The 114593-nt window shown below is 70.3% G+C and carries 98 protein-coding genes and 3 pseudogenes (1 of these 101 running past the window's edge); 51 read left to right on the forward strand and 50 right to left on the reverse strand.

Annotation, left to right across the window (positions count from 1 at the left end; genetic code table 11):
- Positions 1 to 73: 73 nt before the first annotated feature.
- Positions 74 to 952 carry a methyltransferase domain-containing protein gene (locus tag ACFIF2_RS25580; protein WP_395575580.1) on the reverse strand — a complete coding sequence of 293 codons (879 nt, stop codon included), beginning with the start codon at positions 950 to 952 and terminating at the stop codon, positions 74 to 76.
- 28 nt (positions 953 to 980) lie between these two features.
- Here ACFIF2_RS25580 and ACFIF2_RS25585 point away from each other — a divergent pair, with 28 nt between their 5' ends.
- Positions 981 to 2486: a PLP-dependent aminotransferase family protein gene (locus ACFIF2_RS25585; RefSeq protein WP_395575581.1), complete on the forward strand. Its 1506-nt coding sequence runs from the start codon at positions 981 to 983 to the stop codon at positions 2484 to 2486.
- A gap of 21 nt (positions 2487 to 2507) precedes the next feature.
- On the opposite strand, the gene ACFIF2_RS25590 is transcribed toward ACFIF2_RS25585, so the two are convergent.
- The 3 genes from ACFIF2_RS25590 to ACFIF2_RS25600 all read right to left on the reverse strand — a co-directional run bounded on the left by ACFIF2_RS25590 (position 2508) and on the right by ACFIF2_RS25600 (position 5014).
- Complete coding sequence (locus ACFIF2_RS25590) at positions 2508 to 3065, reverse strand: TetR/AcrR family transcriptional regulator (RefSeq protein WP_395575582.1); 558 nt, start codon at positions 3063 to 3065, stop codon at positions 2508 to 2510.
- 334 nt (positions 3066 to 3399) lie between these two features.
- Complete coding sequence (locus ACFIF2_RS25595; RefSeq protein ID WP_395575721.1) at positions 3400 to 4137, reverse strand: dienelactone hydrolase family protein; 738 nt, start codon at positions 4135 to 4137, stop codon at positions 3400 to 3402.
- Positions 4138 to 4255: 118 nt separating this feature from the next.
- Positions 4256 to 5014, reverse strand: coding sequence for a DeoR/GlpR family DNA-binding transcription regulator (locus ACFIF2_RS25600; protein WP_395575583.1), 759 nt, complete (start codon positions 5012 to 5014; stop codon positions 4256 to 4258).
- 48 nt (positions 5015 to 5062) lie between these two features.
- On the opposite strand from ACFIF2_RS25600, the gene ACFIF2_RS25605 reads away from it, so the two are divergent.
- The 5 genes from ACFIF2_RS25605 (at position 5063) to ACFIF2_RS25625 (ending at position 7964) form a co-directional block, all read left to right on the forward strand.
- A complete protein-coding gene (locus tag ACFIF2_RS25605; protein ID WP_395575584.1) occupies positions 5063 to 5446 on the forward strand; it encodes a DUF4406 domain-containing protein in 384 nt (127 codons plus the stop codon).
- Positions 5443 to 6144: an NUDIX domain-containing protein gene (locus ACFIF2_RS25610; protein ID WP_395575585.1), complete on the forward strand. Its 702-nt coding sequence runs from the start codon at positions 5443 to 5445 to the stop codon at positions 6142 to 6144. The genes ACFIF2_RS25605 and ACFIF2_RS25610 overlap by 4 nt, the downstream gene beginning before the upstream one ends.
- 260 nt (positions 6145 to 6404) lie before the next feature.
- Entirely contained in the window at positions 6405 to 6614 is a 210-nt protein-coding gene (locus ACFIF2_RS25615) for a hypothetical protein (protein ID WP_395575586.1), read from the forward strand.
- 406 nt (positions 6615 to 7020) lie between these two features.
- Entirely contained in the window at positions 7021 to 7470 is a 450-nt protein-coding gene (locus ACFIF2_RS25620; RefSeq protein WP_395575587.1) for a nuclear transport factor 2 family protein, read from the forward strand.
- 131 nt (positions 7471 to 7601) lie between these two features.
- The gene (locus ACFIF2_RS25625; RefSeq protein ID WP_395575588.1) at positions 7602 to 7964 is read left to right on the forward strand and encodes an ArsR/SmtB family transcription factor; all 363 of its coding nucleotides are present in this window, start codon (positions 7602 to 7604) and stop codon (positions 7962 to 7964) included.
- Between the two features lie 129 nt (positions 7965 to 8093).
- Here ACFIF2_RS25625 and ACFIF2_RS25630 read toward each other — a convergent pair whose 3' ends face one another.
- Entirely contained in the window at positions 8094 to 8516 is a 423-nt protein-coding gene (locus ACFIF2_RS25630; RefSeq protein ID WP_395575589.1) for an arsenate reductase ArsC, read from the reverse strand.
- A gap of 95 nt (positions 8517 to 8611) precedes the next feature.
- On the opposite strand from ACFIF2_RS25630, the gene ACFIF2_RS25635 reads away from it, so the two are divergent.
- The 6 genes from ACFIF2_RS25635 (at position 8612) to ACFIF2_RS25660 (ending at position 14591) form a co-directional block, all read left to right on the forward strand.
- Positions 8612 to 8920 (forward strand): ArsR/SmtB family transcription factor, encoded by a 309-nt coding sequence (locus tag ACFIF2_RS25635; protein ID WP_395575590.1) that lies wholly within the window; start codon positions 8612 to 8614, stop codon positions 8918 to 8920.
- Positions 8917 to 10035: an ACR3 family arsenite efflux transporter gene (arsB, locus tag ACFIF2_RS25640; protein WP_395575591.1), complete on the forward strand. Its 1119-nt coding sequence runs from the start codon at positions 8917 to 8919 to the stop codon at positions 10033 to 10035. Before ACFIF2_RS25635 ends, arsB begins: the two co-directional genes overlap by 4 nt.
- Positions 10032 to 11096 (forward strand): ArsO family NAD(P)H-dependent flavin-containing monooxygenase, encoded by a 1065-nt coding sequence (locus tag ACFIF2_RS25645; RefSeq protein ID WP_395575592.1) that lies wholly within the window; start codon positions 10032 to 10034, stop codon positions 11094 to 11096. The genes arsB and ACFIF2_RS25645 overlap by 4 nt, the downstream gene beginning before the upstream one ends.
- Before the next feature lie 279 nt (positions 11097 to 11375).
- Positions 11376 to 12779 carry an NAD(P)-binding domain-containing protein gene (locus ACFIF2_RS25650; protein WP_395575593.1) on the forward strand — a complete coding sequence of 468 codons (1404 nt, stop codon included), beginning with the start codon at positions 11376 to 11378 and terminating at the stop codon, positions 12777 to 12779.
- Between the two features lie 391 nt (positions 12780 to 13170).
- Positions 13171 to 13953 (forward strand): sulfite exporter TauE/SafE family protein, encoded by a 783-nt coding sequence (locus ACFIF2_RS25655; RefSeq protein WP_395575594.1) that lies wholly within the window; start codon positions 13171 to 13173, stop codon positions 13951 to 13953.
- A 128-nt stretch (positions 13954 to 14081) separates the two neighbouring features.
- Positions 14082 to 14591 (forward strand): hypothetical protein, encoded by a 510-nt coding sequence (locus ACFIF2_RS25660; RefSeq protein WP_395575595.1) that lies wholly within the window; start codon positions 14082 to 14084, stop codon positions 14589 to 14591.
- A gap of 120 nt (positions 14592 to 14711) precedes the next feature.
- Here ACFIF2_RS25660 and ACFIF2_RS25665 read toward each other — a convergent pair whose 3' ends face one another.
- Positions 14712 to 17045: a ricin-type beta-trefoil lectin domain protein gene (locus ACFIF2_RS25665; protein ID WP_395575722.1), complete on the reverse strand. Its 2334-nt coding sequence runs from the start codon at positions 17043 to 17045 to the stop codon at positions 14712 to 14714.
- 493 nt (positions 17046 to 17538) lie between these two features.
- Here ACFIF2_RS25665 and ACFIF2_RS25670 point away from each other — a divergent pair, with 493 nt between their 5' ends.
- A complete protein-coding gene (locus tag ACFIF2_RS25670; RefSeq protein WP_395575596.1) occupies positions 17539 to 19884 on the forward strand; it encodes an AbfB domain-containing protein in 2346 nt (781 codons plus the stop codon).
- A 99-nt stretch (positions 19885 to 19983) separates the two neighbouring features.
- Here the strand turns inward: ACFIF2_RS25670 and ACFIF2_RS25675 are convergent, their stop codons facing one another.
- The 3 genes from ACFIF2_RS25675 to ACFIF2_RS25685 all read right to left on the reverse strand — a co-directional run bounded on the left by ACFIF2_RS25675 (position 19984) and on the right by ACFIF2_RS25685 (position 24305).
- Complete coding sequence (locus ACFIF2_RS25675; RefSeq protein ID WP_395575723.1) at positions 19984 to 21852, reverse strand: LamG-like jellyroll fold domain-containing protein; 1869 nt, start codon at positions 21850 to 21852, stop codon at positions 19984 to 19986.
- A gap of 901 nt (positions 21853 to 22753) precedes the next feature.
- Positions 22754 to 23590, reverse strand: coding sequence for a DUF4397 domain-containing protein (locus ACFIF2_RS25680; RefSeq protein ID WP_395575597.1), 837 nt, complete (start codon positions 23588 to 23590; stop codon positions 22754 to 22756).
- A gap of 106 nt (positions 23591 to 23696) precedes the next feature.
- Positions 23697 to 24305, reverse strand: coding sequence for a sigma-70 family RNA polymerase sigma factor (locus ACFIF2_RS25685; protein WP_395575598.1), 609 nt, complete (start codon positions 24303 to 24305; stop codon positions 23697 to 23699).
- 161 nt (positions 24306 to 24466) lie between these two features.
- Here ACFIF2_RS25685 and ACFIF2_RS25690 point away from each other — a divergent pair, with 161 nt between their 5' ends.
- Entirely contained in the window at positions 24467 to 25480 is a 1014-nt protein-coding gene (locus ACFIF2_RS25690) for a MerR family transcriptional regulator (RefSeq protein ID WP_395575599.1), read from the forward strand.
- Between the two features lie 225 nt (positions 25481 to 25705).
- Positions 25706 to 26956 (forward strand): NAD(P)/FAD-dependent oxidoreductase, encoded by a 1251-nt coding sequence (locus ACFIF2_RS25695; RefSeq protein ID WP_395575600.1) that lies wholly within the window; start codon positions 25706 to 25708, stop codon positions 26954 to 26956.
- A gap of 97 nt (positions 26957 to 27053) precedes the next feature.
- On the opposite strand, the gene ACFIF2_RS25700 is transcribed toward ACFIF2_RS25695, so the two are convergent.
- Entirely contained in the window at positions 27054 to 28262 is a 1209-nt protein-coding gene (locus ACFIF2_RS25700; protein WP_395575601.1) for a DUF4241 domain-containing protein, read from the reverse strand.
- Between the two features lie 412 nt (positions 28263 to 28674).
- Between ACFIF2_RS25700 and ACFIF2_RS25705 the strand changes: the two genes are divergently transcribed.
- The gene (locus ACFIF2_RS25705; protein WP_395575602.1) at positions 28675 to 29331 is read left to right on the forward strand and encodes a hypothetical protein; all 657 of its coding nucleotides are present in this window, start codon (positions 28675 to 28677) and stop codon (positions 29329 to 29331) included.
- Positions 29332 to 29550: 219 nt separating this feature from the next.
- Complete coding sequence (locus ACFIF2_RS25710; RefSeq protein ID WP_358587022.1) at positions 29551 to 29706, forward strand: hypothetical protein; 156 nt, start codon at positions 29551 to 29553, stop codon at positions 29704 to 29706.
- A gap of 175 nt (positions 29707 to 29881) precedes the next feature.
- On the opposite strand, the gene ACFIF2_RS25715 is transcribed toward ACFIF2_RS25710, so the two are convergent.
- Positions 29882 to 30781, reverse strand: a complete 900-nt coding sequence (locus ACFIF2_RS25715) for an aminoglycoside phosphotransferase family protein (protein ID WP_395575603.1) — start codon at positions 30779 to 30781, stop codon at positions 29882 to 29884.
- A 165-nt stretch (positions 30782 to 30946) separates the two neighbouring features.
- On the opposite strand from ACFIF2_RS25715, the gene ACFIF2_RS25720 reads away from it, so the two are divergent.
- The gene (locus tag ACFIF2_RS25720) at positions 30947 to 31264 is read left to right on the forward strand and encodes a hypothetical protein (protein WP_395575604.1); all 318 of its coding nucleotides are present in this window, start codon (positions 30947 to 30949) and stop codon (positions 31262 to 31264) included.
- Between the two features lie 62 nt (positions 31265 to 31326).
- Here the strand turns inward: ACFIF2_RS25720 and ACFIF2_RS25725 are convergent, their stop codons facing one another.
- Positions 31327 to 32070 carry an AraC family transcriptional regulator gene (locus ACFIF2_RS25725; RefSeq protein ID WP_395575605.1) on the reverse strand — a complete coding sequence of 248 codons (744 nt, stop codon included), beginning with the start codon at positions 32068 to 32070 and terminating at the stop codon, positions 31327 to 31329.
- A gap of 54 nt (positions 32071 to 32124) precedes the next feature.
- Here ACFIF2_RS25725 and ACFIF2_RS25730 point away from each other — a divergent pair, with 54 nt between their 5' ends.
- A complete protein-coding gene (locus tag ACFIF2_RS25730) occupies positions 32125 to 33333 on the forward strand; it encodes an MFS transporter (RefSeq protein ID WP_395575724.1) in 1209 nt (402 codons plus the stop codon).
- A 103-nt stretch (positions 33334 to 33436) separates the two neighbouring features.
- On the opposite strand, the gene ACFIF2_RS25735 is transcribed toward ACFIF2_RS25730, so the two are convergent.
- The 5 genes from ACFIF2_RS25735 to ACFIF2_RS25755 all read right to left on the reverse strand — a co-directional run bounded on the left by ACFIF2_RS25735 (position 33437) and on the right by ACFIF2_RS25755 (position 37288).
- Positions 33437 to 33685, reverse strand: a complete 249-nt coding sequence (locus ACFIF2_RS25735; protein WP_395575606.1) for a hypothetical protein — start codon at positions 33683 to 33685, stop codon at positions 33437 to 33439.
- 82 nt (positions 33686 to 33767) lie between these two features.
- Entirely contained in the window at positions 33768 to 34088 is a 321-nt protein-coding gene (locus tag ACFIF2_RS25740; protein WP_395575607.1) for a hypothetical protein, read from the reverse strand.
- A 7-nt stretch (positions 34089 to 34095) separates the two neighbouring features.
- Positions 34096 to 34950 (reverse strand): hypothetical protein, encoded by an 855-nt coding sequence (locus ACFIF2_RS25745; protein WP_395575608.1) that lies wholly within the window; start codon positions 34948 to 34950, stop codon positions 34096 to 34098.
- Positions 34877 to 35641, reverse strand: a complete 765-nt coding sequence (locus ACFIF2_RS25750; RefSeq protein ID WP_395575609.1) for a hypothetical protein — start codon at positions 35639 to 35641, stop codon at positions 34877 to 34879. The genes ACFIF2_RS25745 and ACFIF2_RS25750 overlap by 74 nt, the downstream gene beginning before the upstream one ends.
- 213 nt (positions 35642 to 35854) lie before the next feature.
- Positions 35855 to 37288 (reverse strand): endo-1,4-beta-xylanase, encoded by a 1434-nt coding sequence (locus tag ACFIF2_RS25755; protein WP_395575610.1) that lies wholly within the window; start codon positions 37286 to 37288, stop codon positions 35855 to 35857.
- Between the two features lie 611 nt (positions 37289 to 37899).
- On the opposite strand from ACFIF2_RS25755, the gene ACFIF2_RS25760 reads away from it, so the two are divergent.
- Positions 37900 to 39327 carry a non-reducing end alpha-L-arabinofuranosidase family hydrolase gene (locus ACFIF2_RS25760; protein ID WP_395575611.1) on the forward strand — a complete coding sequence of 476 codons (1428 nt, stop codon included), beginning with the start codon at positions 37900 to 37902 and terminating at the stop codon, positions 39325 to 39327.
- Between the two features lie 397 nt (positions 39328 to 39724).
- Here ACFIF2_RS25760 and ACFIF2_RS25765 read toward each other — a convergent pair whose 3' ends face one another.
- Positions 39725 to 40198, reverse strand: a complete 474-nt coding sequence (locus ACFIF2_RS25765) for a DIP1984 family protein (RefSeq protein WP_395575612.1) — start codon at positions 40196 to 40198, stop codon at positions 39725 to 39727.
- A gap of 388 nt (positions 40199 to 40586) precedes the next feature.
- On the opposite strand from ACFIF2_RS25765, the gene ACFIF2_RS25770 reads away from it, so the two are divergent.
- The 7 genes from ACFIF2_RS25770 to ACFIF2_RS25800 all read left to right on the forward strand — a co-directional run bounded on the left by ACFIF2_RS25770 (position 40587) and on the right by ACFIF2_RS25800 (position 50338).
- Positions 40587 to 41948 carry an ABC transporter substrate-binding protein gene (locus ACFIF2_RS25770; RefSeq protein WP_395575613.1) on the forward strand — a complete coding sequence of 454 codons (1362 nt, stop codon included), beginning with the start codon at positions 40587 to 40589 and terminating at the stop codon, positions 41946 to 41948.
- 3 nt (positions 41949 to 41951) lie between these two features.
- Positions 41952 to 42848, forward strand: coding sequence for a carbohydrate ABC transporter permease (locus ACFIF2_RS25775; RefSeq protein WP_395575614.1), 897 nt, complete (start codon positions 41952 to 41954; stop codon positions 42846 to 42848).
- Positions 42845 to 43747: a carbohydrate ABC transporter permease gene (locus tag ACFIF2_RS25780; protein WP_395575615.1), complete on the forward strand. Its 903-nt coding sequence runs from the start codon at positions 42845 to 42847 to the stop codon at positions 43745 to 43747. Before ACFIF2_RS25775 ends, ACFIF2_RS25780 begins: the two co-directional genes overlap by 4 nt.
- On the forward strand, positions 43744 to 45777 hold the full coding sequence (locus tag ACFIF2_RS25785; RefSeq protein ID WP_395575616.1) for a beta-galactosidase: 2034 nt from the start codon (positions 43744 to 43746) through the stop codon (positions 45775 to 45777). Before ACFIF2_RS25780 ends, ACFIF2_RS25785 begins: the two co-directional genes overlap by 4 nt.
- A gap of 41 nt (positions 45778 to 45818) precedes the next feature.
- Positions 45819 to 48011, forward strand: coding sequence for an alpha-galactosidase (locus tag ACFIF2_RS25790; RefSeq protein ID WP_395575617.1), 2193 nt, complete (start codon positions 45819 to 45821; stop codon positions 48009 to 48011).
- Between the two features lie 79 nt (positions 48012 to 48090).
- The gene (locus ACFIF2_RS25795) at positions 48091 to 49083 is read left to right on the forward strand and encodes a LacI family DNA-binding transcriptional regulator (protein WP_395575618.1); all 993 of its coding nucleotides are present in this window, start codon (positions 48091 to 48093) and stop codon (positions 49081 to 49083) included.
- 736 nt (positions 49084 to 49819) lie between these two features.
- Positions 49820 to 50338: a 3-oxoacyl-[acyl-carrier-protein] synthase III C-terminal domain-containing protein gene (locus tag ACFIF2_RS25800; protein WP_395575619.1), complete on the forward strand. Its 519-nt coding sequence runs from the start codon at positions 49820 to 49822 to the stop codon at positions 50336 to 50338.
- Positions 50339 to 50439: 101 nt separating this feature from the next.
- On the opposite strand, the gene ACFIF2_RS25805 is transcribed toward ACFIF2_RS25800, so the two are convergent.
- Positions 50440 to 53199, reverse strand: a complete 2760-nt coding sequence (locus ACFIF2_RS25805; protein WP_395575620.1) for a hypothetical protein — start codon at positions 53197 to 53199, stop codon at positions 50440 to 50442.
- 171 nt (positions 53200 to 53370) lie between these two features.
- Between ACFIF2_RS25805 and ACFIF2_RS25810 the strand changes: the two genes are divergently transcribed.
- A complete protein-coding gene (locus tag ACFIF2_RS25810) occupies positions 53371 to 54279 on the forward strand; it encodes a GDP-mannose 4,6-dehydratase (protein ID WP_395575621.1) in 909 nt (302 codons plus the stop codon).
- A gap of 71 nt (positions 54280 to 54350) precedes the next feature.
- A complete protein-coding gene (locus ACFIF2_RS25815; protein ID WP_395575622.1) occupies positions 54351 to 54626 on the forward strand; it encodes a hypothetical protein in 276 nt (91 codons plus the stop codon).
- Between the two features lie 53 nt (positions 54627 to 54679).
- Here ACFIF2_RS25815 and ACFIF2_RS25820 read toward each other — a convergent pair whose 3' ends face one another.
- Complete coding sequence (locus ACFIF2_RS25820) at positions 54680 to 55570, reverse strand: MurR/RpiR family transcriptional regulator (protein WP_395575623.1); 891 nt, start codon at positions 55568 to 55570, stop codon at positions 54680 to 54682.
- Positions 55571 to 55682: 112 nt separating this feature from the next.
- Here ACFIF2_RS25820 and ACFIF2_RS25825 point away from each other — a divergent pair, with 112 nt between their 5' ends.
- From ACFIF2_RS25825 to ACFIF2_RS25845, 5 genes are all read left to right on the forward strand, one after another.
- Entirely contained in the window at positions 55683 to 56675 is a 993-nt protein-coding gene (locus ACFIF2_RS25825) for an N-acetylglucosamine kinase (protein ID WP_395575624.1), read from the forward strand.
- Positions 56676 to 56740: 65 nt separating this feature from the next.
- Positions 56741 to 57505 (forward strand): sugar isomerase domain-containing protein, encoded by a 765-nt coding sequence (locus tag ACFIF2_RS25830; RefSeq protein ID WP_395575625.1) that lies wholly within the window; start codon positions 56741 to 56743, stop codon positions 57503 to 57505.
- 434 nt (positions 57506 to 57939) lie between these two features.
- The gene (aspT, locus tag ACFIF2_RS25835) at positions 57940 to 59622 is read left to right on the forward strand and encodes an aspartate-alanine antiporter (RefSeq protein ID WP_395575626.1); all 1683 of its coding nucleotides are present in this window, start codon (positions 57940 to 57942) and stop codon (positions 59620 to 59622) included.
- A gap of 145 nt (positions 59623 to 59767) precedes the next feature.
- Positions 59768 to 61417 (forward strand): bifunctional aspartate transaminase/aspartate 4-decarboxylase, encoded by a 1650-nt coding sequence (locus ACFIF2_RS25840; RefSeq protein ID WP_395575627.1) that lies wholly within the window; start codon positions 59768 to 59770, stop codon positions 61415 to 61417.
- A 188-nt stretch (positions 61418 to 61605) separates the two neighbouring features.
- The gene (locus ACFIF2_RS25845; RefSeq protein ID WP_395575628.1) at positions 61606 to 61785 is read left to right on the forward strand and encodes a hypothetical protein; all 180 of its coding nucleotides are present in this window, start codon (positions 61606 to 61608) and stop codon (positions 61783 to 61785) included.
- A gap of 1 nt (position 61786) precedes the next feature.
- On the opposite strand, the gene ACFIF2_RS25850 is transcribed toward ACFIF2_RS25845, so the two are convergent.
- The gene (locus ACFIF2_RS25850) at positions 61787 to 62224 is read right to left on the reverse strand and encodes a glutaredoxin domain-containing protein (protein WP_395575629.1); all 438 of its coding nucleotides are present in this window, start codon (positions 62222 to 62224) and stop codon (positions 61787 to 61789) included.
- 293 nt (positions 62225 to 62517) lie between these two features.
- Here ACFIF2_RS25850 and ACFIF2_RS25855 point away from each other — a divergent pair, with 293 nt between their 5' ends.
- Entirely contained in the window at positions 62518 to 62739 is a 222-nt protein-coding gene (locus ACFIF2_RS25855) for a hypothetical protein (protein WP_395575630.1), read from the forward strand.
- A gap of 68 nt (positions 62740 to 62807) precedes the next feature.
- Here ACFIF2_RS25855 and ACFIF2_RS25860 read toward each other — a convergent pair whose 3' ends face one another.
- The 4 genes and pseudogenes from ACFIF2_RS25860 to ACFIF2_RS25875 form a co-directional block, all read right to left on the reverse strand.
- Entirely contained in the window at positions 62808 to 63494 is a 687-nt protein-coding gene (locus tag ACFIF2_RS25860) for a hypothetical protein (RefSeq protein WP_395575631.1), read from the reverse strand.
- Between the two features lie 72 nt (positions 63495 to 63566).
- Positions 63567 to 66836, reverse strand: coding sequence for a family 78 glycoside hydrolase catalytic domain (locus tag ACFIF2_RS25865; protein ID WP_395575632.1), 3270 nt, complete (start codon positions 66834 to 66836; stop codon positions 63567 to 63569).
- 151 nt (positions 66837 to 66987) lie between these two features.
- Positions 66988 to 67140: pseudogene (locus ACFIF2_RS25870) on the reverse strand (SAM-dependent methyltransferase); the annotation flags it as partial.
- Positions 67141 to 67173: 33 nt separating this feature from the next.
- Complete coding sequence (locus ACFIF2_RS25875; protein WP_395575633.1) at positions 67174 to 67455, reverse strand: metal-sensitive transcriptional regulator; 282 nt, start codon at positions 67453 to 67455, stop codon at positions 67174 to 67176.
- Positions 67456 to 67532: 77 nt separating this feature from the next.
- Between ACFIF2_RS25875 and ACFIF2_RS25880 the strand changes: the two genes are divergently transcribed.
- From ACFIF2_RS25880 to ACFIF2_RS25890, 3 genes are all read left to right on the forward strand, one after another.
- The gene (locus ACFIF2_RS25880; RefSeq protein ID WP_395575634.1) at positions 67533 to 68099 is read left to right on the forward strand and encodes a rhodanese-like domain-containing protein; all 567 of its coding nucleotides are present in this window, start codon (positions 67533 to 67535) and stop codon (positions 68097 to 68099) included.
- Positions 68100 to 68275: 176 nt separating this feature from the next.
- Entirely contained in the window at positions 68276 to 69109 is an 834-nt protein-coding gene (locus ACFIF2_RS25885; protein WP_395575635.1) for a class I SAM-dependent methyltransferase, read from the forward strand.
- A gap of 180 nt (positions 69110 to 69289) precedes the next feature.
- Positions 69290 to 70003, forward strand: coding sequence for a S1 family peptidase (locus ACFIF2_RS25890; protein WP_395575636.1), 714 nt, complete (start codon positions 69290 to 69292; stop codon positions 70001 to 70003).
- Between the two features lie 64 nt (positions 70004 to 70067).
- On the opposite strand, the gene ACFIF2_RS25895 is transcribed toward ACFIF2_RS25890, so the two are convergent.
- On the reverse strand, positions 70068 to 71213 hold the full coding sequence (locus tag ACFIF2_RS25895) for an aminotransferase class V-fold PLP-dependent enzyme (RefSeq protein WP_395575637.1): 1146 nt from the start codon (positions 71211 to 71213) through the stop codon (positions 70068 to 70070).
- A gap of 225 nt (positions 71214 to 71438) precedes the next feature.
- Here ACFIF2_RS25895 and ACFIF2_RS25900 point away from each other — a divergent pair, with 225 nt between their 5' ends.
- From ACFIF2_RS25900 to ACFIF2_RS25910, 3 genes and pseudogenes are all read left to right on the forward strand, one after another.
- Positions 71439 to 72050, forward strand: a complete 612-nt coding sequence (locus ACFIF2_RS25900; protein ID WP_395575638.1) for a TetR/AcrR family transcriptional regulator — start codon at positions 71439 to 71441, stop codon at positions 72048 to 72050.
- A 47-nt stretch (positions 72051 to 72097) separates the two neighbouring features.
- Positions 72098 to 72769 (forward strand): enoyl-CoA hydratase-related protein, encoded by a 672-nt coding sequence (locus ACFIF2_RS25905; RefSeq protein WP_395575639.1) that lies wholly within the window; start codon positions 72098 to 72100, stop codon positions 72767 to 72769.
- A 114-nt stretch (positions 72770 to 72883) separates the two neighbouring features.
- Positions 72884 to 73201: pseudogene (locus ACFIF2_RS25910) on the forward strand (transposase); the annotation flags it as partial.
- A 30-nt stretch (positions 73202 to 73231) separates the two neighbouring features.
- Here the strand turns inward: ACFIF2_RS25910 and ACFIF2_RS25915 are convergent.
- Positions 73232 to 74104: an aldo/keto reductase family oxidoreductase gene (locus ACFIF2_RS25915; RefSeq protein WP_395575640.1), complete on the reverse strand. Its 873-nt coding sequence runs from the start codon at positions 74102 to 74104 to the stop codon at positions 73232 to 73234.
- Positions 74105 to 74233: 129 nt separating this feature from the next.
- Here ACFIF2_RS25915 and ACFIF2_RS25920 point away from each other — a divergent pair, with 129 nt between their 5' ends.
- Entirely contained in the window at positions 74234 to 74665 is a 432-nt protein-coding gene (locus ACFIF2_RS25920; RefSeq protein WP_395575641.1) for a winged helix-turn-helix transcriptional regulator, read from the forward strand.
- Between the two features lie 267 nt (positions 74666 to 74932).
- Here the strand turns inward: ACFIF2_RS25920 and ACFIF2_RS25925 are convergent, their stop codons facing one another.
- Positions 74933 to 75319 (reverse strand): MmcQ/YjbR family DNA-binding protein, encoded by a 387-nt coding sequence (locus ACFIF2_RS25925; RefSeq protein ID WP_395575642.1) that lies wholly within the window; start codon positions 75317 to 75319, stop codon positions 74933 to 74935.
- 130 nt (positions 75320 to 75449) lie between these two features.
- On the opposite strand from ACFIF2_RS25925, the gene ACFIF2_RS25930 reads away from it, so the two are divergent.
- The 3 genes from ACFIF2_RS25930 to ACFIF2_RS25940 all read left to right on the forward strand — a co-directional run bounded on the left by ACFIF2_RS25930 (position 75450) and on the right by ACFIF2_RS25940 (position 78796).
- Positions 75450 to 76385: a helix-turn-helix domain-containing protein gene (locus ACFIF2_RS25930; RefSeq protein WP_395575643.1), complete on the forward strand. Its 936-nt coding sequence runs from the start codon at positions 75450 to 75452 to the stop codon at positions 76383 to 76385.
- Between the two features lie 320 nt (positions 76386 to 76705).
- Positions 76706 to 77710, forward strand: a complete 1005-nt coding sequence (locus ACFIF2_RS25935; RefSeq protein WP_395575644.1) for a helix-turn-helix domain-containing protein — start codon at positions 76706 to 76708, stop codon at positions 77708 to 77710.
- 117 nt (positions 77711 to 77827) lie between these two features.
- Positions 77828 to 78796: a helix-turn-helix domain-containing protein gene (locus tag ACFIF2_RS25940; protein WP_395575645.1), complete on the forward strand. Its 969-nt coding sequence runs from the start codon at positions 77828 to 77830 to the stop codon at positions 78794 to 78796.
- A 37-nt stretch (positions 78797 to 78833) separates the two neighbouring features.
- Here ACFIF2_RS25940 and ACFIF2_RS25945 read toward each other — a convergent pair whose 3' ends face one another.
- The 9 genes from ACFIF2_RS25945 to ACFIF2_RS25985 all read right to left on the reverse strand — a co-directional run bounded on the left by ACFIF2_RS25945 (position 78834) and on the right by ACFIF2_RS25985 (position 90624).
- The gene (locus tag ACFIF2_RS25945) at positions 78834 to 81635 is read right to left on the reverse strand and encodes an AAA family ATPase (RefSeq protein WP_395575646.1); all 2802 of its coding nucleotides are present in this window, start codon (positions 81633 to 81635) and stop codon (positions 78834 to 78836) included.
- Positions 81636 to 81939: 304 nt separating this feature from the next.
- Entirely contained in the window at positions 81940 to 82812 is an 873-nt protein-coding gene (locus ACFIF2_RS25950; RefSeq protein ID WP_395575647.1) for an alpha/beta hydrolase, read from the reverse strand.
- Positions 82813 to 82859: 47 nt separating this feature from the next.
- The gene (locus tag ACFIF2_RS25955) at positions 82860 to 83738 is read right to left on the reverse strand and encodes an alpha/beta fold hydrolase (RefSeq protein WP_395575648.1); all 879 of its coding nucleotides are present in this window, start codon (positions 83736 to 83738) and stop codon (positions 82860 to 82862) included.
- 189 nt (positions 83739 to 83927) lie between these two features.
- Positions 83928 to 84455 (reverse strand): DoxX family protein, encoded by a 528-nt coding sequence (locus ACFIF2_RS25960; RefSeq protein ID WP_395575725.1) that lies wholly within the window; start codon positions 84453 to 84455, stop codon positions 83928 to 83930.
- A 43-nt stretch (positions 84456 to 84498) separates the two neighbouring features.
- Complete coding sequence (locus ACFIF2_RS25965) at positions 84499 to 85161, reverse strand: hydrolase (RefSeq protein ID WP_395575649.1); 663 nt, start codon at positions 85159 to 85161, stop codon at positions 84499 to 84501.
- 327 nt (positions 85162 to 85488) lie between these two features.
- A complete protein-coding gene (locus tag ACFIF2_RS25970; protein ID WP_395575650.1) occupies positions 85489 to 87393 on the reverse strand; it encodes an amidohydrolase in 1905 nt (634 codons plus the stop codon).
- A 247-nt stretch (positions 87394 to 87640) separates the two neighbouring features.
- On the reverse strand, positions 87641 to 88387 hold the full coding sequence (locus tag ACFIF2_RS25975; protein WP_395575651.1) for an acetate uptake transporter family protein: 747 nt from the start codon (positions 88385 to 88387) through the stop codon (positions 87641 to 87643).
- Positions 88388 to 88510: 123 nt separating this feature from the next.
- Positions 88511 to 89479: an alpha/beta hydrolase gene (locus ACFIF2_RS25980; RefSeq protein ID WP_395575652.1), complete on the reverse strand. Its 969-nt coding sequence runs from the start codon at positions 89477 to 89479 to the stop codon at positions 88511 to 88513.
- 173 nt (positions 89480 to 89652) lie between these two features.
- Positions 89653 to 90624 carry an alpha/beta hydrolase gene (locus tag ACFIF2_RS25985; RefSeq protein WP_395575653.1) on the reverse strand — a complete coding sequence of 324 codons (972 nt, stop codon included), beginning with the start codon at positions 90622 to 90624 and terminating at the stop codon, positions 89653 to 89655.
- A 675-nt stretch (positions 90625 to 91299) separates the two neighbouring features.
- On the opposite strand from ACFIF2_RS25985, the gene ACFIF2_RS25990 reads away from it, so the two are divergent.
- Positions 91300 to 91794, forward strand: coding sequence for a helix-turn-helix domain-containing protein (locus tag ACFIF2_RS25990; protein WP_395575654.1), 495 nt, complete (start codon positions 91300 to 91302; stop codon positions 91792 to 91794).
- A 3-nt stretch (positions 91795 to 91797) separates the two neighbouring features.
- Here the strand turns inward: ACFIF2_RS25990 and ACFIF2_RS25995 are convergent, their stop codons facing one another.
- Positions 91798 to 94515, reverse strand: a complete 2718-nt coding sequence (locus ACFIF2_RS25995) for a BREX system ATP-binding domain-containing protein (RefSeq protein WP_395575655.1) — start codon at positions 94513 to 94515, stop codon at positions 91798 to 91800.
- 402 nt (positions 94516 to 94917) lie between these two features.
- Here ACFIF2_RS25995 and ACFIF2_RS26000 point away from each other — a divergent pair, with 402 nt between their 5' ends.
- From ACFIF2_RS26000 to ACFIF2_RS26010, 3 genes are all read left to right on the forward strand, one after another.
- On the forward strand, positions 94918 to 95961 hold the full coding sequence (locus ACFIF2_RS26000; RefSeq protein ID WP_395575656.1) for a helix-turn-helix domain-containing protein: 1044 nt from the start codon (positions 94918 to 94920) through the stop codon (positions 95959 to 95961).
- Between the two features lie 252 nt (positions 95962 to 96213).
- Positions 96214 to 96783, forward strand: a complete 570-nt coding sequence (locus ACFIF2_RS26005; RefSeq protein ID WP_395575657.1) for a hypothetical protein — start codon at positions 96214 to 96216, stop codon at positions 96781 to 96783.
- A 356-nt stretch (positions 96784 to 97139) separates the two neighbouring features.
- Positions 97140 to 97607 carry a hypothetical protein gene (locus tag ACFIF2_RS26010; RefSeq protein ID WP_395575658.1) on the forward strand — a complete coding sequence of 156 codons (468 nt, stop codon included), beginning with the start codon at positions 97140 to 97142 and terminating at the stop codon, positions 97605 to 97607.
- A gap of 57 nt (positions 97608 to 97664) precedes the next feature.
- Here the strand turns inward: ACFIF2_RS26010 and ACFIF2_RS26015 are convergent, their stop codons facing one another.
- From ACFIF2_RS26015 to ACFIF2_RS26050, 8 genes and pseudogenes are all read right to left on the reverse strand, one after another.
- On the reverse strand, positions 97665 to 98420 hold the full coding sequence (locus ACFIF2_RS26015) for a class I SAM-dependent methyltransferase (RefSeq protein ID WP_395575659.1): 756 nt from the start codon (positions 98418 to 98420) through the stop codon (positions 97665 to 97667).
- Positions 98421 to 98544: 124 nt separating this feature from the next.
- Positions 98545 to 99756 (reverse strand): FAD-dependent monooxygenase, encoded by a 1212-nt coding sequence (locus ACFIF2_RS26020; protein WP_395575660.1) that lies wholly within the window; start codon positions 99754 to 99756, stop codon positions 98545 to 98547.
- Positions 99753 to 101150: an MFS transporter gene (locus ACFIF2_RS26025; RefSeq protein ID WP_395575661.1), complete on the reverse strand. Its 1398-nt coding sequence runs from the start codon at positions 101148 to 101150 to the stop codon at positions 99753 to 99755. The genes ACFIF2_RS26020 and ACFIF2_RS26025 overlap by 4 nt, the downstream gene beginning before the upstream one ends.
- Before the next feature lie 512 nt (positions 101151 to 101662).
- Positions 101663 to 104179 carry an FtsX-like permease family protein gene (locus ACFIF2_RS26030; RefSeq protein ID WP_395575662.1) on the reverse strand — a complete coding sequence of 839 codons (2517 nt, stop codon included), beginning with the start codon at positions 104177 to 104179 and terminating at the stop codon, positions 101663 to 101665.
- Entirely contained in the window at positions 104176 to 104997 is an 822-nt protein-coding gene (locus ACFIF2_RS26035) for an ABC transporter ATP-binding protein (protein ID WP_395575663.1), read from the reverse strand. The genes ACFIF2_RS26030 and ACFIF2_RS26035 overlap by 4 nt, the downstream gene beginning before the upstream one ends.
- 138 nt (positions 104998 to 105135) lie before the next feature.
- Positions 105136 to 105810: a response regulator gene (locus tag ACFIF2_RS26040; RefSeq protein WP_395575664.1), complete on the reverse strand. Its 675-nt coding sequence runs from the start codon at positions 105808 to 105810 to the stop codon at positions 105136 to 105138.
- On the reverse strand, positions 105807 to 107024 hold the full coding sequence (locus tag ACFIF2_RS26045) for a sensor histidine kinase (RefSeq protein WP_395575665.1): 1218 nt from the start codon (positions 107022 to 107024) through the stop codon (positions 105807 to 105809). Before ACFIF2_RS26045 ends, ACFIF2_RS26040 begins: the two co-directional genes overlap by 4 nt.
- Before the next feature lie 102 nt (positions 107025 to 107126).
- Positions 107127 to 107248 (reverse strand): annotated as a pseudogene (locus ACFIF2_RS26050) (acyl-CoA desaturase); the annotation flags it as partial.
- A 401-nt stretch (positions 107249 to 107649) separates the two neighbouring features.
- Here ACFIF2_RS26050 and sigK point away from each other — a divergent pair.
- Positions 107650 to 108258 carry an ECF RNA polymerase sigma factor SigK gene (gene sigK, locus ACFIF2_RS26055; protein WP_395575666.1) on the forward strand — a complete coding sequence of 203 codons (609 nt, stop codon included), beginning with the start codon at positions 107650 to 107652 and terminating at the stop codon, positions 108256 to 108258.
- Complete coding sequence (locus tag ACFIF2_RS26060; protein WP_395575667.1) at positions 108255 to 109007, forward strand: anti-sigma factor domain-containing protein; 753 nt, start codon at positions 108255 to 108257, stop codon at positions 109005 to 109007. The genes sigK and ACFIF2_RS26060 overlap by 4 nt, the downstream gene beginning before the upstream one ends.
- A gap of 24 nt (positions 109008 to 109031) precedes the next feature.
- Here ACFIF2_RS26060 and sbnA read toward each other — a convergent pair whose 3' ends face one another.
- The 4 genes in view from sbnA to ACFIF2_RS26080 are tightly spaced (at most 46 nt apart) and all read right to left on the reverse strand, a layout consistent with a single transcriptional unit that may run on beyond the window.
- Positions 109032 to 110021 carry a 2,3-diaminopropionate biosynthesis protein SbnA gene (sbnA, locus tag ACFIF2_RS26065; RefSeq protein ID WP_395575668.1) on the reverse strand — a complete coding sequence of 330 codons (990 nt, stop codon included), beginning with the start codon at positions 110019 to 110021 and terminating at the stop codon, positions 109032 to 109034.
- A gap of 46 nt (positions 110022 to 110067) precedes the next feature.
- Complete coding sequence (sbnB, locus tag ACFIF2_RS26070) at positions 110068 to 111147, reverse strand: 2,3-diaminopropionate biosynthesis protein SbnB (RefSeq protein ID WP_395575669.1); 1080 nt, start codon at positions 111145 to 111147, stop codon at positions 110068 to 110070.
- Entirely contained in the window at positions 111144 to 112241 is a 1098-nt protein-coding gene (locus ACFIF2_RS26075; protein WP_395575670.1) for a TauD/TfdA family dioxygenase, read from the reverse strand. The genes sbnB and ACFIF2_RS26075 overlap by 4 nt, the downstream gene beginning before the upstream one ends.
- A 27-nt stretch (positions 112242 to 112268) precedes the next feature.
- Positions 112269 to 114593, reverse strand: the 3' portion of a protein-coding gene (locus tag ACFIF2_RS26080; protein ID WP_395575671.1) for an amino acid adenylation domain-containing protein. 150 nt of this gene lie beyond the right edge of the window; only the last 2325 of its 2475 coding nucleotides appear in the window; its start codon lies off the right edge, out of view; the stop codon is at positions 112269 to 112271.

Below are 114593 nucleotides of genomic sequence, written 5' to 3' on the forward strand. Positions count from 1 at the left end.
GATCGGCCGGGGTGGGGCCCCGCCGCTTTCCCCGGGGCCCCGGGGAAAGCGGCGGACGTGGTAAGAGGACTGCTCACGAGAGCCGAGGAGACCGTGCAGGACCCCCGGGCGGGTTCACGGCGACGGCTTTGAAGAACGTGTAGTGGAACGTCCCGTCGTGGGCGGTCCGGTACAGGTCTGTGATCCCCTGGTCCCAGTCGGCCGGAGTGATCAGGGCGGCGGCCAGCGCGGTGTCCCGTACGGATTCGACCATCGCGATGAAGGTGTTGCGGGTGAATCCCTCGACCCACCCCGGCCGGGTCTGGTCGGCATAGACCGTGCGTGGACGGACTTCAACGCTGTCGTATCCGGCGCCGGCCAGCAATGGCTGCAGTTGCCGACCGAGCAGCGCGTCGCCTCCGGCCGCCGCCTGGAGTCGGACCTGACAGTCGATCACTGCCTGGGCATGGACGCTGGCAGGGTGGAAGACCACCGATCCGTGGTCCCCCTCGATCAGGGTGATGGTGCCCCCGGGCCGCAGCACGCGCCGTAGCTGGGCCAGCGCCCGCCGGGGGTCCGTCAGGTGTTCCAGGACGAAGCACACGAAAGCGTGGTCGAACTCCGCGTCGGCGAAGGGAAGGTCGAACACGTCTGCGTGGTGCCACTCCACTTGCGCCTGCGCCTCGGGCGCGACGCCGGCGACGTGGGCACGGGCCTGCGTGAGCGACTTCGCGGACTGGTCGACCGCGACGATGTGCGCCCCGGGGCTGGAGCGGAGCAGATGGACTGTCTGAGCGCCGACCCCGCAGCCGACCTCCAGCACTCGGCTGCCGGCGGGGTAGGCGGTTCCGGCGTGCAGCAGCTGCGCCAGTGTGTCCGCCTGGTCGCCCAGCCGACGGCCCTCACGCCGTGAGTATCCGTGTACGTAGTCGGCCGCCGGGACAGGGGCGGAAGGCGTCGTGGTTGTGTTCATGGGCTCACCCTGCTGCGACTATGGACCGGTGAACAGATCCAATGAGGGCACTCCTCGCCGGTCCATAGTGTCTGGGGCCGACTTCCTTCATCTGGCCATCGAGGAGGCGCCGAGCGGCGGGAAGTCCGAGTGGCTGGCCCAGCAGATCCGGCTCGCGCTGGCGGACAGGCGCCTGCCGATGGGAAGCAGGTTGCCGGCCACGCGGGTCCTGGCCGGTGAACTGGGTGTATCACGTGGCGTGGTCACGGAGGCCTACCAGCGCCTGGCCGAGGACGGATATCTTGACGGACGAGGGCGCAACGGAACGATCGTCGTCGGCGCACCCGCGGCGACGGCAGCAGCCAAGCCTCCTCCTACGCTCGTCGGCCCGCCCTCACCTCGCTCGGTGTTCACCGCCGCGCCCGAAGCAGACGTCTTCGACTTGATACGCACGGCTCGGGCCCGGATCGACTTCTCCCCAGGACTTCCCGATGTCGCCGCGTTCCCACGAGCGGCGTGGCTGCGCGAAGAACGCCGCGTCCTGGATCGCCTCGCGGCATCCGACCTCGGGTACGGAGATCCACGCGGTACGTTGGCACTCCGCGTGGCCGTCGCGAACTGGATCGCCCGTAATCGCGGTATCCGGGCGGACCCCGGCGAAGTCCTCGTCGTCGCCGGCACCGCCCAGACGCTCACCCTCGTAGGGCAGGTGCTGCGCGATGACGGCATCTCCGCGGTGGCCATCGAGGACCCCGGCTCCCTGGGGGCCCGTCAGCACTTGCGCAACTGCCGGTTGGACACCCCGCCCGTCGCGGTCGACTCGGAAGGGGTGCGGGTGGATGAACTGCGCGCCACGGGCGCGGCGGCCATCTTCCTGACACCCGCCCACCAGTTCCCCACCGGTGTCGTCCTGCGCGGCAGCCGTCGCAGCGAACTGACGCACTGGGCGAGCGAAAGCGGCGGACTGATCATCGAGGACGACTACGACGCCGAGCACCGCTACGACCGGACGCCCGTGCCGGCCCTGCGGTCCGTGCTCGCGAACAACGTCTTCTACGCCGGGAGCGTGTCAAAGCTCCTCGCCCCGGCCCTGCGCATCGGGTGGGTCCTCGCCCCACCGAAGTACCGCGACGCACTCCTGGATGCCAAGCGGTTCGCCGACCTCGGCAACGCCGCCCTGCCGCAACTCGTCCTTGCCCGGTTCATGGAATCCGGCGCGCTGGAACGCCAGTTGCGCCACCTGCGCAGGCACCACCGCCGCCGCCGGGACACCATGGTCAAGGCCATCGCCGCGCACCTGCCAGGCGCGACCGTTCATGGTGCCGCAGCGGGCCTGCACCTGACCATCACCTTCGAGGCCGGGTTCGCCGACACGGACGTCGCAGCCGCGGCACTCGCGCGCGATGTGAAGGTGCACCCCTTGTCGTGGCACTGCCAGCGTCCCCGTCAACCGGGACTGGTCCTCGGCTACGCCGCGAGCCCGCCGACCGACATCAGCGAAGGAGTGGCGACCCTCGGCGACGTACTCAGACGGATGTCCGCCTCCGGCACCTGACAGCAGTCCGGTCGATCCTGCTCAGTGGTGCCTGTCGACGACGGCACGGACGACGGCGGCGACCTCCTCGCGGTCGGTGGGCCGCAGATCGACGGAGTTGTGGATGGAGAACCCTTCGACCAGCGCGTCCAGGGCCCGTGCGGTGAGCGGGTCGAAGTGCCCGGCCAGGGAGTCCCGGCTGGCCTGCATCCAGGAGCGCATGACGGCGCGCACCTCGGGATTGCGGGTGGCGAAGGCGTAGAGCTCGTAGCTGAGCAGGAGGTTGCGGTCGGTTCCCCAGACCTTGCCGCAGATGATCTCGACGACCGCCTCCTCGGCCTCCTGGCGGGTCCGCGCGGCCTCCAGAAGGGCGCCGTAGCGTGTGGAGACGGTCTCCGCGAGCCGGGTGAAAGCGGCGGTCAACAGGTGCTGCATGTCGTCGAAGTAGTAGGTGAGTGATCCGAGCGGCACGCCTGCCGCCTCCGCGATCTTGCGGAAGGTCACCTTGATGGCACCGTGCTCCGCGATGACGTCGAGCGCGGCGTCGAGGATACGTTCGCGGCGCCGGGGGTCGTTGGGGCCTCGAGTGCTGCCTGTCATCGCCGTTGTCCGCCTCGTCTTCTCAGTCGCCGACCCGATGAGTACATCTGTTCATACTCGGTGGGCGGCGCGGGATCGCCGCCCGCCTGCCCCTCATTGTCGCCAACACCGGCGGAGCCCTTCCTTGACAGACCGTGCTGTAGGCCGACGCCGCCGGGCGGCTCGGGGCCCGACGAGACCGCCCGGGTCAGTCTCGTGGCGAAGCGAGTACGGCGGTGACCTGCCGCTCACCGGTGGCGACCGGCTCGGGCACGCATCGGTGAACGTCTCGGTCAGGTCCCCCGGAGTGCGGGACGTGTGCGGACGGTAGATCGCCGGTGCGCGGGTGGCGGGCTCATGCCCCCGGACTCTCCGTCACGGGCAGGCACTCGGCGAGCAGGTTGACTACGTCGCGCCAGGCCCGCCGCGCGTGCTGTGGGTGATAGCCGACGCCGGGGACCGTGGGGTGGTCGACCGGCGGGTGGTGGAAGGCGTGCAAGGCACCGCCGTAGACCGTGAGGCGCCAGTCGACGCCCGCGGCCTGCATCTCAGCGGTGAACGCGTTTCGTTGCGCGGGCGACATGATCGGGTCCTCCGACCCGACCCCGGCCCACACCGGGCAGCGAATGCGCGCTGCCTCGCCCGGTCGTCCCGTGACAGTTGCGTTGACTGTCCCGATCGCGCGCAGGTCGACGCCGCCGCGCCCGAGCTCCAGTGCCACGGCGCCCCCGGTGCCGTAGCCGACGGCCGCGATCCGGTCGGGGTCGGTCCGCGGTTCGGTGCGCAACACGTCGAGCGCCGCACGGCCGATACCCCGCATCCGGTCGGGATCAGCGAGCAACGGCATGCAACGGGCCAGCATCTCCTCGGGGTCACCCAAGTAGCGCCCGCCGTGAAGGTCGAAGGCCAGCGCTACGTATCCCAGCTCGGCCAGAGCATCGGCCCTGCGGCGCTCGACGTCGCTGAGCCCCACGCCCTCCGGTCCGAGCAGCACCGCGGGCCGGCGGTCGACACCGGTTGGGAGCGCGAGGTGCCCGATCATCGTCAAACCGTCGGCCGGGTACTCGACCGTACGCGCCGTAATCGTCGTAATCGTCGTCATGAGGCTGGACTGTAGTGATCGTCGAGCCCAGTCAGACCGGTGTTCTGCCGCTGGCAGAGCGGCGTCCGGTGGCCGGTCGACCGGCCGCTCCGCGGCCGGATCCCCGCCGTCAGTCGGCCGGCAGCACGTCGACCCCGCTCTGCGTGAGCTGCTCGATCACCGGGTCGTGCGGGTCCTCGTCCGTGATGAGTCCGCTGATCTCCTCCCAGGGCAGGACACGGAACCGGGAAGCGGTGCCGATCTTCTCGGAGGAGGCGAGGACGTAGGTGTCCGCCGCCCGTGCCGCGAGGGCGCGCTTCATCGCCGCGTCCTCGGCGTCGCCGGTGGTGAGTCCCGCCTCGGGGTGCACGCCGGTGACGCCGAGGAGGAAGAGGTCGGCGGAGACGTTCTGCGCGGCTTCGACCGCGGCGGCGCCGCAGGCGACCGCCGAATGCTTGAAGAGGCGGCCTCCCAGCATGAAGACCTCGGCCTGAGGGTGCTCGAGCAGGGCGACGGCGATCGGCGGGCTGTGCGTGATGACGGTGCAGGCCAGATCCTTTGGCAGCGCGTGGGCGACGGCCAGGGCGGTGGTACCTCCGTCGAGGATCACCACGCCGCCGGGCCGCACCAGCCCGGCGGCCACCGAGGCGACCTTCCGTTTGCCGTCCGGGGCCACGCTCTGCCGGGCGCCGTAGTCCACCACGGCCGGCGAGACGGGAAGTGCCCCGCCGTAGACCCGCTGGCACAGCCCTTCATTCGCCAGGTCGCGCAGGTCGCGCCGGACGGAGTCCTCGGAGATCCGCAGTTCGGCGGCGACCTCCTTGGCGACGATCTTGCCCCGCCGGGCGAGCAGCTCCAGCAGGTGGTCACGCCGTTCAGCAGCCAGCATTCGCATTCCTTCCTGTTGTTGCACGTTTTTGCATGTATCGTAACGCCCATGACCGACAAGCCCATGCTCATCCTCATCGCCGGGCCCTATCGCTCCGGCACCGACGGCGACCCGCAGGCCATGGCCGCCAATCTCGCCCGCCTCGAAGAGGCCGCGTGGCCCGTCTTCGCCGCCGGCCACCTTCCCGTCATCGGTGAGTGGATCGCCCTGCCCGTCCTGCACTCGGCCGGCGCGGGCCCCACCGACTCCCTCGCCGATCAGGTGCTCTACCCCACCGCGGAGCGCCTGCTGGCCCGCTGCGACGCCGTACTGCGACTGCCCGGCGACTCCACCGGAGCCGACCAGGACGTCGCCATCGCACGCCGCCGGGGCCTGCCCGTCTACCACGACATCGCGGAGATCCCGGTCCTCGGCCGGCAGGGGGCGGCGTGACGCCCCGCCCCGGTGTGGACATCCCGGACCACCGCGGCCGGACAGGGCTCGACCGGGCCGGGCGCGATCTCGACCGCAACCCCGCCGTCCGGGTCCGCGACGTCGAGCTGACCTCCCGGGGCTGGCACGTCCTGCGCCGCACCACCTTCGACTACCGCCGCCGCGACGGACGCTGGGAAACGCAGGTACGCGAGACGTACGACCGCGGCAACGGCGCCGTCGTCCTGCCCTACGACACCGGCCGCGGATGTGTCCTGCTCACCCGCCAGTTCCGCTACCCGGCCTACGTCAACGACCACCCCGACGGGATGCTCGTCGAGGCCGCGGCCGGACTGCTCGACGCGGACGACCCCCACACCGCGATCCGCCGCGAGGCGGCCGAAGAACTCGGCGTCACCCTCGGCCCGCTCACTCACGTCCTCGACGCCTACATGAGCCCCGGCTCCGTCACCGAACGCCTCCACTTCTTCGCCGCCCCCTACACCCCCGCCGACCGCGCGGGAACCGGCGGCGGGGTGGCGGAGGAAGGCGAGGACATCGAGGTCCTCGAACTGCCCTTCACCGAAGCCCTGGCCATGACCCGCGACGGACGCATCGCCGACGGCAAGACCGTCATGCTCCTGCAATGGGCGGCCCTGGACGGCCCCTTCGCCCCGCATCCGACAGACCCGAACAACACCGACCCACCTCGTCGATGACGTCCGGCCCGGCCGACGTCGGTCCGGTGACGTTCGGTCGGAACGGCAGGGTCCGCACAGGGCGGTGCCCTCGCGTTTGACGTTGTGAGCGGGCCTGGACTGTGCGTCGTGAGCGGCTTGAGCCCGTGGCGGCAAGGCGGCTGATCCGGCCGATCCGGCGGATGTATGCGGCCATCCTTGTACTACACGGCCGCCTCGGCGGTGCGCGCTGGTTACAACCTCACCAGGGGACGTCTTGTCGAACGGTGGGGGGGGATCGCGTGCTGACGATCAATGTTGCTGTGCTGCTGGCGGTCATCATCGTCCTGCGCCTGCGCCGACGGACCGAGGCGCGCAGCCGCAACGACGAGAAGCTTACCGTGGCCATCGTCCTGGTCTTCGGCGTCCTGGTCGCCCCGACCCCGTTCGGGCAGTGGGTGCTGGGCTTGGTGGGAGAACTGGTCACCGGCGTCAACGATCCCGGCCGCTGAGCATCACCCGCGCCTGACGGCCACCGCTCGTCGGCAGGGAGGCCGTCGCCGGTACAGCGAGTGCACCCACACGGGCGGTGCACTCGCTGAATGCCTCAGAGTGCCCTCCCGTCGGATGCGCTCGGTCGTGGAGACGCCGGGTGTGCCGCACGAGGCGCAGCTTCCCGCTCGCGGAGCGGGTCACGGTGACCGAAGGTGCGGGCACCGACCTCACGGCGGACGCGCTCGCAGAAGGCTGCGGCCCAGTGGCCGACACGGAGGTCCCGACCATGCCGACGTAGACGTGCCCGTGCTCAGCCATGCTGTTGCCCTCTCGTTGGCGCCAAGCCGACCCAAACTGGGCCGGTTGCCCAACGATGTCTGATTGCCGCCAGCAGAATTGCGGTGTGGTCCTCATGCTGGCGACATGACGATGTCATCCACTACGGAGTCGGCAACAGTTCTCTCCGGCATGTATGCGGCTGAGGCGGAGTACCTGGCGGCGGGAGGCCCTGGCGAGGCTTCGTTCGACCTCCTCGCCCCCTTCTTCGCGCCGGATGTCGTGCTGCATCAGGCAGATGCCCTGCCATATGGAGGCACGTGGCGTGGGCACAACGGCCTGACGCGGTTCTTCCTCATGATGGGAGAGGTGTGGGAGTCGTTCGAGATGGTGGAGCAGGAGTTTCTGGCCACCGGTGACACTGCGGTCGTGCTCACGCAGGTCCGTGCTCGCGCCCGCGCGACCGGCCGTGAACTCAGCTTCCCCGTTCTGCAAGCGTTCACGATCAGGGACGGGCGGATCTCCGAGGTCCGTCCGTTCTACTGGGAGACCCGGGCTGTCGCCGACGCCTGCGCCGTGCCTAGCCTCGGCCTGTGACGACGGCCGTCCTCGCAGGCGGCTCCATACCGGCTGTGTGCGCCTCTGCCATGCTTCCCCCAATCATTGATTAGATGGACATCTAATCAACCGGTCTTGGCGGGAGGTGGAACCGGTGTCAATATAGATGCATGTCGAAGCTAGGGCAGTTGCCCGCCAGCGCATCCGCCGCCACCGCCCCTCCGTGCTGCCCCTCGCTCACGGACCGCGAGCTGACCGATGAGGAAGCCGAGGCCACCGCCGCCATGTTCAAGGCGCTGGGGGATCCGGTGAGGCTGCGCCTGTTCTCCAAGGTCGCCTCCCATCCTGACCGGGAAGCCTGTGTGTGTGACATCGCCGATGTCGGCGTCTCCCAGCCCACCGTCAGCCACCATCTGAAGAAGCTCCGTGAAGCCGGCCTCCTGCTCTCCGAGCGGCGCGGCACCTGGGTCTATTACCGAGTCGCGCCCGCGGTCCTCGCCGCACTGTCCGGATTCCTCACCGCCCGCGACTGAGCGGAGCCTGACGGACATCCCGGCCGTACGGGCCCGGGCGCCGTCGCATACTCAGGCGCGTCATCGATCATCTCGGCGCCGAACGGCCTCCGTGCTGGTGGTCAGCGCTCCGCCGACGAAGACCCTCTCTCATGCCGTGGCCTCCGGCTTCGCGGGGGCGATCTCGGCGATGAGACCCTCGACCAGGGTCTTGATCTCGTCGCGGATGGGCCGGACGGCCTCGGCGCCCTGGCCGGCCGGGTCCTCCAGCTTCCAGTCCAGGTAACGCTTGCCCGGGAAGACGGGGCACGTATCCCCACAGCCCATCGTGATGCAGACGTCCGACTCGCGAACCGCGTCGACGGTGAGAACCTTCGGCGTCTCCTGGGAGATGTCGATGCCCACTTCGGCCATGGCCTCGACCGCGGCCGGGTTGACATGCTCGCCGGGGTTGGAACCGGCGGAGCGGACCTCGACGCGGTCGCCGGCCAGGTGGGTCAGCCAGGCGGCTGCCATCTGGGAGCGGCCGGCGTTGTGGACGCAGACGAACAGGACGGAGGGCTTGTCGGCCATGGGGATCGTTCTCTCTCGTCGCATGGCGGAACCCGGCCGCCAACCACCTCGGTCCCCGCTGGTATCAGCGGAAGATGATGTGAGAGTATCAGCGCATGCTGACTTCAGTCGATCCTGATGTGATCCGGGTGCTGGGCGATCCGCTGCGCCTGAGGATCGTGACTCTGCTGGCGCGCGAGACGCTCTGCACGACACACCTGGTCGAGGAGACCGGAGCCAAGCAGACCAACCTGTCCAACCATCTGAAGGTGCTGCGCGAAGCCGGGTTGGTGGAGACCGAACCGTGTGGCCGCTTCACCTACTACAAGCTCAAGCCGGAGGTCCTGGCCGGGCTCTCCGAGCAGTTCGCCGCGCTGGCCGACTCCGCCCGTACCGCTTCCGAGAACAAGAGGGCCTGCCCGTGACCCCGACCGAGCCGACCACCGTCCAAGGCGCCTCGCCGGCCGGCGACGGGGACAACTCGATCGTCAAGAAGCTCTCGACCCTCGACCGCTATCTCGCGGTGTGGATCGTGCTGGCCATGGCCGTCGGTCTCGCCTTGGGCCGCCTCGTCCCGGGGATGAACGACTCGCTCGCGAAGATCGAGATCGGTGGCATCTCCCTGCCGATCGCGCTCGGCCTGCTCGTCATGATGTACCCGGTGTTGGCCAAGGTCCGCTACGACCGGCTCGATCGCGTGACCAGCGACCGCAGGCTGCTCGTCTCCTCGCTGGTCATCAACTGGATCGTCGGCCCGGCGGTGATGTTCGCCCTGGCGTGGATCTTCCTGCCGGACCTGCCCGAGTACCGCACCGGACTGATCGTCGTGGGCCTGGCCCGCTGCATCGCCATGGTGATCATCTGGAACGACCTGGCCTGCGGCGACCGCGAGGCCGCGGCCGTGCTCGTCGCGCTGAACTCGGTGTTCCAGGTCCTGGCGTTCGGTCTGCTGGGCTGGTTCTACCTCGACCTGCTGCCCCGCTGGATGAACCTCGGCGACGGTCAGGGTCTGGACGTGTCCGTCTGGCACATCGCCTTGAACGTCGTCGTCTTCCTCGGCATCCCGCTCCTGGCCGGCTTCCTCACCCGCCGCATCGGCGAGCAGAAGATGGGCCGGACCGGCTACGAGGCACGGTTCCTGCCGAAGATCGGCCCATGGGCGCTGTACGGGCTGCTGTTCACGATCGTCATCCTCTTCGCCCTGCAGGGCAGGACCATCACTTCACAGCCGCTGGACGTCGCCCGGATCGCGCTGCCGCTGCTGGTGTACTTCGCGGTCATGTTCTTCGGCACCTTCCTCCTCGGCAAGGGCCTCGGCCTGGCCTACGACCGCACTACGACCCTCGCCTTCACGGCGGCGGGCAACAACTTCGAACTGGCCATCGCGGTCGCCATCGCCACCTTCGGAGTCACCTCGGGCCAGGCCCTGTCCGGCGTCGTCGGACCGCTCATCGAAGTGCCGGTGCTGATCGGCCTGGTCCACGTCGCGCTCGCCTGGCGCCGGAAGTTCGCCGCCGAGGCGGTGACGACGGCCCCGTGACACAGCACGTGGACGTGGTCGTGGCCGGCGGCGGCCAGGCCGGGCTCGCCGCCGGCTACCACCTGCGCCGCCAGGGCATCGACTTCACCGTCCTCGACGCCGAACCGGCGCCGGGCGGGGCCTGGCAGCACATGTGGGACTCGCTGCGCCTGTTCTCCCCGGCCGATCACTCCTCGCTGCCCGGCCGGCTCATGCCCGCCCAACCAGGTGAGGTCTACCCCGCCGCCGGTCACGTGGTGGACTACCTCACCGACTACGAGAAGCGCTACGACCTGCCCATCCAGCACGGCACCCGTGTGGACGCCGTACACCGCGACGCAGACCGGCTCCGGGTGACAACCGACTCCGGCACCTGGCGGGCCCGCGCCGTCATCAGCGCCACCGGCACCTGGTCGCGGCCGTTCGTCCCCGCCGCCCCCGGCCGCGGCGTCTTCACCGGCCGGCAGACGCACACGGTGACCTACCGCTCCCCGGCCGACTTCGCCGGACAGCGCGTCATCGTGGTCGGCGGCGGGAACTCCGGCGCCCAGATCGCCGCCGACCTCACCCTGGACGGCCACGTCGACGTCACGTGGGTGACCCGGCGCCCACCGCGCTTCCTCCCCGACGACATCGACGGCCGCGCCCTGTTCGACGTAGCCACCGCCCGCCGCAGCGCCCTCGATGCGGGTCGCGATGACACCGGCGGGGTCGCCGCACTCGGCGACGTCGTCGCCGTCCCGCCCGTCCGTGCCGCCCGCGACGCCGGGCTCCTGAACGCCAAGCCGATGTTCTCCCGGCTCACCGCCCATGGTGTCCAGTGGGCCGACGGAAGCCAGAGCCACGCGGACGCGGTCATCTGGTGCACCGGTTTCCGCCCGGCCCTCGCCCACCTCGCTCCGCTGACCCTGCGCGATCCACGCGGGCACATCCCCACCGACGGCACCCGCGCCGTCGGTGAATACCGGCTGCACCTGCTCGGGTACGGCGACTGGACCGGGCCCGCCTCGGCCACCCTCATCGGCGTGGGCCGCACGGCCCGTGAGGCCACACGGCAGATCGCGCAATTGCTGGGCGGCTGAAAGTGCACCCCGCCACCGGTCGTGGACGCGTCCTCGGTCGGCGGCGACGGGGCCGTGTACGAGCAACGCCATCCCGGCGAGACGCCCAGCGCGCCCAGCCGCTCCGCACATGCGAGCCCGGCAGAAATTCGATGAACGTCTATGTTGATGTCTGTCGATGTCGGTGCCATGCTGGGCCACGCAAGCCATCGGCAAACATCGAAGCAAGCGGGTCGTGACCCAGATGACCGTTTTCACTCACACGCGCTGACCCCTTCGCCCCAGAGGAGACCGAGCATCATGAGCATCCAGCAGCTCCCCGTCGTCGTCATCGGGGCCGGCCCTGTCGGACTGGCCGCAGCCGCCCACCTCATCGAGCGGGGCATCGAACCCTTGGTCATCGAAGCGGGGGACAGGGCCGGCGCGGCCGTGCGTGAGTGGAGCCACGTGCGCCTGTTCTCCACCTGGGGCGAGGTCGTCGATCCGGCCGCCGAGAAGCTGCTCGCCCCCACCGGCTGGACCCGGCCCGACGCGGCTGCCTACCCCTCCGGCGGCCACTGGGCCGAGCAGTACCTGCAGCCGCTCGCCGACGCCCTCGGCGACCGGGTCCGCTACGGCGCCACCGTCACCGGTGTCTCCCGGGCGGGACGGGACCGGATCGTGGACGCCGACCGCGAGCAGCAGCCGTTCGTCGTGCACGTCGCCCTCGCCGACGGACGCGAGGAGCGCGTCCTCGCCCGAGCGGTCGTCGACGCCTCCGGCACCTGGGCCACGCCCAGCCCGGCCGGCGGCAGCGGCCTCGCCGCTCTCGGCGAGGAGGCCGCCGCGGACCGGATCACCTACCGCGTCCCGGACCTGAAGGACCCGGCCGTCCGCGCCCGGTACGCGGGCAGGCGCACCGCCGTCATCGGCTCCGGAGCCTCCGCCTTCACCGCTCTCGCCTACCTGGCCGACCTCGCGAAGTCCGACGACGGCGCCGGAACGAAGGGGGTGTGGATCCTGCGCCGGGGCATCTCGGGCTCCACGTTCGGCGGGGGCGATGCCGACCAGCTACCGGCGCGCGGCGCCCTGGGCCTCGCCGCCAAGGCGGCCGTCGAGGAGGGACACGCGGACGCGGTCACCGGCTTCCGCACCGAGGCGATCGAACGTGATGGTGACGCCCGCCTGGTCCTGGTCGGCGAGGACGGGCGCCGCCTGGACGCGGTCGACGAGGTGATCGTGCTGACCGGCTTCCGCCCCGACCTGTCCTTCCTGAACGAGATCCGCCTCCGCCTCGACGAGCGACTCCAGGCTCCGGTGGAGCTCGCCCCGCTGATCGACCCCAACCAGCACTCCTGCGGCACCGTCTACCCCCACGGCCACCGCGAGCTCTCCCACCCCGAACCCGGTGTCTTCCTGGTCGGCATGAAGTCCTACGGCCGCGCCCCCACGTTCCTCGCCATGACCGGATACGAGCAGGTCCGCTCCGTCGCCGCCGCGCTCGCCGGCGACCTCGACGCGGCCGACCGCGTGGAACTCACCCTGCCCGAGACCGGAGTGTGCGGGGGCGCCGGACTGTTCGACGCCACCGACGCCCCCGACGCCCAGGAGGCAGACGGTGGCGGCTGCTGCGCGCCCACGCCGCGGCTCGTCCAGCTCGGCGCCCCCGCCGCAGTCGGCGCGGCTGCCGAAGAGACCCCGGCAGGCGGCTGCTGCGGGTCGTGACCAGCCTGGACACCCCCGCGCACGGGGCCGCGACCGGAACAGGGGACCGGACCCCGCCCGCGGCCCCGCGCAGGACGCCTCTCCGGGCTCCTCGCGGCGCCGGCAACCATCGCGGCAGCCCTCGCGTCGTTCGCCGGCGCGGCCCTGGCCGTGCCCGTCGGCGGCTACGGACCGCTGTTCTTCCTTCTGGCCACCGTCTCCGCGGCCGCCGCACTCATCGCGCCGCGGACCGCCACCGTACGCAGCCGATCACCACAGTCCTGACATCCCGGCCCTGACATCCCGGCCCTGACACCCCGGCCGCCCCTGTGAACATCTCGTTGCCGGACGAGGATCCCGCCCTCCGCTCCGTCGATACTGACCGGGCGATCACAAAGCGGCGGGAGCAGTGGTGGAATCGACGATCTGGGCCGGGTTCGCGGCCGGCCTGCTGATCTCGACGGTGACCGCTCCGGTAGGCGTCTCCGGGGCGGTCTTCCTCCTGCCGGTCCAGCTCAGCTTCCTCGGCGTGCCGAGCCCAGCAGTCACCCCGACGAACCTGCTGTTCAATGCGGTGGCCGGGCCCGGGGCACTCTGGCGCTACCGTCGCGACGGCGCTCTGCGCGGCTCACTGGCCCGGCGCCTCGTCGCCTGGACACTGCCCGGCGTCGTCTCGGGCGCTGCCATCCGCGTCTTCGCCCTCCCCGGTGCCGACGTCTTCCGTATCCTGGTCGCCGTCCTCCTTCTCCCGCTCGGCGCGTGGCTGTGCCTGCGCACCCTGCGCCCCGCCCGGCCGCGGCCGGACATGGCCGAGCCGTCGGCGCCCGCGCTCGCCGCACTGGCGCTCACGGTCGGTGTGATCGGTGGCATCTACGGCATCGGCGGCGGTTCCCTCCTCGGGCCCATCCTCGCCGCGCGCGGCATGCGCATAGCCCGCATCGCGCCGGCCACGCTCGCCGCGACCTTCACCACGTCCGTCGTCGGCGCCGCCGCGTACGCGCTGCTGGCCCTGGCAAGCACCGGCCCCGTCGCGCCCGACTGGTGGCTGGGCCTGGCCTGCGGCCTGGGCGGGCTGATCGGCGGCTACCTCGGCGCACGTCTCCAACCGCACCTGCCCGAGACCGCCCTCCGGCTCCTCCTCGGCGCTCTCGCCGCCGCCCTCGGCGTGCTGTACGCCGTCCAGTCCTTGGCCTGATCCCGGCGGCCTGCTCACTGCAGGCCCTGGCAGCCCGGTCGTTGGAGCGTGAGCTGCGGCCGCTCGCCCTACTTGACGTGGACACGGCAGGGTTCTAGCTTTCTGCCTTTCTGACGAGAGGACCCACCATGAGGCTCCGCACGTTCTCCACCACCCTCGCTCTCGCGCTCACCGCGCTCTTCGCCCCGGGGGTGGGCGTCCTCGGCGGCGCGACAGAAGCGCACGCGGCCACCAAGATCAGCCATGCCACGGCGACCTCGATGTTCCGCGGCTCCGGCATCACCTGGTCCTCGTCAGGTGGCTGCTCGGACCGCAACAACCCGACCTGTACGTCCTTCGATCAGCTCAACCTCGCGTCCGCACAAGGCGCGCAGACACTCAAGAGCGCCAGCGGATGCAGCCTCAACATCACCGGCGGCACGGAGACCGGCCACGCGTCCGGGACGTACTCGCACTGGAACGGTTACAAGCTCGACTACAGCAAGTACACCTGCCTCGGCAACTACATCAAGAACACCTTCACCTACATCGGCGTCCGGGGCGACGGTTCCCCGCAGTGGAGGTCGGGATCCGGCAACATCTACGCCGACGAGGGCAACCACTGGGACGTCACCTACTACAACTGCGGGGGCTGCTGACCGGCCCGGCCCGCCCCGCCCGGAACCTCGGCCACGGCCGGGGCGGGCTCCGGTGCCCTCCGCAGGAGGACGCCGGAGCCCGCTTTCACGGACATCACCCGAAGCGGGACCGGTTGACCGTCAGGGCAGGGTCCACTTCTGGTTGGGGCCGGTGTGGCAGGTCCACAGGTGGACCGGGGTGCCGTCGTTCCAGAGGCCCCCGGAGGCGTCCAGGCACTTGCCGGACTGCGGGTTGCGGACCGTGCCGTCGGCCTGGGGCGCCCACGTCTGCGCACCGGAACCGTTGCACGTCCACAGCTGAATCCTCGTACCGTCCGCGCTGCCGCCGCCGGAGACGTCCAGGCACTTGCCCAGGGCGCGTACGGTTCCGTCGCCGGGCAGCGTCCACTGCTGGGCGCCGGTCCCGTTGCAGGTCCACACCTGGACCTCGGTGCCGTCGGCGGTCTGGGAGTTGTCGACGTCGAGACACTTGCCGTTGACGCCCTTCACCTCACCGGCCCGGGACGTGGCGCCCGGCAGCTTGTTGAGCGTGTACCAGGCTTCGGTGCTCCACAGCGTCTCGCCACCGGCCGAGCTGAAGGGACGGGGTGAGCGGACGTGGACCACCCGGTCGGCCTTGAGGCCCGGGACGGCGAGGGTGACGGTCTTGCGGTCGGCGGAGAGCGTGGCCGACTGCGCGGTGAGGGTCTCCTCGTCGACCTTGGGGCCGCCGTAGTCGGCCGTCGGCACGTACCGCCACTGCTTGATCTTGTACCGGTTGGCCAGTTCGTTCGCCGTGTCCGTCGACAGGGGCTGGGTGTACTCCAGCTCGAAGCCGCCCGGTACGGCGCGCATGGCGCGGATGTCGAAGGCGTTGGCGCCGTTGGGGGTCAGCTTCTGCAGGCCGTAGGCGAGCTTGCCCTCCTGGCCCCAGTTGCCGCCCGCGCCCAGACCGCCGGCGTAGAGCGCGCCGTCCGGGCCGACGCTGATCCGGGTGACCCCGGCCTCCAGTCCCTGGGTGAGACGGAAGACCGCCCCTTGGTACTCGCCGCCGACCTTCTCCAGGAAGCCGCGCTGGATGCCGCCGTAGGTCACGTCACCGAACAGCATCTGGCCGGCGAACGGGCCTTCCGTCAACTGCAGCGGCGTACTTGGCGAGTTGGCGATCTCGTTCTGCGGCAGCCACAGGACCGGCTTGGTCACCGGCTGGGAGTCGAAGGGGCCGTGCGGGTTGGTGTAGTGGTTGAAGAAGCGGTCCTGCTTGATGTGCACGAGCTTGGACGAGGGCAGCCAGCCACCCTGGTTGTCGGTGACGAACATGTCGCCCTCGGGGCCCCAGCCGATGCCGTTCGGGGTGCGCAGGCCGCCGGCGACGTAGGAGACCTCGCCCGTGTTCTTGTTCACCTTGACGGTGGTGCCGCGGTTCTCGGCGGGCTGCGGATCCGTGGTGGCGCCGCCGTAGTTGATGGAGACGGACAGGTTCAGGTAGAAGAACCCGTCCTTGTACAGCAGGCCGAAGGCGAACTCGTGGAAGTTGCCGCCGAAGGGCCAGGCCGCCACGCGCCGGTACTGGTCGGTGACCTCGTCGCCGTTGGTGTCGTTCAGCTCCGTCAGTTCGTGCTTCTGCGAGACGTAGAGCTTGCCGTCGACGTGCTTGATGCCCATCGGCTCCTTCAGGCCGGAGGCCACCTTCTTGGCCGTCACCTTGTCCGGCCCGGTGTCGCCGGTGACGTTGCTCAGGAGGTAGACCTCGCCCGCGGTGTTGTTGCTGCCGCCCCAGGTGGCCACGGCCAGGCGTCCGTCCGGGAGCCAGTCCATGGCGGAGACCTGCGGCTCGAAGCCGTTCGGCCGGAGGTTGGTGAGGGCGTAGTTCGGATGCACGCCGGTCAGGGGCAGACCGTCTCCCGGCGAGTCCGTGCCTCCCTCGCACTCCTTGCGGCCGGGCGCGGTCACGCGTACGACGTCGGCGTCGGTGCTGAGCGCCGAGTTCGGTACGACGCTGAAGCCCGAGGCGCCCGGCGGCTTCCAGGCCAGGGTCAGCTGCTGACCGCCGTCGCGCTCGAAGTGCTCGATGCGCAGTGAGTGGAAGCCGGCCGTCAGGTCGACCGTCGCGTCCTTGGGCTCTGCTCCGTGCAGGCCGTCGTGGTTGACGACCAGCTTGTCATCGATCCAGAGACGGGAGCCGTCGTCGCTGGTGAGCCGGAAGGTGTAGCTGCCCGCCTGGGCGGCGTCGAGGTTGCCGATGACGTGGGTGACGAAGTTGGTCTCCAGGCCGAAGTCGCCGGCCGAGGACCAGTCGACGACCGGCATCAGCTTGTCGATGTTCGGTGTCTGGCCCGCCTTGAGGGTGCAGATCTCGTTGAGCGGGGCCTGGACGTCGAAGACGCGCAGCGTCACACCCGGTTCCTGAGGGGGGAGAGCCGCGACGGCCGAGTCGTCCGCCGGAGCCGGGGACGACGACAGGCCGACGACCAGTAACGAAGCGATGAGTGTTCCGGCCAGGCGTCTGCCGAGCCGGCGGGGGTACAGCCGTGGATACACGTGACCTCCTGACGGTCCCTCGGACACGAGGAACTCGGTCGGGCAAGTGGGAGATCCACCGCTGCCGGGACGCGCCGTCGTCCCGGATACGGAGGGGGTGCGGACGTGGGGCGTGAGGCGTGAGGCGCCGCCCGGCGCCGCAACGGACACAGTATGGACTTCCGCCTGGGCCGTCCATGCTTTGTCATCGGTGAGTGAAAAGTTCCGGCCGGTCCATGGGGCGCTTGTTGCAGAAGGGGGACGGGTTGTTCGATCACCCGGCCGGAGGGCGGTGCCCCGTCGGACGAGGAGCCTTCACAGCGCTCTTCTAACGATGTAAAACCTCCGTGCGGATGAGAACCGGACGGCTGTCGTCCCCCTGCTTCGGCAGCGCTCCTTGTCCGCGTGTCGCCCTGCGCCATTGCACCTCCTCCACGAAGGAGTACCGATGCGCCCTTCCCCCGCCCCCGGAGCGGGACGACGTCGGCATGCCCTCGCGGCATGGGTGACGGCCTGCGTGATGTTCTGCGCCGGCGCCCTCGTCGCCACGCCGACGGCCTCCGCCCGGACAGCCGCGTGGAGCCCCCGACCCGCGCCGATGACGACGCCGTGGACCCACCAGGTCCCGGTCGACAACCCGCTGCCGGAGTACCCGCGGCCGCAGCTCACCCGTCCCGACTGGAAGAACCTGAACGGCATCTGGGACTTCGCCGTCACAGCCGCCGACGCCGGGCAGCCCGCATCCTTCCCGGAGCAGATCAGGGTGCCGTTCGCCGCGGAGTCGGCGCTCTCCGGCATCCAGCGCAAGATCACCCAGAACGACAAGCTCTGGTACAAGCGCACCTTCACCGTCCCGGCGGACTGGAACGGCCGCCGCGTCCAGCTCAACTTCGGCGCCAGTGACTGGCGGACCACGGTCTGGGTCAACGGCCGGTCGGCCGGCGCGGTCCACAGCGGTGGCTACGACTCCTTCACGTACGACATCACGCCGCTGCTCAACGGCGGTACCAACACGATCGTCGTCTCCGTGTGGGATCCGACGGAGACCGGCAGCCAGGCCGTCGGCAAGCAGCGCATCCGGGAGGTCGCCCCGCACCCGGGTGGTGGCATCTTCTACACGGCGGCGTCCGGCATCTGGCAGACGGTGTGGCTGGAGCCCACGGCACCCGCCCGCGTCACCCGCCTCGACATGGTGCCGGACCTGTCGGACAACACCCTGAGGGTGACCGTGCGCGGCGCCGGCGTGAGCGGCCACCAGGCCAGGGTCACGGTGTCCGCGGGCGGCTCGACGGTGGGCGGCGCGACCGGCGCGGTCGGCTCCCCGCTCACCGTGTCCGTCCCCGGCCCCCGCCTGTGGTCACCGGAGGACCCCTTCCTGTACGACGTGAAAACCGAGTTGCTGTCCGGTTCCGCGGTCGTCGACACCGTCGGCAGCTACACCGGCATGCGCTCGGTCTCGCTCGGCAAGGTGGACGGCGTTCCGCGGCCCCTCCTCAACGGCAGATTCGTCTTCCAGACCGGCACCCTCGACCAGGGCTACTGGCCCGACGGCCTCTACACCGCCCCGACCGACGCGGCCCGGCGATACGACCTGCAGAAGCACAAGGACCTGGGCTTCAACATGGTCCGCAAACACATCAAGGTCGAGCCCCAGCGCTGGTTCTACTGGGCCGACCGACTCGGACTGCTGGTGTGGCAGGACATGCCGTCGATGGACCTGCGCACCCCCGACAGCGCCGCTCGCGTGCAGTGGGAGGCCGAGTACGAGCGCGTCATCGACCAGCACCGCAGCTCGCCGTCGGTGGTGATGTGGGTCAACCAGAACGAGGGATGGGGCCAGTACGACCAGGCCCGCATCGCCGACAAGGTCAAGGCGTACGACCCCTCCCGCCTGGGCGACAACATGAGCGGCATCAACTGTTGCGGCTCCGTCGACGGCGGTAACGGCGACGTCGTCGACCACCACGTCTACGTGGGCCCCGGCGTCACCAGACCGTCCGCCACCCGGGCCGCGGTCCTCGGCGAGTTCGGCGGACTCGGATTCAAGGTGGCCGGCCACGAGTGGTACCCGGGCGGCGGCTTCAGCTACGAGAACCAGCCGAGCCTCGCCCACCTCGACAACCGCTTCACCGGACTGATCGACGTGATGCGCGAGACCCAGATGCCGCTCGGCCTGTCCGCCTCCGTCTACACGGAGATCACCGACGTCGAGAACGAGGCCAACGGCCTGCTCACCTACGACCGCCAGGTCGTCAAGGTCGACGAGGCACGGGTGAAGGCCGCCAACCAGGCCCTGATCGACGCCTCCCGCAGCGCACGACCTCCGGTCACCCTGCCCACGGACCAGTACAGGTCCCTGCGGGTCACGACACCCGACTACACCACCAGGTACGCGCGTCACCAGGACGGCCTGGGCTTCACCGAGGTCGTCGACGCGAACAGCTCCGCCCTGCTGAAGAACGACGCCACATGGAAGATCGTGCCGGGCCTGGCCGACAGCAGGTGCTACTCCTTCGAGTCTCGCAACTACCCCGGCCAGTACCTGCGTCACCGGGACTTCCGCATCCACAAGGAGGGCGGCGACTCCACGTTGTTCAGGGCGGACGCCACCTGGTGTGCCGTTCAGGGGCAAGGAGGCGTGCGCCTGTCCGCGTACAACTTCCCCGACCAGTATCTGCGCCACTACCGGGCCGAGCTGTGGCTCGCGACTCCGGGCGGCGCACATGAGTGGGACAACCCGGCCGGCTTCACGCAGGACACCACCTGGGCCGTCGAGGCGCCATGGGCGCCGTGAGCCGGCACTGCTGAAGGCGTGGCGACGCGAGGACGCGACGGCGCGCAGCCGATGGCGTGATCACGGACCTCATCCCGTTTTGGCCGCGCGCCGTCGTCCTCAGGCGAACGGGTTGAGGAACTCGCTGACCCGCAAGGGCCGGCCGACGATCCGGGTGTCGCCGATCCAGCCGTAGAAACCCTGGCCGTAGCGCTCGTCGAACTGGGTGGCGCCGATGACGAAGGGCTTGCCGAGCGTGGCGATGCCGGTCGACGGCTGGGTGGGGTTCCGGGCGATCCTCGAGCCGTCCACGTACATGACGGTGTGGCGGCCGTCGTTGACGACGGCGATGTGCATCCAGCGGCCGGTCGGTACGGCGTGACTCCACGAAGTGGGGTCGGCGTCCTGACGCTCGGGGTAGACGACGAACTGGAGGAACCGCTCGGGGGAGAGGTTCAGGCTGCACGTGGGCTCCAGCGGGGACCAGCCGGTGGTCTTGCCCGCGTCGCCGTTGCGGCCCTCCCAACTGAGGAGGCCCATCCAGGCGTGATTTCCCTCGAAGGGGTCGGGGAGCCGGACGAAGGTCTCGATGGTGTAGCCCCGAGTGAACTTCTCGCTGTTCAAGGGCGCCTTCGGACCCGTGGTGAGGATCGCGCCGCGGTCCGGTCCGGTGCCGCCGTCGAAGCGGAGGCTGGCGTGTGCCGGCTGACCGGGATGATGGTCGGGCGACCAGGTGAGGGCATCGGTGCCGCCCGCGTTCACCCGGCGGACCGTCATGTCGTTGCCGCGTCCGGTGAGGTCCCGTACGACGGAGCCGTCCACGACCGGGGAGCCGGCGTTGGGCGTGGTCATGCCGGACGCGTCGAACCTCCAGTAGGCGAGTGTGCCGCGCGGCATGACGGCGGACGCGGGACGCGGCTTCGCCGGCGTGCCGGGCGCGAAGCCCCGGAAGCGGTCGTCGAAGTCGATGCTCAGGCTGAACCGGTCGACGGAATCGGTCAGTTCGACGTTCTCGGCCTCCAGCGGAGCGCGCCGCCCGGGGTCCCGGGCCAGGAACCACGGTGCGAACGTCTCCACGTCGATCACCCCGCGGGCCAGGTCGAAACCGTAGGTACGGATCATGCCGGCACCGCCGTAGTAGCGGTCCTGGTAGTTGACGACGTGGAGGTGGACGTCGTTGCCGGCATCGTTGGTCAGGACCGTGCGCCCCGGAGGCCAGTAGTGGCCGCCCAGGGCGAGGAAGATCTGGTCGTTGGCGCGGATGAGCCGGTCCCACAGCCGTCGTCCGTGGTCGGACAGCTGCGCCGCGCCCTGGTCGTCCGCGTGGACCAGGTCGTGCGTGGTGAGCACGGCGGGCAGCGTCGGATGCTTGTCGAGCACGCTCCGCGCCCAGGTGAGCCCCTTGTCCGAGATCCGCCAGTCGAGGGCGAGGACCAGCCACTGGCGGCCGGCGGCGCGCAGCACGTGGTAGCTGTTGTACCCGTCGGGTGAGGCACCGCCGAAGGTCGGCATCGAGGCGTAGCGCCGGGGGCCGAACGCGGCGAGGTACGGGGAGTCACCGCGCTGGTCGTCCGTGGACGAGGCGATGTCGTGGTTGCCCGCCAACACGCTGTACGGCACTTTGCCGTGCAGGTGGCGGAACGTGTCCGCGGCGCGCTCGATCTCGTCCTCGGTGCCGTGCTCGGTGACGTCGCCGAGGTGGGTCATGAAGGCGATGTTGCTCTCGGACCGCTCGGCGGCGAGGTAGCGGAACGTCTCTTCCAGCGGTGCCGGGTCGGCGCTGTCGGCGTCGAACAGGTACTGGGTGTCGGGAAGGACGGCCAGTGCGAACCGTGGGCTCCGGGCGTCGAAACGCGGGCCGCCGGCCGCCTGGACCGCCTGCGCGGTGCCACTTGGGACTGCTCCGGCCGCCGCGGTGGTGGCGCCGACGACCACCGCCGCTCTCAACAGCTCGCGTCTGCCCGGGATGTGCTTCCCTGCCGTGTCCATCATGTCTCCATCGATGTAGTGACCCGCCCGCAACGATGATCGGCAACCGTGTCCAGGCGTTGACGGCGAGCTGAACGACTCCGTGCCGTTGCGCCGCGTGATCGGTACGGGACGGTTCCTCACGGGGCACCGGCGGGGCGGGGCCGGGCGCCGGGCCGCCCGCACCCGGTCACAGGCGTTGAGCGTGGCCGGCGAGCGAGGGCGATCACGCGGAGTCCAACGGCGGTAGGGCTCAGCACGTACGGCGCCACCACGGCGATCCGTGCCGCCGGGCAAGCCGCCGACCACGTCCACGGCCGGCCTTGACCCGCAACCGGCGAACGAGTAAGACGCCGACTGCCAGAGCGAGCGCGAAGAAGCCCTCGCGCGCTCCGGCGCCGGCCGTCCGCACCCCGCGTACCTCGACGGGAGCCCTGGCGGGAGACCGGTGGGCCGGGTGCCTCACGGGGTGAGGGAGCCTGCCGGCCCCGTGCAGAGCCTCTTGCGCGATGCGCTGCCACACACGCTCGGGCGGCGCTGCCGGCAGGTCCGACGCCTGCGCACCGCGAGCGGCAGCCACCACACGGATCAACTGCGCCAGTTCATGGCGACAGCGGGGGCACGACGCGATGTGCCGCAGGGCGTCGGCGTCCTCGTCGCCACTCGCGTGACCGAGCGCCAGTTCCACCAGGTGAGACGGCTCCACGTGACTCACAGCGCTCTCCTGTGTCTCGGGCTTCTTCGTCTCTGTGCACACACGCCTGTCGTGCGCGAGGCGACGCTGTCATTCGGTCACCGGCTCCGCGGTGACGAGGAGGTCGGCGAGGTAGCCGGGGCGCGCTGCGACGGCACATTCGACACGACGATGGCGGCTGCCGGAGCGGCAGCCGCCATCGTCGGTCCGGTCAGCCGTCGCGCGGCGTCAGCCACGCCGGACGGCGACCTGGCGGGCCACCATGACGCCCGTCAGCGTGATCGCTCCGGTGGCCGCCGCCCAGGCAAGCCACTGGTCGGAGGAGTTCGGCGTGACGGCGGCACCGCTGGCGCCGGCGTGCACCGCCTTGGGCATCGTTTCCGTGCCGCTGAACGTCTGGGTGACAAGGGCCAGGTTCTCGTCCTCGGCGCTGCCCCAGGCGTAGACGACGTTGCTCGTACCCTCCTTGAGGTTCAGTTCGGCCGGCCCGATGGCCACGGTGTCCGTGCCGGCGAGGACGACGTCTGCGTTCACGGTGCCCGCGTCGACTGCCGCGGTGTCCTCGTCGGGGTTCGTCAGGCCGGTGAAGACGGGCTGCCCGCCGGCGCGTACGTCCACGGCCGGCGCCGCCGCGACATGACGGACGGTCAAACGGGCCTTGCCGGCGTCCACCTTCGAGACGTCGTCGGTGAACGCCGTCAGCTGGGGCTTGCCGTCGGCGGAGAGGTGGGCGGCGACCGTGGCGTTGCCGCCTTCGGGTACCTTCACCTGCTTCTGCAGGGCGGGTGTGCCGTCGGGGTCCTGGCCCGCTGCGAAGACCTGGATGTCGTAGGTCCCCGCGTCGAGGGACTGCGGGTCGGTCACCGTGCCCGGCTTGAAGTCACTGAGCAGCTCGTCGCCGTTGGCGTAGACGTCGACCGTCATTCCGGGGATGCCGTGGAAGACGGACACCATGGCTTTCTCCTGCGCCTGGGCGGGAGCCGCCATGGCGGGTGCGGTCATACCGAGGGCCAGGGCGCAGGCCCCGGCGGAGGCGGCGACGGCGATGGTGGTCCGGGAAGTCATGGGGATCATTCCTTCGTGGAGAGTCACCGCCCGCTGCGGCGTCTCTTCGGTGTTTCGCGGATGGGCGGCCACGTGGATGCGCCGAGCCATCACTTCTCCGACGCGGTCACATGCCGGTGCCGTGTGCGTCGCCCTGGCTGACGCACGTACGCAACCGATGCAGGCCGCGGCGGGTGTGGCTCTTGACCGTGCCCAGGGGGACTCCGGTGCGTTCCGAGATCTGCACCTGCGTCAGGTCCTCGTAGAAGGCCATGCACAGCACCTCGCGCTGAGCGTGCGGCAACCGGGACAGGGCCTCGACGAGCAGCACGCGGTCGAGTACCTCGTCCGGTGCCTGCTGGACGAGTCGGGCGGGCGTGGCGTGGCGAGCGGCTGATTCGAGCAGGGCCAGCCGCCGGCCTCTGGCCGCCAGCGCATCGACGATCTTGCGGCGCGTGATGCCGACCAGCCAGGCGCCGAGCGCGCCCCGCTCGGGCCGGAAGCCGTGCCGTCCGCGCCAGGCATCTGTGAACACCCTTTGGGTGACGTCCTCGGCCTCGTGCGTGTCGCCGAGGGAACGGGTGGCCATGGTGTGCACCAGTGAGCCCCAGCGCCGGTAGATGGCTGCGAACGCATCTTCGTCGGCCTCGACGAGGCCGCGGGCCAGTTCCTCCTCGTACCGCGTCTCCTCCACGGGCGGGACGAGCTTGGTGGTCGGTCGCGAGTGCGTGTTCATGGCCGTTCCTCCTGCCGTGCGTCGTACGGAGACGGAGACCGTCCGCCGAACGGCGGGTCCGTTCAGTCCGGCTTGCGTCGCCACCGTGCGCGTGCTTTCAGTGTTGGACGCACAAACGACGCAGGCAACATGCGTCGTTTTTGCGTCGTACATTGGGTGATATGAGCGCGCAGAGGGAGAACGGTGAGGACCGAGGCGGCGACGGCGGCCCGCAGGCCGGCGCGCTGACCACCGGCGAAGTGGCTCGGCGTCTGGGGGTGGCTCCCACCACGGTCCGCACGTGGGACCGCCGGTACGGGCTCGGGCCGGACACGCACACGGGTGGCCGGCATCGGCGCTGGACGGCGGCGGACGTGGCGAAGCTGGAGCGGATGTGCGCGTTGACGGCCACCGGCCTGCCGCCGGCCGAGGCGGCCCGGCTCGCGCGCAGCGAAGAGTCACCAGCGGCGGCGCGGTCTCGGCCGGCCGTCGGACCAGGACGGGCTCCGACCCGGCGCCGAAGCCGGGCGGGCAGCGGCATGCGGCTCGGTGACGTACGTCAGGAGTGCAGGGGAATCGCCCGTGCCGCCCTGCGTCTGGACGCCGCGGCCCTGGACGAGCTGCTGCTCGCCGCGATCACCGAACACGGACTCGTCGCCGCCTGGACCGAGGTGATCGTGCCGACGCTCCAGGCCGTGGGCCGCAAGTGGGAGACATCGGGGGAGAAGTACGTGGAGGTCGAGCACTTCCTGTCCTGGCACGTCTCCGGCGCGCTGCGGCGCGCCACGCCCCCCACGGTCGCGCACCGTCCCGGCGTCACCGTGGTGCTCGCCTGCGTACCGGGGGAGAACCACACGCTGTCGCTGGAGGTGCTGTCCGCGGCACTGACGGAGCGCGATGTCCCGGTGCGGATGTTCGGAGGTGCCCTGCCCGTCGAGTCGCTCGTCGCGGCGGTGCGCAGGACCGGGCCGGCCGCGGTGGGGCTGTGGGCGCAGTCCCGCACCACCGCCAGCCGGCCGCTGGCCCAGCATGTGGCCGCGATGGAGTGGGGGGTGCGCGGAGCCCGGCGCAGGCCGGTGGTCCTGACCCTGGGCCCCGGCTGGGCGGGGCAGGCGGTGGCCGGTCTCGCGCGTCCGTCGGGGCTTGCCGAGGCGGTTGCCGCTCTGGAGTCGTCGGTGTCGTCGGGGTCCTCGTGACGTGTTGTCGTCCGCCGGTACTTGGTCGTGGCGCCTGAGTTTCGGCCGGAGGACGTGGTCCGCTGGACCGGTGGCCACGGCCGCGTCGTTTGCCGGTGGGTGCTCTCGCGCCACGTTCCGCACATGTCCGTGCCGGCTGGTCGTCGGCACTGGACGGGACGGAGAGGCCGAGCGGACGGGCTCGGCTCTCGGGTGCCACGGGTACGCAGGCGATTGAGGAGACGTATGAGCGACGAACACCGCCGGGCACCGGACACGGTCGTCGTCGGCGCGGGTCTGGCCGGCCTGGCGTGCGCCTTGGACCTGTGCCGCGCCGGATGGCGGGTGGTCCTGTTGGAGGCGTCCGACGGCGTGGGCGGCCGGATGCGCACGGACCGGCGGGACGGATTTCTGCTGGACCGGGGCTTTCAGGTGTTCAACACCTCATATCCGCAGGGGAAGCGGCGTTTGGACCTGCGAAGTCTGCGACTGCGGCCGTTCACCGCGGGCTTCGTCGCCTACACGTCGCAGGGGCCCGTCCGTCTCGCCGATCCGACCAGGGACCCCAGCGCGGCAGGAACACTGCTGCCGGGGCGGGTCCTGTCGACCCGCGATCTCGCCGCGCTGGCGGCGCTCACCGCACGGGACGCCGTTCTGCCCGTGTCCGCCACCCGACGGCGCCGGGACCGCCCCACGTCGGAAGCCCTGTCCAGGGCGGGACTGTCGGACTTCCTGATCGCCGAGATCCTGCGGCCGTTCCTGGCGGGCGTGTTCCTGGAAGACCGGCTGGAGACCTCCGCTCGGTTCTTCCACCTGGTCTGGCGCAGCATGGTCCGCGGGACCCTGTGCCTGCCGGCGGAGGGCATCGGCGCCGTACCGGCCCAACTCGTCGACGGCCTGCCCGACGCCGTCCTGCGCCTCGGCACGCCCGTCGCCGAGGTCACCGACGCCGGGGTGCTGCTCGGGGACGGGAGCGAGGTGCCGGCCCGGGCCGTCGTGGTGGCGACGGACTCGGCGACCGCCGCCGGCCTGCTGCCGGACCTGACCGTGCCGGACACACGCACCGTCACCACCTACTACCACGCCACCGACAGGCCACCGATGGCCGAACCGACCCTGCTGGTGGACAGCACCGGCACCATCCTGAACACCTGCCCCCTCAGCAAGGTCGCTCTCACCTACGCGCCCCCCGGCACCGCGCTGATCTCCACCTCCGTACTGGGATCGGACCTGCCCGGCAGAGAGCAGGCGCTGCTCCGGCGTCTGTCCGAGCTGTACGACACCGACACGAGCGGCTGGCAACAGATCGCCGCCTGCACCGTCGAGGGTGCACTGCCCGCGATGCCGTCACCCTGGCCGCTGAGTCGCACCACCCGCCTCGGCCCCGGCAGGTACGTGTGCGGGGACCACCGTGCGACCGGCTCGGTGCAGGGCGCCCTGGCCTCGGGCACGCGCGCCGCACGAGAGGTGTCCGCCGACCTCGGTCAGAGGAGCTGACGCCGGGAGTGAGCGGTGAAGGGCCGGAGTGCTGGGTGGCGCCGTACCGCTGAGGTCACTCGGGCGGTGCGGCCGTGCGTCGCTGGTCGGCGGCTCCTCACTCTTCCGCGTCGGCGGGACAGAGCTGGAAGTCGACGACGACGCAACCGACCTGCCCGCCATCGGTGCGGCCGATCCAGACGGGGTAGGACCCGTCGCCCTGGCCGGCACGGAAGGCGATGAGGTTCGGCTCGGGCTCCGTGCCGGGAAGTTCGACGCTGAAATGGCTGTCGAGGGGTATGAACAGGCCCTCGTCCAGCTGCTCTTCGACCACCGTCCGGGTCGCATCCATGAAAGCCACCGTGCCGGTATCCACGCCAACCCCGTAGAACTGGCCCTCGCTGAGCAGCCCCAGGTCCTCGTCGGGCCGCAGGGCCATTTCCCATTCGCGGGGAGGGAGGTCCAGGAACGTCACCCTCGCCGCAGCGACATTGGCCCCGCGTGTCGTGCGCAACAGCGACAACGTGACCGGGTGTTCGCCCGTTGGCACAGCGACGGTTCGAGGGTCGTCTCCGACCCAGCCGGGGTCCGAGACCGTCAGCTGCCCCGAGGTGATCCGCAGCAGGCCGGCATCGACGGGCTCGACGGCGGCCGGCCCGTCCGGAGTGTCGTGCGTGCCCGTACTGAAGAGTTGCTCGATTCCGGTGGCGCGCAGCGGTCCCGCTCCTTCGCCCACCGACACGTCATTGAGGACCACGGTCGTGGCGGGCTCGTGGCCCTGCTGGGCGAGGAACGGAACGAACACCTGCCAGTCGCCGAATCCAGGCGCGGGGCGGAGGAAGTCCTCGACGGGCGTCGCGAACCGCCGTACGGGGTCGCTCGACGGGCCGGATGCCCGAGCGTGCGATGGCTCCGTTGAGGCTCCCCTCGGTCCGGCGGCGAACTCGGACTTCACCTCGACCTGCCCGTCGGCCGAAACGGTCGTGGTCTCCTGGACCTCCCATTTCCCGGACGCGTACTCCCGCTCGTCGGAGAACCGCCATCGCGTGTTCCAGCGAACCAGCAACATTCCCGTGTGGTGCGGCGTGAGGTCGATCATCTGCATGCGCCAGGACCTGTCGTCGAACAGATACACACGCCACTTCCCGCGCGGCCAGCGCTCGACCAGTGCCATCGGTCGCTCCCGCACGGACAGCAGAACCGAGTACTCCATCCCGGCAGCATGTCTGCGCTCCGCGACCGTGCGCGACAGCGGTTCCGGATGGGTCGTTCCTTGGTGGGAACCCCACATGTGGCCGTACGACACATCAAGACTGTCGAAGATCACAGCCGCGCCTCTCCTCTCCGTGGCACCGGCCACCCCGAGCAGCTGTGCTCACGGTTGACCCTGCCGGACCGCCCCGCCCTTGTCGCGCTTCGTCGTGACGCCAGTCTGCCACCGGGGTGTGACACGGAGATCGCGGGCGGCCGGCAACCTGGGAGCACTTCCACGATCCGGTGTGCTGGTGTGCTGATGAGCAAGCAGCTTGCCGAGGAGCGGGCCTCCGCCGGGCCGAACGTGGATTATTCTTCGGTCGGTCAGTGATCTTCCGGGGGGTGCCGTTGTGACCGGGCGGACGGGTTCTCAGCTGGGGAACAACAGAGGTTCGGACGGCTCGGCTTCGCCTGCGGGCGGGGTGCCGCCCATGCCGTCGCGTGCTCCTCGGCGGCCGTCGCACTTCCGTAACCCTGTGTACTGGGTGCCCGCGGTGCTCACCGTCGCGGCCGCGGTCACCACGGCCATGGTCATGGGCGGGTGGAGCCGACTGCAGGAACAGTGGTCGGATCCACCTGGACTGACCGTGCACACCGCTGTGGGGTCCTGCCCCATCTACACGGACCATTCGCTGGCTGAACTGCGCCAGGACCGCAGCGGCAGCGTGCTGCAACGGGGAGTCGCCGTGACTGCGCCCGAGGACGATCCGGCTGGTCTCGCCCTGACATTGCAGGCCAAGACCTCACAGGCGATCGTCGTCACCGGTGTGACGGTGCGCAGGCTCTCCGCGGCGCCCGTCCCGCGGACCGGTTCCATCGTCAGAATGGAATGCGGGGGCGGCATGTCGCCGCGTGTTTTCGACGTGGACCTCATGGCCCAGGAGATCAGCCTGCGACCGGTCAGCCGGGGCGGGGGCGAAGCCGTCGACTTCCCGTTCAAGGTTTCCGGCAGTGACCCGGAGCAGTTCATTCTGCAACTGCTGCCCGGCGACCACGACGTTCGCTTCACCGTCGAGGTCCACTGGATCTCCGAGGGAGAGGCCCGCAGCGAGACCGTCACCGACGGCGTGCACGGATTCAGAGTCACAGGCCCAGGGCGTCTGCCGGTCTACTCCTACGCCGACACCATCCCCAAGCAGTGACCGGCCCGCATCCTTTTCCGCCGGGCCCGGCTCGGTGCTGCTTCGTGAACGAAGTGTCGAGCGGGTGTGTGAACAGCGTGCCGCCGGGCACACGAGCTATCGCACCGAGGTCCTGGCGTTCGGAACTGGTCGGGACCTACCAGCTAAGGGACGAATTCGGGCCGATGTGAAGTTTGAACGCATGCGCGCCTGAATCGGAATTGACGATGGGGTTTTGCAATGATCATTCTTGGACTCATTCTGCTGATCATCGGCCTGCTTGTCGGCATGGGTCTGCTGACGACGATCGGTAGCATCCTCATTCTGGTGGGCGCCATCCTGTGGATCCTGGGTGCGACCGGTCGCGCGGTCGGTGGACGAAAGCACTTCTTCTAGAGCCAGAGCGTCCTGCCACCTCGACTTACGAGGCAGCCTGCCCCGCCGCAGCCACCACCCGGAGCTCCCCACGCCGCCTGGCGTGGGGAGCTCCGCCGCCTCATATCAGTGCAAGAACACCTGCCCCAGCGGCACGACCCACACCCACGCCAAGAGAAGATCCAGAAGCCCCGCTCTAGCCGATGAGGGCTTGGGTGACCTGCCGGGTCGTCTGCGCGGCGACCCGGGGGTTGACGGCGGCGTAGGAGGTGTAGGCGTTCAGGCCGGTGGCCAGGGCCCAGCCGCGGCCCCGCATCCAGGTGGCGTCGTCGACGCCGAGCGCACGGCGGAAGTCGGCTCGGCTGTCGGCCGTCATCAAGGTGAAGGCGATCATCAGATCGCAGGCCGGGTCGCCTGTGCCGAGCCCGCCGAAGTCGATGACGGCGCTGAGACGGCCGTCGGAGGTCAGCAGGTTGCCGGTATGGAAGTCGCCGTGAAACCACACCGGAGAGCGGTCCCATCCGGGCGCGCTCAGTGCCGCGTCCCACAGTTCCGTCATCGCTGTCGTGTCGAAGGCGCCGTCGACTTCGGCGATGGCGATCCGCGTCGCGTGGTCCCGGTCGGACAATGGGCGGCCGGTGAGGTCTTCCCGGGTGATTCCGGCGGCACTGTTCTCGGGCGCGAACCGCTGCAAGGCGGCCAGAAACTCAGCCAGTTGAACCGCGGCCGTGGAGGAATCGCCCAGTGCGTCGACGGTCGCCACCTCGCCGTCCAGCCAGCGGGACACCGCCCACGGCCACGGATAGCCGAAGTCGGGGTCGCCCACTGCCACGGGTACGGGGATGGCCAGGGGAAGGTGCGGGGCGAGTTGGGGCAGCCACTCGAGTTCCTTTCTGGCCTGCCCGATGGCCTCGGGATGGCGCGGCAGCCGGACGGACAGCTCCTCACCCAGCCGGTAGATCACGTGGTCGGAGCCGGCAGGGTCGAGTAGCTTCAGGGCCAGCCGTGCCCACTGCGGGAACTGAGTGTCGACCAGGCGTCTGACCAGTGCCTCATCGATCTGAGGCCATGTCTCTGTAGTTCTGGCAGCCACCAAGAGCAACTCCCGTTGCCGGCCCGATCCGTGTGACGGGCAGTCGCCGCCATTAGAGTCGTTCGGGGATGCGCCTGTCGACCGATTTCGCGGCGCACGGCAACCGCGTCGCGGCATGGCTCGCATGCAAGCATCACATGCGCCGACGACTTGCGTGATACTCCATGAGTGACTGCACCGATAGGCCCCGTGATCCTCTTCGACGACGACCACTACATGTACGTCCTTCAGGACCGAGCATTCGCCGAGTCATGGTGGGAGATGCCCGACGAGTACGCCTGTGGGTTCGATGCCCTTGCCAGACCGTTGCGCATGTCGGGGGAGCCGCATCAGGTCTCCCTTGAGCTCAGTGGCGATGAACCGGCCGAGGCAGACCTGCGTCGTCTCGTTGCCGATCACTACGAGCGGTTCCTGCGCGGGCAGGCGCCCCCAGAGGCATCCGCTCTCTCAGAGTTCGTTGCGGGACTGCCTGTCGAGGGCACGTGACGCGAAAGCGAGCCCTTTGCAACCTGAGTCGAGATGCCACGGCAGCTTGATCCCTGGAACGGTCACCCGGAGTGCTTGCCCGGGGTGTGACCGAACGTGCGGCGGAACACGTCGATGAAGGCGCTCGTGGACGACCATCCGCACTGGTTCGCGACTCTGGTCACCGGCACCTTCTCGGCCAGCAGGATCAGTGCGTGATGGAGTCGCAGTTGAGTGCGCCACTGAGGGAACGTCATGCCGAGGTCGGTGCTGAACAGGCGGGAGAGTGTGCGGTCGCTGGCCCCGACCTCTCGGCCGAGTTCGGTGAGCGTGCGGTTGTCCGAGGGGTCGGACCGCAGGAGGTCGCAGACAGTCCTGAGCAGGGGACTGCTCGGCGTGGGCAGGTGCAGGGGCTGCTGTACCGAGGTCTGTAGCTGGTCCAGGAGCACCGCGCGCAGCCGCGTTCTCTTCGGGCCGTCGTCGTCCTCCTCGGTGCGGGTGAAGGCAATGATGAGCTCACGCAGCAGCGGACTCACGGCGAGCACGGTGGGGGTGCCCAGGTTCAGAGGGTTCTCCCACGCGGGGAGGCCTACCAGGTGCAGTTCCAGGTCGCCGTGTGCCTGGTGGGCGTGGACGGTGCCGGCCGGGACCCAGATGGCGCGGGTCGCCGGGGCTACCCAGGAGCCGACGCTCGTGGTGACGGCCAGTACGCCCCGGCCCGCGTAGACGATCTGGTGGTCGTCGTGCCGGTGCGCGTCTATCTCCGCGCCGGACGCCAGTCGCTGGGTGCGGGTGGGGGCCACGGGCGTGTGGCGGACTTTCGTCATTGTCTGGCAGTTTATCGGAAGCGCGACACGGCGGGCGCCGTCCACGATGACGGGGTGCGAAGAAATCTCTCCATCACTCTCTTATCTGTCGGGCACGGCTGCGTCGACGTCTATCAAGGCGCCGTCGCCTCCCTCGTGCCCTTCTTCGTCGTCGAGCGCGCGTACAGCTACGCCGCCGTCTCGGGCATCGTGCTCGCCGCCTCTGTGCTGTCGTCGGTTGCCCAGCCGTTATTCGGCATGCTCACCGACCGCCGGGCGATGCCTTGGCTGCTGCCGGTCAGCACGCTGGTCGGAGGGGCGGGCATCGCACTCAGCGGAGTAAGTGACTCCTACACGGTGACGCTCGTGGTCGTCGCGGTGTCCGGGGTCGGCGTGGCGGCATACCATCCGGAATCCGCGCGGGTGGCCAGGGTCGCCAGCGGCGGCAGCCACAGTGGGATGGCATGGTTCTCGCTGGGCGGCAACCTCGGCTTCGCGCTGGCCCCCGTCACGGTCGCTGCCGTGGTCGGGATCGGAGGACTGAGCCTGACACCACTTCTCGTGCTGCCGGCCGTGGCCGGCGCTGCACTGTGCCTGCCAGTGCTGCGCGTGCTGGGGACCCGGCTGTCCGACGCGGCCGAGGCGCCCGTGACGGGCAAGGACGACAGGGTGTCGTTCGTGCGCCTGTCGTTGGCCGTGGTGTGCCGTTCCATCGCCTTCATCGGCCTGAGCACGTTCATCTCCCTGTTCGCCACCGAGCGCATGGACGGCAGCAAGACCGCGGGCACGGCGGCTCTGTTCCTGTTGTACCTGGGAGGAGCGGTGGGCAGTGTGCTGGGTGGTGCGCTGGCGGACCGCTGGGACCGGGTGCGGGTCTCGCGCTGGTCGTACCTGGTCACGGCCTGCTCGATCGCCGGCCTGGTCTTCGTCCCCGGTCCGGTCCTCTACTTGTTCGTCATCCTCACCTCGGCCGGGCTGTACGTCCCGTTCTCGCTCCAGGTCACGCTGGGCCAGGACTACCTGCCCTCGCGGATCGGAACCGCCAGCGGAATCACGCTCGGCCTGACCGTGAGCATCGGGGGCCTGATCAGCCCGGTCATCGGCACTGTCGCCGACAGGACTTCGCTGCAGACCGCCCTGGCCCCGCTGATCCTGATGCCCGTCCTGGCCTGGCTGCTGTTCAAGACCCTGCCCGAACCCGCCGTGCCGGTGTCCGAGAACACGGCACCGAAGGGAGAGGACACACATGTCGAGCCCTCTCCCGCCCAGCCTGACCTCCGCTGAGGATCTGGTGCATCCGATACCGCCGACTACGGAGACAGATGATGCGCCGGCCGTCGCGGAGATGCGACCGAGGGTGACTCGGTACGCGGCCGGGGGAGGGGGCTCACGCCTCGCGCTCCTCCGGGAACTCGTCAGCACGCAGCCTGGCCCGTGCCGTGATCGCAACGCTGACCATGACGAAGGCCATGGCGAACTGGAAGACGACGCGACCCGGAGCGGCCCCCGTCGTCATGCCGGCGACCGCCAGCACGAGCATCACGATCGTCAGCACGGGAGCCAGCCACAGCAGCACCCGGTCCACCGACCGCATGAACCCTCTGGTCGCGGCATCCGTCGGTCTCTTCTCCGGCATGAGCGACAACTACCCCGGCACATCGCTCTGATGACACACCGGGCCGGATTCGGCGGAGCCGATGGCAGCGAGTCAACCCCCGTTACGGCGCGGCCGGGTCGGCGGTGTCCACAGGGAGGGCCGGCAGATCGTCCCCGGTCTCCAGCCGGCCGGACACCTCGGTCTCCGCGTCCCGTGGGGCTCGCACCGCCAGGGTCCGTCCGTCGGCCTTGGCGACGACATCGCCCGTGACGCGCAGACCCGTCACGGCGCGGCTCCCCGCCGCGAGGACGTACCAGTCCCCTTGCGGTGACCGCCAGTGGGTCTGCGCGACGACGTGCTGCCCGAACCTGCTGCACGCTGCGGTGTCGGCCTCCCGCGCCACGGCCCGGACGGCGTCGTCGGCCCCGGTACGCAGGACCACGGACACGTCACCGCCGCCGTGCCAGGTGACGGAACGGGAGCACGACCAGACGGCCGGCCCGGCGCTCTGGGGGGAGGCGCTGTTCGGCGAAGTCCCAGAGGTTCACGTCGCGGACCGCGCCGTCGCTGCGGTCACCGAGGCGACAGGCCAGCCGGGACCAGGCCGTCAGGGCCGCACCGCCGGTCGCCTCCCTAGGCTGACGTGCCGGGGGAGCGCCGGCCTTCGGCAGCGGGGTGTAGGTGAGGTGCACGGGGGACAGGCCACCGAGGTCGGCCAGGAGGAAGGAGTGGTCCTCCACGATGCGGGGCGAGGACCGCAGTTGCAGGACCGGCCACTGCTGACAGGAGGAGCCTGCTCGGGGCGTCGGCACGGGTACGGTCACGCCGTGGGCGGAGACCTCGAGACGGTGCGCGGCGTCGTCGGGGCGCAGCAGGTCCCGGCTCCCCGCTTCCGCGATCCACGGCGCGAGCAGGTACCGTGCGGATCCGCCGCCCGCCGAGATGGTGATCGCGGCCGAGGTGGTGACGTCCGCGTCGTCGGCCCGGGCCACCGACAGCGTCGGGGTCCCGCTCTTCGTGCCGTCCGGCTCCGCGTACCTGGCCAGGCGGCGGCCGTCGTACAGCATGACGACGGCCCGCCCCTCGACCTCGCCCGCGTACAGCAGTTGAGGGGAGGCGGCCAACGGTTCTCCGGGCGTCCCGGTGGCGACGGAGACCTTGGGCGAGCTGCGCGCCGGACGTGCCCAGGCCCCCACCGCGCGGGCCACCAGTTCGTCGTCGTCCGTCCGCTCACCGCGGGCCGGCCAAGCGGTGAAGTCGACGCGTGACGTGTCGGCCCACAAGTCGGGTGCCGTTCGGTGCACGCCCCGTCCTGCGGCGCAGCAGATCCGTCGGCTGGGCCCACACCGTGCAGGCGTCCCATTCGCTGTGGCCGGGCGGAACGGTGTCGCGCAGCGCCGGCGCGCCCACGCCGTCCCGGAGCCGCTCCGCCTGGCGCAGCGCGTCGGCCGGATGCTCTGCCCCGGCGGCCTCCAGGATCTCCTGTACGCGCTCCTGCGGCAGTCGGTCCAGGCAGTGCAGGACGAACGCGGCCCGGACGGACGGCGCCTGCTGGGCCAGCAGCCGAGCCGTCGCCAGATCCTCGGCGCTGCCCGAGCGGGGAAAGAGGCGCAGCCCGATCACGATCGGCAGCCGGAGCGGCCCCAGCGGTGCCGTACGCCGGCGCGGCCACCGTTTCCGGCCTCCTCCGACGCCGAGCGCGGCGCGCAGTACCACGACGCGCAGTTCGTCGCGGAGACCGTCGGTGTCCGCGTCGGGCACCCCGCGCGGTGCGGGCACCCGGGGGCGTCGCCCCGCCGCCTTCGGCACCTTCGGCAGCGCCCGCTGCACCAGCGAGTGAGCCAGCAGGACGCGGCGATGCCTGCCGGCGGAGGCCGGCAGCACCAGGTAGGCGAGGCGCACGAGGGAGCCGTACTGCTCCACCAACACGGCTTCCGTCCGCTGGACCCGAGTACCGGACGCGCCGACCGTGCTGCGGTACCGACTGAGTGACATGAGGCGATGCCCTTCACGGACGCGGAAGCTGCTCCTGCTGACGACTCAAACGAGTGAATCGCCGGATGGTCACACAGCAGCGGGCCGGCGTCCCGGCATGCCCGCAGCCTCCCCGCAGGGGTGAGTACCGCGGCGAGCATGCCGACCGCGAGGGCCGCCGCCGTACGGCGGCGACCCTCGCGGGCATCGGCGATCTTGGCGTGGCAGGTCGTGTCAGGCGCGGGTCCAGCGCTGGTTGCTGCCGTTCGAGCAGGAGTAGAGCTGGATCAGGGTGCCGTTGGCGGTGCCGGCTCCGACGGCGTCGAGGCAGAGGCCTGACTGGACGCCGACGACGGTTCCGTCGGAGTTGAGGCGCCACTTCTGGTTGTCGCCGCCCCAGCAGCTGTAGATCTGGACCTTGGCGCCGTTGCCGGTGCCGGCGGCGTCCAGACACTTGTCGCCGTAGACCCGGAGTTCACCCGCGTCGGTGTACGTCCACTGCTGGTTGCTGTTGCTGTGGCAGTCCCACAGCTGGATCTGGGTGCCGTCGGTGGTGCTGGCGTTGGGCACGTCCAGGCACCGGCCCGAGCCGACGCCCTTGATCTGCCCGCCGTCCGCGGGAGGCTCTGTGGAGCCGCCGCCGTTGAGCGCGTTGAGGACGGAGGTGTAGGCGGACTTCTTGCTGCCGTCGTTGTTGAACAGCAGCGGCGTGTGCTCGGCTCGCCAGGAGTCGCTGTCGCGCACACCCCAGACGGTGATGCCGAGGCAGCGCGAGACGGCCAGGCAGTCGTTGACCACGCTGGCGTAGGTCGTGGGCGAGGCGCCCTGGATGTCGAGTTCCGTGATGGCCACGTCGACGCCGAGGGCGGCGAAGTTCTGCAGGGTGGTGCGGAAGTTGCTGTTGTAGGGGCTGCCGCTGTTGAAGTGCGACTGGAAGCCGACACAGTCGATCGGCACGCCGCGCTGCTTGAAGTCCCGCACCATGTTGTACATGGCCTGGGTCTTGGCCCAAGTCCAGTTCTCGACGTTGTAGTCGTTGTAGCAGAGCTTGGCGGAAGGGTCGGCGGCGCGTGCGGTGCGGAAGGCGACCTCGATCCAGTCGTTGCCGGTGCGCTGCAGGTTGGAGTCTCGCCGGGCTCCCGAACTACCGTCGGCGAAGGCCTCGTTCACGACGTCCCACTGCGCGATCTTGCCCTTGTAGTGGGCCATCACACCGTTGATGTGGTCGATCATCGCCTGGCGCAGTGCGCTTCCGCTGAGGCTCTGCATCCAGCCGGGCTGCTGGGAGTGCCAGGCCAGGGTGTGACCGCGCACCTCCTTGCCGTTCTGCACCGCCCAGTTGTAGACGCGGTCGGCGGCGCTGAAGTTGAACTGACCCCGCTGCGGTTCGGTGGCGTCGATCTTCATCTCGTTCTCGGCCGTCACCGAGTTGAACTCACGGTTGGCGATCGACGTGTAGGTCGAGTCGCCCAGCCTGCCCGAGGCGATGGCGACGCCGAAGTAGCGGCCGCTCTGCGCCGCCGCCGCCCCGAGCGTGCTCTCGGCGGCGTGTGCGGTCGGCGGCGTGACGAGTGCGGTGGCCGTACCGGTGACGCCGACGACCAGCGCGAACAGTAAGCCGCGGATCTTCCGGCGGACAACGGATCTGGGAAGGGCGTACGAGCCCATTGCTGTGCCTCCAAAGTGGACATCACGGTAGGACTGGAGCGAGGGGATCGCGTCGCCGACGGGGGCGCGGAGCCGCCGTGCGGCGCGGATTGCCCAAGGATGGTGTGGTTCGGGGGTCGAGCTGTGGGCGGCTTTCCAGACAGGAATGATCGAGGCGTTGACGATGCATCGTCAATCCTCTGTGCAAAGAAAGTTTCAGATCTATATTCGAAACTTTCGATTTCTTCGCGAGGGGAGCACTGGCCCCTCGGTGCCGCCCTCCGGGGCGGCTCAAAGGTGGGGTAGACGCGTCACGTATCGGACCCCGGTGATGCGACCTGCGATGTTTCGCGCATGGGGAATGGCGAATCTTTCGATATCGACGGCGACGTGTGCGAGGGGTATTGACGCCGTTCGTCGGCTCCCTATCATTCAGGTGCTCGATACCTCGTCTTCTGTTCGGTATATCGAATAAGTCGACTCGCTTCATCGCGCAGCAGGGCGACTCCGGGGCGCGCCGCCCGAACGTGGAGCAGTAAGGAGCCGTGCCGCGTACGCGTCCTGCCTGTTGTGTCATGTCCCTGCCAATTCCTTGTCGGTGCTCCCTTCGTCTCGAGGTTGAGGACGTTTCCATGCTCAGAGGAAGTTCGAGCCGCAGGCATCCGTCTGCGGTGCTCGCCGCCGTGGTTGCGGCCCTGGCCGCCCTGGCGGCACTGCTCGTCGCCACCACCGCCGCCCAGGCGGCCACCAGTGGATCCTTGCGCGGTATTGGTTCGAACCGGTGTCTCGACGTGCTGGGCGCCGACCAGACCAACGGCACGTACCTGCAGATCTACGACTGCTGGGGCGGGGCCAACCAACAGTGGACGCTGACGGACGCCGGTCAGCTGACCGTGTACGGCGACAAGTGCCTGGACGTTCCGGGCCACGCCACCACGGCCGGTACCCGGGTGCAGATCTGGAGCTGCAGCGGTGCCGCGAACCAGCAGTGGCGGGTGAACTCCGACGGCACGGTCGTCGGCGTGGAGTCCGGGCTGTGCCTGGACGTGAAGGACAACGGTACGGCCAACGGCGCGGCGGTGCAGCTGTGGACGTGCACCGGCGGCAGCAACCAGAAGTGGACCGGCCTGTCCGGGACGCCGCCGACGGACGGCCCGTGTTCCCTTCCGTCGACGTACCTGTGGAGTTCGACGGGCGTACTGGCCCAGCCGGCGAACGGATGGGCCGCGGTGAAGGACTTCACCACCGTGACGCACAACGGCAAGCACCTGGTCTACGCGTCCAACTTCTCGGGATCGTCGTACGGCTCGATGATGTTCAGCCCCTTCACCAACTGGTCGGACATGGCGTCGGCCGGCCAGAGCGCGATGAACCAGGCCGCGGTGGCGCCCACGCTGTTCTACTTCGCGCCCAAGAACATCTGGGTGCTGGCGTACCAGTGGGGTTCGTGGCCCTTCATCTACCGCACGTCGAGTGACCCCACCAACCCCAACGGCTGGTCCTCCCCGCAGCCGCTGTTCACCGGGAGCATCTCCGGCTCCGACACCGGCCCGATCGACCAGACGCTGATCGCCGACGGCCAGAACATGTACCTGTTCTTCGCCGGCGACAACGGCAAGATCTATCGGGCGAGCATGCCGATCGGGAACTTCCCGGGCAACTTCGGATCGTCCTACACGACGATCATGAGCGACACGAAGGCCAACCTGTTCGAGGGCGTGCAGGTCTACAAGGTCCAGGGCCAGAACCAGTACCTCATGATCGTTGAGGCGATGGGCGCGAACGGGCGCTACTTCCGCTCCTTCACGGCCTCCAGTCTGAACGGGGCGTGGACCCCGCAGGCCGCCACTGAGAGCAACCCCTTCGCGGGCAAGGCCAACAGCGGCGCCACCTGGACCAACGACATCAGCCACGGTGACCTGGTCCGCAACAACCCCGACCAGACCATGACCATCGACCCCTGCAATCTGCAGTTCCTCTACCAGGGCAAGGACCCCGCCGCGGGCGGCGAGTACAACCGGCTGCCGTGGCGGCCGGGCGTCCTCACCCTGCAACGCTGACCCTCCCGATTCACGGTGACCCTTCTGTGGCTCGGTCCGCAGAGGTGTGGGCGAGCGGTTCGCGGCGGGACCGGTTCCGTCTCCTGACCGACACCACCGCATCGAGGAACCCCGGCCGTGCGACGGCCGGGGTTCCTCTTGCCACAGGTCACCGTGCTCCATGGATGTGCGATGTGGAAAGCCCCGAACCCGCCCTCGCCGCCTCGGATCTGCACGTGGTGATGTGCTGTGCGGTGTGCACCATTACCTGTACGCGGTGCTGAGCTGCGCTGTCAAAGGGGAGTCGAACCCCCGCGTTGCTCCTCACGCGCCAGGAGTGGGCCGGAAAACCGCCGGCCCTCGGTGTGTGCACGCCTCCGAAGCTGCTACCTGCTCCACATCGTTCCAGCTTGCTGCACTACTCAGTCAGCAGATCGACTTCCCAGTTCGTACGCTGGATCCGCACATCGATCTCCCTGATCTCCCGGGCGAGTACATCCGCCTGACCGCGCAGTTCCGCGACTGGAAGCGCGGAGAGCATCAGCAGCTCGGACCGCAGTTGCCGGCCGTATCCGCGCTCGCCCTTGCCCGCCGCCGCGTCCGCCGCCGCGGTGACCACAGAGTGACGCAGCCGCAGGACGTCCCGGCGTGCAAGGGCATCGGTGAGCGTGCCGTCCGGACCCATCTCCACGGTGGCGTTGGTGCGGTTGATCCGCCTGATCAACGTTTCCAGGGCGTCCAGCACCTCACCGGCCTCAGCCAACAGCTGAGCCGCATCCTCGGCGGGTGTCTCCCCTTCCTGATACCGCGCACTGTCGACGACGCGTGCTCGGAGCTGTTCCACCCGGCGCGTCGCCTCCGCACGTTCCGCCAGTGCCTCAGCAAGCTTCACTGTCTCCGCCTCCCCCTCCATGAGCCCGCACAAGTATATGAGTGCGAACCGGCTCATTCGCACCCGCATTTCGCTCCGCCGGAGCCCTGACCAGCCACTGGAGTGAGGGCGGACAGCCGATCAGGGCGCCACGAGAGAGGATCATGCGTGCTCCACGAGCACCGTAGCGTAATCGATTCCGCAAGGCGATATGGATGCGTGCATTTCACGGTCAGATCGAGAAACCGCAGGTCAACGCCTAACCAGTTGCGCGGATCAACGCTTCCGACGGGTAACAAAGAGGCTTCGTGGCCCATGAGTTGATCCCGAGGTATTGACTCTGGTCGATTCTTGAGATCTCGTTTGCCCACTGCCGCGACGGAGCGGACCCCGGTGCAAGGAGCAACCCATGACCAAGCGTGATCGCACATCCCTGGCCAGACGCTGCGTGATCGGTGGAACGGTACTGGCCCTGACCGCGCTCACCGCCTGCGGCGGAGGCGACGGTGGCGACAAGGCCGACGGCGGGGGCGAGACCTCCTGCACGCCGGCCTCGGGCCAAGTCACGCTCGACTACTGGTCCTGGGTCCCGGGCATGCAGAAGGCCGTCGACGTCTGGAACGAGGAGAACCCCGACATCCAGGTCAAGCTGAAAACGACCCCCTCGGGCAACGTCGGCACCTACCAGAACATGTCCAACGCCCTGAAGGCCGGCAAAGCCCCGGACCTCGGCCAGGTCGAGTACGACTCCCTGGCGAGCTTCCGGCTCAAGGAGGGCCTGACGGACATCTCCTCCTGCGCCGGCGTCAAGGAGGCGGAGAGCCAGTTCGTCGACTGGACCTGGTCGCAGGTGGAGTTCGGCGCCGACGGCAAGGACGGCGTCTGGGCCGTTCCCCAGGACACCGGCCCCATGGCCTTGTTCTACCGCAAGGACGTCTACGACAAGCTCGGCCTCAAGCCCCCCACCACCTGGGAGGAGTACGCGGAGCAGGCCCGCACGATCAAGGAGGAGGGAAAGTACATCACCCACTTCTCCCAGACGGACCCCAACTGGTTCACCGGCCTGCTGTGGCAGAACAAGGCCACCATGTTCGAGCGTGACGGCGACACCTGGAAGGTCACCGTCGACCGGCCCGAGAGCCGGCAGGTCGCCGACTACTGGCAGAAGCTGATCGACGCCAAGCTCGTCGCCACCGACCTGCAGGGCTTCTCCCCGGCGCTGTACAAGGCGTGGAACTCCGGCGAGGTGGTCACCTGGATCAGCGCCGCCTGGGGGTACAGCACCATCCGCGACAACGCCAAGTCGACGAACGGCAAGTGGGCGGTCGCGCCGATGCCGCAGTGGGAGGAGGGGCAGGAACAGGCGGGCAACTGGGGCGGCTCCACCACCACGGTGATGGCCGGTACCAAGCACCCCGCCGAGGCCGCCGAGTTCGCCCTGTGGCTGAACACCGACCCCGAGGCGCTGGAGATCCTCAACCGCGAGGGCGGCCTCTACCCGGCCGCCAAGGACGGGCTGGAGCTGCCCGCACTCCAGCAGCCGGTCGACTTCTACGGCAAGCAGAAGATCTTCGACATATTCGCCCAGGCCTCCGCCAAGGTGGACACCGACTTCACCTGGGGCCCGACCATGACGGACACCTACCGCTTCCTCAGCGATGGCACGGCGAACGCCATCGCCGGCGAGAACACCCTCGGCGACGTGCTGAAGAACACCGGCGAACAGAGCGCCGAGTCCCTGCGCAAGCAGTCGCTCGACGTGGCCGAGTGACCCATGCCCTCCTCGCCTCCCCGTCGGCCGCGCCGGACTCTCGCCCCCTACGCCTTTCTGGCTCCCTTCTTCATCCCTTTCGTCCTGTTCACCCTCGTCCCCGTCGGCTACGCCTTCTGGCAGAGCCTGCACAAGACCGAACGCACCGGCGGCACCTTCGGCCGCACCGAGACGGTCTTCGCCGGGTTCGAGCAGTACGGCAGGGTCCTGGGGGAGGACTACTTCGCCGAGAGCCTGCTGCGCGTCCTCGGCTTCGCCCTCGTGCAGATCCCCGTGATGCTGCTGCTGTCCCTGGTGCTCGCGCTGCTGCTGGACTCCGCGGTCGCGCGCGCCAAGCGGTTCTTCCGGCTCGTCTACTTCGTGCCGTACGGCATCCCCGGCGTCGTCGCCGCCCTGATGTGGGCGTTCCTGTACGACCCGCGGCTGTCGCCCGTGGTGGACCTGCTGAGGTCGGCCGGTGCGCACGTCGACCTGCTCGGCCCCGACGCCATCCTGTGGTCCATCGCCAACGTCGTCACCTGGACGTACACCGGCTACAACATGCTGATCATCTACGCCGCCCTGCAGGCCGTGCCCCCGGACATCGGCGAGGCGGCCCGGGTCGACGGCGCGAGCGGCTGGACCATCGCCCTGCGCATCAAGATCCCGATCATCCGTCCGGCCCTGATCCTCACCGGCGTCTTCTCCATCATCGGCACCTTCCAGCTGTTCACCGAGCCGCAGGTCTTCCGGTCCATCTCCACCACCGTGACCAGCACGTACACCCCCAACATCGCGGCGTACTCGCTCGCCTCCGGCGACAGTTACAGCGAGGCCGCCGCCCTGTCCGTCGTCCTCGCGCTCGTCACGTTCGTCCTGTCGTTCGCGTTCCTGCGCTTCACCTCCAGGAGGCAGGGATGAGCTTCCTCACCCGCACCGAGGGCGCCCACGCCCCCGCCGCCGGCACGGGCCGGCGGCGGCCACGCACCGGCCTGCCCACCGTCCTCACCGTCACCTTCATGGTCGCGGTCGCCTGCTACATGCTGCTGCCGGTCTACTGGCTGCTCGTCTCGTCGACCAAGAGCCAGAGCGACCTGGTCACCACGCCCGGATTCCTCACCGCCGACTGGCACTTCGGTGACAACCTGTCCGCGCTGTTCGCCCAGCAGGACGGCGTCTACGCCCGCTGGCTGCTCAACAGCCTGCTGTACGCGGGAGCCGGGGCGGCCGTCGCCACCCTGCTGGCCGCGGCGGCCGGGTACGCGCTCGCCAAGTACACCTTCCGCGGACGCGAAGCGGTCTTCTCCGTCGTCCTCGGCGGCGTCCTCGTCCCGGCCACGGCGCTCGCCCTGCCGCTGTTCCTGATGTTCGCCGAGTTCGACGCCACCAACACGTTCTGGTCGGTCTTCCTGCCCAGCGTCGTCAGTCCGTTCGGCGTGTACCTCTCCCGCATCTTCGCCGCCGCGTCCGTTCCGGACGAGGTGATGGAGGCCGCCCGTATGGACGGCGCGAGCGAGTTCCGCATCTTCCGCACCATCGCGCTGCGCCTGATGGCCCCGGCGCTGGTGACCGTCTTCCTGTTCCAGTTCGTCGTCATCTGGAACAACTTCCTGCTGCCGCTGATCATGCTGCAGGACGAGAAGCTCTACCCCGTCACCCTGGGCCTGTTCACCTGGCAGTCGCAGACCAGCCGCCTGCCCGAACTGCAGACCCTCACCATCGTCGGAGCCCTGGTCTCGGTCGTGCCGATCGTGCTGACCTTCCTCCTCCTGCAGCGCTACTGGCGCGCCGGACTCGCCGCTGGAGCCGTGAAATCGTGAACCACCCCCTGGCCGACGTGACCCGCCGACTCGGTGGGATCGCCTACGGTGGCGACTACAACCCGGAGCAGTGGCCGCGCGAGGTCTGGCGCGAGGACGTCCGCCTGATGCGCGAGGCGGGGGTCAACCTCGTCACCGTCGGCGTCTTCTCCTGGTCCCGCATCCAGCCCCGGCCCAGCACGTACGACTGGAGCCTGCACGACGAGGTCCTGGACCTGCTGCACGCCCACGGCATCGCCGTCGACCTCGCCACCCCCACCGCCGCACCACCCCCGTGGTTCACCCGCCGGCACCCCGACGCCCGTCCGGTCACCGCCTCCGGCACCCGTCTCGTCCACGGCAGCAGGCAGGTCTTCTGCCCCAGCAGCCCCGCCTACGCCGAGGCGGCTGACGCGCTCGTCACGGAACTCGCCACCCGCTACGGCGACCACCCCGCCCTCGCCCTGTGGCACGTCCACAACGAGTGGGGGAACCACAACGCCCTGTGCTACTGCGACACCAGCGCCGAGGCCTTCCGCGCCTGGCTGCAGGAGCGGTACAAGACCCCTGACGCGCTCAACGACGCCTGGGGCACCGACTTCTGGAGCCAGCGCTACGGCGACTGGGCCGAGATCGACCCGCCCCGCGACACCACCGCCTTCCGCAACCCCGGTCAGGAACTCGACTACCGCCGCTTCTCCTCCGACGCGCTGCTCACCCGGCACATCACCGAGACCGCCCTGCTGCGGCGGATCAGCCCCGACGTGCCGATCACCACCAACGTGATGGGCACCCTGGAGAAGAAGGTCGACGGCTACGCCTTCGCGGCCCAGAGCGACCTCGTCGCCGTCGACCACTACCTGCCGGCCGCCGACCCCGACGGCCACATCGACCTGGCGCTCAACGCGGACCTCGCCCGCGGCATGGCGGGAGGCCGCCCCTGGGTGCTCATGGAGCACTCGACCTCCGCGGTCAACTGGCAGCCCGTCAACGTGGCCAAGAAGCCCGGCGAGACACGCCGCAACAGCCTGACCCATCTCGCCCGTGGCGCGGACGGGCTGATGTTCTTCCAGTGGCGGCAGTCCCGCGCCGGCGCCGAGAAGTGGCACTCCGCGATGCTCCCGCACGGCGGGACCGACGGGCGTATCTGGAAGGAGGTCAGTGCCCTGGGCGCGGAGCTGGCCTCGCTGAAGGAGGTCACCGGCACCCGGGTGCACGGCGACGTGGCCGTGCTGTTCGACTGGCACAACTGGTGGGCCCTGGAACTGCAGGCCCGACCGTCCTCCGCCTTCAGCTACCTGGACGCGGTCCGCGACTGGTACGAGGCGCTGTGGACCATGAACATCACCTGCGACCTCGTACCACCCGGCGCCGACCTCACGCCCTACCGGGCCGTCGTCGCCCCCAATCTGTACCTGCTGTCCGACGACGACGCCGACAACCTCACCCAGTACGTCCACCGCGGCGGCCGGCTCGCCGTCGGCTGCTTCAGCGGGCTCGTCGACGACTGCGACCGGGTGCGGCCGGGTGGTCACCCGGGGGCCCTGCGGGATGTGCTCGGGCTCGTCGTGGACGAGTTCCTGCCCCTGCGGACGGGCGAGCACGCCCGGCTCGCCGACGGAACGGCGGTCGAGCAGTGGACGGAACGCGTCGAGCCCCGGGGCTGCACCACGGTGTCGCGCTACGCGGACACGGCCGACGGCGGTCCCGCCCGCGGTGGCCCGGCGGTCACCCGGCACGGTTTCGGCGACGGCACCGCCTGGTACGCGGCCGGCCGGCTGCCCGTACCGGCGCTGCGTGAGCTGCTCCGCACGGTGTGCCGGCAAGCGGGGATCACCCCCGTCGTCGAGGCGCCGCCCGGGCTGGAGGCGGTGCGCCGCGTGGGAGACCGGCACTCCTATCTGTTCCTGGTCAATCACACGGAGGAGACCGTCACCGTGTCCGTGGCGGGAGCGGGCCTCGCCGGCACCGAGGTGACCGACGGGCGGGCCGTGGTGCCGCCCGGGGGAGTGGCCGTCGTCCGCGAGGACCCTTCCTCTCCGCTGTACTGACGTACCCGCCACATCTGTTGGAAAGTACGAGGATCGGTCACGTGAACACACTTCCGGAGCCCGCGCTCCCGTCGTCGCCCACCGCGCCACGTCGCCGAGTGCGGATCGACGAGGACAGCGGCACCGTGCTGCTGCGCACCGCTCGGAGCGCCTACGTCTTCCGAGTGGACCGTGCCGCGGGCACGGTGCGGCACGTCCACTGGGGCGCCCCCGTCCCGCTCGCCGACGCGGTCGCGCTGCCCCTGTGGAGCGAGAACGACAACAGCTTCGCCGGCCCCTGGGACGGCACCGAGGAGTACCCGGTCGACGGCGGCGCCCGCTTCGGCGCGCCCGCCCTCGAGGTGCGCTTCGCCGACGGCAGCAGTCCAGTGGAACCGAGGGTCCAGGACGTGGTCCTGCTCGGGGACGACCACGTGGCCGTCCACCTGCGGGACCGCACCCGGCCGCTGGCCTGGCAGCTGCACTACCGCGTCCCGTCGGACGGCGACGTGGTGGAGCGGTGGACGGAGATCGCGCATACGGGAACGCCGGAGGACGGGGACGTCCTGCTGTCCCGGTACGCCTGCGCCCACTGGCCGCTCCCGCAGCGACCCGACTGGCGGCTGAGCGCCGTCCACGGGGAATGGTCCGCCGAGGGCCGCCTCCAGCGGTCGGGGCTGCCGTTCGGCGAGACGACGCTCGGCAGCAGGCGCGGCCACACCGGACATCACGCCAGCCCCTGGATCGCCCTCGACCCCCGGGACACCGGCGAGGAGCACGGTGAGGTCTGGGTCGTCGCGCTCGCGTCGAGCGGCAGCTGGCGCATCAGCGCCCAGCGCACGGCCGCCGGCCGGACCGGCGTACTCGTCGGCGAGGGACACGAGGGTGCCGAACTGAACCTGAGACCCGGTGGCCGGCACCGCACCCCCGTCAGCCCGGCCCTGTACAGCAGCGACGGCTTCGGCGGCGCGAGCCGTTCCTTCCACCGCCACCTGCGCGCGCACGTCCTGCCGCACGCGCAGGAACTGCGGCCGGTTCTCTACAACTCCTGGGAGGCCACGTGGTTCGAGGTGAGCGAGGAGAACCAGATCGCCCTTGCCCGCCGTGCCGCCGCCGTCGGCGCGGAGCTGTTCGTGCTCGACGACGGCTGGTTCCGCGGCCGTGAGGACGACCGCGCGGGACTCGGCGACTGGACACCCCACCCGGAGCGGTTCCCGCGCGGGCTGCGTCCGCTCTCCGACGAGGTGCACCGCCTCGGCATGGCCTTCGGTCTCTGGGTCGAGCCCGAAATGGTCAACGCCGACAGCGACCTGTACCGCGCCCACCCCGACTGGGTCCTGCACCTGCCCGACCGCACGACCACCGAGCTGCGCCACCAGATGGTGCTGGACTTCTCCCGGTCCGAGGTGACCGACTGGGCCCTGGGACGGCTGCGCCGACTGGTGACCGAGAACGCGGTCGACTTCCTCAAGTGGGACTTCAACCGGTCGTTCACCGAAGCGGGCCGCCACGCCGGCGGTCCCGACGCCAGACGCGTGCACATCGAGCACGCCAGAGGGCTGTACCGGGTGCTGGACCAGCTGCGGGCGGAGTTCCCCCGGCTGCGCATCGAGGCCTGCGCGGGCGGCGGCGGACGCGTCGACGTGGGCATCCTGCACCGCACCGACCAGGTGTGGACGTCCGACAACACCGACGCCGTGGACCGCCTGCGCATCCAGCACGGCTTCAGCCAGCTCTATCCGGCGCGTGTGATGTCCGCCTGGGTGACCGACAGCCCCAACCCGTTGACCGGACGGGTGGTGCCGCTGCGGTTCCGCTTCCACAGCGCCATGGCCGGAGTCCTCGGCCTCGGAGGGGACCTGACCCGCTGGACGGACGCCGAACTCGCCGAAGCCGCGGAACTCGTCCGGACATACAAGGAGATCCGTCCCGTGATCCAGCGGGGAGAGCAGTTCCGCCTCCTGTCACCCGAGGACGGGCTCTTGACGGCCGTGCAGTACGTCGAAGACGACCGGACGGTCGTCCTGATCTGGCGGCCCAGCACCGCGTACGGCCCCCCGCAGCCGCCGCTGCGCCTGCGCGGCCTGGAGCCAGGGGCCCGCTACCGCGACGAGGACACCGGACGCGAGTGGTCGGGGGCGACGCTGATGGCCTTCGGCCTCCCGCTGCCCGAGCTGCCACCGGGCGACTGCGCCAGCGCGCTGGTCCGGCTGCGCCGGGTCGTGAGCGCCGCGCGGCCGGAGCCGGCGGCGTAGGTCGGGCCCCTGTTCGAGAGAGCGCTTTCTCGGCCTCGTCGCAGGTGAAGTAGGGTGACCGTCGAAGGGAGCGTGAGTGGTGCGAGAGCGGGTCACGATGGCCGATGTCGCCCGGGCGGCAGGCGTCTCGTCGGCCACGGTCTCCTATGTGCTCTCCGGCAAGCGTCCGGTGGCGCCGGAGACCCGGGCCGCGGTGGAGGCCGCGATCGAGGAACTGTCGTTCACCGTCAACGTCACGGCACGCAGTCTGCGCACCGGACGGTCGAGTCTGGTGGCACTGATCGTGCCGGACATCGCCAACCCCTTCTTCGCGCAGCTCGCGGCGTCCCTGCAGGAGGAACTGCGCGGTCTCGGGCTGCACGTCGTCGTCTGCAGTACCCGCGCGCGCCGGGACGAGGAACGGGCCCTGCTCGCCGAAGCGGTCCAGCAGCGGTTCGCCGGGGTCGTCATCACCCCGTTCCGGCTCAAGCCGGAGGACTTCAAGCCGCTCGTCGACGCAGGTATGCCTGTGGTCGTCAGCGCCGACGTGTCCTTCGGCCCGATCGATCTCGTCACGCCCGACGCGCGCGTGGCGACCCGGCGGGCGCTGGAGCGGGTGGCCGCGGCGCAGCGCCGCCGCATCGCCATGATCGCGGGACCCCGGGACGCCACCGGCGGGGATCCTCGTCTGAAGCACCTGCGCGCACTGGCCCCGCGGTTCGGCATGTCGCTGCCGCACGAGCTGGTGATCCGGGGCGAGCACACCCGGGAGGCCGGCGCGGCGGGCTTCGGCGAGCTGATGAACCGCCGCCACCGCCCCGACGCGGTGTTCTGCGGCAACGACGTGATCGCCGTCGGCGCCTTGGACAAGGCCCACGAACTCGGCATCGACGTACCCGGCGACGTCGCCCTGATCGGCCACGACGACGCCTCCTTCGCGTCCCTGGTCCGTCCCCGGCTGACCACCATCCGCTACCCGGCGGCGGAGGTCGGCCGGGTGGCCGCCCGCCTCCTCACCGAACGCCTCGACGGCCGCACGGTCCACAGGACGGTCCACGTCGAGGCCGAGTTCGTCGCCCGCGCCTCGGTGTGAGCCAGATCCTGCCGCCCGTCACGAGGCGGACCCCGCAGGCGTGGCGAGGTCCAGCCCGATGTCGGTGACCATGCCCTCCTGGCCACCGACCATGGCCCATGCGCCCGGCCTCGACCAGGGTGGTCACGTCCCCACTCAGCTCGGGCAGTTGTGCCCCTACACGGTCGGCCGGTCGGCATCATGTACTGACGGCGAGGCGCGGACGTAATTGCTCAATGCTCGCTGACCGGGTGGGGGCGTGAGTGATCGGCGTCCTTTCCCGGGTCACTGCCGCGAATTCAGGCAGCGGTGGATCAGTAGCGGAGGCGGGCTTCCAGCCCGTCGATGCGCAGCGAGCAGTTCTTGAAGACCTCCGGCAGAACCTGCTCGTTACCTGACGCCAAGGTCAAGTCCAGATCTCGCAAAGGCTTCACGGCTGCAAGAGTTCGAGTCCCGTCTGGGTCAGGGCCGCTGAGAGATGCCCAGGCCTCAAAGAGGCCCCTGACACTCTCCCACCCTGGCCCCGGACTGAAGTGCGCCAGGAAGGACGGCTGGTCGATCCCGTACTCATGGAGTTCACCGACCAGGACCTCCCCCCGTAAGAGTCGCCACTGCCTCACTGAAGATCGCCCCTGGTTCCGATCGACGCCGTTGCGATCGAAGCCTGCGCGAGTACCTGCTCGGCCACCCCGACCACATCGCGGTACTGCTCTCGGTCGAACTGTGCTCGCTGGCCTACCAGATCCAGGACACCTCGATGGCCAACATCGTCGCCGGCAGCCTCTTCGGTGACGGCGCGGCCGCCGTGGTCGGTATGGGAGCGAAGCGCGCCCAGGGCCTGCCCGGCCCCGAACTCGTCGACAGTCTGAGTTATCTGGTGCCGGGCACCGAGGAGGTCCTGGGCTGGGACATCGGATCCCACGGCCTACGTATCCTGCTCGCCCCCGAAGTGCCCGCCCTCACCGCCGAACACCTGCCCAAGGCCGTCTACGAATTGCTCGGCCGCCATGGGCTCACACCCGACGAGATCGTCACCTGGATAGTCCACGCCGGCGGCCCCAAGGTCATGGCCGCCTTGGAGGAGTCCATGGGCTTGCCCTCGCAGGCACTGGACGTGACACGCAACTCCCTGGCAGCCAAGGGCAACCTCTCCTCCTCCGCCGTGCTGCACGTCCTTCACGAGGCGATGCAATCCCCACCACCCACCGGCGCACCCGGCCTGATCTCCGCCATGGGCCCCGGCTTCGCCATCGAACTGGTACTGACCCGCTGGTGACCGGATCCCGGCCCCGCCCGAGGTCCGATGGAGGGGCAGGCCAGGAGGCATCGGTTCAGGGGTCGTCGTCACGGTGGTGTGCACCGGATCGTGGCGCGGGATCAGCGGCGGCGTAACTGGGAAGGTGGACACCACGCAGCCTGGGCCTCGTCGCCCAGGAGGCCGCAGAAGCCCATCTGCCGGGGGCGTTGGCCGCCCTCCACACGCTGGATCGAGATGAGCTTGTCGAGGGGGACCTGCTGGTCCACCACCCCGCCGAAGTCGATCTTGCCGCTCTCCCCGTCGAGCGCGTCCTCGCCGTGGATGCCGCTCAGGCCGTGCCAGACGGCGGCGGGCTTCAGTGGCGCACCGGGCGCGGTGTCCTGGAGATGGGCGACAGCCGTGAGATAGAGGTTCACGGAATCGAAGGCGAGCGCCGCATGTCCGTCCAGTGAGGTGTCGGGGGCGCTCTTGCACTCCTCGGGGAACAGCTTCTTCATCGTCGTGTAGAGGTCGCTGCCCCCGTCGCAGTTGGCGGAGCCGACCGTGAAGTCGAGGAATTCATAGGGTACTCGGGCGAGCCCGCTCCGCCGCTCGGGATCCGCGCCGAGCCGAGCGACATCGTCGCCTCCGAGGAAGGTGGGCGGGGTCCTTCCGCAGCGGGCGTTGGTGGCTTCGAGTACCGTCATGAAGTCCTCGGTGCGTCCCGCGAAGAAGACAAGCCCGCCGTATCCGCACGCCTTCTTGCCGAGTTCGCCGGGGGAGGCACCTCCGGGCAGGCCCTCGGGAGCAGGCGACGGTACGTAACCCTGTTCGGTCACTCGGAACCCGGCGCTGTCGAAGGATCTGACCGCGTCTTCGCGCAGATTGGCGCTGTATTCGTCGCTCGGGTCGAGTGAGTACACGATGCGTACGCTGCGTTCCTTCAGCTCTCGCCGGTCGGCCAGGCGATCCGCGTAGGCGGCCGCGACGTCGGCCTCGCGCCGGTTTTGCGGGGACACCTGTAGATACAGCGAGGAGTGACTGGGCAGACTGTCCGCGGACAGCGTGGTGGCGATCATCGGCAGGCCGGCCCGGGTCAGCTCGTTGATCGTCGTGATGGTGTCCTTCCGGCTCTGGTCCAGGCCGGTGACGCCGACGATGGTGGGGTCTTCCTCTGTCAACTTGCCGATCTGCTTGGCCACTTTGCCCCCGAATCGCATCCCGGAGCCGGCGCTGGCCGGGAAGATGCGCACCACGGGGGCCGTGTCGCGGGAGACGTCGAGCTGCCGGCGCTGTGCACTGGCCGCGCCCTGCAACTGCTCACGGGCATACACCAGCGCACTGTCCGGATCCCCGCTGGGCGCGCTGAGCAGCGCGGACAGATGGACGAGAGTGATGACGGGCCGTTTCGGCGCCTGCTCATGGATACGGTCGGCTTCTTCGTTCTGCTTCGCGATCACCTTCAGTGTCGCCTGGACGCGCTCGTCCTCGGATCCGAAGGCGAAACCGTTCGGGGCGACACCGACACATTCGTCCGTGTCCTCCTCACGCCACACGGTGTCCGCGTCCGGGTCGTCTTCGCTCAGTCCGCAGTGCTGCTGCTTCCACGACGCCTCATCGGCGCGGTGGTCGACGACGCGCTCGGTGACCACCGCCACAGTGGCCGCCGCGACGAGTGCGACAGCCATGCCTCGCAGCTTCCGGCTGGTCCATAGCGGAGGGTGGGTCAGCGCCCAGTCGGCGGCCTGCGCGGTGCGCTCGGTCTGCAGTTGGTGGTCCTCGTCACCCTCAGGGAACGGCGCTGGGATCCGTATGGGCAAGTACCAGAAATCGGGTTGCCGATCGCGTCCGGCATCGTTCAGACGCACGCGCCAGGCGTTGTACGGCTGTGGATTGTCGGAAACGTTGCGGACCCGGATGGGTTCCATCGCCCTCTCGTGGCGGCTCACGATGAGCAGCAAGGGGTCGAACGCGCCGGTGTCATTGCGTACGGCGGCGATCAGGTGTGCGAGATCGCGTCCTCTGTTCCTGTGACCGGTGCCCTGCAGCAGGGCCGTGCAATAGGCCGTTCGTCGGTGTGCCCCTACCTTGAGCCGACGCCAGCGTGCTCGTCGATAGGCGACCCGCAGATCTTCGAGAAAGGCATTGACCATCAGCTTGCTGAGCTGTTCGGGGTCTTCACGTCCCCAGCGCGGCTGCGTGAGCCGGAGCGCGAACCCCACGAACGTCCCCGGGTCGGCGGGGGCCATATAGGGCTGCTTCAACAGCCAGCGGTACTCCTGACCCACGAAGCGCCAGAGCCGGAACCAGATGAGCGGCAGCAGAACCAGCACGAAAAGCTGGGCCCACCAGCGAACCTGGCCGGTGAGAGCGGCCTCGGTGCTCGGGTTGTGCATCAGCCTGAACAGCCGCCTGCGCGCCAACTCCCGGTCCCGTAGCCGCTGCTTCACGACCTCGCCCTGCTGGCCGTCCGGTTCCTGATCGGAGTCGGTGGTCTGCAGCAGCCAGTTGACCATGCCGAAGCGCCGGAATCGGACGCGCTGATCCTCTCCGTAGCGGTCCGAGGAGAACTCCTTGGCCAGCTTCACCAGGGTGCGGCGGCACAACTCGGCCTGCTGCCACTCGGGCGTCAGGTAGGTCGCGCCGTCGGCTGTGCCGCGCTCCTCAATGACCTCCGCCCACAGCGCGTCCATGTCGATACGCTGATGCGGCACCGATCGTGGCTGGGCGCCGTGCGCTGCTTGCTCCAACTGCACGGCGAGTTCGGCATGGTGATCACCGAGGAATTCGATCACCGGAATGCCGTCCCGGTCCGGTACTTCTTCGGGTAACTCCCCCTTGGCCGGCCGCTTCACCAGCTTCTGTACCAGCTCGAACAGCCGGTGGTCGAAAACGAGCACCACAGTTCCCCGCTTTCCGGTCCGCTGTACGCCACCGCGCCGGGTTCGGAATCCTAGGGCGCCAAGGTCTTGCTGAACAAGCTCCAGCCGTCACTTCCGAAAACTGCTGACCACGAGACTCTCGGCTTGCTGCCCCGTAAGTCCGGATATGGGAACCCGTCAGTCGCGGCTGTGGATGGTGACAGGGGTCACGTCGACGACAAGCCATACGGCGACAAGGGCAACCTGGCCGCCGCCCTCGCCGACCCGCACAGCCCCGTCGAGGTGATCGCCGGTGACGTCCGGGACGCCGGGCGCGTCATGGACGCCGTCGAGGGGTGCGACACCGTCTTCCACCTCGCCGCGCTCATCGGCATCCCCTACAGCTACGACTCCCCGGGCGCCTACGTGCAGACCAACGTCGTGGGCACCGAGAACGTGGCCGAGGCATGCCGCCGCCACCAGGTGCGCCGACTGGTGCACACCTCCACCAGCGAGGTCTACGGCACCGCGCGCACCGCCCCGATCGGCGAGGATCATCCGCTGCAGCCGCAGTCCCCGTACTCCGCCTCAAAGATCGGCGCGGACATGATGGCGCTGTCCCAGTGGCACGCCTTCGAGCTTCCCGTGACGGTGGTGCGTCCGTTCAACACATACGGCCCCCGGCAGTCCGCCCGCGCGGTTATTCCCACCATCCTCGCCCAACTGCACGCCGGTGCACAGCAGATCAAGCTCGGCTCGCTCACCCCCACCCGTGACTTCACCTACGTCACCGACACCGCCCGCGGTTTCCTGGCCCTGGCCGCCTGCGACCGTGCCCTCGGCCACAGCGTCAATCTCGGCACCGGGCAGGAGATCTCCGTCGGCGATCTCGCCAAGGCACTCGTCAACGCCTCGGGTCGCCACGCGGAGATCGTCGTGGACCGGTCCCGGCTGCGTCCCGCCGGCAGCGAGGTGCAGCGGCTGCTCTCCGACAACTCCCGCGCCCGCGACTGGGCCGGCTGGGAACCGCAGGTCTCACTCGACGAAGGACTGCGACGCACCTCCGACTGGATCGCCGACAACCTCCGCCTCTTCGCCGCCGACCGCTACCAGGTCTGAACAACGCGGCCCGCATCACACCACGCCGGAGGCGGCCCACCCCACTCGGTGGGCCGCCGCCCCGACCAGTGGTGCCTCGCGGGCCTGCTCTGCGGGACCGCCGCCTCGGCGGATGTGCGGCCTACCGCCAACTCGACGGCAACCTCGCCACCACCGGCATCGACTCCCGGCTCGCACCCGCCGCACCGTCGGCGAGGCCATTCTCGTACTCGGCTCCAACACCCGCGGCCGGAGCGAACAGCAACTACGACGCCCACATCAGCGGGGCACGCTCCGACACGACGATGCTGCTCCACGTCGTCCGCGCGCATGAGGTCCGCAAGGTCGGCGTGGCGGGCAATCGATGATCGCGGTGCGGCTCTGACCTGCGTCTTCAAGTGGCGATGGGCAACAGCCCGCCTCAGGCGCGGCGCCCTGGCCGTGCCGCGTGCTCCCCGGGGATGTGGGCCGTGAGCGCGATCGACGCGGTGGCACGGTCGTACGAGAGCTGCGCCACGCGCGCGTACAGGCAGTCGATGATCAGCAGGACCGAGTGGCGGGTGCCGAAGCCGCCGTGCCGGAAGCTGGTCTCGCCCGAGGTCGAGGTCAGGTGGATGGAAGCGGCCCGGGCTGCGGGGGAGCGGGGGTCCGAGGTGATGGCGATGGTGGTGGCCCCGCGCTCGGCGGCAAGGCGCAGCGGGCCGAGCATCTCGCGGGTGCTGCCGGAGTGCGAGAGCGCGAGGGCGGCGTCGGCCGGGGTGAGCAGAGAGGCCGAGGTCTCCGCCGCGTGCACTTCGGTCCAGTCCCTGGCCTGGCAGCCGATCCCGAAGAGCCGGGCCTCGGCTTCGCGGGCGAGGATGCCGGACTGGCCCACGCCGTAGACATCGATGCGCCGCGCCTTCACCAGCGCCTGCGCCGCCCGCTCCAGGGCGTCACGGTCCAGGCGCTCGACGGTGGCGCGCAGCGCCTGGAGGTCCGCGTGGGCGATGACGTCGATGACCTGGTCAAGGGTGTCGTCGGGGCCGATGTCGGGTCCGAGCGGCCGCCCCTGGGCGGACTGCCCCTGGATGAACTGCTCCTGGGCGAACTGACCCTGCTCCTTGGCCAGTTCGAGCAGCAGGGACTGGTAGGAGTCGAGCCCGAGTGCCTGGCAGAACCGGGTGACCGTCGCCTGCGAGGTGCCCGTACGGCGCCCGAGGTCCGCCGCGGACGTCTGGGCCAGGGCAGCGGGGTCGGCGAGCACGTGCTCGCCGACCTTGCGCAACGACGCGGTCAGCCTGGGCAGTTCGGACTGGATCAGGGTGGTGATCACGGCGGCCTCGACTCGATTCGTACCGGGGCGCACGGCGCTGCGCTCAGGTCTTGCCAGGCGCCGATTCTAACAACCACCATGAAGCGTGGTCGATGAATCATTGGAACAGGATATGTCCCCACGCGAACAGCTCCCGCAGCTCCCGGCGGCACAGCCTTTGCTCATCGGGATCGACGCCGGCGGCACGCGTACACGCGCCTACTGTGCGGACGCGGCGGGCCGCTTGATCGGCACGGGCGACAGCGGCCCGGGCAACGCGCTCGGGGTGCGGCCCGACGCTCTCGTACGGCATCTGAAGCAGGCACTGACCGCCGCCATGCCGGCCGAGGTGCGCGGCAGGACGGCGGCGGTGGCGGCCGGGTTCGCCGGCGGCGGCCACGGGCGCGGGCGGGAGAACGCGGCCGCCTGTCTCACGCGAGCACTGGAGGCGCTCGGCCTGGAGGCCGTTGCGATGGAGGTCTACGGAGACGCCGAGGTCGCGTTCGCCTCGGGCCCGGGCGTGCCGTCGGACGGCCTCGTCCTGATCGCGGGCACCGGCGCGACCGCGGGGCGGATCAGCGGCCGCCGTGAGGTGCGCCTCGTGGACGGGCACGGCTGGCTGCTGGGCGACGAGGGCAGCGGGTTCTGGCTCGGCCGCGAGGCGCTGAGGACCGCGCTGCGGGCCGTCGACGGGCGCGGGCCGCGGGGATTGCTGGTGGAGCGTGTCCTGGAACGCATCGCGCCCGGGTGGCGCCGCGCCGACGGGCCGCCGGCTGTCGATGCCCGGCAGCTCAGGGACGTCATCGCCGACTGGGCGTACTCCCGTCCTCCGGCCGCCCTGGCCGGCCTGTGCCCACTGGTGGTCGGGGCCGGGGAGGAGGGAGATCCGTCGGCACTCGCGCTGCTCGACCGGGCGGCCGACGAACTGGCCGACAAGCTGGCGGCGCTGGATGCCGGGCACGGCGAACTGCTGGTGGCCACAGGGGGCCTGATCGCGCCGGGCGGGCCGCTGGCCGACCGTCTGGAGGCGCGGGTGGCGCCAATGGGCCTGCGCATGGTGGCAGTTCGGGACGGCGGCGTGGGTGCGGTGGCGCTGGCGGGCCTCTTGACGCACCGTCTCATCTGATTCATTGTTTCAGTTACCTTCAAAGATCTTGGTTCAATGAACCACGCGATGAGAGTGAGCACTCGATGGCCGACTCGCAGATCAGTGCGAGCATCTTCGCCGACCAGGCACTTACATCGCTGGACAGGGCGATCGCCGCGAACAGGGACGCGGTGGCTGCGGCGGCCCGGCTGTTCGCGGACTGCGTAGCAGCGGACGGCGTGATCCACGCCTTCGGCACCGGCCACTCGCAGGCCACCGCCCTGGAGATCTCCGGCCGTGCGGGCGGCCTGATCCCGACGAACCGCATCGGCCTCACCGACCTCGTACTGCTCGGCGGCGAGAACCGCGCGGTGCTCGACGACCCACTGCTCGAACGCCGACCGGGTCTCGCCGCCCGTCTGTACGAGCTGAGCACCCCGCGCCCGCAGGACCTCTTCGTGATCATCTCGAACTCGGGAGTCAACAACTCCATCGTCGACATGGCGCACTTGGTGAAGGAGAAGGGGCACCGGCTGGTCGCCCTGACCTCGATGGAGCACACCCGCGCCGTCCCCGCCCTGCACGCCAGCGGGAAGCGGCTCGCGGACCTCGCCGACGCGGTGCTCGACAACTGCGCGCCCGCCGGCGACGCGCTGTTGCCTCTGCCTGGCGGGGGCAGCCTGTGCGGGGTCTCCACGATCGTCTCCACCACTCTGGCGCAGATGGTGGTGGCGGAGAGCGTGGCCCTGCTCCTGGCCGAGGGCCACGACATTCCCGTCTACATCTCCGCCAACCTCCCGGGCGGTTTCGAACGCAACGCGAAGCTGGAGGCCCACTACGCGGGCCGCCTGCATCGCGGAGGCTTCTGAACCGGGCGAGCGATCGGCGGCATGTGCGTCAGCACCGATGACGTCGCGCAGCTTCCCGGTCCTGCTCGCCGAGCGGGTTGGCCCCGTCGTGGGCCTGCTCGCCTGTGAGTTGCCGCAGTGCCTGGCACGCGCCGACGCCGTGATTGTCGGGCTGAGCCGGCCGACACGGACCACGCCCCGGCGCCAGCCGTTGACGTCCGAAAACCGTGGTGGGCGTGGCGGCAGAGCGGGCCGGCGCTGACGTGATGCCCAGGTGTCCGCCGCCGGCGACGACCGCCGAGCCGGCAGAGTGGAACACCACTGTCAGCGGCCGACGGTGCGGTCGCAGGTGAGCCCGAACGCCGCGTCACCTGCCGTACGGCATACCCAGCTGCTAACTTCGCATTTCGGTCATTGCTACCTCTTTATTAGCAATCAATGCGGAGTGACATCTGGTGGGTGTGATCAAAGATCATCCAGAGCTCGCGGTCTTCTTCTGTCTGGGAGCCGGCTATCTGGTGGGGAAGCTGAGGGTCGGCCCCATCACGCTGGGCGGCATCTGCGGGACTCTCATCGTGTCGCTGCTGATCGGCGCCTGGACGAAGGTCCAGGTCGACGAAGACGTGAAGACCGTCTTCTTCGCGATCTTCATCTTCGCGCTCGGCTACATGGCGGGCCCGCAGTTCTTCGACAATCTCAACCGGCGGAGCCTGCGCTTCTTCGCCCTCTGCGGTATCGAGCTGGTATGCGTGGTCGGTATCGCCCTCGGGCTCGCGAAGGCGTTCGACCTGGACGTGGGCACGGCATCCGGCATCCTGGCCGGTGCGGCCACCGAGTCCGCGGTCGTCGGCACCGCCACCGAGGCCATCGGCAAGCTGCCGGACCTGACGGCCGACCAGGTCAACACCTACCAGGGGCACGTCGCCACGGCCTACACCGTCTGCTACCTGTTCGGCCTCGTCACCATCGTGATCTACACCAGCCAGCTCATCCCGATGATGCTTCGCATCGACCTGCGGGACGCCTCGCGCGAACTGTGGGAGAAGATGCGCGGGGGCACGGGAGGACTGGAGTCGGACCAGCGCGAAGCGCTGCCCGGCATGGTCGGACGGACCTTCCTGGTCACCTTCGCGGACGGCGCGCGGGTGTCCGACCTCGAGCGGCGGTTCGATCGGCGCGTCACCGTCGAAGCGGTCAAGCGGGGCAACCGGGTACTCACCCCACCGCCCCCCGACTTCCGGCTGACCCTCTCTGATCTGGTGCTGGCGGTCGGACGGCGCGCCAACATCATCGAGGCGGCACGTGTCATCGGGCCCGAGACCCCCGCCGTACCCGGACTGGACACACCGCTCAGCACGACACAGGTCTCGCTCACGGACAAGTCCGCGGCCGGGAAGACCCTCGACGCCCTCCACCGTGAACACCCGGAGTTCGCCCGGAACGGGGTGTACGTCACCGAGGTGCAGCGGGGCGACCAGGTGCTGCCCGCCACACCCGAGACCACGGTGCGCCGCGGCGACGTACTCACCCTGGTGGGCGCCCGGTCCGGACTCGGACGCCTGGTGGCCAAGATCGGATCAGTCGTGAAGAACGACACCACCGACTTCGTCTACCTCGGTGCCGGGATCACGGCCGGCTCCCTCCTCGGTCAGGTCGTGGTGACGTTCGGCGATGTGCCGCTGTCTCTCGGGACCGGCGGGGGATGCCTCGTCTCGGGTCTGCTGTTCGGCTGGTTCCGCTCCCGCAGCCAGACCTTCGGCGCCTTCCCCCCGCAGGCCGCCACCACCCTCAAGGACATGGGTCTGGCGGTCTTCATCGCCTGCACGGGACTGGTCTCGGGCCCTCAGGCGTGGCCACTGCTGAAGGAGTACGGCGCCCTGCTTCCCTTCGCGGGCATCGCGATGGTCCTCGTGCCGGCGACCGTTTCCCTGATCGTCGGACGCAAGCTCCTGAAGATCGAGGCGCCGCTGCTCATCGGCGCCATCGCCGGCCAGCAGTGCTCCACACCCGCCATCACCTCGGTCACCCAGGTCGCCCAGAGTTCGGTCCCCATGCTCGGCTACACCATCACCTACGCGCTCTCCAACTTCCTGCTCCCGCTGACCGGCCCTCTGCTCGTCGGCATCCTCGGAGCCTGAAGGGGACCGCCGGACGCCATGACCGGCGTTCTCGACCGGAGAGTCGTCATCGAGGACGAACCGGGTACGGCTGGTCCGCGGCACGGGCCCGGCCACCGTTCCAAGGCGTCTTCGTCACCCTCGGCCACCGACGTAAGGACTCGCCGTGCCCAGAACCCGCTTCACCCGTGAAGAGATCCAGTCCTTCGCACAGCTCTCCCCGTTCGAACTCAAGGACAAGTTCATTCAGATCGCCAAGGAGGCACAGGCCCAGCAGCCCGGACAGAAGGACAGAACCCAGGTCCACATGCTCAACGCGGGCCGCGGGAACCCGAACTGGACCGCCACGGGGCCGCGCGAAGCGTTCTACGCGCTCGGCTACTTCGCCGTCTCCGAGTCCCGGCGGGTGTGGACCGCCGACGACCTCGGCGGGATGCCGGAGATGCGCGGAGCGGGAGAGCGTTTCGACGCCTTCGTCCGCCGGCACCCCGGCCTCCCCGGCATCGAACTGCTGAACAAGTGCGTCCACTACGCGGTCGACCGCTTCGACTTCGACAAGGACGCCTTCGTACACGAGCTCGCGGACAGCTCGATCGGAGACAACTACCCCGTCCCGGACCGGATGCTCACACACGCCGAACGGATCGTCCGCGCCTACCTGCACGACGAGATGTTCGCCGGCGACCCACCCGCGGGAGAGCTGCAGCTCTTCGCCACCGAAGGCGGCACCGCGGCCATGTGCTACATCTTCGACTCCCTCATGAAGAACGGGATCCTGAAGAAGGGGGACCGGATCGCGTTGATGGTGCCCGTCTTCACCCCCTACATCGAGATCCCCGAACTCGACACCTACGAGTTCGACGTCGTCCGAGTCGAGGCGACCCTGTTCACCGACACCGGGGTGCGGCAGTGGCGCTATCCGGCCGAAGAAGTCGCCAAGCTGGAAGACCCGTCCATCAAGCTGCTCTGCCTGGTCAACCCCTCCAACCCGCCCTCCCTGGCCCTGAGCGAACGGGTCGCCGCGCAGATCAAGGACATCGTCGCCACGAAGAACCCCGACCTGGTCGTCGTGACCGATGACGTCTACGGCACCTTCGTCCCGCGCTTCCGCTCCCTCGCCGCCGACCTGCCCCACAACACGCTGCTCGTCTACTCCTACTCGAAGCACTACGGCGCGACCGGCTGGCGGCTGGGGGTCATCGGCCTCAACGAGGACAACGTCATCGACCGGATGATCACTGAGCTGCCCGCCGAGGAACAGGTCAGGCTGCGCAAGCGCTACGGCACCCTCGCCCTCGACCCGGAGAAGATCCGCTTCATCGACCGACTGGTGGCGGACTCGCGGCAGGTCGCCCTCAACCACACCGCCGGGCTGTCCCTGCCCCAGCAGGTCATGATGACCCTCTTCTCCCTCTTCGACCTGCTGGAGGAGGGGCAGGCGTACAAGGAGCGCGTGCGCGGTATCGTCCACCGGCGACTCGCACTGCTTCTTGAAGGCGCGCAGGCCGAGATCGCGCAGGACGAACGGCGTGCCGGGTACTACGTCGAGCTCGACCTCCTGGCGGAGGCGCGGCGCGTCCACGGTCAGGAGTTCGCGGACTTCCTGCAGGCGACCTACGCGCCGGTGGATCCGCTGTTCCGGCTGGCCGAGCAGACCGGCGTCGTCCTGCTCAACGGCGGCGGGTTCGACGGCCCCGAATGGTCGGTGCGCGTGTCCCTGGCCAACCTCGACGACCTGGACTACCTGAAGATCGGGCATCACCTGCGGACCGTGTTCGACGAGTACGTACAGGAATGGAAAGCGCTGAGGGCCTGATCGCAGGACGCCCGGCGCTTCCAGGAGCTGAACTCCGTCGGCTTGCGGGGAATCGCCCGGCATGAGGAACAGCCGGTCCGCCCCTTCCTGGTCGCCCGGCGTCGCCCGTCCGCGGGTTCGACGGCATCCACGGGGACGTACCGGGTACGCGCCTATCAGTCCAGAACACCCGACGTCCGGAAGAGGTCATGGCAGAGAAGACCGAAGAACAGAGTCACAGCCGAGTGTGCGTCGCCTGCGGTACGCCCGCCGGGGACGGCAAACTGTGCGAGCACTGCGGCAGCGTCCTGCGGCTGCCGGACGACGCGGGGCTCACGGAGGACCTCGGCGCGGCGGTCCGCCGTGACTTCGAGGGACGGGGGAAGTAGATCAAGCGGAGGGAGAGAGCTGTTCGCGCACCCAGAGCGGGTCGGGGTTGGTGTGCGGCCGGCCCGCGACGACGACGGTGGGCACGGTCTCGTTGCCGTCGTTGGCCGCTCTCACCGCTGCGGCCCCTGCCGGGTCGCGCCAGATGTCGACCCAGTGCAGTTGGCGGGCGCTGCGGCCCAGCCGGATGCGCAGTCGTATGCAGTACTTGCAGCCCGGCCGCCAGAAGACGACCGGGCGGCCGTCGGTCGCGCTGCGGCGTTCCGCCTCCCGCGCACTGGTCGACCTCGGGAAGATGAGAGGCGAGTTCACGCCGGCGAGCGCCAGGAACGCCGGCAGGGTGGCTGCGGCTGTTCCGGGGCTCCCCATGAGCACCTGCCCAGCGGCGACGACTGAGCCGCTGAGCGTCAGCAGCAAGGGCAGGATCCAGGTACGCGTCATGGTGATGCAGGCTATCCGCCGTGTGGCCGAGGTCCGCCAGACCCGCGCCCCGGACCGCTGTGGCCCGCCGTGCCCGACTGCGCATCGCGGAGCCGTGTATGACGCGGTCGGGCCCCGGACGCGCCGGATCTGCCCTCGGAGGGCGTCGGCGTCCTCCCTCTGGTCGACAGCGGTTTCCGGCCTTCCTCGCGAGGCCGCGGAGACGTCGCCGGGGAACGGGCAGACGAAGAGGTATGAGGGATACACGAAAGCGGCATGAACGGAGTTCGAAGGAGAGCCGCGCCCGGGGGAACATGGCGGTCTGGCGGTGGGCCAGGTGGGCGGCGCTCTTCCTCGCTGTGAGCTGGGCGCTCAACTCGGTCGTCACGCTGGTCGAGGGCGCGCAGGGACGTGAGGTGTGGTGGCCTGTGCTGAGTACCGTCATCTGGGTCGGGGTGACCGTGTACGGCTTCCTGACCTACCGCCGGATCAGGACCAGGAAACTGCCGGCCATCACCGGTCGGCCATCTGCCTGACTGCTCCTTCCCACGTACGCGTGGGGATTCCCCGCACCTGGACTCCCTCGTCGTCGGCCGGTCGATGTCTACTCTCTGGATGTCGCCGCCAGCCAGGTCCGCCAGACGTGACGCGTGTTGGGCACCTGGGGACGGTCCAGCATCCAGAGTACGTATCCGGCATGGCGCTGGGCCCAGGTGTTGTCCGAACGGGCGGCCCTGTCAAGCCTGCTGCGCAGGTCCTCACCGTCCACGGCCCGCGCTACGCGCACGTACTCGCGGTCCTTGCAGCGGTAGGGCCGCTCAACGACGGTCTCGACCAGTGACACGAGCTTGCTTCTGACCGCCTCGTCGTGGGGAGCGGCAGCCAGGTCGCGGATGAGGTCCTCCTTCGTGCCCCACGACTTGGCATACCGCGTCCACTCCTGCGGATACCTCGCCTCCCACTCCAGGAAGCACAGCGCGTAGGGAAGACCCGGCCACGTGCTGATGTCGGGACCGGTCGGCCGGTCCCACAACCCACCAGGCAGCGAGTGTTCGAGGGCCTTCACGTACTTTCTGCGTGCCGCCTGCCGTCCCAGCGGACACCTGCGACGCCATGCCCTGTTGTACCGGTCCAGAGCGTCTTGGGCGTTCCTCTCGGCGTCAGCCAGACGGACAAGCGCCGCAGCGCGTTCGGCCGGATCGCTTGCTGTCAGCCCGAACGCCCACCCCAGCCGCTCGTGCCACCCGTCGGGGCCGTCCAGGCTCACGTCCGAATCCACCTCCCTCTTCATCTGGCAGATCATCCTCTACCTCAAGTCACCAGTGCCCTCAGTCGAACACGGCGCGGGCCGGCGGGCGGCGATTCAGGCCCGGCCCGTGAACCGCCACTCGCCATGCGGCACCCGGTACACCACGAAGTGCGGTTCCGCGCGCAGCAGGTCGGCGTCCGCCGGCGCGGTGACCTGGGACCGCTCCTCGCCCGGCACGTGGACCTCGGCCGTCGAGCCGACCGGCACCCGTACCGTCAGTCGCAGCCGCTGATCGATCCTCGACCAGGACACCGCGGCCTCCCCGCGCACGGTACGGATCGAGGTGCGCGCCCAGTCGACGCCGGTACGGGCGTCGGGCCGGACGACGAAAATGCGGTAGCCGGCGTCGCCGGGGCGCAGGCCGGCGACGTTCTCGTAGAGCCACTGGGCGACCGTTCCCTGGAAGTAGTGGTCGCGGGAGCGGGAGTCCAGGGGCCACATCTCCCACATGGTGTCGGCACCGTTGGCGTGCCAGTATCCCCAGCTCGGGTAGGTCCGTTGGGTGGCGACGGCGTAGGCCACGTCGGGCCGGCCGTGGGCGCACAGCACGCGCAGGAGCACGCTGGTGCCCAGGGCACCGGTATTGAGGTGGTTGCCGCGCCGTTCGATGTCGGCGACCAGGCTGTCCAGCACGGAGGCGCGGGCGCCGGGCGGCACCAGGCCGAAGGCCAGCGGGACGGCGTTGGACGTCTGGCGGTAGTCGGGGTCCTTCGCGGTGCGGTAGTGCCCCTCAGGGGCGAGGAAGGTGGCGTTGAAGGCGGACTTCAGGTCCTCGGCGGTCTCCCGGTACCGGGTCGCGGTCGCTTGCTCGCCGAGCAGGTCGCCCAGCTCCGCGGTGTGCAGCAGCGCGCGGTGGAGGTACGCCGTGGCGGTGAGCCGGGTGTCCTCGGGCGGGTTGCCGCCGTAGCCGGGCGGCAGGTAGTCGCCGAGCGCGGTGACGGCGAGCCCGTCCCTCAGCCGGGACAGTTCCCAGTCCAGGTAGCGCACCAGCGTCGGCCAGTGTTCGCGGGCCGCGCGATCGTCGCCGTACACCCGGTGCATCTCGCGCAGCACGAACGGGTAGACCGTGGTCCACTCCGGGGACGGGCCGAGGTCGCCGTAGCCCCAGCCGCCGCTCGGCACGATCACCGGGAGCTGACCCTCCGCGGTCTGGCTGTCCGCCAGGTCGCCGAGCCACTTGGACAGCAGGCGGTGCACGCCGAAGGCGTACGCCATGACGGGTGCGCCGAGCTGGGCGTCGCCGGTCCAGCCGTTCTTCTCGTACATCGGGGTGTCGGTCGGGATGCCGTGCAGGTTGTTCAGCAGGGTGCGGCGCATGGCCTGGTCGAGCCACTCGTAGAACGGCTCGGAGCAGGCGAAGGAGCTGACCTCGTCGACCGGGGTGTGCACCAGGCGGCCCAGCACCTGGTCCGGGGAGGGACGCGACGGCAGGCCGCTGACCTCCACGTAGCGGAAGCCCTTGTAGGAGAAGGACGGTTCCCAGGTCTCCTCGGGGCGGCCCGCGCAGACGTACTCGTCCGTCTGGAAGCGGCCCGGGACGTGGTCGGTCGCCGCGTGCACGCCGCCGTCGGCGTTCAGCTTCTCGCCGTGCACCAAGCGTACGACGGTGCCCTCGGCGGCTCCTCGGACGGTGAGGCGGGTCCAGCCGGCCATGGTGCGGCCCATGTCGACCACGTACACCCCGGGGCGCAGCTCGGTGATCTCCGTCGGGCGTACCGTTCCGGTGATCGCGATCGGGTCGTGCGGCTGGGCGCGCAGCGTCCCCGCGGGAGCCTGCTGGACACCGGCCGGGCGCCAGGCGCGGTCGTCGAAACCGGGCCGCGTCCAGCCGTCGGGGGAGAGGCGCGCGTCGTAGGTCTCCCCGGCGTAGAGGGAGTTGGTGAGGGTCGGGCCCTCGGTCAGCCGCCAGTCGGTGTCGGAGGCGACGGTGGTGCGGGAGCCGTCGGGGTGGTCGACGACGAGCTGGCAGAGGAGCCGGGGCTCGCCGTGCCACGGCGGGCGGTGCCAGTTCCACACGTTGGGCGTGGTCATGCCGTAGAAGCCGCGGCCCAGGGTGACACCGAGGGCGTTCGCGCCCCGGCGCAGCAGATCCGTCACGTCGTGGACGGCGTACAGCACGGTCTCGTCGTAGTCGGTGAAGCCCGGGTCGAGGACCTGCCGTCCGATGCGGCGGCCGTTCAGGTGGGCCTCGTAGTACGCCAGTCCACTGAGGTAGAGCCGCGCCGCGGTGATCTTCTTGCGTACGGTGAACTCGCGGCGGAGCAGCGGCGCGGGCTGCTCAGGCACGGCGACCGTCACCCCGGATCCCCAGGGGCCCTGGCCGTAGGGGGCAAGGACGGTGGCCGCCGCCCAGTCGCCGTCGTCGAAGTCCGGCTGCTGCCAGCCCGCCCGCTCGCTGTCGGCGGTGCGCCAGTCGGCGCCGGTGACCAGTTCGTGGCGCTGCCCGTCGGCCGTGTCGACGAGCAGGCGCGCGAGCAGCCCGCCGGGGTTGACGGTCGCGCCGCCCCGGTTGGTGGCGAGCGCGGCCAGCACCACGCCGCGTCCGGTCACCGCGGCCCGCACCTGCGCGGTCACGTCGGCGGTACGGCCCGTGCGCCAGCCGTCCTGCACCTGCGGGGCGTGCAGGACGGGCTCTCCGCCGACGTACAGCGTGAAGTCGTCGTCGGCGGTGGCGACCACAGTGGCGCGCTCCACCTCGCTGCCGGCGGGCAGCGCCAGCCGCGCCCGGAACCACCGCGGCCCCTCGGGCGCGTCTGAGGCCGTGGCGCCCGGCGACCAGATCCACGCGGCGCCCGACAGGGACGGCGGCTGCGGCGGGGCGTCGGCGCCGATCCAGCGGGCCTGCCAGTCGTCGGCAGACAACGTTGTCTCCCACCAGCGGGGCTCGCTCCAGCGCGAGGCGCGTCCCTGCGCGTCCCAGACCCTGACACGCCAGTGGTAGCGGGTGCGGGGGCGCAGGGCGGGCCCGCCGTAGGAGACGCCGGTCGTCCGGTCCGAGGCGACTCTGCCCGAGTCCCACACCAAGGGTCCGCCGGAGCCGCCCCAGCGGTCGGAGGCGCGGGACACCTGTATCCGGTACGCCTCCTGGCGTGCGCCGCGCCCGGCGGCGGTCAGCTCCCAGGACAGCCGGGGCCGTTCGACGTCGGTACCGAGCAGGGTGTCGGCGTACTCGACGCTGGTGCGCGTGACGCGCAGGCCGCCTTCTTTCCCGGAGGAGTGGGGGCCGGCCGCTGCCGGTGTGCCCGCGGCCAGTGCGCCGATGCCCGCGCCCGCCGTGGCCGCAGTGCCCTGGAGGAAGACTCTGCGGTTCCACCTGTCGTCCATGATCGTGTCCCTCGGTCGCCGTGTCGTGGGATGAAACGATTCAATCGTGTCGCTCCGGCGATCCTATGAAGCCCGGTGACGGTGTCACAAGAGGTAGGACAGCGACGGTCGTCGAGGCAGGGTTGTGCGTGCCGGGCGGTTGGAGGGGAGGGCGGAGGGCGCGGGGCATGCCCAGAAGGTTGGCGCTGGCGTGCACGATCGTGCGGGTGAGCGCCGCGTCGTCCGAGGCGATCATGATGGCGTCCCAGTCCTGACCGACCAGGACGATCCTGCCGCCCGGGCACAGGACCCGTCGGGCTTCCGAAGCCGGCGAGAACAGGCTCCGCGGTACCGCGTCTCACGCCAGGGACAGGAACAGCTTCTCCAGCCGGGCGCGCATCGCCTCCCGATCGCCGGACGCAGCCATGTCCGCGTCGGTCAGGCAGTGCTGCAGACCGGTGGCGACGATCGCGAAACCGGCCTTGTCCAGCGCCCGGGACGCCGCGGCGAGCTGGGTGACCACGTCCTCGCAGTCCCGCCCCTCCTCGATCATTTTGATCACGCCGGCGATCTGCCCCTGCGCCCGGCGCAGCCGGTTGACCACCGTCTTCAGTTCCTCAGCCGCCATCGCCAGTTCCACTGCCCATACTCCCTCGCAATACCCCCTCGGGTATTCTACCGAAGGGGGTAACCCGAACCGAGCAAAGGAAAGTCCCCGTGGCACCCAGCACCGCCCTCACCGCCGAGCAGGCCCACGCCCGTCTGCACGAGCTGACCGTCATCGACGTGCGCACACCCGGCGAATACGCCTCCGGCCACCTGCCCGGCGCCCACAACATCCCCCTCGACCACCTCGACGCCGCGCTGCCCGCGCTGAAGACCGCCGCGGATCGCGGCGACCTCCTCATCATGTGCGCGTCCGGAGCCCGCTCCGCCCAGGCCTGCGAGCGCCTGGCCGACCATGGCATCACCACCGCCACCCTCACCGGCGGCACCGCCGCCTGGACGCGGCTCGGCCACGACACCCACCGATCCGAGGGCACGCGCACCCCCTGGGCCATGGACCGCCAAGTCCGTCTCGCCGCGGGGACGCTGGTCCTGACCGGCCTGCTCGCCGGACAGCGCTGGAACGCGGCCCGCTGGCTCTCCGCGGGCGTAGCAGGCGGCCTGGTCTTCTCCGCCCTCACCGACACGTGCGGCATGGCCAGGATCCTCGCCGCGTTCCCCCACAACCAGCCCCGGACCGCCGACTTGGACGCCACCCTCGCGATCCTGACCGCCTGACGTGCGGCCGCGGCGCCGGCGCGCCCATGACGCCGGCGCCGACCCCGACCCCGGCTGCCGGAGGACCTACCGGATCATCGAGGGCGAACGTAGGCTTGGCGAACCCACCGCTCCAAGGCACTGCGGACGTCGGCCGGGCCCGTACGTCAGCACGCACCAGGAAGGTCGAGAACCTGATGTCCGAGTCCTCACCCAACATCGGCTCGGTCTTCGACGAGGGTGCCGAAGGGTTCACCGCGTGGACCCCTCTCCTGTGGGACCCGATCGGGGCCGCGACCGTCGAACGCGTGGGCGTCCGCCCGGGTGACCGGGTGCTCGACGTCTGCTGCGGCAACGGATCGGCAGCCCTCCCCGCCGGGCGGGCCGTGGGCCCCGACGGCTGGGTCGACGGCGTCGATCTCGCGGAGCGACTGCTGCTCGCAGCACGCGATCGAGCCGACAGGGCCGACCTGACGCGGCTGCGTTTCCACACCGCCGACGCGACCGCCTGGACGGCCCCCGACGGTCGCCCCTACACCGTGCTGGTGTGTGTGTTCGGCGTTTTCTTCCTTCCTGACATGGACCGCTCGGCCGCCCGGCTGCTGCGGCAGCTCACCCCCGGAGGGCGCGCCGCCTTCACCGTGTGGTCGGAAGGATCGATGGATCCGCTCGTCAAACCCTTCGCCGAAGCGGCGACGGCGGAGCTGGAGGCTGCCGGCCGGCCCGCACCGCTGCCGAGTGCCGCGATGAAAGCGAGCCGGCGTCTGGGTACGCCGGAGCGGCTGCGGGACTGGATGAGCGGTCTGGACGTGACCGATGTCGCCGTGCACCCGCTGGAGCTGACCATCCCCGTATCTCCCGAGCTGGCCTGGCAGTTCGTCACCGGTGCGGGCCCGAGGATGCTGCTCGCCGGGCTGGGATCCGACGCCGTCTCCCGTGTGCGCGACCGGTACTTCGACCAGCTCGCCCGCTCGGAGGTCGACGCGTTCCACGCCCGCGCCCTGGTCGCGACCGGCAGCCGACCTGCCTGAGGCAGACACCGAGGCAGATACCGAGGCGAACGGCGGTGGCCATTTCCCCGGCGACGTCGCGAACTCGGCGTCGGGGGACACGCCCAGGGAGGCACGATTGCCTCGGGAGTGGCGGTTTTCGGCCTCACCACCCCGGGCCGCGAGCCCCACAATGGCGGGCACAGGCCATAGGAGGTTTCCGTGAAACCCGCACGCTCCGTCAGCCCCTTCGCGACCGTCCTGCGCGCCGCGCTCGCACTCGCACTGCTGCTCGGCTGGTCCGTCGCCCTCACGGCGGAGGCCCGAGCGGGGGAGCGGGGCGAGGCACGTGCCGGCGTCGTGGTGCGCGGCGGCGACACGCTCTACAGCGCGGCGACCCGGTGCACCGTCGGCTTCAACGCCCGGTCCGGCGCCACGCTGTACGCCCTCGTCTCCGGCCGGTGCGCTCAGGGCGCCGGCGGCACCTGGTACGCGGACGCCGCCCGGACCATGGCCGTCGGTGTCACCGCGGGGGTGAGTTACCCGGGCAACGACTACGCGGCCATCCGATACACCGACACGACGGCCTCCTATCCAGGTGAGGTGTCGCTGGCCGGCGCCGGCACCCGTGACATCACCAGCGCGGCCAGTCCTGTCGTCGGGCAGTCGGTCTGCCACGTCGGACGGACCACGGGGTACCGCTGCGGGACCGTCCAGGCGGTCAACGTGACCGTCAACCACGGAGACGGAGTGGTGTACGGCCTGTTCCGGTCGAACGTCTGCTCGGAGCCGGGGGACGCCGGCGGTCCGGCGTTCTCGGGCGGCACGGCCCTCGGCATCATCGTCGGCAGCAGCGGGAACTGCGCCTCAGGGGGCTTCACCTACTACCAGCCGGTGGTCGAGTGGCTCTCCGCCTACGGCCTGAGCGTCTACTGAGCCGGGGCCGGCCGACGGGCTGGCACGCGTGGACCCGGGAGCCGGCCGCCGACTCCGGCGCTCGTCACCGGCATCCTTGCGTCCCGGCCCTCTCGCCGGACGCCTTCACCGAGGCCAGCGCCGCCGCCACCCTTTCCACCGCCTCCGCCGGTGTCGAGGCGTGCGGTGACAGACGCAACGAGTCGGCCCGTACCGTCGGCGTCACATCTTCCCGGTGCAGCGCACGGGCCACCGCCGCCGGTTCGTGACCCGGCACGGCGAACGAGAGGATGCCTGCCCGTCGGGCGGGATCGGCCGGAGACAGCACCGTGCCTCCGAAACGTTCCACCGCCTCGGTGAGTTCGGCGACCCGCGCGGTGATCGCGCCCTCGATCGCCTCGACGCCGTACTGCTCCACCAGTTCCAGCGCGGCGGCGAAGGACGCGGCCGCGACCGGACTGAGGTGTGTGATGGACCAGCGGCCCGCGTCCGGCGCGGGCGGGTGCTCGATGCCGTCGAAGACACCGACGTCCTCCACGCCGGTCCATCCGGTGAGCACCGGTTGCAGCGACTCCAGTGCCCTGTCGGACAGGGTCGCGAACCCGGTCGACCACCCTGCCCGCAGCCACTTCTGCCCGCCCGCGATCACGACGTCGGCTGCCTGCCAGGGCATCGCGGCCGCCCCGAAAGCCTGTATGGCATCCACCACCAGCAGCCGGTCCGGGCCGATGACCTCCCTGAGCGCGGCCAGATCGACCTTGAACCCGGTACGGAAGTCCACCGCGCTCACCGACAGCGCGACGACCTCGTCCGTCAGTGCCTCCCGCACCAGTTCAGGCGTGACACCTTCACCGGGTGCCGGCTCCAGCCAGCGCGGCACCGCCCGCCCCAGTTCCGCCGCGCGGCGCCACGGGTAATGATTCGATGGGAAGTCGCCGCGCGGCACCAGCACGGTCCCGTGCCGCATCCCGAACGCCGCGTGGAACAGGCCGGTCGAAGTGTTCGGCAGCAGGACGGTGTGCGCGGCGTCCGCCCCCGCGAGCCGTGCCGCCGCGTCCCGAGCCGTCCCCTCCACCCACATGAGTTCGTCCACGGTCGCGTGAGCCGCCCGCGCCGAGGCTTCCACGGCCCGCGCGGTGGCGTCCACGGCGTCCCGCGACGGCGGTCCGAAGCGGGCGAAGTCCAGGTATCCGGCCGGGGCGTTGAAATGCGCGGCATACGGCGTGAGCACGAGGTGTCCTTCGGGCGGTGCGATGCGGTGTGAGGGTACTTCCGGCCACGCTACGCGTTCCCGAGGGCGGACCCTCCACCCCCTTCGCCCTTACCGCGGCGGGGAGCCGGGAGTAACTGGAGACCGCTCGCCCCTTGCATGTTCTATGCCATAGCCCATAAGTTACCGACAGGTAGCCCATCCGTTCGTGGAGGACGGGCCACGTCGTGGGGAGGTGCTGGGCAGGTGAGTCCGCGCAGGAGTGACAGCCGTGACCGGATGATCCTCAGTGCTGCCGCTCTGCTGCGGGAGTACGGCGCGAACGCCACCAGCATCGACCGGGTGCTCGCTGACAGCGGAGCTCCTCGGGGCTCGGTGTATCACCACTTCCCCGGCGGGAGGACGCAGCTCATCGACGAAGCGGTGGCGCTGGCGGGGGACTTCATCGCGGGGCTGATCGACGCCGCCATGCAGGCGGATGATCCGGTGGCGGCGGTCGACGCGTTTTTCCTGCTGTGGCGTGAGCGGCTCGAGGAAAGCGGCTTCAGGGCCGGCTGCCCGATCGTGGCGGTGGCCGTGGAGACCAACGACGACGCACCCCAGCTTGCCCGTTCCGCCGCCGCGGTCTTCGCCCGCTGGCAGGGGGCCCTCGCGGCCCTCCTTCTGCGGCACGGCCTGAGCGAGGAGCGCAGCCGCCGACTAGGTGCCTTCATCATCGCCGCGGTCGAAGGCGCGGTGATCATGTGCCGGGTCGAGCAGAGCACCGCCCCGATCGAGGCCGCCGCCGCCGAGATCCACGACCTGCTCCTCCACGCCCTGCGCGACCACCCCGGCGCCGAATCCGGTCCCCGGCCGTAGCCCGCAGCTGCCCAGCCGCTTCACCTGCATATCTCGAAGGAGTCGCCATGCCCTCGCTCGACCGTCACGACAACGTCTTCGTCCTGGACCTGGGAGACGGTGAGAACCGCTTCCACCCCGACTGGCTCACCGCCGTCAGCGCCGCGCTCGACGAGGTGGAGAAGACTGAAGGCCCTCGCGCCCTGGTCACCGCAGCCACCGGCAAGTTCTACTCCAACGGGCTCGACCTGGACTGGCTGTTCGCCCACGCCGACCAGCACCAGGACTACGTCGTCTCCGTCCACGAGCTGTTCGCGCGAATGCTGTCGCTGCCACTCATCACCGTGGCCGCGCTGCAGGGGCACACCTTCGCCGCCGGCGCGATGTTCTCCCTCGCCCACGACTTCCGGGTCATGCGCGCCGACCGCGGCTACTGGTGCCTGCCCGAAGCGGACATCAGCATTCCCTTCACCCCCGGCATGGCCGCCCTCATCCAGTCCCGGCTGGCCCCGCAGACCGCGCACGAGGCCATGCTCACCGCCCGCCGCTACGGCGGCACTGACGCCGCGGCCGCCGGCATCGTCGACCAGGCCGTCGCCGAGGACGCCGTGCGCTCCACCGCCATCGAGATCGCCCAGGCACAGGTGAGCAAGGCCGGCGACACCATCGGCACCATCAAGGCCCGCATGTACGCCCCGGCCCTGGCCACCCTGCGCGACACCACCAACCCGCTCGGCTGAGCCGACGCCTCACTATCCCCACCAAGCCGCGCCCCGGGCGCTTCACCCGGGGCGCGGGCCGCACCCGCCGCCCACCGCGAAACGGCGGCACCCGGCTGACGACCCCGCTGCGCCCGCATCAGGCTGGCGGTGGTCCCGGCCGACAAGGCGTACTCCTCCCGCGAGATCCGCGACCACCTGCGCAGACGCGGCATCCGCGCGGTGATCCCGGGGCGGGCCGACCGGCAGGCCAACAGGCGGCGGCGCGGACCGGCCGGTGGCGACCGCACACCTTCGACCGCGAGGCCGTACAAGCGACACAACACCGTCGAGCGGCGCATCAGTCGCTTGAAGCAATGGCGCGGTACTGCCACCACCCGCTACGAGAAGACCGCCACCATCTACCCCGCCGGACTTCACTTCGCGGGCATCTTCCTCTGGTCCGCCCGATAGCCCGGTCTCGGCCGCTGACCTGCGTGTTGTTCAGCGGCCTATGCTGTCCAGTTCGGCCACATCCTCGTCTGAGAGGGAGAGACCGGCGCCTGCGATGTTCTCGCGTAGGTGAGCGGTGGAGGAAGTACCGGGGATGAGCAGGATGTTCGGCGAGCGCTGCATCAACCATGCCAGCGCGACCGACATAGGCGTCGCCTCCAGTCGGTTCGCGACCTTCGAGAGGGCCTCGGACTGTAGCGGCGTGAAGCCTCCCAGGGGGAAGAAGGGCACGTAGGCGATGCCATCGGCGGCGAGGTGATCCACGAGGTCGTCGTCGTGGCGGTGGGCGAGGTTGTACATGTTCTGCACGCACACGATCGGGGCAATGCCGCGCGCTTCAGCGACCTGCTCCCCGGTGACATTGCTGACGCCGAGGTGGCGGATCAGTCCCTCTTGCTGGAGGTCCACGAGCGTCTCGAATGCTTCGGCGATCGAACCGGGCTGGGGGCCCTGAGCGTCGCCCATGCGCATGTTGACCAGGTCGAGGGTGTCGACGCCGAGGGATCCGAGGTTCTCGTGGACCTGCTTGCGCAGGTCTTCGGGACGCCGGGCCGTGGGCCAGCCGCCCTGCGCGTCGCGGGTCGCACCCACCTTGGTGGCGATGAACAGCGGCTCCGGGTAAGGATGCAGCGCTTCCCGGATCAGCTCGTTCGTGAAGCGTGGTCCGTAGGCGTCGCTGGTGTCGATGTGGGTGATCCCGAGGCTGACCGCCTCGCGCAGCACGGCCAAAGCACCGTCGTGATCGGCGGGCGGCCCCATGACCCACGGGCCGGCGAGCTGCATCGCGCCGTAGCCGAACCGGGTGACGGACGAGCCACCCAGAGACCAGGTTCCGCCGGGAAGAGGTGCGGAGGGTGTGTTCACGTGGTGCCTTTCACTTCATGCCAGGGGTGGTGTCTCCAGCCCCCTTGCACCAGTGTTGGAGAGGAACTTCCTGCCGGGAAGTAGGCACTCTGAAGTGCGTAACAGCCCAGAAGGTGAGAGGCGAGGTCAGTGGTGACGAAGGCCGACAAGAAGGCGCAGGCCAAGGCGGAGTACAACGCGTTCCTGGCGGTGTGCCCCAGCCGTCAGCTCCTCGACCGGATCTCGGACAAGTGGGTCGTCCTGATCCTGTGTGCCCTGGGCGGTGACACACCCGAACAGTCCGGCGCATCGCACGCCCCGAAGGCGATGCGTTACTCCGAGCTGGCCCGGCAACTGGCCGGCGTCAGCCAGAAGATGTTGACCCAGACCCTACGGGCTCTCGAACGCGACGGGTTGCTCGTCCGCACCGTGAAACCCACGGTCCCCGTCACCGTCACCTACGAGCTGACCGACCTCGGCCTCTCACTCCATCACCTGACACGCGGGCTCAGGCAGTGGGCCCAGACCCACATGGAACAAGTCCTCGCCAATCGCGAGAACCACGACGCACGAGCTTCCTAGCATGGCAGCGTTCTCGTCTCTGCTGCCGACCTGACCTGGATCCGGGGAACCCGCGCGTGAGTGGCCGCTCCACGGAGTATTTGTCGTCTGGGCCGGTGGGCGCGGGCGTGTTCGGGTTCGCACTTGACCGTGATGATCTGCTCGTCCGGATCGTCGGTGACGATGAGGAACACCTTGTCCGAGACCTTAGGGGCGTGAGTGGCTGACGGTCGGACAGGGCGAGGGCCGCCTTGCGGGCGGTGTCCTGGAGCCGGCCGCCTGCCGTGCTCATCGGGGCGCCTGCGTGCCGTGGGCGTAGGTGTGCGGGTCGACGGGCTGCTCGGCCTTGGGCAGGTTGGCGACGACGAGCCGGTAGGACTCGGTGACGAGCTCTCGGACGAGGGACTCGTCCACACCGTCCCCGCCCTCCAGCGTGATCCAGTGCTTCTTGTTCATGTGGTAGCCGGGGGTGATGTGGCTGTTGTGTTCCCGCAGGGCGAGGGCCTCACCGGGCTCCGCCTTGAGGATCACGACGGGACGCCCGGGCACCTCGGTCATCAGCATGAACACCTTCCCTCGCACCTTGAAGACCTCCCAGTCGTCCCCGAAGGGATGCCCCAGCTCGGCTCCGGGAAGCTCTTGCGCGCGGTCGGCGGCGGTCTGGTGCAGAGTCATGGGGTGTTGTCCTCCTCGAAGTGGTGGCGGGCTGCGGCGCTGAAGACCACAGAGTGCGCGCCCTACGGTTGCGGCCGCACAGTCCATCCTTGCCCGGAACATCCGAAAACGGGCGGTAGGCTGCGGACACATGATGGTCGACAGGCGACATCCAGGCTCGAAGGGCCAGGCCGGACCGGCCGAGGTCCCCTTGTACGGCTTCCAGCCCCCGGTCGGCACGCCCTTCGGGCTGGAGGTGAGCACCGTGGAGGACTTCTTCGCCGAGCACGACGACTGGCCGTGGAACCCGCCCCGGCCGGGCCGGGCCACCTTTCACTACCTCATCGCGGTCACCGAGGGCGTACTGCGGCACGACGTCGACCACGTCACGCGGACCGTCACCCCCGGCCAGTGGCTGTGGGTGCGACCCGGGCACACGCAGTGCTGGCATCCGCCCGGCGCCGCCCGCGGCCCGTTCATCCTGTTCGAACCGGACGTCCTGACCGCCGGCGCCGCCCGCCTGCTGGCCCCGCTCACCGCCCACGAGGCCCCCGCCGTGCTGAGCCCGCACCCCGACGACACCGCCTGGCTCCAGCAGACGGCACTCCAGCTCCTCGACGAACACCGGGCCCTCGGACGCCGCCCCCTGGACATCCACCATGCCCTGCGGCGCAACCTGCTCGAATCGCTGCTGCTGCGCCTGGCCAACGCCCCCGGCATCACTTCCACGGGCGCGACGACGGCTGGTGCGGGCCGTGGTGACACCTACGGTCGGTTCGCGGACGCCTTGGAGCTGCACTTCCGCGAACTGCACCGGGCGGCGGACTACGCCGAGTTGCTCGGCTGCTCGGTGCGCACCCTCAGCCGCGCCGCCCGGGACGCCACCGGCAAAGGAGTGCGTGATCTCATCGACGAGCGGCGGCTGCTCGAAGCCCGGCGCCTGCTGGGAAATGCCCGGTGGGGGGCCCGGACCGTGGCCGCCCACCTCGGCTTCTCCGATGCCGCGAACTTCGGCCGGTTCTTCCGCGACCGTACCGGTCTCACACCGGCCGCGTTCGCGGCCCGCAACGCCATCACTGGTCCGTGAGCGGACTGCGCCCCGGGCACTGGCTTCTCAGTCCTCCAGGACGACGACGTGCTTGCCCGGTCTTTGGTCGGTATCTCGATCCCGTCGGGCATCCCGCCGTGCTCCGTGGACGAAGGGGAACGTGTGTCCCTCCCCGTGGAGAAGTCCGCGAGACCGGCTCACCGGAGCAGGTGGACTGTGGACGATTCCAGCTGTGGTCAAGGCGGCCCCCCGTCGACCGTCGCTTTCCACGCCGTCGGTCAGGTCCGTTCTTCTTGGCTTGGCAGGTGCGGGACGCCATCGGATAATCGACTTCCAGCTCGTTGACCGTGGGGGGAAACATGCTGTTGCTTGACACTGCTGCCGTACCGGTGGCCCAGCGGGTGGAGGCGTTTCATCACACGCACAATCAGGCGTCCGTGCCGAAATACTTCACTCATGAGGAGCACGCGTCGGGTCTGCGGGCCCGGGTGGAGGCGTGGCAGCTCGACGGCCTCACTCTCTTCGCGTCGAGCAACACCGGCTTCAGGCTGACGCGGACCGCGCGCCACGTACGTCAGGAGGCCGTACCCGTCATCGGCATCGCCCTGCAGAACGAGGGTGTGGGACGTTCAGAGGCCAACGGTGAGCAGCAACTGCTCGGACAGAGCGACATCCACCTCTGCAATGAAATGGCCCCCCATCACTACGGCTGGTCGCAGCACGGTTCCGCGCAGGCCCTGCTCATCGAACTCGACCGTCTCGACGTCCCCATGGATTCTGTCCAGAAGGCGGTCTCCCGCCTGCGCGCGAGCCCGATGCACTCACTCGTGCACCAGCATCTGCGAAGCCTGTGGCAGGACCCCGGCGCCATCGAGAAGGACCCCAGTGCACCGATGGTGGCCAAAGCCACCGTCGAACTCGTGCGGGCGCTGGTCATTTCCGCGGCGGAGGACGAGCGGTCGGCGCTGAGCCGGTCGGTCATGGACGACACGCTCCTCAGCCGTGTCCAGGCTTACGTGCTGCACAGACTGGCGGATCCCGCGCTCGGTCCGGAGCGGATCGCCCACGAGCACGGAATCTCCGTCCGCCATCTCTTCGGCGTGTTCCAGCGCGCGGGAATCAGCCTGGAGCAGTGGATCATCTCCGAGCGGCTCGAACGAGCCCGCGAGGACCTGGCGTCGGAGTGCTCCGAACGCCGGACGATCGAAGCCGTCTCGCGCCGCTGGGGCTTCAGCCGGCCGAGCCACTTCAGCAGGCGCTTCCGGGACAAGTACGGACTCTCTCCGTCCGAGTGGCGACGTCAGGCCCGCAGCACGGACCACGGCACGGAGCCCGCGTCCGAGGACGTCAGGCCGGTTCCCTAGGCGCTCGCCTGGACGACCGGTCCGTAGAAGTGTGCTTTGTCCGTCCCACGATGCTCCGTCGGTGCCGTGACGAGACGCGGGAGTTCGGGCCCGCATGTCCCATGGAGATGCAGAGAAATGTTGGTGCTGGACCTTGAGACCGTGCCGCCGGCCGATCGCACCGAGGCGTTCCACCACGCGATGACGAACGATTCCGTACCCAACCAGATCGTTCACGAGCCCTCCGACACCGGCGTGCGGGCACGGATGGAGACGTGGCGGGTGGGCAGCCTCCCTCTCTTTTCCACGCACAACTCCGGTTTCGAGCTGCATCGCACCGCGGCGCACGTGCGCCGCCAGCGGAGCAACCCCGTCGTCTCGGTGTCCTTGCAGCACCGCGGGGTGGGCCGCGCGGAGACGGGCGGACGCAGGCAGGTCTTCGGCCCGGACGACATCACGGTGTTCCACGAACTGGTGCCGCGCGTGTACGGATGGTCGGGCGACGGCGCCTCGCAGGCGATGGTCTTCGACGTCGACGTGCTCGGACTGCCGGTGGAGACGGTCGTCGAGGCATCCTTCCAGCTGCGGGCGAGCCCGTTGTACGGGCTCGTACTGCGCCACCTGCGGAGCATCTGGCGGGCTCCCGACGCCCTCGCCCTGGACCCGGGCGCGGGGGCGTTGGCGCAGGCGACCACCGACCTCGTGCGTGCGCTCCTGGTGTCGGCCGCGGACGAGCCGCACAAGCCGGTGGTGCGGTCGACCATGGACGATACGTTGCTCACCCGCATCATGACCTACGTGCGACAGCACCTGACCGAGCCGGACCTGACGCCCGAGCGGATCGCCGCCGCGCACGGCGTTTCGGTGCGCCGGCTTTACGGCGTCATGGGGCAGGGCGGTGTGAGTCTGGAGCAGTGGATCATCTCGGAGCGACTTGAGGAGGCTCGGCGCATGCTGGCCTCCGCCCCGTTCGACCGCTTCACCATCGCCAGCATCGCGGGACGGTGCGGCTGGACCAACGCGAGCCACTTCTCCCGCCGTTTCCAGGCCGCTTTCGGCATGACGCCACGCGAATGGAGAAGGCTGAGCCGGGACGGCGACGTCTGATCGCGGTCTCCGTAGGTTCCTCCGCGAACCGCAGCATTCACTCGCCGCCGAGAAGAGGCCGGCTCGGCCCTCCCGGGGCTCCCTGTCCGCCGACTGAACGGACGGCATGCGCCAGGGCCGAACGCGAGGACACGTTGACCTTGGGAAAGATCTTGTAGAGGTGGGTTCCGATCGTCCGGGGGGAGACGTGCAACCGCTCGGCGATCTGCCCGTTGGTCAGTCCGGACGCCACGAGTCCCGCGATGCGGAGTTCTTGAGGCGTCAGCCGCCATTCCTCCGGCGGGTTGACGCGGGCGACGGCCGACCCGCCGGCCCGCAGCTCCTCCGCCGCCCTGCGGACCCAGGGGCCGGCCCCCAGGTCGCTGAAGTACGCGTGCGCGGCACGGAGCTGCCGACGGGCCTCCTCGAGCCGGTGACCGCGGCGCAGCCACGCTCCGTGATGCAGATGTACCCGGGCGAGTTCGAAGGGCCAGGTACCGGCATCAGGCATGGCGTAGACGGCGTGGCTCGCGGCATCGACCTCGGCGTCGTCGGCCGCCATCGCGGTGGCGGCGGCCAGGACGAAGGCGTGGTGCGGCGCGATCTCCCCCATGCGTGCGTGACGTCCCGCGGCGACGTGAGCGAGCGCTTCGGCTCTGCGCCCGGTGCGCACGGCGGACTCCACCAGGTCGAGGAAGACGTACTGGAAATGGGGTTCCATCGCGGGGAGGGTGCCGGGCCGGGTCAGCGAGGTGGTCAGGGCGAACGCCGTCTCGTCCTCGCCGAGCGTCAGCGCACAGCCGGCGCGCATACTGGTCATCCGCCTCAGGAGGTGGGACTGCCTGTGTTTCCGCGCCCACGGCTCGATCGACGCGATGACCGCTTCCAGCGCGTCCCGCTCACCGCGTCCCGCGTGCACGTATCCCAGAGTCTGGTGGAAGACGTACGCGTGGAACCCGCAGCCACGCTCCCTGGCCGTTCTCTCCCCTTCCCTGGCGGTGGCCAGGCAGTGGTCCCACCGCCCCCGCAGCCAGTCGTCCATGCATGTGGCGATCCCTATGTACGTCTGCGTCAGGTGGGGTGACTGCTGGGCGACACGATGCCAGAGCTGCGTGAGGTCACCTACACAGTCCAGAGCCGCGGCGATCCAGAGCAACTCCCTCGCGTGGAGCATCTCCTGCTCGGGCGGCAGCGCGGCCACGAGAGCGTGCAGACGCTTCGCTCCGCCGTGGCCTCGGCGGGCGGGGTCGCTCCAGACGTCGAAGCACAGGCGTGCTACCGGTCCGAAGCGGTGCAGCTGTTCCCGGAGGGCCTCCCAGAGGGGTTGCTCGTTGAGGCAGGTGGCCGCCAGATGGACGAGGAATCGGACTCCGTCGCGCAGTACGGGGTCCGCCCCGTGGAGTGCGCCGAGCTCCGCGGGAAGGAGCTCGGCGGCTGGCGAGAGGTCGCCCTCGCGCTGGAACCGGAGGTACGCGTGGGTGAAGTTCCACCGGGTCCGGTCCTCCGCAGGGACCCCCGCGGCTTCGGCTTCCGTGAGCAGGCGGGCGGCGACGGCCAGTTGACCGGCGGTGGAGGCGATGTACGCCGCGGTCGTCAGGCGCTTGGCTCCGGTCGTCCGGTCCGAGCTCAGTCGTGCGGCATGCGTGAGGAAGGCGGCGGCCTCGGGGTGGGCGCCCCGCCGCAGGGCACGTTCGGCGAATTGCTCCAGTCGGCGGGCCAGTTCGTCGTCCGCGCCGACGGTCGCCGCAGCCAGATGTGTCAGCCGCCGCTCGTCGTCCGGGGGCAGTACGGCGGCGAGGGCGCGGTGGGCGCGCCGGCGCTCCGCGGCGGTCGCGGTGCGGATCAGGCAGGTTCGTACGAGGGGGTGGGAGAAGGACATCCGGCCGTGATGCAGACGGATCAGTCCGGCGCTCTCGGCGCTTTCCAGTACGGCTGCCGAGGTGGAAGTTCCGGCGGCCGCGGTCGCTTCGACGGCGAGAGTGATGGACCGCTCTTCCTGTCCGGCCAGCGCGCAGAGGAGCAGGAGGTCCCGCGTCGGCTGTGAAAGGGCCTGCAGACGTGTGCCGTAGAGCTTCTCCAGCCGGCTGGTGAGGGGAAGATCCTCTGGCAGGGGCAGCTGTTCGGTGGAGTAGAGGCGGTCCGGGTGAGCGGGCAGTTCTACGAGGGCCAGCGGGTTGCCGGCTGCTTCTCCGACCAGGTGGTCGCGGGCCTGGGCGGTGAGTTCGGGATGGCGCCGGTTCAGTACTTCGACGGCCTCGTCCTCGGTGAGCGGGGGCAGGTCCAGCAGGTGAGCGCCGGTGCTGTCCAAGGCGGGGGAGCCGGGTGCGCGTACGGCCGCGGCCAGGACGACGGGGATCGTGCCCAGCCTGCGCTGGACGAACGCCAGGATCTCCGCGCTGGACGCGTCCACCCATTGCAGGTCGTCGACGACCAGGAGCACGGGCTGTTCCTCGGCCGCCTTGCTCAGCAGCGCGAGGGTCGCGGACGAGGTGGCCAGCCCGCTGCCCGCCGCCCCCTGTCCGGTGCCCAGAGCCGTCCGGAGAGAGCGCCATGAGGGGGACGTCAGCCCGTTGTCGTCGTTCAGGTGCGCCGAGACCAGTCGGTGCAGCGCTGCGAAGGCCAGGTCGCTTTCCTGTTCGGTGCCGGTCACCCTCATGACCCGCATGCCGGAGGCCTCGGCAAAGGCTGCGGCCTCTTCCAGGAGGGCGGTCTTCCCCATGCCGGCCTCACCGCACAGCCAGAAGGCCTGACCCCCGCCCGGCGCGGCGACCATGGCGTCCCGCAGCGCAGTCCATGCCGCGTCACGGCCGACCAGCTTGGTCTCCGCTGAGGCGAGTGTTCTCTCCACGCTGCCGGGCATGTCTTCCGCTCCCTGTGTACCTGACCTCTCGGGTGAGCGGAAGCGCATCGCCTGTACCCCTCTGACCTGCGGTTACCGGTCAAAAGCGCGTACTGGCAGCCTGCTTCCCTCCCACTGGGGGGAGACCCTAGAACCGCTGGTTCGTCCGGGGTGCGGTGATGCAGTGACAGGACAGAGTCCCGCGCACAGGGGACAGAACATGGGAGTCGGGCCGCGCGGAGGAGGCTGCGACGGGCGCGGACATGCGGACGGCCCGGGCATGTTCTGCCCGGGCCGTCCGCATGTGTGGAGAGGGAAGGGAGTGTCAGCCGTTGCCGGGACTGACGTGGCGAAGCACGAACGCCAGCGCGGTGTCGGCGACTTCACGCCACCCGTTGTCGATCGTCAGGGAGTGCCCCCGCCCGGGGATCTCCACGATCTCGGTGACGGCCTCCTGGTTCCGCACCTGCTTCTTGTAGGAGGCGTTCGCGATGGCCCAGGGGACGGTGTGGTCCTTCTCCCCCGAGATGATCAGCAGAGGGCCGCGGTCGGCGGTCAGCGTGTCCACCCGGGTCTCGGCCCACGGATTGAAGTTCGCCACCGCCGCCTGGAAGAGGGGCTCACCGGGCGCCGGCACGGCGAAGTCCCTGTACAGGTCCCGTGCCTCGGCCTCGTCCACGGCGTTGGCGAAGGAGTACCGGAACTGCTCGTAGGTGAGCGGGACGGCCCGGTGGTAGTTGGCCGGGTTGGCCAGGACGGCGCTCGCGGCACGCAGGGACGACAGAGGCAGGGGCAGGACGCCCCGGAAGGGGGCCGGATCGATGGCGACAGACGCCTCGGCCAGGCCCTGGCCGGCGAGAATCTGGGTGATCAGGCCGCCGAAGGAGTGGCCGACCACGACGGGCTTGCGGTGCAGCTTGCGGATCAGGCCGCCGAAGTGCTCGGCGACCTGCCCCACGCTCTTGCCGGCGAAGACCTCGGGATGGGCGTTGGCCTCGTCGACCGTCTCCGGGTCGTCGGGCCAGCCGGGCAGGACGGGCGCGAAGCCGGCCTCGTCGAAGACCCGGGCCCAGCGCTCCCAGCTGGTGGGCAGCAGCCACAGACCGTGCACGAACACGACGGGTACGCGCCCGTCGGCATTGGCGCGTTCGATCTGCTCCAGGTCCCGCGCGTAGGCATGTGAAGGGGTGTGGGACACGTGTCGTCCTTGGGAACGGGCGCCGGTCGGGCGCGATCGGTGAGGGATCAGCGGGTGACGTGGCGGGTGGCGGCCCGGATCACGTTGGCCACCGCGTCGGGCGCGCTGTACAGGGGCAGGTGGGAACTGCGGACCTCGACGGTGTACGAGCCCGCGCGTTCCGCCTGGAAGCGCTGCAGCTGAGGGGGGATGCCCCGGTCCTGCGTCGCGATCAGGTTCCAGGACGGCAACGTCCGCCAGGCGGCCGCGCCGGCTCGGTCGCCGAACGCGGTCGCACTGAGTGGACGTTGGACGGCGGCGAGGGTACGAGCGGTGGTGCTGGGCACGTCGTGGGCGAAGACCTCGTGGAACCTGTCGGTTCTGATGTAGAGATCGAGGCCGGGGGAGCCGTCCGGCGCGGGGGAGGGCACCTGCCTGAGGGACGGGGCCAGCTGGGAGCCGGGGAAGCGGGCGGACAGTTCGCCGAGCACCTCGCCCGTGTCCGGCATGAACGCGGCGATGTAGACGAGTGCCTGGACGTTGGGCGCCTGCGCGGCGGCCTCGGTGATGACGGCCCCGCCGTACGAGTGGCCGGCCAGGACTACGGGCCCCTCGATGCTCGCCAGCACGGCGGCGATACGGTCCGCGTCGTGGCGCAGCCCGCGTAGCGGGTTCGCGGGAGCGATCACGGTGTGTCCGCGGCGCTGGAGACGCTCGATGACCGGGGACCAGCTGGAGGCATCGGCGAAGGCGCCGTGCACGAGCACGAGGGTGGGGTTCTCCGGTCGGCCGTGCCCGCGGTCCGCGCCCGCCGAAGCGGAGGCGGTCGCCGAAGCGGAAGCGGTCGCCGAGGCGGTGGGAGCCGAAGACGCCACGGAGACCGCCGCGGCCGCGGCGACTCCGGCCGCGATCGCCGTCCGCCGTGACACGGTCTGATGACTGGGCATGAGGGTTTCCCTCTCTGGTTCGTGCGTAGGGGAGGTGGGGCGTTCGTTCCGGAGGCGGCGCCGCCCGTGGTGGGAGCCCGCTGCACGCGGAGGATCGCCACGCGTGCAGCGGGAGTCGGGGGTGTGGCGGGCATTCGTGGGCGCAGCGGCCGTGTCGGAGTCCGAGGGGGCGGTGTTGTCAGGTGTGGTTCAGCGGGGCGTTCGGGAGACGTCGGCCGTGCGGCCGGCCGGCGGTACGGGACGGTGCAGCAGGGCGCGGGCGCCGAGCCCGCTGCCCACCCCGACGACGACTGTGACGGCGGCCCACCAGGCGGGCCAGGTCGCGAGGCCCAGGGCCGCGTCGACCGACCAGTGGCCCGGACCGGTGAGGCTGAGGACGATCGGGACGGTGATGAGGACCAGGGGGTACTCGTAGCCGTCGTTCTGCACCCACAGGCCGTGCGGCCACTTGACGGTGAGTGCCACGGTCATCACGCCGACGACACCGGCCGCTGCCAGGGGGGTGAGGGCGCCGGCGGCGAGGAGCAGCCCCGCTCCGAGCTGGCCGCAGCCCGCCGCGAGCGCCGTCAGGGTTCCGCCGCGGAAGCCGTCCTCCCGGAACTCCTTCGCGCCGCCTTCGAGCCCCTTGCCCCCGAGCCGGAAGCTGAGCTTCTGCACTCCGTGGCCGGCGACGAGCAGACCCGTGAGCACCCGCAGGATCAGCAGACCGGTGTCCATCGTCATGCTCCTGAGGTCGTTTCCTGTGAGGGGACGGGACGGGTCAGCCGGCCGCGTTCGGGTTGATCATGGACTGGGCGTAGACGACGCCCATGCCGTAGGCGCCGCCGTGCTCCTTGACCACGTCGAGGGTGGCCGCGTAGGTCTCGCCGCGGGCCCAGTCGCGCTGGAGTTCCAGCAGGACCTGCAGCCAGGTGACGGGGACGGCGCCGGCGGCGGTCATCCGCTGCATGGCGTGCTCGTGGGCCTCCGGGGTGACGCCGGCGGAGGCGTCGGCGACGACGTAGACCTCGTATCCCTGGCTGAGCGCGGACAGGGCGGGCAGCACCAGGCAGACCTCGGTCCACAGGCCCGACAGGATGATCTTGCTGCGGCCGGTGGCCTTGACGGCGTCGACCAGGGCCGGGTCCTCCCAGGCGTTCATCGTGGTGCGGTCCACGACCTCGTGCTTGGGGAAGACCGCCTGCAGCTGCGGCAGGATCGGCCCGGAGAACGACTCTGCTGCGACCGTGGACAGTACGACGGGGACGTCGAAGACGGTGGCCGCCTTGGCCAGGCCGACAGTGGCGTTGATGACGCCCGCGCGGTCCGCGCTGGCCGCTCCGAAGAACATCTGCGGCTGGTGGTCGACGAACAGCATGACCGAGTTGTCGGGGGTCAGGAGATCGGGGCTGGGGGCGGCCTGGACAGTGGTGAAGTCGACCATGACGGTCCTTTCGAAAAGGAAGGGTGACGGATACGGGAGGCGGCACGTGACAGTGGTGAACACAGAGGCTGCGCCCGGCGGCCGGGCGCCGGGCCGGTTCCCCGCGTTCGTCCATGACGTTAGGTCCGCGCACCCCGCCCGGACTTGCCTCTGGGTGGCCTTGCCTGTTCCCGTACTGCACGGCGCCCGATGGGCGGCGCGGCTCGCTCCGCGCACACGCCGAAGGCCCCCGCCGCCGCCGGGGAGGGGGCGGGAGCGGGGGCCTGCGCAGGTGCGCGGTGGCCGGGTGGGGTGGCCGGGAATGACGACGCGTGTGGCGTCGGGGGCTCAGAGGACGAAGCAGGGATCGAATACCTCGGTCGTGGCGGGCCCTTCCGGGGTGAATCCCCGGGCGGCCCGCCACTGGCGGTGCTGTTCCGAGGCCGCCACGGCCTCTGCCAGCCGGTCGGCTTGGCGCGCTCCGGTCACTCCGGGGGGCAGGGTCGCCTGGTAGCCGCCGAAGTACGCCACCGGGCTCCACACGGGGCTGACCGGTGGTAGGGCCTCGTCGAGGCCTTCGAAATCACCCGCTGCGTGGACGAGCCGGCCGCCGACGACGGTCAGGTCCGACTCGATGTGCGGGATGTCGTCGTGGTGGACGGAGAAGTAGTCGTGCGAAAGGACGGCGAAGTCGGCGAAGTAGCCGACCCGGAGCATGCCCTTGACCTTGCTCTCGCCCGTCATGCGCGCGCCTCCGCGGGTGTACAGCTCCAGCGCCGTCTCGCGTGTGAGCAACCGGTCCGGCGGATAGAGGCAGAGGTCGCCCACGGTGCGCCCGGTGACGAGCCAGTGCAGGGCCACCCACGGGTTGTACGACGACACGCGTGTGGCATCGGTACCCGCGGCCACCGGCAGGCCCAGCTCCAGCATCTCCTTGACCGGCGGAGTGTGGGCCGCGGCCTCGGCGCCGTACCGGTCGACGAAGGCCCTGCCCTGGAAGGACATCCGGTTCTGCACGCTGATGGAGCCGCCCAGGGCGGCGATCCGCTCCAGACTGGACCGCGAGACGGTCTCGGCGTGGTCGAAGAGCCAGCGGTTGCCGGAGGGGAAGAGGCCGTCCGCCGCCAGCTTCTCGAAGACCGCCAGGTCGCGGCGGATCGTCTCGTCGTAGGTGGCGTGCAGGCGGAAGCCCCAGCCGTTCTCCATGAGCAGGCGGACGGCCTTCTCGAACTCGCCCTCGTAGCCGGCGGCGAGTTCGGGGCGGGGTTCGGAGAAGTTTTCGAAGTCGGCGGCGGCCCAGGTCAGGTTCTCGCCGGCGCCGTTGAGGCGGAGCCACTCGTCGCCTTCGTCGGGGCGCACGGCCTCGATCCAGCGGCGCAGGTCGTCGAGTTCCTGGCCGGCGGTCTGGGGGAACAGGTGGTAGGCGATCCGCAGCGTCAGCTCCCCGTCCCGGGCCAGTTCGGTCACGGTCCGGTAGTTCTCGGGGAAGTTCTGGAAGCCGCCGGCGGCGTCCACGGCCGAGGTGAGGCCGAATCGGTTCAGCTCACGAAGGAAATGACGGGTGGACGTCTTCTTGTCGTCCTCGCCGAGGGTGGGCGCCGCTGCCAGCGTGGAGTAGAGCACCAGTGCGCTGGGCGCTGCGAGCAGGACTCCCGTCGGTGTCCCGTCACGCCCGCGCACTATCTGTCCGCCGCGGGGGTCGGGGGTGTCGCGGGTGAAGCCCGCGGCACGCACGGCGGACCTGTTCAACAGGGCGGACTGGTACAGGTGGAGGACGAAGACGGGCGTGTCCGGTGCGGCGGCGTTCAGCTCGGCCACCGTCGGCATCCGCCGCTCGGCGAACTGCTCGGCGGTCCAGCCGCCGACCACTCGGATCCACTGTCCCTTCGGGGTACGGCCGGCCTGTTCGCGGAGCATGGCCAGGGCCTGGCGCAGCGAGGGGACGCCGTCCCAGCGCAGTTCCAGTACGTAGTTGAGGCCGCCCCGGATGACGTGCAGGTGGGAATCGTTCAATCCGGGGATGATCCGGCGGCCGAGTGCGTCCACGACGCGGGTGCGCCGTCCGACGTGCCCGGCCACTGTGGCGTCGTCCCCGAGGGAGAGGATCCTGCCGTCGCGGACCGCTATCGCTGCTGCCGCGGGGTGGTCCGGGTCACCGGTGTAGATCTTGGCGTTGCGTACGACGAGGTCGGCTGCGTCGCCGTCCTCAAGGTCCGGGGCGGGTGTGATTCCGCTGACCGGCATGGTTGTCATGGCTCTTGACCCTCGCTTTCGGCGGGAAGGGACGGGAAGCGGGCTCGGAGGAGGCCGCCGGAAAGGTGGGCGAGACGGGTCGGGCGCCACCGGGCCTCGGTCGCCTGCCACCGGACCTCGGGTGCCTGCCACCGGACCTCGGTCGCCTCGGGGCGAGACGGCACGCGCGTCCTGCGCGTGCCGCAGGACCATCGCCAGGAAACGGTCGAGATCGGTCTCGACCTGCTGAGCGGGCCCGCCGACGGGTTCAGAGGGTGCGGCGCACACCGGCCGCGCGTTCGAGGTTGCGCAGCTGGACCGTCAGGTCGCCTTCGACGGCGTGGTGGGCGGGGCCGCTGCGGCCGATGGGCAGTACCTGCTCGCCGCGCATCTCCTCCAGCATCAGCGCGAAGGCCGCGTAGAGCGCGACGGACGCCAGCACGAGGCCGAGCGCGCCGGAGACGACGCCCACCCAGGCGATGCCGGACAGGTTGAAGACCGCCGCCACGGCGAACCGGGGTACGGCCACGCACAGGACGAGCCACAGGGCCCGCTTGGCCTTGGCCACGCTCGCCATGAGGCCGGCGAACACGGTGAAGGCGAGGTTCAGGACGCCCAGTACTTCCGCACCGCCGGGCGGGTCGAACGCGAGGACGAGCGAGGTGGCGAGCCAGGTGCCGGAGAAGCAGGCCATGAGGGTGGCCGCGAGCACGTCCCGGGCGCCGAAGGCCAGGACGCCTACCAGGAGTTGCAGGATGAACGCGGGAAGGATGGTGAAGGCGACGGCCCTGTGCGCGTCCTCGTCGAAGACGCCTAGCTGGAGGCAGCCGACGATGACGGAGGCGATCGCCACGGCGTAGAAACCGAGCGGCATCGGTGAGGCGATCGGACGCAGATGGATGCGGGTCATGCGCCGCAGGTCGGGTTCGTGACGCCGGCCGGCCGGAGCCGCCGGTCCGTCCGGGGGCTGCTCCCCGCCTACCGGACGGCCGGCCGTGTTGTCGGAGGTGGTCATCGCACTGCCTGACTGCTGAGAGGGACGGAGAGTGCGGGGTACGAAGGCACGGAAGGCGTAGGTACCCCGGCCCCGCACCACGACGACGCGGTGCGGGCCCGCGCGTGGGCGAGTGGCGCCGGGTCAGCTCTTCGCGAGGGCGAGGCGCAGGGTCTCGACGGCGAGGGCGATGGCGGACCGGGCGGCGTGGGTGTCGCGGAGGGCGTTCAGCATGACGAAGTCGTGGATGATGCCCTGGTAGCGCACGGCGGTGACGGGGACGCCGGCGGCGCGCAGCTTGTTCGCGTAGGCCTCGCCCTCGTCGCGCAGGACATCCGCCTCGGCGGTGATGATCAGCGCGGGCGGCAGGCCGGTCAGCTGCTCCTGGCTCGCGCGCAGAGGTGACGCGGTGATCTCGGCGCGCTGCTTCTCGTCGGTGGTGTACTGGTCCCAGAACCACTGCATGCCGTCGCGGCGCAGGAAGTAGCCCTCCGCGAACTGGTGGTAGGAGCCGGTGTCGAACGCCGCGTCGGTCACCGGGTAGAAGAGGACCTGCTGACGCAGGGGGAGGCCGCCACGCTCCTTGGCCATCAGGGTGAGCGCCGCGCTCATGTTGCCGCCGACCGAGTCGCCGGCGACCGCGATGCGGGTGGCGTCCAGGCCCTTGGCCGCGCCGTCGGTCACGATCCAGCGGGCGACGGCCCAGTTCTGCTCGATGGCCACCGGGTAGCGGTGCTCCGGCGAGAGGTCGTACTCCGGGAAGACCACGGCGGCGTGGGCCCCCACGGCCAGCTCGCGGACCAGCCGGTCATGGGTGTGGGCGTTGCCGAACACCCAGCCGGCGCCGTGGATGTAGAGGATGACCGGCAGATCGCCCGTCGCACCCGCGGGACGGACGATCCGCGCGCGAACGGTGCCCGCCGACGGCACGGCGACGGTGATCCACTCCTCGTCGACCTCGGGCTTGTGCACGGGGCCGGACTGGACCTCGTCGACGGCCTTGCGTCCGTCGGCCGGGGGGATCTGGAAGAGGAACGGCGGCTGGGCGGTGGCCTCGGCGAAGGCCGCTGCGGCCGGTTCCAGGACGGGGGTGACAGGCGTGTGCTCGGTCATGGCTGAGCCTCTTGTTCAGGAGACGGAAGTACGTGCCGCGCCAGCGTGGTGCGGCACAACGGACGTTAGGGCCGTCTCCCGCGCTTCTGTCGCCGGGCTGTGCACGGGACCTTGTCTCAGGGCGCACGGCATGCGAGGGCCGCCCGTCCCGACCGCGCCCGCGCCCGCCTCGGTCACACGCCTCGGTGCAGCACGACGTGGAGGGTGTCCAGCGCCTGGATGCGGGCCGCTCTCGCCGTGTCGCTGTGTCGCAAGGCATCGAAGAGGATGAACCCGTGGATGGTGCCGTGATAGCGGGCGGAGACGACGGAGACGTCGGCCTCTCTGAGCCGGGCCGCGTACGCTTCGCCCTCGTCGCGCGCGACATCGGCCTCCGCGGTCAGGATGAGGGCGGGAGGCAGCCCGCGCAGTTCGTCCGTCGTGGCTCGCGCCGGTGACGCGGTGATCTCCTCCCGTCGCGCGGCGTCGGGGACGTACCCCTGCCAGAAGTCCCGCATGGCGGCGTCGCCCACGACGTACCCCTGCGCGAAGCGGCGGTACGACGCCGTGCTCATCGAGGCGTCGAGGACAGGGCAGACCAGCACCTGGTGCAGGATGTCCACGCCCCCGCGCTCCTTGGCGAGCAGGGTGAGCGCGGCGGCGAGGTTGGCTCCCGTGGACGCGCCGAAGAGGGCCATGCGGCAGCCGTCGAGCCGCCAGTCAGCCCCCTGTTCGGCGATCCAGCGGGCGACGGTGTAGCTCTGTTCGACGGCCACGGGGTAGGGCGAGGCCGCCGAGCGGTCGTACTCGGGCACCACGACGGCCGCGTCCGCTCCCAGCACCAGGTCCTCCAGCAGCCGCTGGTGCGCGGAGGCGGTGGTGCTCACCCCGCCGAGGCCGTGCAGGTAGAGGATCACCGGCAGGGAGTCCTCGTTTCCGGCCGGACGCAGGATCCGCACGCGGATGCGCTCCCCGCCGCCGCCGGGAAGCGCAAGCCAGTCCTCTTCGACCTCGGGATCGGAGTCCGCCTCGCCGAGGAGCGCCGTCATCGCCCCCGGGACCTCCGGGCCGCGCGCGTCGCCCGGAGGACGAGACAGGTCGAAAGCATCGGCGAAGGTCTGAACCGGCCGTTCGAGTACCGGCTGCGGTTCGGCGGAATGGTCCACGAGAAACTCCTGCGCGAGGGCGCGCCCCCGGGTAGACGGGCAACCGGGCCCACATTACGGCTCCGCTCCGCCCGGGCGGACGGTACGGGTGAACTCACCATGCCGCCCAGTGCACACCTCTTGTCGCAGCCGGACGCGATCCGGACCCCGCGCTCGCGGCGGCACGTGCCGTCCGCTCCCCGCGCGTTTCCGTGACAGTCAGTCGGATGACTTATGTCGTGACGCACGAAGTCCGCAGCATGGACGGAAGAACCGCCTGTCCGTCTCGCTCGCGTCCAGCCCGGGGAGCTCGCCATGCAGCCCGTCCCGTCACCTCCGGACCTCCGACCGGCGCAGCGGCCGCCTTCCCCCACGGGCTCGATACGGGTGCCCGTGCGGGTGCTCGGCGGCTCGCAGCTCGTGAGGACGTGGGACTCGTCCATGGCGCCTGCGGAACGGCGCCGGATCGCGATCTGTGCCCTGATGCCGCCGCGTTCGCCCCTCGGGCAGGGGCTCGACGGGGCTCCCGTTCCCGGCCGACTGTTCCTGGTCGACTCCGCCCGGCCCGTCACCCCGGCCGCGCAGGGGGGTGCGGTGGCGGTGCTGGCCGTGCCTCGACGGCACCTCTTGTGCTCCGACGAGAGTCTCGCGAGGGCGTGCGACCGAACGTACGACGTCACCAGAGGTACGGCCTCCTTGCTGTATCCGCTTCTGCTCACGCTGGCCGAGGCACCGGCGAACCTTGCGGAGTGCACGGTGGCGCGGCTGAGGAACCAGCTGGTGGACCTGGTCGCCGCCCTCGTCACCGAGGCGGTCGAACCGATGCCACCGGAGAACGATCGAGGTCTCGTTCACTCGATACGCGGGTGGGTGAACGACCGGCTGCCCGACCCCGGCCTCCGTCCGGGAACGATCGCGGCGGCCAACTACGTGTCCGTCCGCCGACTGCACAAGCTCTTCACCAGAGAGCGTGGCACGATCAGCTCCTGGATCCAGGAGCGCCGGCTGGAGGAGTGCAGGCGGGAACTCGGGCGTGGTGACGGCGGACCGGTGAAGGTCGGCGCCGTCGCCCAGCGGTGGGGCTTTGCCAACGCCGCACACTTCAGCAGGGCGTTCCGAGCCCGGTACGGCATCTCCCCGAGGGACTGGAGAGCCTTGCGCGCGTCGAAGGACGGCATCGGCGGCTTCTGAATGTCAGCTTTCGTTGAGGGCTTCCGCGAGGCCCGCCCTTGAGGTGATTCCCAGCTTCGGGAAGATGCTGTACAGGTGGGACGCGACCGTGCGCGGGGAGAGCTGCAGCAGCGTGCCGATCTCCTTGTTCGTCAGCCCCTTACCGGCGAGCTCCGCTATGCGCCGTTCCTGGCCGGTCAGCGTTCCCCGGCCGGCGCGGGAAGCGAGGGGTTCGGATTCCCTGGCCGCCAGTTCCTCTTCGCAGCGCCTGGACCACGGTTCCGCGCCCAGGCGCTGGAACGCCTCGTGGGCGAGACGCAGGACGCCCTCGGCTTCCGTTCGGCGCCGACGACGCAGCCATGAGCCATGGGCCAGTCGCAGCCGGGCCATCGTGAAGACCCAGTCCTCCGCTCCTTCGACGGCGTACGCGGCGCGATAGCAGGCGTCCGCCTCGGAGTCGTCCGCGCCAAGGGCCGTAGCCGCAGCCAGGAGGAAGGCGTGGTGAGGGGAGATCTCCGGCATGCACGCGCTGCGGCCGGCCGCGATGTGCGCCCTCGCCTCGTTCATACGCCCGGTCCGCACAGCCGCTTCAACGAAGTCGAAGAACGGCAGGTGGAACCACGGCAGTCCGCGCCGCAGGTCGCCTGCCGGCGTGAGCTGTACCAGGAGGTCGTAGGCGTCCGCGACACGTCCGTGGGCCAGGGCGACAAGCCCTCTGAGGTGGGTGAGATGGTCGGTGACGAAGCACATCCGGGCACGCTCGGCCCGCGGCCGGATGAGTGCCTCCAGGTCGCGCAGTCCCTCCTCGTCGCCCCTGCCCGCCAGGAAGTGGGCGTAGTAGTGGCGGAACAGCAGGGCGTTGCAGTGGTACCCCAGGTCTTCGGCGGCCTTCGCCTCCTGCAGGCAGTTGCGCGCGTTCTCCCAGCGGCCGCGCAGGTAGTCCTGGTAGTAGCGTGCCTTGGCGACGGAACCCTGGGTGGCGTAGGCGTGCTGGCCGGTGAAGCGCCGCCACAGGGTCTCGTCGGCCGCGTCGACCGCTGACGCCGTCCACAGCAACAGCCAGGCCGCACCCGCTTCCTGCTCGGCGTCCATACCGGCCGTCATGGCGTCGAGCTCCAGCCTGACGCCGTGCGCCGTGCGGGCGGGATCGGACCACGCGCGATGACACAGCCGCGCCAGAGGGGAGACGTGGTCGGCGTGCCGGCTCAGGGCACGCCACGCACGCGGGTCGTCGGTGTAGGTCGCGGCGAGCAGAAGCTTGAAGTAGATCTGCTCGGCCAGTTCTCCGAAGCGTTCCTCCGGAGCGCGCGTCAGGGCGTCCAGTGCCTCGGGAAGCAGGAGGAACGACGACTCGAAGTCGATGTGGTGGCTCTGATCGACGTAGACCACCGCATAGGCGAACAGCGGAGCGAAGTCCGCCGGGACGGGACGCTGCCTGAGCTGGTTCACCAGCTTCGCGGTGTGGGCGAGCCGTCCGCCTCGTGCCGCCATGACGGCGGCCCAGACCAGACGGCCCGTGTGGGAGTCGGCCTCCGTGCTCAGGGCGGCCGCGCGGTCCATCAACACCGCCCCCTCGGCGTCTCCGCCTCGGAGGGAGAGTCTTCGCGCGGCTTCCTCCAGCCGCCGGGCGAGGGAGGCGTCGGGCAGGACCGCGGCCAGGGATTCATGCACCACGCGCCGGGGGTCGTCCGGCGCCAGCGATGTCGCCAGGGTCTTGTGGGCATGCCGCTGTTCCCGGGGGGACGCCATGGATATGACGGCACTGCGTACGAGGGGGTGCCGGAACGAGAGCGTTCCGTCGGCGGCCAGGTGTGCCAGACCGCTGCCCTCGAGTTCCGAGATCACGGCTTCCGCTTCGCTGTCCGGCACGGCGCGGTGCCAGCTGCCGGCGCCGTGGACTCCGCCCAGGGCTGTGAGGAGCATGACGCGCGCGGCTTCACGGGACAGCGAGGTGATCCTGTCCGTGAAGAGGCGCTCCAGCCTTCCACTGAGCGGTGTGTGAGCGGGGGCTGGGGCGAGTCCGTCGGAGGGATCGGAGACGCGCCGGGCCGGCAGTTCGAGGAGGGCCAGGGGATTGCCGCGTGCTTCTTCCAGGACCCGCGCGGTATCGGCGGCGGACAGCCCCGGGTGCCGTCGGCGCAACAGTGACGTGGCAGCCTCGGGCTCCAGTGCCTCCACCGGTACGACGCGTGAGGCCCAGCCGCCCGCCGGCGCGCGGTCGTCCCTTCCCGCCCCGACCATCATGACGGGCAGCTCGCCGATCCTCCGGTGCAGGAACTCGAAGACCGCGGCACTGGAGGTGTCCACCCAGTGCAAGTCGTCCACTGTGACCAACAGAGGACGGGTCCGCGCCATCTCGGCGAGCAGGGCCAGCGCCGCCTCGCCCAGCATGACTCCGGCCGGCGGTGTCCCGGCGCCGAGTCCCAGGGCGCATTCCAGAGCGTGCCGCTGCCGGTGCGGCAGGGTGGACGACCGCTCCAACAGCGGCCACACGATCTGGTGGAGGGCACCGAAAGCGAGCTCGGCCTCGGCCATGGCGCCTACCGCGCCCAGAACGTCGAAACCTCGTTCCCGTGCCTGCAACCGCACCCATGTGAGCAACGCCGTCTTGCCGATGCCGGCTTCGCCTCGCAGCATCACCGACGACCCGCCGGAGCCCGTGAGCACCGCATCGACCGTACGGCTCAGAAGTGCCATCTCGGCCTGTCGGCCGACCAGTTCCTCACCCTGCGTCCGCGACACCCGAGCGTCCTCCATGCCACCCCCCTGGACGTGCACCTTACTTGCGGGGGCGGCAGCGCTGACACCCCACACGTTCTTCGAGGCGGAAGCGGTGATCCAGTTTGCTCGATCAACGCTGCGACGCCATGAGGTCAGCGGTTCCCCTTCGCGTACACCGACGTCGCGTCCGCTTGCGCAGGCCTTCTCGCAACACAGTGCACACTGCCCGCGCTTGCCGCCCGCACAGTGCGCTTTGGCACGTCAAATGACCTACGTCCCACTCGCCCTCGCCCCTGACGGTGGGCCTTGGAGCTTTCGTGCGACGTGTCGCGCGGGCCCAGGAAGAGACCCACGGCGGGCCAGAACGTAGGGGTATGCGTGAAAATCGATTCTGACGGGGCCGTACCTGCGGAAGACCCAGGGGTGCCGCCAAGCTGGCAGCACCACATCGACGAAATCATGGGAGCCGTAAGCCTGCGGACGCATGCGCCTCTGAGCAGGGACGCCAGGATGAGCACGGCACAACTCGGTTACGTGCGCATGCTGAGCCTGACCGGCGGCCCTCTCCGGATGAGCCGCTCCCCGCGGCTCATCCGGGCGATCCCCTGCGACCGGGTCGCCGTCGTGGTCCAGCAGGCGGGAACGGCCGTCCTGACCCAGGACGGGCGCAGCACCACGCTGCTACCCGGACAACTGGCCCTCGTGGACTGCCGCAGAGCCTTCTCGCTGGATCAGCGTGATCCCTTCCGGCTCCTGCTCGCAGCACTGCCCACGTACGCCCTCGCCATGCCGGAGGCGCTGGTGCGGCAGGCGACGGGGCGATCCCTCGCGGCCACCGGCACGGCAGCCCTGCTGCTGGCGCATGTCGAGCGACTCCCCGCGGTCGCCGCGCAGGTGCCGAGCAGGACCGCCGACCTGCTCGGCGGCAGTGCCGTGGAGTTCGCCCACCTCCTCATCGACGAGGTGGCCGGTGTCGAGCACCGGCCGCCTGGGCAGGCCCGGGAGCAGCTGGTGCCGGCGATCCGGCAGTACATCGACACCCACCTGTCCGATCCCGACCTGTCACCCGAGCGGATCGCCAAGGCGCACCACATCTCGGTGCGCTACCTTCACCGCCTCTTCGAAGGCGAAGGCGTGACCGTGGGGCGATTGATCTACCAGCGCCGGGTCGAGGAGTGCGGGGCGGAGCTGGCACGGCGAGGCCACGCCAGTCCGACTGTTTCGGCCGTGGCCGCGCGCTGGGGGTTTCGCAACCCGGCCCACCTCAGCCGGGCCTTCAGGTCCGTCTTCGGCATGACCCCGCGGCAGTGGCGCATGCGGAACCTCGCGCTGCTCCAGCGGGGCGCCGCCGCCCCGTCCACCACGCCCTCCGCCCGTGTGGCCGCCGTTCCCGACCCCCGTCCCTCGGGTACCTCGGCCCGGCTGAACCCTACGGACGCACACGGGCGTGTCGAGCAACTCTCATGAAGCACCCGTCCGGCCACGAAGAGCACGAAGTCGAACCGGAGCCGGCCGCGCTCTCCCGAGCTTGGCCAGCCGGCGCTCGAATGCCTCCGCCAGGTGTCGGTAGGGGCCGGGCTGGGCCGGGGTCCAGGACGCCCACACTCTGGCCGACGCCGAACCGCCGCTGGACGACGCCAGGATCCCGGTTGTGCCGAAACTCCGACTCCGTTGGGTAGATGAAGCAACGAGACGCCGGAGTGTCCGGCGAAGACGGGGGTGGATATGGACGCGGCGTTGGTGGGAGCGCTCTGCGGGTGTCTGGGCACCGCGCTCGGGGCGGCCATCGGCTACTTCGGGCAACTGCACGTGGAGCGGCGGCGGCAGCGGGCCGAGCGGGACATCAGAGCGGAGAACCAGACGACGCTGGACCTCGACCGGTACGTACGCGCCCGTGTCGTCGTCGACGTGTGGCTGGACCTGCTCAGGCGCGCGCAACGTGACGTGGTGCTGGGCCGGCTCGACCTGGAGCAGTTCGAAGCCGAAGCCACCCGGCATTCCGAGGAACTGCGGCTACGGCTGGCGGAACTCGCGCATATCAGAGTTATGAGAGTCGGGACCCTCGACCTCTTCGGTCAGATGAGGGGTCTGACGGATCACATAGTGCGTCTTGAATCGCGCACCGGCGGGGACGGTCCGTCTGAAGTACGCCGTCTCGGGGAGCGCATCGAGCTTTGCGCGTGGGAACGCAATAGGTGGGCGCTGTCCGTGCTTGACCAGATCAGCCGCCGCACTGGGCTGACCATGACGGAACTCACGCAAGCACCAGTAAGGCCCTTCAGTATGTGAGGGGCTCACGACTAGGAATCGACACCCTCCGCCTGGGCCCCGGCCGCATCGGTCAGAGGGTGTCACCCGGGGTGGGCGGTGAGTGTGCGGGCCGGGGAGCGGGCGGGCTTGGGCTGTGTCGCGCGTCGGCCTGGGGCCACCGCGGTCCGGTGCTGCGGGAGGCGTGGTGTCCGGCCGGCCGTGCGCGATTGGACGGTGGAGGACACCGTCCGCGCCGACGAGAGCGCCGGTCCTCACGGTCGTATCCAGGTTGTGAGGACCGGCATCGCCCAGGCCTCTTTCGCTGCCATCTCATTTGGTGAGTCTGTGCGACGATTCGTCGGCAAGTGGGAAGTCATGAGCGGGGGCGAAGTCCGATGGAGTATGTCAATCTCGATGCGCGGGTCGGCGACCTGACAGGGGTCTTGGACCCGGCTTGCTACCTGGAGCATCTGCCCTCGATCGCCGGTGACCTGCCGCCGGGGGCCCGGGCTTTCGCCACGGACCCGGACCACTACGACTTTCGCAGCAGGCGATGCATGAAGGACCTGAGGCTCCGGGCCGTTCGAGGTACTGGCGGTGAGGAGATGGAGGTCGAGTTCCAGAACAACTGCTGGAAGCACGACCAAGACCTGCTGATCCGCTACGCGGGGGTGTCCAGCTTCATCATCGACTCTGCCGACGAGGACCGAGGAGCAGACCTCGGGGCTGTGATTCTCGACGAGATCCTGCCGCACAGGGACGGCTGCAGCCATGAGATCACCTGCTGGGATGGCACCCTCACCCTTGTCTGCCGTGACCTCCAGGCGACCTGGACCGAGACCATCTGCTCCAGCGAGGCGTAGGCGCGACAGGTCATGCTGGATGCACTCAGTAATGGAGCATCCCCGATGCCGCCTGGTTTATACCTTGCTCGCGACCACCATGTAGTTCTCGGCCTCGAGATCGAACGTGCTCAGTTCCGTCTGGAGTCCGACCCGGTGCAGCTCGACTTCGAGTTCCTCGTACCGGTAGGGCCAGCAGGGCAGCAGTTCCGAGCGCACAAGAACCAACCCGGTCGCATCAACTTGCGCGATCGCGATCTCGATGTGGTGCTCCTCCTCCCAATGCGGCGCGATCTCCCAGCGGTAGACCACGACGGCATCGCGACCGTTCCGGCGGACGAGTCGGTCACTGATCTCCAGCCGGGAACCTCTGGCCCTCACGAGTTCCCAAGTGCGGGATGTGAGTACCAAACGACCGCCGGGGCGCAGAAGCCGTGACATCGACTCCAGAGCAGCACCCCTGCCTGTCGCGCCCGTGGCATGATGAAGCGAATTGCCAACGCAGAACACCATGTCGAACGTGTTGTCCTCGAAATGGTCGGGCAACTCTTCCCAGTTCGCCCGTACGGCCCGGACGGATGCGCAGAACTCCTCGGACAACTCTGAAGTCCGGCGAACCATCGCCTCGCTGGCGTCAGTTGCGACGACCTGCATGCCACGACCGGCGAGGCCAACCGCCAACTGTCCGGTCCCGCACGAACAGTCGAGGACGTGAGCGTTCGACGGCAGGACATCGAGGACGTCGTCGAACGACGCAGCGAACTCGGCTGGAGGCAACTTCGCATCCGAGATGAGCCATTCGTACACCTCGGCAAGCACGTCATAACCTGTCACAACCATTACCTCCGCCCAGCGGCAGACTCACGATAGGACGTCAGTCCATCAGCGGAGCAAGCCGGGCGCCAATGGTTTTCGCATGGATGGCTCTGATGGTGTTTGTAGGTTGTCAGTTGTCAAGTCACGGCATGAATCTGGGCAGGACGAGGGCCGAATGGGCCGGTCGTCCCTCCCCGGAAGGGATGGCACTGAGCTTGCGCAGCCTGTCGTTGCGTTCCGCCAAGGTTTGGGGCGTGGTCGGGAAGAGGGTGGCGCCACCGTTGCCGACCAGGGCCTGGTTCATGGTCACGAAGTCACGGGTGGAGCTTTCGTAGGCAGCGAAACCCGCGGTGTGGTCCCGGTCGGCCAGGGAGCCGGCGAGCATGTACGCGCCGACGAGGGCGAGGCTGGTGCCCTGCCCGGTGAGAAAGGACGGCGCCCATGCGGCGTCACCCACCAGCGCGACCCTGCCGTTGGACCAGCGGGGCATGCGGATCTGGCTGACCGCGTCGAAGAACACGTCGTCCGCGTGACGCAGCGCGGCCAGCATGCCCGGGACCTCCCATCCGGCGTCGGCGAAGACCGTGGCGACCAGGTCGCGCTGGGCTTGCAGATCCGGGAACGCCTCGAACGGCGGGTGGGGGTGGGCGAAGTTGAGGAAGGCATGTACTTCGTCGTCGTCCACGGCGTAGAGGGCTGCGGCCCTGCCCGGAGAGTTCCACATCACGGCCTCGCGCGAGAGTCCGAGAGTGTTGCGCAGGGTGAACACGGCGAAGCAGTAGCCGAGGTAGTGATGGAACTGGTCTTCGGGGCCGAACAGCATCTCCCGGGTACGCGAGTGCATGCCGTCCGCGCCGAGGACCAGGTCGAAGGTACGCCTGGCGCCCCCGCGGAAGGTGACGTCCACTCCGTGGCCGGACTGGTCGAGGGTGTCGATGGAATCGTTGAAGACGAACTCCACGTCGTCACGGACCGCTGTGTGAAGAGCGTCGCTGAGGTCCCCGCGCCGCACTTCCAGGTCCCGTCCCGCTACACCGCCGGTGACGCTGTGCGGGTGGAGCGATGCCACCTCGCTGCCGTCCCCTTCGAGGAAGGTGAGCCGGCGCAGGTCGATGTGCGCCTCACGCAGCCGCGGCAGGATCCCCATCCTCCGGACGACCTCCAGCGCGGTGCCGCGCACATCGATGGGATAGCCACCGCTGCGCAGCGCCCCCGCCTTCTCCACCACCGTGACCGCATATCCGTAGCGGTTCAGCCAGAACGCAAGGACAGGGCCGGCGATACTGGCCCCGGAGATCAGGACCGAAGGCCTGAGGTTGGTACGAGTAACCGTCAGCTGGTCGGTGAAAGTCATTCCTTGACTCCTTTGCTCATGGTTCGGACGACAAGCAGGGACAGCACCGCGACGGCGCCGGCGATGAGGAAGCCGGTGGTGAAGGCCGATTCGGCCGGGACCTCGGACTCGGAGGGAGTTCCCGCGGTGAGGAGCGCGCCGCCGAGCATCCCGCCCACGGCGGAGCCCAGCACGCGCGTCACCAGGACCAGACTGGTGGCGATGCCGGTGTCGCCTTCATCGACGGAAGAGGCGATGCTGGTCACCATGGCTGTGACGCACAGGCCGTTGGCGAGCGCGATCAGCGCCTTGCCGACGGCGATGTGCCAGATCTCGGAGTGTGCGGCCGACAGCGCGAGCAGGGCGGTGGCCATCAGGACGGCCGCGGTGGCGACCACGGCACGCGAGCCGAAGCGCCGCTCCCCGATTCCGCCGAGCAGCCCGGCCAGCGTCGCGGCGACGGCGCCGGGCAGGAGGACGAAGCCGATCTCGGTGGCGCCGAGATCGAAACCGTATCCGTCGCCGGGCACGTCGAGCAGCTGCGGAACGAGATAGACCCCCATGGCGGTGCCGAGGCATATCACGAACGTCACCACACACGACTTCCAGATCACCGGCCTTGCCAGCATGCGCAGATCGACCATCGGCGCGGCCGCGCGACGTTCAACGGCTGTCCATCCGGTCACCAAGGCGGCCAGCACCGCGATGAGGGCGACGAACACGAGTGGCTGCGAGCCTGCCTCTGGCGCCAGCGCGAACACGAACAGGAGGGTGACCAGGATCCCGCTGAGGAGAAGCAGGCCGGGCCAGTCGATCCCGGCGCCGTCCCGCCGGCCCGGCGGATCGGATGGCATCAGCCTGTTCACCAGCAGGGTGAACCCGATGACCGCGAAGGTCGGCACCGCGAACATCCAGTGCCGGGAGAACGCTTCGGCCACTGGCCCGGCCGACAGCAGGCCCACCATGGAGCCGCCTACGAACATTCCGCTGACCAGTCCGATGGCGGCCTTCGACGCTCCTGAGGGGAGGTGTTTGCGCACCACGATGAACGACAGGGGCAGCGCGCCCACCATCGCCCCCTGAAGAATCTGGCCGATCATCAGTACGGGCAGGTTGGGCGCCAGGGCGGACACCAGGCCGCCGACCGACACCACGGCCATCAGCCGGATCAGGACCCGCTTTCCGCCGTAGCGGTCGCCGAGCTTGCCCGCGAGCGGTGTGATGAGCGTGCCGGTGATGGCGAGCACGATGTTGAGGAGCGCCCCTTGGGACGGACTCATGTCCAGCTCGCGTTGCAGGAGCGGGAGTGTCGGCGCCACGACCGACTCCAGGGCGCCGGTGGAGACCGCCAGCATGCCCAGGGCTGCGACGGCGGCCTTCCCCATGCGGACCGGAGGGGCCAGGGTTGTGATCATGAGCGTCCTTTCCGTTGGTGGCGAGCGAGTAGGGGTCCGGCCGCCTGCGTGGCGCTTCCGCCCGCCCTGGCCGTCGTGGCTCCGTCGGGGAAACCCACTTCGGGGGTGATGTGGCCGGTCGGTCTGCCGCCGCGTGGTCGGCGGAGCGGGCGGGCGCGTGGCCGAGGCCGCTCACGGCGAGCGCGATCAGCGCTGCCAGCGCCAGCGCCAGCGCCACCGCCGGCGCGAGACCTTCGTGCGCCCGGTACGGCTTGGCGCGGGTGCGCGCCAACGACGATGAAGGCGACGGCCGCGGCTGCCGCGGGGCTCCTTGACGGCGGGCCGCTCCCGGCCGGGAGTCCGCCGCGAGCCCGGGGGGGGAGAGGGGGCGCGGCTCCCGCCTGGCCGCGGCCGCTTCGGCGAGAAGGGACAGCAGTGCTAGGGCGGGGGCGGGGAAGCCCGTAGCCGCTCAGGCATCCGGCCACCATGGTCCGGCACCGCCGGGGGCGGCGGCTTCCGCCGCTCTGCGGGCGCTACCACCTGCGCCGCAGCGCTGCCCGCGCCGGCAGCGTCACCGCGAGCAGGGTCAGACCTATGCCGGCGGCCGCGAAGGAGCCGTACAAGAGCGGGGGTGCATAGGGTGCCTCGCCGGTCATGCCGCGCATCATGGGGATCAGTGTGGCCGCGGCGATCGCGGACCCGATGGCCACGCCCGCCACGGAGACCAGCAGGCTCTCCCAGCCGAGCATCATCAGGACCTGGCGCCGGGTGGAGCCGACCATGCGCAGGGTGCCCAGTTCGCGGCGGCGGTCCAGGATCGTCATCACCAGGGTGTTGACGGCGGCGATGGCGGCGAAGCCGCCGAGGACCGCGGCCATGGTGTTGTTCATCCAGGCGCCCAGCTTCGCGTCCAGGTTCTTCTCGGTCGCGTAGCCGGAGGCGTCGGTGACCTTGCCCAGTGCGGTGAGTGACTCCTCCGATCCGCCGCGTATCAGCAGCGTGCTGTCGAAGCCCGAGGTGACGTGGCCAGCGAGGGACGCCCGGTCCATGGTCACCGTGGCCAGGCCGAGGCCGCGGCCGTAGACCGCGACGACCTCGGGGCGGGCCTCGGTGCCGTCCGGGAGGTAGAGCGGCAGCCGGTCGCCGACGCCGACGTCCGCCGAGTTCGCCAGGGTCTTGTCGATGGCTATGCGGCCCTCGCCGAGCCCACCGAGGCTGCCTTCGCGTACGTCCAGGTCCTGGACCTTCTCAAGTTCGGCACCCGAGCCGCTGACGCCCTGGGTCACCGCGCCCTGGAGCGACTTGAACTCGCCGGAGCCGATCGGCACCAGCACCTGGGTGTTCAGCAGGCCGACGGCCGCCTCCACGCCCGGTGTCCGGGCGGCGCGCGCCGCCGCGTCCACGGGGAGCCCGGCCGGGTCCGTGACCACGTGGTCCGCGGTGATACCCGCACGCAGCTGCTTGTCGGCGGCCCGGTTCTCGCTCGTGTGCATGAAGACGAGGGTTGAGGCGAAGGCCATGGCGAGGACGATCGGGGTGATCGCGGAGGCGAGACGGCGGGCGTTGGTACGGGAGTTGGCGGCCGCGAGCTGGGCGGCCGGGCCCGCGCCGCGCAGCGGGAGGCCGAAGATTCCCGCACACAGCCGCGCCACCAGCGGGCCGAGCAGCGCGACGGCGAGCATGAAGAGCATGACGACGCCGAGAGCGGCCCCGGCCGCGTCGTCCCCCGAGGAGCTGGCGGAGACGCCGGTGAGAACCCCGCCACCGACGAGGGCGCCGATACCCAGCACCGTACGGATCAGGCCGGGCCGCAGCCGCTCCACCGAAGCCTCGGCGAGCGCCTGTCGCGGCTTGATCCTGGCGGGCCGGCGACCGGCCACCCATCCGGAGCCGAGCGCGGTGAGCAGTCCGATGCCGACCGCGGCGAGGAGGGGCAGCGCGGATACGCGGAGGTCCACGGCCTGCGGGATGGCGCCGCGGTCCTGCAGCTGCCCGAACCACCAGTGCGCGAGCCCGATGCCGGGCAGGCAGCCGAGCATTCCGGCGAGCGGCGCGATGAGCAGTGCCTCGGAGGCGACCGCCCGTCGAACCTGCCTCGGGGTCGCGCCGACGGCACGCAGCAGCGCGAACTCGCGGGCTCTCTGGGACACGGACAGGGCAACGGTCCCGGCCGCGGTGAAGACCGCGACGATGGCGGCGATGCCGCCGAAGGAACCGCCGATTGCGAAGAGTGTGTCCTTGGCGTATGCCAGGCCGGGGTCCTCGACGGCGCCACGGTCGTCGCCGACGTGCACCTGGGCGCCGGAACCGGCGAGTGCCTTCTTCACCGAGTCGGCGAGCGCGTCGGTATCGGTGCCGTCCTGTGCCAGCACGGCGATGGCGTCGGCCTTGCCGGGGTGTCCGGCCAGCACGGGCGCCTGGGAGTCGGCGAACCAGGCCAGGTGCCCGGCGCCGCGGGCGGTGTCCGCGGTTGTGGCCTTGGCAACGCCGGCAACGCGAAAGGGCTGCTCACCTGCGGCGGTCCGCAGTACGACGGTGCCGCCGACCGCGACGTTCGCGGCGCGGGCCGCACCCGCGTCGAGCACGACCTCCCCTCCGCGGGGCGCGGAACCCGAGGTCAGCGCGGTACCGGTGAAGGTGTGGGACCCCCATCCATGCGCGGTGAGCAGATCACCGGAGAGGGGCGGTTCACCTTCGTGCGCCACGCGCACCGGGAAGGTGAAGTCCGGGACCGCGGCGGCCGCACCCGGTGCCTTCGCCGCCTCGGCCGCCAGCCCTGCGTCGAGCCGGGCGGTGTCCGGCAGCGGGACGGCCTCCCTCTCCTGGTCCTCACCGCTGCCGGTGACGACGTACTCGTATTGGTCTGCCGCCGCGACGACCGGCGCCTTCACATACCGCTCCGCCGGCACTGACGCACGCAGGCTGGTTTCCAACAGGATTCCGCAGGCCGCGACGATCAGTGCGGACATCAGGAGTGCGAGGAACGTCCCCGCGAAAGACGCGGGCTTGAAGCGGACGGCCTCACGGGCGAGTCCGTTGGGGCGCCTCATGCCGCGGCACCTGCCATCGCGCCCGTGCGGGAGGTGAGCCCGGCCATGCGTACCGCGATCTGTTCCGTCGAACCCTGTTCGAGATGGTCGGCGAAGGCGCCGTCGGCGAGGAACAGCACGCGGTCCGCCCAGGCTGCCGCGGCCGGATCGTGGGTGACCATGACGACGGTGGCGCCGAGGGTGTCCACCGCGTTCCGCAGCAGGCCGAGGACCTCGGTGGCGGTGCCGGTGTCGAGGGCGCCGGTCGGCTCGTCGGCGAAGATCACGTCCGGGTTGGTGACCAGGGCGCGGGCGACGGCCACGCGCTGCTGCTGGCCGCCGGACAGCTCCCCGGGCCGGCGCCGCCCCTTGTCGGCAAGCCCGACCTGCGCGAGGACCTCAGCCGCCCGGCGGCGGTCCTGGCGCTGTCCGGCCAGGCGCGTGGGCAGCAGGACGTTCTGTTCCACGGTCAGCGAGGGCAGCAGGTTGAACGCCTGGAAGACGAAGCCGAGGCGGCTGCGGCGCAGCTCGGTGAGTCTGTCCTCGCTCATGCCGGTGATCTCCGTACCGCCCAGGGCCACCGACCCCGACGTGGGCCTGTCGAGCCCGGCGGCGCACTGCAGGAAAGTGGATTTGCCGGACCCGGACGGGCCCATGACCGCAGTGAACGTCCGCCGGGCGAGAGCCAGGTCGACACCCGCGAGGGCATGCACCGTCCCCGCGCCACGGCCGTACTGCCGCCGGACATCGCGCAGTTCCACGGCGAGACCGGGTGTCGTGGTGGCCGGTGTCTCCGGTCGGTCGTCCGTCTTCTGCCGCTTGGCGCTGCGTAGCCTCATGTTCCGCCCTTTCGCGGTCTCCTCGTTCCGATGGACCAGAGAGTGCGGGGACGGCTGCGCGTCGGGCGTCATACCCGGGAGCCAAAGTGGAGGTGCTACCCCGGTAGGGGGTGGAGGGGCAGGGACAGGGGCAGGGGCCTACTCACCCGGGGTGACCAGGCCGGATTCGTAGGCGAAGACGACCGCCTGGGCGCGGTCGCGCAGGTCGAGTTTGGTGAGGACACGGCTGACGTGCGTCTTCACCGTCTGTTCGGCCAGGATCAGTGTCTGCGCGATCTCGGTGTTGGACTGGCCGCGGGCAACGAGAGTGAGGACCTCGGTCTCGCGTTCCGTCAGCGCCTTCAGCCGCAGCGCCGGCTTGCCCCGGGCGGCAGGACGCTGGCGGGCGAAGTCGGCGATGAGCCGGCGCGTGACGGACGGGGCGAGCAGCGCGTCGCCCGAGGCTACGACACGGACCGCGGCGATCAGGTCGGCCGGCGGGGCGTCCTTCAGCAGGAAGCCGCTCGCGCCCGCCCGCAGCGCCTCGTAGACGTAGTCGTCGACGTCGAAGGTGGTGAGCATCAGCACGCGTGGCCGGTGGGTCGTGCCCGGCGGGGGCGCGAGGAGGCGGCGGGCGGCTTCGAGGCCGTCCATCTCGGGCATCCGGACGTCCATCAGCACGACGTCGGGACGGGTGCGGCGGCTCAGCTCGACACCTTGCACGCCGTCGGGGGCTTCGCCCACCACGTCGATGTCGCTCTGCGCGGCCAGCAGCGCGGCGAATCCAGCCCGCACCATGGCCTGGTCATCGACGATGATGACGCGCGTCGTCACGTGAAGTCCTCTTTCGTTGAAGGCAGTTGTGCGGCGACCCGGAAACCGCCGTCCGGCAGCGGCCCCACCTCAAGGGTGCCGCCGATGATGCGGACCCGCTCACGCATCCCGACCAGACCATGCCCGGTCCCGCCCTTCTCCAGCGGCTCGGCAGGTGCTTCGGGCGGCGGACCGTTGACGACAAGCACGGTGAGCTGGTCCCCGTCCTGTGACACCGATACCTGGGTAGGGGCACCAGGTGCGTGCCGTACGACGTTCGCCAGTGCCTCCTGGACGATACGGTATGCGGACAACCCCACCGCCTCGGGCACCTCGGTGTCGCAGTCGGTGAACTTCACGGGCGTACCCGCTCTTGCCGTCGCCTCCACCAGCTGTCCGATCCGCGTCAGGTCCGGCTGGGGCGCGAGCTCGCCGTGTGTCTCTTCATTCCGCAGCACACCGAGAAGCCGTCGCATCTCACTCAGCGACTCACGCGCGGTAGCCGCGATCGACGTGAACTCCTCCTGCGCGTCCGGCGGCAGCCGCTCCAGACGATACGCCGCTGTGTCCGCCTGCACCGTGATCACCGACATGTGGTGCGCCACCACATCATGCAACTCACGCGCGATGCGAGCGCGTTCCTCCAGCAGCGTCCGACGCTCACGCTCCGCCTCACTGATCGTCTCCTGCTCGGCCAGCCTGCGCTGCACCTCGTGACGCTCACGGAGCACACCGCCGAGCAGAAGAGTGACGCCACCGAGAATAGTGAGCAGAACACTCATCGCGTCCATGCCGTGCGGCGCCGCGAACCCCAGCCCGACGTTCACGCCAGCCGTCGCCAGCCACACCAGCAGCAGCGTCCGGCGCGACTCACGCAGGCTCAGAGCCAGGCACAGGCCGATATACCCGACGATCTCCATGGGCGGGAACGGCCACAGAAGCCGCTCCTCGAAGTCCACACCGAGCAGAACCACCGCCCCCGCCACATCCGCCGCGAAGATCACAAACCAGGCGCCCAGCGGCCGGACGACGGCAAGCAACAGCGGCGCCGCCTGCGCAACAGCCAGCGCACTGGCCACTGCACCGTTCAGGCCGTAATCAGCGGTGAGGACCACGATGGTCGTGGGCAGCAGGGCGACACACAGCACGAACGCCACACCCCCCGGCAACAGCCGCACCCACCGACGCGACGCCCCCGCGAGCAGCGCACGGGGGCGTTCCTTCACTGAAGTCATGAGCCCCATCTTCCAGTAGGCGACGAGAGGGCGTCAGGAGACGCGTAGCCATCAGGCGCATCCCACGCAACCGTAGTCAACTGTCCCCAGTCACGTCGGTGCTCAGATGCCGGTCCGAAGGGGTTCGCCCACCTCGTGCGTGTGGCGCAGGGCCTGGCGGTAGGAGTCGGCGAGATCGTCTCCGTGTAGGGGAGACCGAGGTCGCGGCAGTGGGCCCTCGCCATGGTCCGATCGGCAGGCGCATCACTGTCCGCGTCGCCCTGTTCGATGACTCCGACAGCACAGACACCGCCCCCGCTCCGCGTTGATCGGCCACGGCGTGTGCACGGGACTGTCGAGGCCCGTACCGCGTTCGCCGTCCCCGCCATGCCCAGCGTGGCGCCGCCGGCGAGCAGTCCGGTCGCCGCGAAGCCGATGACGGCCCGGCGGATGCCGAGGGGTGACGCCGCGCGGGTCACCCGATCGGCGGAAGCAGACGCGAAAGGTGCGCACCCTCGACGCCTCGGCTACGAACAGTCAGTGAGACCCGCGCCCCGCTCGTCCGCCCGGTCTCACGCGGACGGCTGCTGATCACGTGCGCTGCGCGTGTGGAGGGACCAGTGTCGTGCAGAGCCGAGGAGCGACGATGGATCACGATGAATCGGACACGCGCAGCGGCACACGGTCCCGCCCGGAGCGGTCTCCCGGCGACGCCCGGGTGGACGAGCTGCTCACCCGCGCCGCCGACGGTGACGAACAGGCGTTCGCCGGTGTCTACGACGCCCTGGCCTCTCCGGTGATGGGGCTCGCCTGCCGGGTGCTGCGGGACGAGGCGCAGGCGGAGGAGGTGACCCAGGACGTGATGGTGGAGGTGTGGCGTACCGCCGACCGCTTCCGCCCGGAGCGGGGCGCCGCCCGGAGCTGGGTGCTCACCCTGGCGCACCGCCGGGCTGTGGACCGGGTGCGGTCCGTCACCGCGGGCCGGGCCCGCGAGCTGCGCACCGGGGCACGGGACCAGGACCGGCCCTTCGACACGGTCGCCGAAGAGGTCGAGGAGCGCGAGGAGCACCGCGTCGTCTTCCGCTGTCTGGCCCAGCTGTCCGAACACTTGCGGCTTCCCCTGGTCCTGGCCTACTACGAGGGACTGACGTACGCGGAGGTGGCCGATTCCCTGGCCGCTCCGGCGGGCACCATCAAGTCGCGGATGCGGCAGGGGCTGCGGCGCCTGCGGGAATGTGTGGAGACGGGATCATGAGAACCGGCGACGACGCGCATCTCGATGTCGGTGCCTACGTGCTGCACGCGCTGCCGCCCGACGAGGAGGCCGCCTTCGAGAACCACCTGGCGGGCTGCGCGGAGTGCCGGCGCGAGGCCGGCGAACTGGCGAGGACGGCGAGCATGCTGGGTGCGGGCGAGGCCCGCCGGCCGCCCCCGGAGCTGCGCCGGCGGGTGCTCGACGAGATCTCCCGCGTCCGTCAGGAGAGCCCGGAGCCTCCCCGGGCCGAAGTCGGGGAACGCCCCCGGCGGCGGCAGCGGGTCCTCGGGTTCGCGCTGGCCGCTTCCGTGGCGGCCGCGGCGGCACTCGGCGGTATCGCGTGGTGGCAGCACACGGAGGCCGACAGCGCCCGGCAGGAGGCTGCCGACCTGCACACCGGCACGGAGGCGCTCGCCGACGTACTGGCGGCTCCGGACGCCACGATCAGCACCGCGGAACTCGCGCACGGCGCGACGGCGAGCGTGGTCGCCTCACGCGCCCAGGGCCAGGCCGCGTTCATCGCGTCCGGCCTGCCGCCGCTCACCGAGGACCAGGTCTACGAGCTGTGGTACGCCGAGGCGGGTGAGTTCCGGCCCGCCGGGTTGATGTCCGGAGCGGGCGGCCGTCAGGCGCACGTCCTCGACGGGCCGCTCGAAGGAGCCACCGCCGTCGGCATCACCGTCGAACCCGCCGGCGGTTCCGAACAGCCCACCACCGACCCGCTCGGCGTCATCTCCGTCCCCGCGTGAGGAGCGGGGACGGAGACGGGACCGCTACGACGCCGACACCCCGCGGCCGGGAGGTGCCTGCGGCTCGAGCACGTCGTCGCCGTAGACGCCCTGCACCCAGTTGGTCTGGTACACGGTGTCGAGGTAGCGCTCGCCGAGGTCCGGGGCGATGGCCACGGGAGTGAGCCCGCGCCCGCCGTGCCGGGACAGCCAGCTCATCGCGCCGCTGACCACCGTGCCGGTGGACCCGCCGAAGAGGAAGCCGCGCCTCGCCAGGCTGCGGCAGGTGCGGATGGTGTCGGCCTCCTCCACGCGCACCGCCTCGTCCACGTACCCCTCGTCGAGGAGCGGCGGCCGGACGCTCATGCCCAGGCCCGGGATCATCCGGCGGCCCGGCGGGTCGCCGAAGATGGCGGAGCCGACGCTGTCCACCGCGACGATCCGCACGGGACGGTGCCAGGCGCGGAACCAGCGGGCGCAGCCCATCAGCGTGCCGGTGGTGCCGACACCGACGAACAGCACGTCAAGTTGGGGGAACCAGCGGGCGATGGCCGGAGCCGTCCGGAAGTAGTGGGCCTTCCAGTTGTCGGGGTTGGTGTACTGACTCAGCCAGACGTGGCGGTCGTCCGACGCGCACAGGGCGCGCACGTACGCGAGCCGGGCACCCAGCAGGCCCCCGGCGGCGCCCTCGTCGGAGACGACGTGCACCTGGCTGCCCAGGGCCTCCATCATCAGCCGCGTGGTGAGGTTGCAGCGGGAGTCGGTCACGCACACGAACCGGTAGCCCTTGCTCGCCGCGATCATGCTCAGGGCTACGCCGAGGTTGCCGGAGGAGGACTCCACCAGGATCGAGTCCCGTTTCAGAGTCCCGCTCCGCTCGGCGGACTCCACCATTTCGGTCGCGGCCTTCAGTTTGATCGAACCGGCGAAGTTGAAGCCCTCGCACTTGAGGAAGAGCCGGTGCCCGGACATCGGCGCGAGGTCGACGTACAGGTCCTCCTCGTTGAAGGCATGGGGGACGGTTATGACTGGCACGATGGCCTCCTCGGGTGGGGCCGGTCCGGTGAGCGGCGGGGCGTCCTCAGCCGTGGCGCCGCAGTTCGTGGAAGAAGTCGTCGATGACGTGCAGTTCGCCCGAGCCGGCCACCTCGTCGTAGACGAACTTGCCGACGGCCAGGTCGAGTACGCCCAGACCGAACGGGGAGAAGATCACGGGCCGGTCGGCCGGCACCGTCACCCGGCCGGCCATCACGTCGTCGAGCGTGCCCAGCAGGAAGTCCCGGCCGCCGGTGAGGCGTTCGGTGAGGTGCGGCGAGGTGTCGGCCCGCAGGCAGTGGTCGATGTCGTCGACGACGTTGGTGGCGGACAGCAGCACGCGGGGCGCGAGGTCGCGCAGGGACACGTGCAGGAGCACCGGATTGTGGTGGAACCAGGACGGGTCGTCGATGTGCGGCCGGTCGGCGACCGTGGCGAAGACGATCAGGTCGCTGTTGCGGACCAGTTCCCCGGCGTCGTGGTGCACGGTGACGCGGCCGACGGCCCCGGACTGCTCCAGGTACGTACGGAAGCCGGCCGCGCTGTCGGCGGACACGTCGTGCACGCCGATGGCGTCGAACGACCAGCCGGTGCCTTCGAGATAGGTGTGGATGTAGCGTGCGATCAGGCCCGCCCCGACGAAGCCCAGCCGGGTGGGGCGCGGCCGTCCCCGGCTGAGCCGGTTGGCGGCCGACGCGGCGGACGCGGCGGTCCTGGCGGCGCTGATGATCGAACTCTCCATACAGGCGAAGGGGTAGCCCGTGTCGTGGTCGTTGAGGACCAGCACGGCCGACGCCCTGGGGATGTCCGAGGCGACGTTGGCCGGGAAGCTGGAGATCCACTTCAGGCCGTCCACGTGGTTCTCGCCGCCCAGGGAGGCGGGCAGCGCGATGATCCGTGCCGTCGGCCGGTCGGTGAAGCGGAGGAAGGAGGACGGCGGATTGACCGAGCGGCCCGCACCGTGCAGGCGGTACGTCTTCTCGACCACCTCCGTCACGGTCTTCTCCCGGCCTTCGAGGACCTGCTTGACCTGGACACCGGGGATGACGGCGAAGGGCGGCACGGTCGGTGCGCAGGGGCGTGCCGTCGCGCCCGGGGCTGTGGCGGGGTGGTGTACGGAGGTCATGCCGCTGTCCTCCCGGATCGCGGGGCGGGGGGTTCGGAAGCCGTGGGACACGGGTGCACGGGATTGCCCATCGCCACCAGCACCTCGCGCGGCCCCTCATAGGCCTCCCGGCTGTGCGCGGTGCGGATGTTGTCGACGACCATGAGGTCTCCGGCGGACCAGGGCCGGCGCTCGGTGTGCGCCGCGTAGACCTCGCCGATCTGCTCCACGACCTCCTGAGGCACCGGATCTCCGTTGCCGTAGCGGGTGTTGAAGGGCAGGCCGTCGGGGCCGTATTCCTCGACCAGGAACTCCCGTATCTCCGGGGCCATGGTCCACTCGTTGAGGAACGCGATCTGGTTGAACCAGCAGTGCCGGCCGGAGGCCGGGTGGCGGACCACGGCTGGGCGGTGCTGCCGGGTGCGCAGCGAGCCGTCCGGCCGCCAGGACCAGTCGATGGCGCTCGCGCGGCAGTACGCCTCGACGGCGCGCGGGTCCTCGGTGCCGAACGACTGGGTCAGCGTGGCGCCGATCTCGTCGTGGTAGGTGCGGGTGAGCAGCCAGCCCTCCCGCTCGAAGCGGCCCGTCAGTTCGGCGGGCAGCGCCCGCAGTACGGCGGCCGAGTCGGCCACGGCGGTGGCGCCGCCCCGGGTGGGCGGCCGGAGGCAGGCGAACAGCAGCAGGCCGGGGCTCTCGGTGGCGTAACTCAGCTCGTGGTGCATGCACATGGGCTGGTTGGGCGGCCACACCGACGATGAGTAGACGCCCTGCGCGTGGACGTCGCGGGCGGCGAACGCCTCCCGTTCGGTCACGGGCCGGTCGGCCAGTCGGGCAAGGACCGCCTCGACGTCGGCCGGCGTGCGCAGGGCGAGGCCGCGGACCGTGAGGGCGCCGTGCTCGGTGACGAGGTCGAGCAGCGCCGCGCGGTGCTCGGCCGTCCAGGCCGCCGGGTCGGGTGCGTCCGGGACCGAGATGACCGGGGGTCCGCCGGCGTGGGACTGTGCGGTGGTCGCGGTGGTCGCGGTGGTCGCGGTGGTCGCGGTGGTCGCGGTGGTCGCGGCGGGCGGGGGCGGTGTGGTGGGGGTGGCGTGCTTGCGGAACAGTGCGGTGCGCATGGGTTGCCTCCCAAAGGTGGCTGTCAGTTACGAGCCAGGTGGCGGGGCGGAGCCGGCCCCGGTCCGGGTGTCGAGCAGGCGGGCCAGGTCGGCGAGTGCCGGATGGTCGGTGAGGTCGCGCAGGGAGACGGCACGATCCAGGCGGACCATCAGCCGTACGGCCGCCAGGGAGGTGCCGCCCAGGGCGAAGAAGTCGTCGCCCCGGCCGATCCGTTCGGTCGGCACGCCCAGTACCGCCGCCCATGCCGCGGCGAGCCGCCGCTCGGTCGGTGTCTGCGGGGGCCGGTGGTCGTCGTGGTCATCCTCGGCCGTGGCGAGTGCGTCGGCGAGCACGGTCAGCGCCTGCTTGTCGGTCTTGCCGTTGGCCGTGAGCGGCAGGCTCTCCAACCGGTGGAAGGAGGCCGGGATCATGTACTCGGGCAGCAGCTCGCCGAGCCCTTCCCGCAGCCGGTCGGCGGTCAGGGCCCGCTCGCCCGTGCAGAACGCGGTCAGTCGCCGGCCGTGGCCCTCCGGGCCGGTCACCACGACCGCGCCGTCATGGACGCCGCCGACCCGCAGCAGCGCGTTCTCGACCTCGCCGATCTCGATGCGGAACCCGCGGATCTTGACCTGCGCGTCCTCACGGCCGAGGAACTCCAGCTTCCCGTCCGGCAGCCAGCGGCCGAAGTCGCCTCCCCGGTAGAGCCGTTGGCCAGGTCGGTGAGGGTCGTCGCGGTAGGCGAGGCGAGTGCGCTCGGGGTCGTTGACGTAGCCGCGGCCGACGCAGACGCCGGAGAAGACGATGTGGCCGGGGGCGCCGAGCGGGACGGGGACGAGGTTGTCGTCGACGACGTGGACGCGCACGTTCTGTACGGGGCGGCCGAGCGGTATCCGGTCGGTGGCGGGCATGGCGTCCATCACCTCGTGGTTGGTGTCGTCGGACGTCTCGGTCAGTCCGTAGGCGTTGACCAGCCGGACGCCGGGCCCCTCCCTGAACCAGCGCCGGACGAGTTCGGTCCTGAGGGCCTCGCCGGTGACCGACACGCACCGCAGGTCGGGCAGGTCGCGCGGGGTGCGTTCGAGCGCGGTCAGGAGGACGTCGAGGTAGGAGGGGACGAGTTGGAGGACGTTGACCCGGCCGTCGGTGATCGCGTCGAGGAACCGGTCGGCGTCGAGGACGGCCTCCTGCTCGACGAGCAGGGTCCGTCCGCCGGTCAGGAGACCGGCGAGCAGTTGCCACAGGGAGATGTCGAAGCACTGCGACGCCGTCTGCGCCACGACCGTGCCCGCACCGATGCCCAGGTCCTCGATCTTGGCGTGGAGGTGGTTGAGCAGTCCGGCGTGCTCGCACATCGCGCCCTTGGGCTCCCCGGTGGAGCCGGAGGTGAAGAACACGTACGCGAGCCGGTCCGCCGGTATGTCCAGGCCGAGTCGGGTGCCGTCGGTGGCCCGTTCGGTGAGGACGGGGACGAGCAGTTTGCGGGTGCCGGGCACGGAGACGAGGGCCCGCTCCAAATTGGCGGTGCTGCCCGGCTCGGTGAGCGCGAAGGCGCAGTCGGCGCGGGAGAGCATGGCGGTCATGCGGCCGGGTGGGTAGTGCGGGTCGACGGGCAGGTAGGCGCCGCCCGCCTTGAGCACGGCCAGCACGGCGGCCGTCCAGTACAGGTCGCGCCCGGTCACCACCGCGACCGTGTCCTCGGGGCGCAGTCCCCGCACCAGCAGGGCGCGGGCCAGCCGGTTGGCCCGTGCGTCGAGTTCCCGGTAGGTCCACTGCCCGTCGCGGTGCACGACCGCGACGGCGTCGGGGTGGCGGCGCACCCGCTCCTCGAACAGTTCGTGGACGCGGCGGTCCGGCAGCGCGCGGCGCGGCCCGGCGAGCCCGTCGAGCTGGAAGCGGATCTCCTCGCGGGAGAGCAGACTGTGCCGGTCGTGCGGGGCGTCCGGGTCGGCGGCGACCTGTTCCAGCGCGGCCAAGTGGTATCCGCCGATCCGGGCGGCGCAGGCGGCGTCCAGGACGTCGGTCCGGTACCGCAGGCGCAGGACGCGCCGGCCGCCGCGATCCTCCGCCGTGACGGCGAGGACGGTGCCGCCGGTCAGGGTGGCGGGCGCTCGCCCGTCAGGACCGAAGACGACCTCGGGGGCGGGGGGCGTCGCGGGCGGCGCCCCCGACTCCGCTTCCGTGGCCGCGGTGACCAGGTGACGCCAGGAGCCGGGCCCGACCGACAGTTCCCAGGTCAGCGGCCCGGTGCCGTCCCCGGTCAGCAGACCACCGCGAACGGCACGGTCGCCGCGGAGCACGGCGAGCACTTTCGCGTGGGCCGCGAGGAGGATCGCGGTGAGCGGCACGCCCAGTTCGACGGCCCGCCGCCGGAG

The sequence above is a fragment of the Streptomyces sp. BK79 genome (genome assembly GCF_044142145.1).
Lineage (GTDB): Bacteria > Actinomycetota > Actinomycetes > Streptomycetales > Streptomycetaceae > Streptomyces.

Bases quoted from the DNA above. Each gene is read 5' to 3' on its own strand.
- ACFIF2_RS25580 (WP_395575580.1), bottom strand. From the start codon at position 952: ATGAACACAACCACGACGCCTTCCGCCCCTGTCCCGGCGGCCGACTAC.
- ACFIF2_RS25590 (WP_395575582.1), bottom strand. From the start codon at position 3,065: ATGACAGGCAGCACTCGAGGCCCCAACGACCCCCGGCGCCGCGAACGT.
- ACFIF2_RS25600 (WP_395575583.1), bottom strand. From the start codon at position 5,014: ATGCTGGCTGCTGAACGGCGTGACCACCTGCTGGAGCTGCTCGCCCGG.
- ACFIF2_RS25605 (WP_395575584.1), top strand. From the start codon at position 5,063: ATGACCGACAAGCCCATGCTCATCCTCATCGCCGGGCCCTATCGCTCC.
- ACFIF2_RS25620 (WP_395575587.1), top strand. From the start codon at position 7,021: ATGACGATGTCATCCACTACGGAGTCGGCAACAGTTCTCTCCGGCATG.
- ACFIF2_RS25625 (WP_395575588.1), top strand. From the start codon at position 7,602: ATGTCGAAGCTAGGGCAGTTGCCCGCCAGCGCATCCGCCGCCACCGCC.
- ACFIF2_RS25630 (WP_395575589.1), bottom strand. From the start codon at position 8,516: ATGGCCGACAAGCCCTCCGTCCTGTTCGTCTGCGTCCACAACGCCGGC.
- ACFIF2_RS25635 (WP_395575590.1), top strand. From the start codon at position 8,612: ATGCTGACTTCAGTCGATCCTGATGTGATCCGGGTGCTGGGCGATCCG.
- ACFIF2_RS25650 (WP_395575593.1), top strand. From the start codon at position 11,376: ATGAGCATCCAGCAGCTCCCCGTCGTCGTCATCGGGGCCGGCCCTGTC.
- ACFIF2_RS25660 (WP_395575595.1), top strand. From the start codon at position 14,082: ATGAGGCTCCGCACGTTCTCCACCACCCTCGCTCTCGCGCTCACCGCG.
- ACFIF2_RS25670 (WP_395575596.1), top strand. From the start codon at position 17,539: ATGCGCCCTTCCCCCGCCCCCGGAGCGGGACGACGTCGGCATGCCCTC.
- ACFIF2_RS25675 (WP_395575723.1), bottom strand. From the start codon at position 21,852: ATGGACACGGCAGGGAAGCACATCCCGGGCAGACGCGAGCTGTTGAGA.
- ACFIF2_RS25680 (WP_395575597.1), bottom strand. From the start codon at position 23,590: ATGACTTCCCGGACCACCATCGCCGTCGCCGCCTCCGCCGGGGCCTGC.
- ACFIF2_RS25685 (WP_395575598.1), bottom strand. From the start codon at position 24,305: ATGAACACGCACTCGCGACCGACCACCAAGCTCGTCCCGCCCGTGGAG.
- ACFIF2_RS25690 (WP_395575599.1), top strand. From the start codon at position 24,467: ATGAGCGCGCAGAGGGAGAACGGTGAGGACCGAGGCGGCGACGGCGGC.
- ACFIF2_RS25695 (WP_395575600.1), top strand. From the start codon at position 25,706: ATGAGCGACGAACACCGCCGGGCACCGGACACGGTCGTCGTCGGCGCG.
- ACFIF2_RS25710 (WP_358587022.1), top strand. From the start codon at position 29,551: ATGATCATTCTTGGACTCATTCTGCTGATCATCGGCCTGCTTGTCGGC.
- ACFIF2_RS25725 (WP_395575605.1), bottom strand. From the start codon at position 32,070: ATGACGAAAGTCCGCCACACGCCCGTGGCCCCCACCCGCACCCAGCGA.
- ACFIF2_RS25735 (WP_395575606.1), bottom strand. From the start codon at position 33,685: ATGCCGGAGAAGAGACCGACGGATGCCGCGACCAGAGGGTTCATGCGG.
- ACFIF2_RS25750 (WP_395575609.1), bottom strand. From the start codon at position 35,641: ATGTCACTCAGTCGGTACCGCAGCACGGTCGGCGCGTCCGGTACTCGG.
- ACFIF2_RS25755 (WP_395575610.1), bottom strand. From the start codon at position 37,288: ATGGGCTCGTACGCCCTTCCCAGATCCGTTGTCCGCCGGAAGATCCGC.
- ACFIF2_RS25760 (WP_395575611.1), top strand. From the start codon at position 37,900: ATGCTCAGAGGAAGTTCGAGCCGCAGGCATCCGTCTGCGGTGCTCGCC.
- ACFIF2_RS25770 (WP_395575613.1), top strand. From the start codon at position 40,587: ATGACCAAGCGTGATCGCACATCCCTGGCCAGACGCTGCGTGATCGGT.
- ACFIF2_RS25775 (WP_395575614.1), top strand. From the start codon at position 41,952: ATGCCCTCCTCGCCTCCCCGTCGGCCGCGCCGGACTCTCGCCCCCTAC.
- ACFIF2_RS25780 (WP_395575615.1), top strand. From the start codon at position 42,845: ATGAGCTTCCTCACCCGCACCGAGGGCGCCCACGCCCCCGCCGCCGGC.
- ACFIF2_RS25800 (WP_395575619.1), top strand. From the start codon at position 49,820: ATGGCCAACATCGTCGCCGGCAGCCTCTTCGGTGACGGCGCGGCCGCC.
- ACFIF2_RS25825 (WP_395575624.1), top strand. From the start codon at position 55,683: ATGTCCCCACGCGAACAGCTCCCGCAGCTCCCGGCGGCACAGCCTTTG.
- ACFIF2_RS25830 (WP_395575625.1), top strand. From the start codon at position 56,741: ATGGCCGACTCGCAGATCAGTGCGAGCATCTTCGCCGACCAGGCACTT.
- ACFIF2_RS25845 (WP_395575628.1), top strand. From the start codon at position 61,606: ATGGCAGAGAAGACCGAAGAACAGAGTCACAGCCGAGTGTGCGTCGCC.
- ACFIF2_RS25850 (WP_395575629.1), bottom strand. From the start codon at position 62,224: ATGACGCGTACCTGGATCCTGCCCTTGCTGCTGACGCTCAGCGGCTCA.
- ACFIF2_RS25855 (WP_395575630.1), top strand. From the start codon at position 62,518: ATGGCGGTCTGGCGGTGGGCCAGGTGGGCGGCGCTCTTCCTCGCTGTG.
- ACFIF2_RS25860 (WP_395575631.1), bottom strand. From the start codon at position 63,494: ATGAAGAGGGAGGTGGATTCGGACGTGAGCCTGGACGGCCCCGACGGG.
- ACFIF2_RS25865 (WP_395575632.1), bottom strand. From the start codon at position 66,836: ATGGACGACAGGTGGAACCGCAGAGTCTTCCTCCAGGGCACTGCGGCC.
- ACFIF2_RS25885 (WP_395575635.1), top strand. From the start codon at position 68,276: ATGTCCGAGTCCTCACCCAACATCGGCTCGGTCTTCGACGAGGGTGCC.
- ACFIF2_RS25905 (WP_395575639.1), top strand. From the start codon at position 72,098: ATGCCCTCGCTCGACCGTCACGACAACGTCTTCGTCCTGGACCTGGGA.
- ACFIF2_RS25925 (WP_395575642.1), bottom strand. From the start codon at position 75,319: ATGACTCTGCACCAGACCGCCGCCGACCGCGCGCAAGAGCTTCCCGGA.
- ACFIF2_RS25930 (WP_395575643.1), top strand. From the start codon at position 75,450: ATGATGGTCGACAGGCGACATCCAGGCTCGAAGGGCCAGGCCGGACCG.
- ACFIF2_RS25935 (WP_395575644.1), top strand. From the start codon at position 76,706: ATGCTGTTGCTTGACACTGCTGCCGTACCGGTGGCCCAGCGGGTGGAG.
- ACFIF2_RS25940 (WP_395575645.1), top strand. From the start codon at position 77,828: ATGTTGGTGCTGGACCTTGAGACCGTGCCGCCGGCCGATCGCACCGAG.
- ACFIF2_RS25945 (WP_395575646.1), bottom strand. From the start codon at position 81,635: ATGCCCGGCAGCGTGGAGAGAACACTCGCCTCAGCGGAGACCAAGCTG.
- ACFIF2_RS25955 (WP_395575648.1), bottom strand. From the start codon at position 83,738: ATGCCCAGTCATCAGACCGTGTCACGGCGGACGGCGATCGCGGCCGGA.
- ACFIF2_RS25960 (WP_395575725.1), bottom strand. From the start codon at position 84,455: ATGGACACCGGTCTGCTGATCCTGCGGGTGCTCACGGGTCTGCTCGTC.
- ACFIF2_RS25965 (WP_395575649.1), bottom strand. From the start codon at position 85,161: ATGGTCGACTTCACCACTGTCCAGGCCGCCCCCAGCCCCGATCTCCTG.
- ACFIF2_RS25970 (WP_395575650.1), bottom strand. From the start codon at position 87,393: ATGACAACCATGCCGGTCAGCGGAATCACACCCGCCCCGGACCTTGAG.
- ACFIF2_RS25975 (WP_395575651.1), bottom strand. From the start codon at position 88,387: ATGACCACCTCCGACAACACGGCCGGCCGTCCGGTAGGCGGGGAGCAG.
- ACFIF2_RS25980 (WP_395575652.1), bottom strand. From the start codon at position 89,479: ATGACCGAGCACACGCCTGTCACCCCCGTCCTGGAACCGGCCGCAGCG.
- ACFIF2_RS26010 (WP_395575658.1), top strand. From the start codon at position 97,140: ATGGAGTATGTCAATCTCGATGCGCGGGTCGGCGACCTGACAGGGGTC.
- ACFIF2_RS26020 (WP_395575660.1), bottom strand. From the start codon at position 99,756: ATGACTTTCACCGACCAGCTGACGGTTACTCGTACCAACCTCAGGCCT.
- ACFIF2_RS26025 (WP_395575661.1), bottom strand. From the start codon at position 101,150: ATGATCACAACCCTGGCCCCTCCGGTCCGCATGGGGAAGGCCGCCGTC.
- ACFIF2_RS26030 (WP_395575662.1), bottom strand. From the start codon at position 104,179: ATGAGGCGCCCCAACGGACTCGCCCGTGAGGCCGTCCGCTTCAAGCCC.
- ACFIF2_RS26035 (WP_395575663.1), bottom strand. From the start codon at position 104,997: ATGAGGCTACGCAGCGCCAAGCGGCAGAAGACGGACGACCGACCGGAG.
- ACFIF2_RS26045 (WP_395575665.1), bottom strand. From the start codon at position 107,024: ATGACTTCAGTGAAGGAACGCCCCCGTGCGCTGCTCGCGGGGGCGTCG.
- sigK (WP_395575666.1), top strand. From the start codon at position 107,650: ATGGATCACGATGAATCGGACACGCGCAGCGGCACACGGTCCCGCCCG.
- ACFIF2_RS26060 (WP_395575667.1), top strand. From the start codon at position 108,255: ATGAGAACCGGCGACGACGCGCATCTCGATGTCGGTGCCTACGTGCTG.
- sbnB (WP_395575669.1), bottom strand. From the start codon at position 111,147: ATGACCTCCGTACACCACCCCGCCACAGCCCCGGGCGCGACGGCACGC.
- ACFIF2_RS26075 (WP_395575670.1), bottom strand. From the start codon at position 112,241: ATGCGCACCGCACTGTTCCGCAAGCACGCCACCCCCACCACACCGCCC.